Source organism: Bacillus paramycoides, assembly GCF_001884235.1.
Lineage (GTDB): Bacteria > Bacillota > Bacilli > Bacillales > Bacillaceae_G > Bacillus_A > Bacillus_A paramycoides.
This window is the reverse complement of the sequence record NZ_MAOI01000079.1, coordinates 288357-403699: the sequence shown is the minus strand read 5'-3', so window position 1 is coordinate 403699 and position 115343 is coordinate 288357. Positions and strand designations below refer to the sequence as shown.

General features: G+C 32.9%; 123 protein-coding genes, 5 pseudogenes, 2 riboswitches and 2 other annotated features (2 of these 132 cut by a window edge). Of the genes and pseudogenes, 25 read left to right on the top strand and 103 right to left on the bottom strand.

The genetic code is table 11. The features are described from left to right. The 13 genes from BAU28_RS18245 to BAU28_RS18185 form a co-directional block, all read right to left on the bottom strand. A protein-coding gene (locus tag BAU28_RS18245; protein WP_071719445.1) for a GNAT family N-acetyltransferase crosses the window boundary here: on the bottom strand, positions 1 to 268 show its 5' end (the start). Its footprint begins 326 nt before the window's first position; the window shows 268 of its 594 coding nt (coding positions 1-268); its start codon is at positions 266 to 268; the stop codon falls past the left edge of the window. 4 nt (positions 269 to 272) lie between these two features. Further along, a complete protein-coding gene (locus tag BAU28_RS18240; RefSeq protein WP_071719444.1) occupies positions 273 to 1298 on the bottom strand; it encodes a serine hydrolase domain-containing protein in 1026 nt (341 codons plus the stop codon). A 109-nt stretch (positions 1299 to 1407) separates the two neighbouring features. Further along, positions 1408 to 2646 (bottom strand): MFS transporter, encoded by a 1239-nt coding sequence (locus BAU28_RS18235; RefSeq protein WP_071719443.1) that lies wholly within the window; start codon positions 2644 to 2646, stop codon positions 1408 to 1410. Between the two features lie 65 nt (positions 2647 to 2711). Further along, positions 2712 to 2969 (bottom strand) — a binding site (T-box leader). Positions 2970 to 3024: 55 nt separating this feature from the next. Further along, the gene (locus tag BAU28_RS18230) at positions 3025 to 3846 is read right to left on the bottom strand and encodes an SDR family NAD(P)-dependent oxidoreductase (protein WP_071719442.1); all 822 of its coding nucleotides are present in this window, start codon (positions 3844 to 3846) and stop codon (positions 3025 to 3027) included. Between the two features lie 87 nt (positions 3847 to 3933). Further along, a complete protein-coding gene (locus BAU28_RS18225) occupies positions 3934 to 4611 on the bottom strand; it encodes an SGNH/GDSL hydrolase family protein (protein ID WP_071719441.1) in 678 nt (225 codons plus the stop codon). A 50-nt stretch (positions 4612 to 4661) separates the two neighbouring features. Beyond that, a complete protein-coding gene (locus tag BAU28_RS18220; protein WP_071719440.1) occupies positions 4662 to 5258 on the bottom strand; it encodes a TetR/AcrR family transcriptional regulator in 597 nt (198 codons plus the stop codon). 189 nt (positions 5259 to 5447) lie between these two features. Beyond that, positions 5448 to 7586 carry a penicillin-binding protein gene (locus tag BAU28_RS18215; protein ID WP_071719439.1) on the bottom strand — a complete coding sequence of 713 codons (2139 nt, stop codon included), beginning with the start codon at positions 7584 to 7586 and terminating at the stop codon, positions 5448 to 5450. A gap of 223 nt (positions 7587 to 7809) precedes the next feature. Further along, positions 7810 to 8409: an undecaprenyl-diphosphatase gene (locus tag BAU28_RS18210; RefSeq protein ID WP_071719438.1), complete on the bottom strand. Its 600-nt coding sequence runs from the start codon at positions 8407 to 8409 to the stop codon at positions 7810 to 7812. Between the two features lie 273 nt (positions 8410 to 8682). Beyond that, entirely contained in the window at positions 8683 to 9672 is a 990-nt protein-coding gene (locus tag BAU28_RS18205; RefSeq protein ID WP_048373738.1) for a zinc-binding dehydrogenase, read from the bottom strand. A gap of 148 nt (positions 9673 to 9820) precedes the next feature. Beyond that, a complete protein-coding gene (locus BAU28_RS18200; RefSeq protein WP_071719437.1) occupies positions 9821 to 11236 on the bottom strand; it encodes a HAMP domain-containing sensor histidine kinase in 1416 nt (471 codons plus the stop codon). Continuing rightward, on the bottom strand, positions 11233 to 11907 hold the full coding sequence (locus BAU28_RS18195) for a response regulator transcription factor (RefSeq protein WP_071719436.1): 675 nt from the start codon (positions 11905 to 11907) through the stop codon (positions 11233 to 11235). The genes BAU28_RS18200 and BAU28_RS18195 overlap by 4 nt, the downstream gene beginning before the upstream one ends. A 12-nt stretch (positions 11908 to 11919) precedes the next feature. After that, entirely contained in the window at positions 11920 to 12450 is a 531-nt protein-coding gene (locus tag BAU28_RS18190; RefSeq protein ID WP_071719435.1) for a hypothetical protein, read from the bottom strand. Positions 12451 to 12555: 105 nt separating this feature from the next. Then, a complete protein-coding gene (locus BAU28_RS18185; RefSeq protein WP_071719434.1) occupies positions 12556 to 13074 on the bottom strand; it encodes a GrpB family protein in 519 nt (172 codons plus the stop codon). A 126-nt stretch (positions 13075 to 13200) separates the two neighbouring features. On the opposite strand from BAU28_RS18185, the gene BAU28_RS18180 reads away from it, so the two are divergent. Beyond that, positions 13201 to 14082, top strand: coding sequence for a protein kinase family protein (locus tag BAU28_RS18180; RefSeq protein ID WP_071719433.1), 882 nt, complete (start codon positions 13201 to 13203; stop codon positions 14080 to 14082). A gap of 46 nt (positions 14083 to 14128) precedes the next feature. Further along, complete coding sequence (locus tag BAU28_RS18175) at positions 14129 to 15448, top strand: sensor histidine kinase (protein ID WP_071719432.1); 1320 nt, start codon at positions 14129 to 14131, stop codon at positions 15446 to 15448. A 100-nt stretch (positions 15449 to 15548) separates the two neighbouring features. On the opposite strand, the gene BAU28_RS18170 is transcribed toward BAU28_RS18175, so the two are convergent. The 4 genes from BAU28_RS18170 to BAU28_RS18155 form a co-directional block, all read right to left on the bottom strand. Then, complete coding sequence (locus BAU28_RS18170; protein WP_000007808.1) at positions 15549 to 15647, bottom strand: YjcZ family sporulation protein; 99 nt, start codon at positions 15645 to 15647, stop codon at positions 15549 to 15551. Between the two features lie 135 nt (positions 15648 to 15782). Then, positions 15783 to 16583: an energy-coupling factor transporter transmembrane component T family protein gene (locus tag BAU28_RS18165; protein WP_071719431.1), complete on the bottom strand. Its 801-nt coding sequence runs from the start codon at positions 16581 to 16583 to the stop codon at positions 15783 to 15785. After that, on the bottom strand, positions 16576 to 18276 hold the full coding sequence (locus BAU28_RS18160; protein WP_071719430.1) for an ABC transporter ATP-binding protein: 1701 nt from the start codon (positions 18274 to 18276) through the stop codon (positions 16576 to 16578). Before BAU28_RS18160 ends, BAU28_RS18165 begins: the two co-directional genes overlap by 8 nt. A gap of 10 nt (positions 18277 to 18286) precedes the next feature. Then, positions 18287 to 18835 (bottom strand): ECF-type riboflavin transporter substrate-binding protein, encoded by a 549-nt coding sequence (locus BAU28_RS18155; RefSeq protein WP_071719429.1) that lies wholly within the window; start codon positions 18833 to 18835, stop codon positions 18287 to 18289. Between the two features lie 140 nt (positions 18836 to 18975). Then, positions 18976 to 19092: riboswitch (SAM riboswitch) on the bottom strand. Between the two features lie 150 nt (positions 19093 to 19242). Here BAU28_RS18155 and BAU28_RS18150 point away from each other — a divergent pair. After that, the gene (locus BAU28_RS18150; protein WP_116500386.1) at positions 19243 to 19926 is read left to right on the top strand and encodes an aspartate/glutamate racemase family protein; all 684 of its coding nucleotides are present in this window, start codon (positions 19243 to 19245) and stop codon (positions 19924 to 19926) included. 191 nt (positions 19927 to 20117) lie between these two features. Here BAU28_RS18150 and BAU28_RS18145 read toward each other — a convergent pair whose 3' ends face one another. From BAU28_RS18145 to BAU28_RS18115, 7 genes are all read right to left on the bottom strand, one after another. Then, the gene (locus BAU28_RS18145) at positions 20118 to 21305 is read right to left on the bottom strand and encodes a macrolide family glycosyltransferase (RefSeq protein ID WP_071719427.1); all 1188 of its coding nucleotides are present in this window, start codon (positions 21303 to 21305) and stop codon (positions 20118 to 20120) included. A gap of 275 nt (positions 21306 to 21580) precedes the next feature. Next, entirely contained in the window at positions 21581 to 22102 is a 522-nt protein-coding gene (lepB, locus tag BAU28_RS18140) for a signal peptidase I (protein ID WP_071719426.1), read from the bottom strand. A gap of 76 nt (positions 22103 to 22178) precedes the next feature. Next, positions 22179 to 24305: a peptidoglycan D,D-transpeptidase FtsI family protein gene (locus tag BAU28_RS18135; protein WP_071719425.1), complete on the bottom strand. Its 2127-nt coding sequence runs from the start codon at positions 24303 to 24305 to the stop codon at positions 22179 to 22181. A 237-nt stretch (positions 24306 to 24542) separates the two neighbouring features. Further along, the gene (locus BAU28_RS18130; protein WP_071719424.1) at positions 24543 to 26330 is read right to left on the bottom strand and encodes a PAS domain-containing sensor histidine kinase; all 1788 of its coding nucleotides are present in this window, start codon (positions 26328 to 26330) and stop codon (positions 24543 to 24545) included. A gap of 321 nt (positions 26331 to 26651) precedes the next feature. Then, positions 26652 to 27503, bottom strand: a complete 852-nt coding sequence (locus tag BAU28_RS18125; RefSeq protein ID WP_071719423.1) for a Cof-type HAD-IIB family hydrolase — start codon at positions 27501 to 27503, stop codon at positions 26652 to 26654. A 186-nt stretch (positions 27504 to 27689) separates the two neighbouring features. Next, complete coding sequence (locus tag BAU28_RS18120; protein ID WP_071719422.1) at positions 27690 to 28268, bottom strand: cysteine dioxygenase family protein; 579 nt, start codon at positions 28266 to 28268, stop codon at positions 27690 to 27692. 112 nt (positions 28269 to 28380) lie between these two features. After that, positions 28381 to 29595: a cytochrome P450 gene (locus BAU28_RS18115; RefSeq protein ID WP_071719421.1), complete on the bottom strand. Its 1215-nt coding sequence runs from the start codon at positions 29593 to 29595 to the stop codon at positions 28381 to 28383. A 141-nt stretch (positions 29596 to 29736) separates the two neighbouring features. Here BAU28_RS18115 and BAU28_RS18110 point away from each other — a divergent pair, with 141 nt between their 5' ends. Continuing rightward, entirely contained in the window at positions 29737 to 30234 is a 498-nt protein-coding gene (locus tag BAU28_RS18110) for a PadR family transcriptional regulator (protein WP_048376605.1), read from the top strand. A 93-nt stretch (positions 30235 to 30327) separates the two neighbouring features. On the opposite strand, the gene BAU28_RS18105 is transcribed toward BAU28_RS18110, so the two are convergent. The 6 genes from BAU28_RS18105 to BAU28_RS18075 form a co-directional block, all read right to left on the bottom strand. Beyond that, positions 30328 to 30483 carry a DUF1540 domain-containing protein gene (locus BAU28_RS18105; RefSeq protein ID WP_002172190.1) on the bottom strand — a complete coding sequence of 52 codons (156 nt, stop codon included), beginning with the start codon at positions 30481 to 30483 and terminating at the stop codon, positions 30328 to 30330. Positions 30484 to 30556: 73 nt separating this feature from the next. Further along, positions 30557 to 31186, bottom strand: coding sequence for a Vat family streptogramin A O-acetyltransferase (locus BAU28_RS18100; protein ID WP_025149118.1), 630 nt, complete (start codon positions 31184 to 31186; stop codon positions 30557 to 30559). Then, positions 31176 to 32459: an MFS transporter gene (locus BAU28_RS18095; protein ID WP_071719420.1), complete on the bottom strand. Its 1284-nt coding sequence runs from the start codon at positions 32457 to 32459 to the stop codon at positions 31176 to 31178. Before BAU28_RS18095 ends, BAU28_RS18100 begins: the two co-directional genes overlap by 11 nt. Before the next feature lie 266 nt (positions 32460 to 32725). After that, complete coding sequence (locus tag BAU28_RS18085) at positions 32726 to 33961, bottom strand: cytochrome P450 family protein (protein ID WP_071719419.1); 1236 nt, start codon at positions 33959 to 33961, stop codon at positions 32726 to 32728. A gap of 160 nt (positions 33962 to 34121) precedes the next feature. Beyond that, positions 34122 to 34526, bottom strand: a complete 405-nt coding sequence (locus tag BAU28_RS18080) for a hypothetical protein (RefSeq protein WP_071719418.1) — start codon at positions 34524 to 34526, stop codon at positions 34122 to 34124. A gap of 147 nt (positions 34527 to 34673) precedes the next feature. After that, positions 34674 to 35678, bottom strand: a complete 1005-nt coding sequence (locus BAU28_RS18075) for a DUF1835 domain-containing protein (RefSeq protein ID WP_071719417.1) — start codon at positions 35676 to 35678, stop codon at positions 34674 to 34676. 216 nt (positions 35679 to 35894) lie between these two features. Between BAU28_RS18075 and BAU28_RS18070 the strand changes: the two genes are divergently transcribed. Beyond that, the gene (locus BAU28_RS18070; protein WP_071719416.1) at positions 35895 to 36101 is read left to right on the top strand and encodes a hypothetical protein; all 207 of its coding nucleotides are present in this window, start codon (positions 35895 to 35897) and stop codon (positions 36099 to 36101) included. A 536-nt stretch (positions 36102 to 36637) separates the two neighbouring features. On the opposite strand, the gene BAU28_RS18065 is transcribed toward BAU28_RS18070, so the two are convergent. Next, on the bottom strand, positions 36638 to 36826 hold the full coding sequence (locus tag BAU28_RS18065; RefSeq protein ID WP_071719415.1) for a hypothetical protein: 189 nt from the start codon (positions 36824 to 36826) through the stop codon (positions 36638 to 36640). Positions 36827 to 36936: 110 nt separating this feature from the next. On the opposite strand from BAU28_RS18065, the gene BAU28_RS30990 reads away from it, so the two are divergent. After that, a complete protein-coding gene (locus BAU28_RS30990; RefSeq protein ID WP_071719414.1) occupies positions 36937 to 37128 on the top strand; it encodes a hypothetical protein in 192 nt (63 codons plus the stop codon). A gap of 338 nt (positions 37129 to 37466) precedes the next feature. Here the strand turns inward: BAU28_RS30990 and BAU28_RS18055 are convergent, their stop codons facing one another. The 8 genes from BAU28_RS18055 to BAU28_RS18020 all read right to left on the bottom strand — a co-directional run bounded on the left by BAU28_RS18055 (position 37467) and on the right by BAU28_RS18020 (position 47629). Beyond that, the gene (locus BAU28_RS18055; protein ID WP_025149125.1) at positions 37467 to 37883 is read right to left on the bottom strand and encodes a DUF3995 domain-containing protein; all 417 of its coding nucleotides are present in this window, start codon (positions 37881 to 37883) and stop codon (positions 37467 to 37469) included. Positions 37884 to 38043: 160 nt separating this feature from the next. Next, positions 38044 to 38811 carry a DUF3959 family protein gene (locus tag BAU28_RS18050; protein WP_071719576.1) on the bottom strand — a complete coding sequence of 256 codons (768 nt, stop codon included), beginning with the start codon at positions 38809 to 38811 and terminating at the stop codon, positions 38044 to 38046. A gap of 225 nt (positions 38812 to 39036) precedes the next feature. After that, positions 39037 to 41424 (bottom strand): RNaseH domain-containing protein, encoded by a 2388-nt coding sequence (locus tag BAU28_RS18045; RefSeq protein WP_071719413.1) that lies wholly within the window; start codon positions 41422 to 41424, stop codon positions 39037 to 39039. A gap of 362 nt (positions 41425 to 41786) precedes the next feature. After that, positions 41787 to 42473, bottom strand: coding sequence for a thiaminase II (gene tenA, locus BAU28_RS18040; RefSeq protein ID WP_071719412.1), 687 nt, complete (start codon positions 42471 to 42473; stop codon positions 41787 to 41789). A 144-nt stretch (positions 42474 to 42617) separates the two neighbouring features. Next, a riboswitch (TPP riboswitch) is annotated at positions 42618 to 42723 on the bottom strand. A 95-nt stretch (positions 42724 to 42818) separates the two neighbouring features. After that, complete coding sequence (locus tag BAU28_RS18035; protein ID WP_071719575.1) at positions 42819 to 43733, bottom strand: D-alanine--D-alanine ligase; 915 nt, start codon at positions 43731 to 43733, stop codon at positions 42819 to 42821. A 4-nt stretch (positions 43734 to 43737) separates the two neighbouring features. Next, positions 43738 to 45186: a MocR-like pyridoxine biosynthesis transcription factor PdxR gene (pdxR, locus tag BAU28_RS18030; RefSeq protein ID WP_025149131.1), complete on the bottom strand. Its 1449-nt coding sequence runs from the start codon at positions 45184 to 45186 to the stop codon at positions 43738 to 43740. 89 nt (positions 45187 to 45275) lie between these two features. Continuing rightward, the gene (locus tag BAU28_RS18025) at positions 45276 to 46301 is read right to left on the bottom strand and encodes a homoserine dehydrogenase (RefSeq protein WP_071719411.1); all 1026 of its coding nucleotides are present in this window, start codon (positions 46299 to 46301) and stop codon (positions 45276 to 45278) included. An 86-nt stretch (positions 46302 to 46387) separates the two neighbouring features. Continuing rightward, the gene (locus BAU28_RS18020; protein ID WP_071719410.1) at positions 46388 to 47629 is read right to left on the bottom strand and encodes an esterase/lipase family protein; all 1242 of its coding nucleotides are present in this window, start codon (positions 47627 to 47629) and stop codon (positions 46388 to 46390) included. Positions 47630 to 47909: 280 nt separating this feature from the next. Between BAU28_RS18020 and BAU28_RS18015 the strand changes: the two genes are divergently transcribed. Next, on the top strand, positions 47910 to 48251 hold the full coding sequence (locus BAU28_RS18015) for a DUF3914 domain-containing protein (protein WP_071719409.1): 342 nt from the start codon (positions 47910 to 47912) through the stop codon (positions 48249 to 48251). Between the two features lie 76 nt (positions 48252 to 48327). On the opposite strand, the gene BAU28_RS18010 is transcribed toward BAU28_RS18015, so the two are convergent. From BAU28_RS18010 to abc-f, 5 genes are all read right to left on the bottom strand, one after another. Next, a complete protein-coding gene (locus BAU28_RS18010; protein ID WP_071719574.1) occupies positions 48328 to 48999 on the bottom strand; it encodes a lipoprotein BA_5634 family protein in 672 nt (223 codons plus the stop codon). 69 nt (positions 49000 to 49068) lie between these two features. Beyond that, a complete protein-coding gene (locus BAU28_RS18005) occupies positions 49069 to 51000 on the bottom strand; it encodes an ABC transporter permease (protein WP_071719408.1) in 1932 nt (643 codons plus the stop codon). Continuing rightward, positions 50975 to 51745, bottom strand: a complete 771-nt coding sequence (locus BAU28_RS18000) for an ABC transporter ATP-binding protein (protein ID WP_025148476.1) — start codon at positions 51743 to 51745, stop codon at positions 50975 to 50977. The genes BAU28_RS18005 and BAU28_RS18000 overlap by 26 nt, the downstream gene beginning before the upstream one ends. A 455-nt stretch (positions 51746 to 52200) precedes the next feature. Further along, positions 52201 to 52794: a GNAT family N-acetyltransferase gene (locus tag BAU28_RS17995; protein ID WP_071719407.1), complete on the bottom strand. Its 594-nt coding sequence runs from the start codon at positions 52792 to 52794 to the stop codon at positions 52201 to 52203. A gap of 73 nt (positions 52795 to 52867) precedes the next feature. Further along, positions 52868 to 54472 (bottom strand): ribosomal protection-like ABC-F family protein, encoded by a 1605-nt coding sequence (gene abc-f, locus BAU28_RS17990; protein WP_071719573.1) that lies wholly within the window; start codon positions 54470 to 54472, stop codon positions 52868 to 52870. Positions 54473 to 54987: 515 nt separating this feature from the next. Here abc-f and BAU28_RS17985 point away from each other — a divergent pair. Then, positions 54988 to 55977 carry an aldo/keto reductase family protein gene (locus BAU28_RS17985; RefSeq protein ID WP_071719406.1) on the top strand — a complete coding sequence of 330 codons (990 nt, stop codon included), beginning with the start codon at positions 54988 to 54990 and terminating at the stop codon, positions 55975 to 55977. A gap of 128 nt (positions 55978 to 56105) precedes the next feature. On the opposite strand, the gene BAU28_RS17980 is transcribed toward BAU28_RS17985, so the two are convergent. The 4 genes from BAU28_RS17980 to BAU28_RS17965 form a co-directional block, all read right to left on the bottom strand. Then, positions 56106 to 56987: a LysR substrate-binding domain-containing protein gene (locus BAU28_RS17980; RefSeq protein WP_071719405.1), complete on the bottom strand. Its 882-nt coding sequence runs from the start codon at positions 56985 to 56987 to the stop codon at positions 56106 to 56108. 202 nt (positions 56988 to 57189) lie between these two features. After that, entirely contained in the window at positions 57190 to 58173 is a 984-nt protein-coding gene (locus BAU28_RS17975) for a sensor histidine kinase (protein ID WP_071719404.1), read from the bottom strand. Further along, positions 58170 to 58877 carry a response regulator transcription factor gene (locus tag BAU28_RS17970; protein WP_071719403.1) on the bottom strand — a complete coding sequence of 236 codons (708 nt, stop codon included), beginning with the start codon at positions 58875 to 58877 and terminating at the stop codon, positions 58170 to 58172. The genes BAU28_RS17975 and BAU28_RS17970 overlap by 4 nt, the downstream gene beginning before the upstream one ends. Before the next feature lie 127 nt (positions 58878 to 59004). Next, complete coding sequence (locus BAU28_RS17965) at positions 59005 to 59919, bottom strand: acetamidase/formamidase family protein (RefSeq protein WP_071719402.1); 915 nt, start codon at positions 59917 to 59919, stop codon at positions 59005 to 59007. A gap of 159 nt (positions 59920 to 60078) precedes the next feature. Here BAU28_RS17965 and BAU28_RS17960 point away from each other — a divergent pair, with 159 nt between their 5' ends. Then, the gene (locus BAU28_RS17960) at positions 60079 to 60507 is read left to right on the top strand and encodes a cell wall hydrolase (RefSeq protein WP_002172215.1); all 429 of its coding nucleotides are present in this window, start codon (positions 60079 to 60081) and stop codon (positions 60505 to 60507) included. A 63-nt stretch (positions 60508 to 60570) separates the two neighbouring features. Here the strand turns inward: BAU28_RS17960 and lysS are convergent, their stop codons facing one another. Both lysS and BAU28_RS17950 read right to left on the bottom strand, forming a co-directional pair. Beyond that, positions 60571 to 62124: a lysine--tRNA ligase gene (gene lysS / locus BAU28_RS17955; protein WP_071719401.1), complete on the bottom strand. Its 1554-nt coding sequence runs from the start codon at positions 62122 to 62124 to the stop codon at positions 60571 to 60573. A gap of 83 nt (positions 62125 to 62207) precedes the next feature. Then, positions 62208 to 62464 (bottom strand) — a binding site (T-box leader). Positions 62465 to 62549: 85 nt separating this feature from the next. Further along, positions 62550 to 62714 (bottom strand): DUF2197 domain-containing protein, encoded by a 165-nt coding sequence (locus tag BAU28_RS17950; protein WP_071719400.1) that lies wholly within the window; start codon positions 62712 to 62714, stop codon positions 62550 to 62552. A 154-nt stretch (positions 62715 to 62868) separates the two neighbouring features. Here BAU28_RS17950 and BAU28_RS17945 point away from each other — a divergent pair, with 154 nt between their 5' ends. Next, complete coding sequence (locus BAU28_RS17945) at positions 62869 to 63771, top strand: SMP-30/gluconolactonase/LRE family protein (protein WP_071719399.1); 903 nt, start codon at positions 62869 to 62871, stop codon at positions 63769 to 63771. Beyond that, entirely contained in the window at positions 63768 to 64469 is a 702-nt protein-coding gene (locus BAU28_RS17940) for a class I SAM-dependent methyltransferase (protein ID WP_071719398.1), read from the top strand. Before BAU28_RS17945 ends, BAU28_RS17940 begins: the two co-directional genes overlap by 4 nt. 88 nt (positions 64470 to 64557) lie before the next feature. On the opposite strand, the gene BAU28_RS17935 is transcribed toward BAU28_RS17940, so the two are convergent. Continuing rightward, positions 64558 to 65538 (bottom strand): alpha/beta fold hydrolase, encoded by a 981-nt coding sequence (locus tag BAU28_RS17935; protein ID WP_071719397.1) that lies wholly within the window; start codon positions 65536 to 65538, stop codon positions 64558 to 64560. Positions 65539 to 65740: 202 nt separating this feature from the next. Between BAU28_RS17935 and mleBCA the strand changes: the two genes are divergently transcribed. After that, positions 65741 to 66583: a BCA family alpha/beta fold macrolide esterase gene (gene mleBCA / locus BAU28_RS17930; RefSeq protein ID WP_071719396.1), complete on the top strand. Its 843-nt coding sequence runs from the start codon at positions 65741 to 65743 to the stop codon at positions 66581 to 66583. Between the two features lie 122 nt (positions 66584 to 66705). Here the strand turns inward: mleBCA and BAU28_RS17925 are convergent, their stop codons facing one another. Together BAU28_RS17925 and BAU28_RS17920 are read right to left on the bottom strand one after the other, a co-directional pair. Next, on the bottom strand, positions 66706 to 67041 hold the full coding sequence (locus BAU28_RS17925; protein WP_071719395.1) for a hypothetical protein: 336 nt from the start codon (positions 67039 to 67041) through the stop codon (positions 66706 to 66708). 11 nt (positions 67042 to 67052) lie between these two features. Next, entirely contained in the window at positions 67053 to 68222 is a 1170-nt protein-coding gene (locus tag BAU28_RS17920; RefSeq protein WP_071719394.1) for a ParM/StbA family protein, read from the bottom strand. 209 nt (positions 68223 to 68431) lie between these two features. Between BAU28_RS17920 and BAU28_RS17915 the strand changes: the two genes are divergently transcribed. Then, positions 68432 to 68836, top strand: a complete 405-nt coding sequence (locus BAU28_RS17915; protein WP_071719393.1) for a hypothetical protein — start codon at positions 68432 to 68434, stop codon at positions 68834 to 68836. Positions 68837 to 68880: 44 nt separating this feature from the next. On the opposite strand, the gene BAU28_RS17910 is transcribed toward BAU28_RS17915, so the two are convergent. From BAU28_RS17910 to sleB, 6 genes and pseudogenes are all read right to left on the bottom strand, one after another. Next, entirely contained in the window at positions 68881 to 69417 is a 537-nt protein-coding gene (locus BAU28_RS17910; RefSeq protein WP_071719572.1) for a DUF1697 domain-containing protein, read from the bottom strand. Positions 69418 to 69575: 158 nt separating this feature from the next. After that, positions 69576 to 70033: pseudogene (locus BAU28_RS17905) on the bottom strand (GNAT family protein). Positions 70034 to 70045: 12 nt separating this feature from the next. Continuing rightward, on the bottom strand, positions 70046 to 70402 hold the full coding sequence (locus BAU28_RS17900) for a hypothetical protein (RefSeq protein WP_071719392.1): 357 nt from the start codon (positions 70400 to 70402) through the stop codon (positions 70046 to 70048). A 105-nt stretch (positions 70403 to 70507) separates the two neighbouring features. Then, entirely contained in the window at positions 70508 to 71104 is a 597-nt protein-coding gene (locus BAU28_RS17895) for a YhcN/YlaJ family sporulation lipoprotein (protein ID WP_025148496.1), read from the bottom strand. A 26-nt stretch (positions 71105 to 71130) separates the two neighbouring features. After that, on the bottom strand, positions 71131 to 72471 hold the full coding sequence (gene ypeB, locus BAU28_RS17890; RefSeq protein WP_048370895.1) for a germination protein YpeB: 1341 nt from the start codon (positions 72469 to 72471) through the stop codon (positions 71131 to 71133). Between the two features lie 15 nt (positions 72472 to 72486). Beyond that, entirely contained in the window at positions 72487 to 73248 is a 762-nt protein-coding gene (gene sleB / locus BAU28_RS17885) for a spore cortex-lytic enzyme (RefSeq protein ID WP_071719391.1), read from the bottom strand. A 144-nt stretch (positions 73249 to 73392) separates the two neighbouring features. Here sleB and BAU28_RS17880 point away from each other — a divergent pair, with 144 nt between their 5' ends. Then, positions 73393 to 73725: a DUF3889 domain-containing protein gene (locus BAU28_RS17880; RefSeq protein ID WP_071719390.1), complete on the top strand. Its 333-nt coding sequence runs from the start codon at positions 73393 to 73395 to the stop codon at positions 73723 to 73725. Positions 73726 to 73780: 55 nt separating this feature from the next. Here the strand turns inward: BAU28_RS17880 and BAU28_RS17875 are convergent. Both BAU28_RS17875 and BAU28_RS17870 read right to left on the bottom strand, forming a co-directional pair. Next, positions 73781 to 74416: pseudogene (locus BAU28_RS17875) on the bottom strand (Pr6Pr family membrane protein). 20 nt (positions 74417 to 74436) lie between these two features. Next, on the bottom strand, positions 74437 to 75354 hold the full coding sequence (locus BAU28_RS17870) for a serine hydrolase domain-containing protein (RefSeq protein WP_071719389.1): 918 nt from the start codon (positions 75352 to 75354) through the stop codon (positions 74437 to 74439). A gap of 126 nt (positions 75355 to 75480) precedes the next feature. Between BAU28_RS17870 and BAU28_RS17865 the strand changes: the two genes are divergently transcribed. Next, positions 75481 to 76155, top strand: a complete 675-nt coding sequence (locus BAU28_RS17865) for a hypothetical protein (protein ID WP_071719388.1) — start codon at positions 75481 to 75483, stop codon at positions 76153 to 76155. A 36-nt stretch (positions 76156 to 76191) separates the two neighbouring features. On the opposite strand, the gene kynA is transcribed toward BAU28_RS17865, so the two are convergent. Genes kynA through kynU form a run of 3 tightly spaced genes read right to left on the bottom strand, consistent with a single transcriptional unit; the run spans position 76192 to position 78981 of the window. Further along, entirely contained in the window at positions 76192 to 77031 is an 840-nt protein-coding gene (gene kynA, locus BAU28_RS17860; protein WP_071719387.1) for a tryptophan 2,3-dioxygenase, read from the bottom strand. A 31-nt stretch (positions 77032 to 77062) separates the two neighbouring features. Further along, positions 77063 to 77692: an arylformamidase gene (gene kynB, locus BAU28_RS17855; RefSeq protein WP_071719386.1), complete on the bottom strand. Its 630-nt coding sequence runs from the start codon at positions 77690 to 77692 to the stop codon at positions 77063 to 77065. 2 nt (positions 77693 to 77694) lie between these two features. Continuing rightward, complete coding sequence (kynU, locus tag BAU28_RS17850; protein ID WP_071719385.1) at positions 77695 to 78981, bottom strand: kynureninase; 1287 nt, start codon at positions 78979 to 78981, stop codon at positions 77695 to 77697. A 159-nt stretch (positions 78982 to 79140) separates the two neighbouring features. Between kynU and BAU28_RS17845 the strand changes: the two genes are divergently transcribed. Then, entirely contained in the window at positions 79141 to 79752 is a 612-nt protein-coding gene (locus BAU28_RS17845) for a TetR/AcrR family transcriptional regulator (protein WP_071719384.1), read from the top strand. Positions 79753 to 79787: 35 nt separating this feature from the next. Here the strand turns inward: BAU28_RS17845 and BAU28_RS17840 are convergent, their stop codons facing one another. The 7 genes and pseudogenes from BAU28_RS17840 to BAU28_RS17805 form a co-directional block, all read right to left on the bottom strand. After that, entirely contained in the window at positions 79788 to 80225 is a 438-nt protein-coding gene (locus tag BAU28_RS17840; RefSeq protein WP_071719383.1) for an NUDIX domain-containing protein, read from the bottom strand. Between the two features lie 88 nt (positions 80226 to 80313). Then, positions 80314 to 80553, bottom strand: a pseudogene (locus BAU28_RS17835) (DUF3953 domain-containing protein). A 21-nt stretch (positions 80554 to 80574) separates the two neighbouring features. Further along, positions 80575 to 80820, bottom strand: coding sequence for a DUF3977 family protein (locus BAU28_RS17830; protein ID WP_071719381.1), 246 nt, complete (start codon positions 80818 to 80820; stop codon positions 80575 to 80577). A 115-nt stretch (positions 80821 to 80935) separates the two neighbouring features. Beyond that, positions 80936 to 82786 carry a sigma-54-dependent Fis family transcriptional regulator gene (locus tag BAU28_RS17825; protein ID WP_071719380.1) on the bottom strand — a complete coding sequence of 617 codons (1851 nt, stop codon included), beginning with the start codon at positions 82784 to 82786 and terminating at the stop codon, positions 80936 to 80938. A 304-nt stretch (positions 82787 to 83090) separates the two neighbouring features. After that, positions 83091 to 83429 (bottom strand): NIPSNAP family protein, encoded by a 339-nt coding sequence (locus BAU28_RS17815; protein WP_071719378.1) that lies wholly within the window; start codon positions 83427 to 83429, stop codon positions 83091 to 83093. Then, positions 83399 to 83998 (bottom strand): GNAT family N-acetyltransferase, encoded by a 600-nt coding sequence (locus BAU28_RS17810; RefSeq protein ID WP_071719377.1) that lies wholly within the window; start codon positions 83996 to 83998, stop codon positions 83399 to 83401. The genes BAU28_RS17815 and BAU28_RS17810 overlap by 31 nt, the downstream gene beginning before the upstream one ends. 18 nt (positions 83999 to 84016) lie before the next feature. Next, a complete protein-coding gene (locus BAU28_RS17805; RefSeq protein ID WP_071719376.1) occupies positions 84017 to 84781 on the bottom strand; it encodes a DeoR/GlpR family DNA-binding transcription regulator in 765 nt (254 codons plus the stop codon). A gap of 251 nt (positions 84782 to 85032) precedes the next feature. On the opposite strand from BAU28_RS17805, the gene BAU28_RS17795 reads away from it, so the two are divergent. Further along, positions 85033 to 85530, top strand: a complete 498-nt coding sequence (locus tag BAU28_RS17795; RefSeq protein WP_071719375.1) for a hypothetical protein — start codon at positions 85033 to 85035, stop codon at positions 85528 to 85530. Between the two features lie 238 nt (positions 85531 to 85768). On the opposite strand, the pseudogene BAU28_RS17790 reads toward BAU28_RS17795, so the two are convergent. Further along, positions 85769 to 86417, bottom strand: a pseudogene (locus BAU28_RS17790) (DUF4085 family protein). A 221-nt stretch (positions 86418 to 86638) separates the two neighbouring features. Between BAU28_RS17790 and BAU28_RS17785 the strand changes: the two are divergent. Then, positions 86639 to 87232: a hypothetical protein gene (locus BAU28_RS17785; RefSeq protein WP_025148518.1), complete on the top strand. Its 594-nt coding sequence runs from the start codon at positions 86639 to 86641 to the stop codon at positions 87230 to 87232. Positions 87233 to 87403: 171 nt separating this feature from the next. On the opposite strand, the gene lpdA is transcribed toward BAU28_RS17785, so the two are convergent. The 5 genes from lpdA to BAU28_RS17760 all read right to left on the bottom strand — a co-directional run bounded on the left by lpdA (position 87404) and on the right by BAU28_RS17760 (position 92728). Then, complete coding sequence (gene lpdA, locus BAU28_RS17780; RefSeq protein ID WP_071719374.1) at positions 87404 to 88783, bottom strand: dihydrolipoyl dehydrogenase; 1380 nt, start codon at positions 88781 to 88783, stop codon at positions 87404 to 87406. 15 nt (positions 88784 to 88798) lie between these two features. Continuing rightward, positions 88799 to 90001, bottom strand: a complete 1203-nt coding sequence (locus BAU28_RS17775) for a dihydrolipoamide acetyltransferase family protein (protein ID WP_071719373.1) — start codon at positions 89999 to 90001, stop codon at positions 88799 to 88801. 27 nt (positions 90002 to 90028) lie between these two features. After that, a complete protein-coding gene (gene acoB / locus BAU28_RS17770) occupies positions 90029 to 91063 on the bottom strand; it encodes an acetoin:2,6-dichlorophenolindophenol oxidoreductase subunit beta (RefSeq protein WP_071719372.1) in 1035 nt (344 codons plus the stop codon). Positions 91064 to 91080: 17 nt separating this feature from the next. Next, entirely contained in the window at positions 91081 to 92079 is a 999-nt protein-coding gene (gene acoA, locus BAU28_RS17765; protein ID WP_071719371.1) for an acetoin:2,6-dichlorophenolindophenol oxidoreductase subunit alpha, read from the bottom strand. Positions 92080 to 92248: 169 nt separating this feature from the next. Next, positions 92249 to 92728: a DinB family protein gene (locus tag BAU28_RS17760; RefSeq protein ID WP_071719370.1), complete on the bottom strand. Its 480-nt coding sequence runs from the start codon at positions 92726 to 92728 to the stop codon at positions 92249 to 92251. Between the two features lie 260 nt (positions 92729 to 92988). Between BAU28_RS17760 and BAU28_RS17755 the strand changes: the two genes are divergently transcribed. Both BAU28_RS17755 and BAU28_RS17750 read left to right on the top strand, forming a co-directional pair. Beyond that, positions 92989 to 93834: an oxidoreductase gene (locus tag BAU28_RS17755; protein ID WP_208610972.1), complete on the top strand. Its 846-nt coding sequence runs from the start codon at positions 92989 to 92991 to the stop codon at positions 93832 to 93834. 39 nt (positions 93835 to 93873) lie between these two features. Next, positions 93874 to 94383, top strand: a complete 510-nt coding sequence (locus BAU28_RS17750) for a GrpB family protein (RefSeq protein ID WP_071719368.1) — start codon at positions 93874 to 93876, stop codon at positions 94381 to 94383. 104 nt (positions 94384 to 94487) lie between these two features. On the opposite strand, the gene BAU28_RS17745 is transcribed toward BAU28_RS17750, so the two are convergent. From BAU28_RS17745 to BAU28_RS30710, 6 genes and pseudogenes are all read right to left on the bottom strand, one after another. Continuing rightward, positions 94488 to 94868: a DUF4181 domain-containing protein gene (locus BAU28_RS17745; RefSeq protein WP_071719367.1), complete on the bottom strand. Its 381-nt coding sequence runs from the start codon at positions 94866 to 94868 to the stop codon at positions 94488 to 94490. 19 nt (positions 94869 to 94887) lie between these two features. Beyond that, positions 94888 to 95323, bottom strand: a pseudogene (locus BAU28_RS17740) (NUDIX domain-containing protein). 30 nt (positions 95324 to 95353) lie between these two features. Further along, the gene (locus BAU28_RS17735; RefSeq protein ID WP_071719366.1) at positions 95354 to 95719 is read right to left on the bottom strand and encodes a DUF4181 domain-containing protein; all 366 of its coding nucleotides are present in this window, start codon (positions 95717 to 95719) and stop codon (positions 95354 to 95356) included. Between the two features lie 23 nt (positions 95720 to 95742). Continuing rightward, complete coding sequence (locus tag BAU28_RS17730; RefSeq protein WP_083594788.1) at positions 95743 to 96573, bottom strand: PP2C family serine/threonine-protein phosphatase; 831 nt, start codon at positions 96571 to 96573, stop codon at positions 95743 to 95745. After that, on the bottom strand, positions 96524 to 97030 hold the full coding sequence (locus BAU28_RS17725; RefSeq protein ID WP_116500382.1) for an HIT family protein: 507 nt from the start codon (positions 97028 to 97030) through the stop codon (positions 96524 to 96526). Before BAU28_RS17725 ends, BAU28_RS17730 begins: the two co-directional genes overlap by 50 nt. Before the next feature lie 139 nt (positions 97031 to 97169). Further along, the gene (locus BAU28_RS30710) at positions 97170 to 97322 is read right to left on the bottom strand and encodes a glycine zipper domain-containing protein (RefSeq protein ID WP_474381436.1); all 153 of its coding nucleotides are present in this window, start codon (positions 97320 to 97322) and stop codon (positions 97170 to 97172) included. A 288-nt stretch (positions 97323 to 97610) separates the two neighbouring features. Here BAU28_RS30710 and BAU28_RS17715 point away from each other — a divergent pair, with 288 nt between their 5' ends. Then, a complete protein-coding gene (locus tag BAU28_RS17715; protein ID WP_071719362.1) occupies positions 97611 to 97847 on the top strand; it encodes a hypothetical protein in 237 nt (78 codons plus the stop codon). Between the two features lie 54 nt (positions 97848 to 97901). On the opposite strand, the gene BAU28_RS17710 is transcribed toward BAU28_RS17715, so the two are convergent. Further along, entirely contained in the window at positions 97902 to 98738 is an 837-nt protein-coding gene (locus BAU28_RS17710; RefSeq protein WP_071719571.1) for an ABC transporter permease, read from the bottom strand. Then, entirely contained in the window at positions 98731 to 99936 is a 1206-nt protein-coding gene (locus tag BAU28_RS17705) for a quaternary amine ABC transporter ATP-binding protein (protein WP_002172263.1), read from the bottom strand. Before BAU28_RS17705 ends, BAU28_RS17710 begins: the two co-directional genes overlap by 8 nt. A gap of 172 nt (positions 99937 to 100108) precedes the next feature. Between BAU28_RS17705 and BAU28_RS17700 the strand changes: the two genes are divergently transcribed. Continuing rightward, positions 100109 to 100966, top strand: a complete 858-nt coding sequence (locus tag BAU28_RS17700) for a glycine betaine ABC transporter substrate-binding protein (RefSeq protein WP_071719361.1) — start codon at positions 100109 to 100111, stop codon at positions 100964 to 100966. A 44-nt stretch (positions 100967 to 101010) separates the two neighbouring features. On the opposite strand, the gene clpP is transcribed toward BAU28_RS17700, so the two are convergent. Together clpP and BAU28_RS17690 are read right to left on the bottom strand one after the other, a co-directional pair. Further along, complete coding sequence (gene clpP, locus BAU28_RS17695; protein WP_071719360.1) at positions 101011 to 101592, bottom strand: ATP-dependent Clp endopeptidase proteolytic subunit ClpP; 582 nt, start codon at positions 101590 to 101592, stop codon at positions 101011 to 101013. Positions 101593 to 101612: 20 nt separating this feature from the next. Continuing rightward, complete coding sequence (locus BAU28_RS17690) at positions 101613 to 102299, bottom strand: RNA polymerase subunit sigma-70 (RefSeq protein WP_071719359.1); 687 nt, start codon at positions 102297 to 102299, stop codon at positions 101613 to 101615. Positions 102300 to 102442: 143 nt separating this feature from the next. Here BAU28_RS17690 and BAU28_RS17685 point away from each other — a divergent pair, with 143 nt between their 5' ends. From BAU28_RS17685 to BAU28_RS17675, 3 genes are all read left to right on the top strand, one after another. Continuing rightward, positions 102443 to 102763 carry a 2Fe-2S iron-sulfur cluster-binding protein gene (locus tag BAU28_RS17685; protein ID WP_002172267.1) on the top strand — a complete coding sequence of 107 codons (321 nt, stop codon included), beginning with the start codon at positions 102443 to 102445 and terminating at the stop codon, positions 102761 to 102763. 4 nt (positions 102764 to 102767) lie between these two features. Next, positions 102768 to 103430 carry a ribose 5-phosphate isomerase A gene (gene rpiA / locus BAU28_RS17680; protein WP_071719358.1) on the top strand — a complete coding sequence of 221 codons (663 nt, stop codon included), beginning with the start codon at positions 102768 to 102770 and terminating at the stop codon, positions 103428 to 103430. Positions 103431 to 103541: 111 nt separating this feature from the next. Continuing rightward, positions 103542 to 103976, top strand: coding sequence for a GNAT family N-acetyltransferase (locus BAU28_RS17675; protein WP_071719357.1), 435 nt, complete (start codon positions 103542 to 103544; stop codon positions 103974 to 103976). A gap of 85 nt (positions 103977 to 104061) precedes the next feature. On the opposite strand, the gene BAU28_RS17670 is transcribed toward BAU28_RS17675, so the two are convergent. The 16 genes from BAU28_RS17670 to BAU28_RS17595 all read right to left on the bottom strand — a co-directional run. Then, entirely contained in the window at positions 104062 to 105255 is a 1194-nt protein-coding gene (locus BAU28_RS17670) for a macrolide family glycosyltransferase (protein ID WP_071719356.1), read from the bottom strand. Positions 105256 to 105339: 84 nt separating this feature from the next. Next, a complete protein-coding gene (locus BAU28_RS17665; protein WP_116500380.1) occupies positions 105340 to 106017 on the bottom strand; it encodes a formylglycine-generating enzyme family protein in 678 nt (225 codons plus the stop codon). Between the two features lie 53 nt (positions 106018 to 106070). Beyond that, positions 106071 to 106583: a DNA topology modulation protein gene (locus BAU28_RS17660; RefSeq protein ID WP_048370960.1), complete on the bottom strand. Its 513-nt coding sequence runs from the start codon at positions 106581 to 106583 to the stop codon at positions 106071 to 106073. A 49-nt stretch (positions 106584 to 106632) separates the two neighbouring features. Continuing rightward, positions 106633 to 107562 (bottom strand): phosphotransferase enzyme family protein, encoded by a 930-nt coding sequence (locus BAU28_RS17655; RefSeq protein WP_071719355.1) that lies wholly within the window; start codon positions 107560 to 107562, stop codon positions 106633 to 106635. 25 nt (positions 107563 to 107587) lie between these two features. Continuing rightward, on the bottom strand, positions 107588 to 107974 hold the full coding sequence (locus BAU28_RS17650) for a ribosomal maturation YjgA family protein (RefSeq protein WP_071719354.1): 387 nt from the start codon (positions 107972 to 107974) through the stop codon (positions 107588 to 107590). Positions 107975 to 108066: 92 nt separating this feature from the next. Continuing rightward, on the bottom strand, positions 108067 to 108777 hold the full coding sequence (locus BAU28_RS17645; protein ID WP_071719353.1) for a class I SAM-dependent methyltransferase: 711 nt from the start codon (positions 108775 to 108777) through the stop codon (positions 108067 to 108069). Positions 108778 to 108803: 26 nt separating this feature from the next. Further along, on the bottom strand, positions 108804 to 109157 hold the full coding sequence (locus tag BAU28_RS17640; protein WP_048370968.1) for an MmcQ/YjbR family DNA-binding protein: 354 nt from the start codon (positions 109155 to 109157) through the stop codon (positions 108804 to 108806). A gap of 15 nt (positions 109158 to 109172) precedes the next feature. Then, entirely contained in the window at positions 109173 to 109577 is a 405-nt protein-coding gene (locus BAU28_RS17635) for a GNAT family N-acetyltransferase (RefSeq protein WP_071719352.1), read from the bottom strand. A 34-nt stretch (positions 109578 to 109611) separates the two neighbouring features. Next, the gene (locus BAU28_RS17630; RefSeq protein WP_071719351.1) at positions 109612 to 110028 is read right to left on the bottom strand and encodes a GNAT family N-acetyltransferase; all 417 of its coding nucleotides are present in this window, start codon (positions 110026 to 110028) and stop codon (positions 109612 to 109614) included. A 34-nt stretch (positions 110029 to 110062) separates the two neighbouring features. Continuing rightward, positions 110063 to 110434 (bottom strand): hypothetical protein, encoded by a 372-nt coding sequence (locus tag BAU28_RS17625; protein WP_071719350.1) that lies wholly within the window; start codon positions 110432 to 110434, stop codon positions 110063 to 110065. Between the two features lie 4 nt (positions 110435 to 110438). After that, a complete protein-coding gene (locus tag BAU28_RS17620; protein ID WP_071719349.1) occupies positions 110439 to 111206 on the bottom strand; it encodes a serine hydrolase in 768 nt (255 codons plus the stop codon). Positions 111207 to 111372: 166 nt separating this feature from the next. After that, the gene (locus BAU28_RS17615) at positions 111373 to 111885 is read right to left on the bottom strand and encodes a GNAT family N-acetyltransferase (protein ID WP_071719348.1); all 513 of its coding nucleotides are present in this window, start codon (positions 111883 to 111885) and stop codon (positions 111373 to 111375) included. A 72-nt stretch (positions 111886 to 111957) separates the two neighbouring features. Then, positions 111958 to 112965, bottom strand: a complete 1008-nt coding sequence (locus BAU28_RS17610; RefSeq protein ID WP_071719347.1) for an HAAS signaling domain-containing protein — start codon at positions 112963 to 112965, stop codon at positions 111958 to 111960. After that, positions 112952 to 113299, bottom strand: a complete 348-nt coding sequence (locus BAU28_RS17605) for a PadR family transcriptional regulator (RefSeq protein ID WP_071719346.1) — start codon at positions 113297 to 113299, stop codon at positions 112952 to 112954. Before BAU28_RS17605 ends, BAU28_RS17610 begins: the two co-directional genes overlap by 14 nt. Positions 113300 to 113448: 149 nt before the next feature. Then, positions 113449 to 113781: a DUF952 domain-containing protein gene (locus tag BAU28_RS17600; protein WP_071719569.1), complete on the bottom strand. Its 333-nt coding sequence runs from the start codon at positions 113779 to 113781 to the stop codon at positions 113449 to 113451. A 79-nt stretch (positions 113782 to 113860) separates the two neighbouring features. Further along, positions 113861 to 115343 carry the 3' portion of a HelD family protein gene (locus BAU28_RS17595; protein ID WP_071719345.1) on the bottom strand. 593 nt of this gene lie beyond the right edge of the window, so the window shows 1483 of its 2076 coding nt (coding positions 594-2076); its start codon lies off the right edge, out of view — the gene reads right to left on this strand; the stop codon is at positions 113861 to 113863.

The window sequence follows — 115343 nt, the reverse complement described above, 5'->3', positions numbered from 1 at the left end:
AATCGGGATGAACTGCAATATGCCAAATCATACCGCCAAGACCAGTTCCTCTTGAACAAACAGTACGTTCTTCTAATTCGTATTCAATATCTATCAAACCCACTATTTGATCTTCGTGTACAGCTACTAATTCAATAGCAGGATTTTCATATTTTTCTTTCTCTCTAAATACATTATCATAATATGCAGTATCTAAAAAAGATAACGCACGACAACGTACCCAGCCTATTTCATCGTCTTTTTTATATGCCCTAATCTTAATATCCATGTAATCAAAAAACTCCTTCTATTTCTGCCATTAATTTTTCAGGTCCTGCCCCTTTATTTGATGGAATAACTAATGTAATTCCTAAGTCTGGGTATACGGCCGAGCGAAAACTCACACCTGGATCATAACCCATTACATGATATTTAATAATGTTGTTTTGTTTTTTCTCAATCCATATTCCATAGCCGTAAGACTGACTATCGTTTACCAAAATGTGAGGAGTTAAAAGTAACTTCGTATATTCGCGGTTTAATATTTCATTGTTAAATAGAGCCTCCCAAAATTTCAACATGTCCGGTGCGGTAATGTAAGCCCCACCATCAGCACCGCCCTTTATAGGTATAGAGTATGTATTTGTTCTCCACTTTTCGTTATTTCCATCTTTTATATATCCAAGGGCTGTATGCGTTGGTAATTTATCTAAAGAAAAATAGCCGGAATCATTCATTCCAATTGGCATGAATATATTCTTTTTTATATATTCCGTAAATTCGAGTCCCGTCTGTTGTTCTATAATTAATCCAAGTATGATAAAACCGGCATTGTTGTAGTGAAACTTACTTCCTGGTGCAAATATCATAGTACTGTTTTGGAATAATGGTAAAAAGTCGCTTAAACCTTTTAAAAGATACATAGGCGTTTGTTTCCAAAGGTCCTCAAAGTTATCCATAATACTTTCATCAAAATAATCAGGAATACCAGAGCTATGTGTTAAAAGTTGATGTATTGTAATATCTTTATCGAAGTTTGGAAATTCAATATGTAAACAATCTTTTAATTTTGTATGAAAAGTAATTACACCTTTTTCAACAAGTTGACAGATGCCAATTGCAGTGAATAATTTACAACCTGAAGCAATGCCAAATCGTGTTTGTAGCGTATTATTTATTCGTTCACTTCGGTTAGAATATCCAAACGAGCTTTCGTAGATAATGTCATTTTCTCTTTTAATTAAGACTACTCCAGAAAACTCTAATTCTTGGTACAGTTCTTTTACAATTCTCTCAACCGCATCATTTGTATTGATCATAACAACCACCCTCATATGTCAATAATGTTCTTCCACCTAATTATTGTTCAATATATAAATGGAAGAACCCTCTAATTACGTACCACTAATTGTAAAAAGGTAGAAAAAATTATTTCGAATCTATTGATTCAGCTGAATATACCTTGGACCTTGAAGGTAATAAGGTAAACACACACAATATGATAGTAATAAGTAGCATTACCGATACTCCTACAATGACTACAAGTTGTATAGAAGTGGATTGAGTTGCAATACCGAACAGTATCGTAATAAAAATTGTTAAAACGGCAATAACGAGCCCATATATACTTCCGATCCGTCCCATCATATGAACAGGGATGTTATTTTGATAAAATGTATAAAATCCTGTATTTGCATATGCCATAGAGAAAGATAAAATAAAGAATCCGATAGCAGCTATTAAAAACTCATTTGAAAAAGCATAGACTAAATAACCGATTGCAATAAATAACGAACCCACTCCTATAAGAAATGAAGGTGCTAATTTTCCTGACAAAATTGTATTAGTTATTGCGCCTAAAATAAAGCCTGCCCCAGCAATACTAACTAGGAAACCATACTCACTATCTGTTAACAGTAAAACTTCTTTCGCAAACGATAGTTCAAGTGAATCCATAGCGGTAGCTAATACCATCATCCCCTGGAATAAGAAGTAAACACATACTATATACACAGATTTTTTACTAAAATTTAAAACTACGTTCCAATCTTTCTTTAATAAAATAAGAGACAATTTATCACGGGATGTATTAGGATCGTCTTTTTTATCAAGATTAGGTAAAAGTAATGTAATGAACCCCGATAACAGAAATGCTATAGCATTCATATATATTGCAAACTCTGGTGTGCCAGTTATTAATAATATCCCCGCCACTGCTGGACCAATTAGAAATGCACCAGATCCTATTAAACTACGTAATGAATTGAAACGCTGTCTTTGCTCTACTGGAATTAATTTCGTCATATACGTCATGGCAGTTGGTTCATAAATCGCACTGGCCATGCTTATAAAGAATACTAAGAGATAGACAATCCAAAGGGATGGAACCAAGGGTAAAATAGCGATAAATACTGCACGATATATATCGAGATAAACCATTAACTTCCGCTTATTTAAACGATCTATCATACTTCCTGACCAAGCGTTTGTAAATAAAGCGGCTAATGGTTTTATCACATATAAAGTAGCAACAGCTAAGGCTGAGCCTCCCATATTATAGACAAGTATATTCAGTGCTATTAAGTAAATCCATGCACCTAAATTCGCAATACCAACTCCAGACAGTAGTAATAAAGGGTATTTCCAATCTTTAAGCAATTTTTTCACTTTAGGTCCCCGCTTTCTAAATTGTTTTAAAACAATAAAAAAATCCCACCCCCAAGACTTAAAGTCTTAGGGACGAGATTTATCATCGCGGTGCCACCCTAGTTTATTAATATGTCGCCATATCAACCTTATCAGGTACTGCATTGTTTTCATGCTTATACCTTAGCTCTATAACGGGAGCTCCCGTCACACCACCCCCTCATAAAAGGTTCCGATGTGCTGCTCAGAGGCTTGGTTCAATAAAGAATTTTTACTCCTTTTCAGCTAAATGGAGCTCTCTGTGAAAAATTCATTTTATTTACTCTTCTCTTCACTGCATTTAATTTTTTCCATATTATCACAAGTTTATTTAACTGTAAATAAAAAATAATCAGATATTTAAAGTTGTGTCATTTTTGCTTTTCGTCCAATTCGGCATATGAAACGCATTAGTTTTTTATGAAAATAAGGAAATATAGTAAAAAATACGTCCATTGTTTTTTTTAATGGCATTGGACATATTACTAATTTATTTTTATGAATAGATTTCAGTGCAATTTCAGCAAACTTGTCAGCTGAAATTGGCTTATTTGTTTTTAGTTGTTTCATAATGTGATCCTTATTCATATTTATTGCAATTGATTTTTCAAAGATAGGTGTATCTACAAAAGTTGGACAAAGCACACTTACATTTACACCGTATTCTTCTGCCTCATAATGTAATGAAGTTGTTAACCCTACAATAGCATGCTTTGTTGTAGCGTAAGCAGCACAAAGTGGAGCTGGCCCTAGTCCTGTAGCAGATGCTGTATTAATGATATGTCCAAATCCTTGTGTTTTCATATGCTTATAAGCTGCTTGCGTACCATAAATTACTCCTAATAAATTTATTTCAATTATTCGTTTCCAATCATTTAATGACATATCTAGTACTTCTCCGTACATAGCAATTCCTGCGTTATTAAACATATAATCAATTCTTCCAAATTCATTATATATATTATTTATCAGTTTTTCGACAGATTCAACATTTGTAACATTTAAATTTTCAAACCTAGCATGCTGATTGTTATTTCTAATATAATTCACAACTTCTTGGCCAGCAGTTTCATTAATATCTGCAATAATTACAAATAGCCCCTTATTGGCTAATTGAATAGATAAAGATTTCCCAATTCCAGAAGCTCCGCCAGTGATAATCGCGACTCTTTGCTCATCCATATAAACATCTCCTGTTATCAATATATAAAGCATACGGACGAAAGTAAGAAATTGAACAATCGTTCTAATTAACGTATCACAATACACTTATTTCTTTATTAAATGAATTATTTTAGCATATTGATTAGCAACCAATGCGGCGCCTTTACTATTTAAATGCACTCCATCTAAAGTCAAATATAGATCTCTTTTTTGTGATACAAGATCTATTTTTTCTTGCTTTTTTAAGAATAAAGCTTCCCACATTATCTTTATGGGGTTAGTTGCTATATATTCAGGGGGATTATTATTTTCGAGTAATGATGCAAATTCTTTATATAAATCAAGGTACAATACATTTTCATATTGTTTCGATAGTGTAAATATAGTGTTTCCTAATACCCTTATTTGTTTATTCCATTCACTATTTATATTTTCTCCAACAATCGTAGGCGATACTGCAACGACTATGTTGGAGTGACTCATAATCTTCTCGAGCAATAGCTTATAGTGTTCTTGAAATTCCACTTCATTTGATGTTATTGGATTTGCTTTTACCTTTAATAGTTTTGTATAAATATCATTTACACCAATCCATAAGAAAGAAATATCAAAATGATTTTTGGGTATTTGGGAGCTTACTCGATTTGTTAAACTTATAACCGTTTCGCCTGGTTTACCAAGATTGTATAACGTATCATTCGGAAATTCTTCATTTAATATGTTATAAAATGAAATACCTGGCCTTCCTTCTGTTAAGCTATCTCCATATAATCCTATTTTCATTTCACAGAACTCCCCTTCCATAAATAAATGGAATAAAAGATGTAAGAGTGTTAAACAGGTTTGTTTGAAATAGAAAGCAAAAAAATTGTAATCGCTTCTTCAAATAAGAGCTCTAATTCTTCAGTTTCAATTGAATAGATAAACTGGCATAATCCACCTAGCCATGCTCCTAATAAAAGACTTGAGTTTTCAATATTGTTTATGAAGAATTCGCCACTTTTTATACCTTCATCTAAAATTTGTTGATATGCAGTTAAGGGGACAACAGCTAAACCATAAAGTTGCTGAACTGTAGAAGAGTTTGTGCTTGGATCCGAAGCAAGTTCTTGACCTGCTTTCAATAAAGGGGTTGTATAATTATATAGTACATAGTTAGCCATTCCATATAATTTTTCAGTAGCGTTCTTGTAATCTTTTTCTGCTGTTATCCACTTTTCGTGCCAGTTTCGCATACTGTTTTTAGCTAAATAAACAAATAAGTTTTCTTTATTTTTATAATGATAATATATATGCCCTTTGCTGTAGCCGGATGCTTTTGCGATGTCTTCAATCGAGGTCCTTGTATATCCTTTTAAAGAAAATAACTCTGTGGCTTTTTCAGCTATAATTTGTTTGGCTAATTCGCCATCATATCGTCTTTTAGTCACAGGTGGCTCCTTTCACCGTGTAATCCTTAAAATTGAACGACTGTTCTAATTTATATATATGAAAGGTTTTTTGTTTTAGCAACTGATAAATGTTTTATTTAATATTTTTTATAAAAAATACGGTGCGTGAAATTGCTTGTCACCTTATCAAAAATAGCCTATAGACAATAGGCTATTTCAAAATCCTTATTAATTTGTATTCGCTTCTGCTAATGGTTGTAACGGGGGCTCTAAATCTAGCTTTAAAGTAGCCCCTTCTTGTAAATCTTGTCCTTTTTCAATACTTTGACTCGTCACATAGCCCGTACCTGTCGTTTTTAAATCTAATTTAAATAATTTTGATAAATACATAACATCACGCATTGACCAACCTTTTAAGTTAGGTATTTTCACATTATTTCCTACTAGAAATATACGATCTCCTTCACTTATCACCTCATCAGCCTGTGGATATTGTTTTATTATCTGTCCTTCTCCTAATAATACTGGCTGAAGTTTCTCTTTTTCTGCAATATTTTTTACTTTATCCATCGATTGGTTCACATAATTTTGTGCTTTTATTTGAGATTGCTTCGTTGCATCTGCCATTTGTTTTTCTGTATATGGTTTCACCTTTAAATATTCTAAACTATTTTTCATAACTGGTTTAAAAATTTCAGCAAGAGGCTGAGCGCCGTACTCATCCCCCTTTAAATTCGGTTGCTTAATGGCTAAATATACGACTAATTGTGGATCATCAATCGGAGCCATTCCTAGAAATGAAAAAATGTAATTTTCCTTTCCTTCCATATATCGTCCATTTTCAGGATTTGGAATTTGTGCTGTTCCTGTTTTACCACCAATCGGATAACCATCAACTTTATACATCGTTCCCGTTCCTTTTGATGAAGTTATTACACGCTCCATTAAGTTCCTTACCTTATCTGCAGTTTCTTTTTTAATCGGATTCCCTATTTCTTTAGGTTGATTTTCCATAATAACTTGATTGTTTGTTGGATTTACAACTTTATCAACAATAAATGGCTTCATCATTTTCCCGTCATTCGCTATTGCTGTAGCAGCTTGTACTAATTGAATAGGAGTTACAGTTGAACCTTGACCGAAAGAAGTAGTAACTTGTTGAATCTGTGTGTTTAACAATAATGTATTTTTACTTTCTCCAGGTAGATCTATGCCTGTTTTTTGATTGAATCCAAATTTATTCATATACTTCTTAAAGTTGTTTGGCTTCAATAACTGATCTTCTAAAATAGAAAAGCCGACATTTGATGATCGTTCAAACCCTTCATCAAATGTAATAGAACCCCATCCATAACCACCATTATGGTCTTTAATTTCTGCTGAACCAACTGCGTATTTTCCTGATTGGAAATATTCTCTCCCGTTATATACACCTTCATTAATTGCTGCAGCTAATGTAAAAACTTTCATTGTAGACCCTGGCTCGTATGCGTTTGCAATTGGATCATTTAAAAAATATTCAATGTCTCCTTTGTTAGGATTATAACTAGGCTTACTAGACATGGCTAAAATCTTACCTGTTTTTGGATCCGCAATAATACCTACTAACATAGAAGGATCATAGTGTTGCTGTGCTTTATTCATCGCTTCTTCTAAAAAACTAGCAATTTGTTTATCTAATGTGAGATATACGTTATGCCCATTTTTAGCAGGTTCTATTTTTTCTATATCATTTGTAAGCGGAATTCCTTTTCGAGTGCCTACATATGAAATATTTCCATTTGTAGAGCGCAAATATTTATCTAAACTTTTTTCAAGACCAAATTTCCCTTCTGCATTGCCTTTATCATCTGGTCTTGCAAAACCTAGTATATAAGAAGCGAAATCTTCATTTGGATATACTCTGGCTTTTTCAGTTTTAAAAGATACACCTGGTATTTTTAAATCTTTAATTGTTTCCTTCACATTTCTAGATAAATTCCGACCAATTTTACCAATTTCAACTTGTGTACGTCCTTCATGGAAATTTTTCATGATTTCCTCTTTATCAACTTCAAGCGCATCTGCTAAACGTTGAGCAGTGTCTTCTTTATCTTTTAATTTATCTTTTCCCTTTAAATTTACAACGATGCGATATGTTGTTGAATCTTGAACTAATACTTTCCCATTTTGGTCATAAATTGTACCACGATTTGCTTCCAGAACTCCATTTTTGTTATGTTGTTCATTCGCAAGATCCTTTACATTAACATTATGCACGACTCCTATAGCTTGAATATAAAATATTCGTAAAAGCATAGTAAGAAACAAAACAATAAAAGCAATCATCATATATCGAGCGCCTTTATTCGTTTGAAGTTTATGCATACTTATCTCCTTTCCTTTACAATTTATTAATGCAAATATGCGCTTTTTTATTTTAGATACTATATTTTTCGAAGTTTTTTTAGTGAATTCCTCTAAAACGATAAGAAAACAATCTATGTTGCCAATTGTTTTTTATCGTTTTATGTTTTTACATATTAAATACGGTAAGTGAAATTTTAGAATATTAAAATAAAAAGAACCTACTTTTTGTAGGTTCTTAAGTTTACGATATGTGGTTATATTTCGCTAAAAAAGGAACTCGTTTTGCTACTAGTGCATACATTTTGAAAATAAAGTTTGCTAACGGTTCAAATATACGTGTACTTTGCATTACTAATCCGCTTGTAATAAATGTTAAGAACGCAGCACCAAGTATATCTAGAGGATAATGAACACCTACGTACATGCGTGATACACCGACTAATATTGCCCATATAAGCGCGATATATTTAAGTTTTTCTCCTCTAAGAATAAATGCGAAAGCAATCGAAAATACAAGTACGGAATGATCACTTACAAATGATGAATCTGCTGCATGCGGTACTAATTGATTTACATGATGTGTAATAAAAGGACGCGGATGATAATATACCACATGTATAAGAACATTTACTAATAATGCAATACTAACTGAAAGTGTCGTATATAACACTGTATATTGTTTTCTAATTGCATTCTCTTTCTTTCCATTATTGAACCATAGGATAAGCATAAATAAAATAGCTACATATGGAACACTATTTGTAATAGCGATCATTAGCGTATCTAATAGCTTGGATGATCCAGCAAAATTATTAATCCATTGGAATACTGTGTAATTCATATTACTCTCTCCTTATTCTTTCTCATTGTACTTTAAATAAAGATACAAGTGTTCTTGACTTACACAGTATACAACATTAATATGAAAATGGGCTTAAACTTTTCTCATCTAATTCTCATTTTGCTACTATTAATTTGACAATCGTGTAACTATTTACACGTGCTAAATATGTATAAAAATTATAAAACATTTAAAATAGTATGGTAAACACTCTATGTATGAATATAATACTTAACATGTTCATTTAAATATACTAGCTACGAAATCATATTTTCATTTCATACGAAGGGCTATATTACCGAATTGTTCTCCTTGCTGCATTCGATTTAAAGCTTGAATTGCTTCTTCTAATGGATATACTTTATCAATGATTGGTTTAATATTATGTTCCTCTATAAAATGAATCATCTCATTAAATTCCTCACTACTTCCCATTGATGTTCCCATAATATCGATTTGATTATAAAATAATGCTCGTAAAGGTAATTCAATTTTATCTCCTGAACTTGCACCAAAATTAACGATTCTTCCATTTGGTTTTAATATATCAAAATATTTTAAGAAAGTTGCTGGCCCTATACTATCTATAATTAAATCTACTTTTTCGCCATGTAAGCACTCTTCCCAATTACCAGAACTATTAAAAGAAAAGTCTGCTCCATATTTTTCTGCAGCCTTTCTTTTGCTCTCTATCCTTGAAGTAACACTCACCTTTGCTCCGATTGCTTTAGCAAATAACATAGCATAAGTAGCTACACCACCGCCAATTCCCGGAATTAGAACATGTTCTTCGGATTTCAATCTACCTTTTGTGAAAAGCGCTCTATATGCAGTTAATGCCGATAAAGATAACACACCCGATTCTTCCCACGAAAGATAGGATGGCTTTTTCACTACATTTTCAGCTGGCAGAATAACATATTCGGCAAACGTTCCATCTGCTGGTCCACCTAATACTTCAGGTAATTCTGGTATTTCATGAGTATTATTCCATCCAATACTAGGATTTATAATAACCTCTGTATGTAGTGTGATATTTGAAACACCTTCTCCTAATTCCGTAACAATACCTGCACCATCTGATCCTAAAATTAAAGGTGATTTCATTTCTCTTCTATTATTTATTATAAATAAATCACGATGATTTAAACCTGCTGCTTTTAATTTCACTTTAACTTCCCCAACATTAGGAGTTATCTCAGATGATAATTTATATTCTAAACCTTTTAATCCTTTTTTATGTTGATGTACAATAGCTTTCATTAATTATTCCCCCTTAATACTTTCAATGTACTAGAAATATCGAAATAAATAAAATAATTTGATTAGTAAGCATCAAAAAAGGAGGAAATACAAAATGTATTCCTCCTTTTAAAGAGTTTTTTCAAAAAGAATTTTCTACCTTTAACTATTAATGAGTAGCATAAGGAAATGTAATCGTAACAATTGTTCCTTCGTTTTCTTTACTCTCTAATTGAATAGCTCCGTTATATTTTTCTACAAGCCTTTTTGCTATAGATAGACCCAGACCATTTCCACCCTGTTTTCGACTTCTCGCTTTATCGACTCTATAAAAACGATTAAGAACAAATGGTAAATCCCCTTCAGGTATTCCCGCTCCATGATCTATTATGCGAATTTTAACTTTTCCCGATTGTATACTTGATTCAATGCAAATATACTTATTAACTTCTTTTGCATATTTCACTGCATTATCCATTACAATAATAATAACTTGCTCTAAGTAAGATGATGGCATTGAAATATATGCTTCATCTGCATCCAATTTCATATCAAATTGAAAGTCAGTTTGAAGTACTGCAAAGTTTTGTGTAACTTGTTTTAATACGCTATTAACATGGACTTGTTCGACTGCTATTGGATGCATCTGTTCTGATTCAGCTCTTGATAGCTCTAGCAATTCTGAAACTAATTTATTTAATCGATCTACTTCTTTTAGACTGGATTGAAGAGATTTATCCAATACTACTGGATCATTTTTCCCCCATCGATTCAGCATGGATAAGTGCCCTTGAATAATTGTTAATGGTGTTCGTAATTCATGCGATGCGTCTTCTACAAACTGTTTTTGCTGTGTAAAAGAAGTTTCTACCTCATCCATCATTTCATTAAAAAGAATCGATAATTTTGCGAGTTCATCATTATTTTCTCGTACTGGAACTCTTTCATTTAGTCCGTTTTTCTTAATGCGCTTCATCGTATCCGTTATGTTTTGGACACTTGATAAAAGCTTTTTCGTTATAAGTATCCCGCCTAAAAAACTAAGCACTAATCCACATATCCCGGCGATAACCATTACCACTAAAATTATTTTTAATAAATGATCAAATGTCTCTAAGTTTTTCGCAAGTTCAATAGTTCCTGTAAATTCTTTTGTTTGAATTGGTATTCGTTCAATTAAAATTCGATCTTCTATCTGTCTTTTTATAAATGATTCATCTTGTGAAACCATTTTTGGTTCTATCCACGCTTCATTAAAATCTCGCGAAACAGTAACAATGGATTTTCCATCATTTCCTATAATACGAATCATTTGATGTTTATCAATCATATTGTTAAGAAATTCTTTACTGTTTTCAAATGTTTTGCTCGAAAGTGTATCATTTTTATCTTGAAAATATGCTGCTATTTCTGTCACTTGTCTGTTTATTTGTTTCTGTTCATAATCTATAGTCCACTTATTAATTACAATGAATTGTAACGCGCTATACAAAATAAACAATATGAATACAAGTGTAGTGGACCAAAGTGTTAATTTCCACTTTATAGGTAAATTTCGAATTCGGTACATAATGTTTTTTATCATTTCATTATATATCCAGCACCGCGAACTGTTTGGATATATTCCTCCTTATCTACACTATGTAACTTATTCCGTAAATAACGAACATATACATCAACGATATTTGTCTCAACCATTGCATCATATCCCCATACTTGGTCAAGTAAAATATCACGGGTAAGAACTCGATTAATATTTTTCATAAACATAAGCAGTAGCTCGAATTCTTTATTTGTAAGTTCGATTTCTTCATTTCCTTTAGTTATAGTTCGAGATTCAATTTGAAGCTGTAAGTCTTTAAACGTAAGAGAAGATATGTGCTTATGCTCTATATTTTCTTCTCTTCTAAATATAACTCTCATACGTGCTAAAAGTTCTTCAATCGCAAACGGTTTTGGAAGATAATCATCAGCTCCACTATCTAACCCTGTCACACGGTCCATAATACTATCACGAGCAGTCAACATAATAATAGGTGTATTTTTAGTTGCTCTTAGTCGACGACATACTTCCAGTCCATTTAATCCTGGTAACATTAAATCAAGTAAAATGAGATCATAACTATTTTCCAGTGCTACTTCTAATCCCTTTCTTCCATCAAGTTGTATGTCTACTTTATATCCTTCGTACTTTAATTCTAATTCTAAAAACTCTGCTAAGCTTTCCTCATCTTCAATAATTAATATATGTTGCAACGATACTTCCTCCTATACGATTAAATGAATAAGTAATCCTATTCCGAAAATAACCGCAATGAATTGATGTACTTTTCGATACATCTTCAATTTTGTTTTCTGATTAGATTTCTGTAAAATAAATCCTGCAATCCCTAATGCTATTAAGGCTAAAAGAGAAAATATACCACTGTATATTAGTATAATATGACGACTTCCTTTTATTAAAAAGTAAATACCGTGAGTAGTCGCAACAGCTATTACAGCGTATCCAATTAATACGTGAAACTGTTTTATAAAAAGATATAGCTCTTTAATTATTTTAAATCCGTGCATATTTTTCTTCTTTAAAAATAACCATATTTGACGTAACAACCATAATGATGCAGCTAGAATTGCCCCATATTCACCGAAAGAACCTAATTTCTTATTTAACCCTTTTACATTTAATACATTCCCGTACAAAACATTAATAAATAGCAATGCTACACTGCAAATAATAATAGTAATACCTATTATTTTAACATATATATGAACATATTTATTTCTTAGTATCTTTTCCATTTTTTATCCCCTTACTTATAAAGGCTTTGTAACAAGCAGTGTATCAAATAAAAAAGAAAGGAACATGAGAGAAAGATTAAAATAAAATGAGAATTTCAAAACGACTTAAATTTTGTATCGATCCCTTTTAGCTAAAATTATTATTTTTTGAATAAACGGGGCTTTTTCATTTGTATAAGCAACTCGATCGAAAGGATATATAGTAGCAAGTCTTTCTTTTAAACCTCTATATTCTTTTCGTGCCCATTCATGCTTTATGAGAAAATCTCGAAATAAAAGGTTGTTCTTCCATTCTTCACTATTATAAATATAAACATGTAAATGGTGGGTACCAGCTCTCCATTTCCCTTTTCTAAAAAAACGCCAATTAGAGTTTTTTTTAGGAACATATTCATATCCAATTTCCGCAAGGCTTTCAGTCCAATTTTCAGTAATTTGTAAGTTTGTTACGCCAATCATCATATCAATAAGAGGTTTAGCTCCTAATCCTTCTACCGCTGTACTTCCTATATGTTCCATTGTTATCACTTCTTTATTTAATAAAGACGTAATTTTATTTTTTTCATTTAAAAACTCTTTATGCCAATGATGTTGGTACGGTTTAATTATGATTTTTCCATCCATTTTCTTTCCTCCTTATAACTGTACATCATTATATTTATAAAATTTCACGTTAATAACATAGGGATTTCACAAAATATGTCGAATACTGCAATATACAATTTAATTATATTTAATACGAGGTGAATAATGAAAGATATTCCAGTTGAAATTCAGTTAAATAATATAACATTCCAATTAAAAGAACATCATAATTTTGATTGGCTTATGAAATTAGGAATAGTATTTGTAGCTTTTGATCAACAAGATTCGGGTAATATTTGCTTTGGGGTTGAAAATAATGGTCAAAAGAAATTTATTAAATATGCAGGGGCACAAACAATAGCATATAAAGGGTCTACAGATGCAGCGATAATAAGATTAAAAAATTCAGTTATTCTTTACAATGAATTAAAGCACAATTCACTTATAAACTTAATTGAACACTTTCCAGTACAACATGGATATGTTTTAATTTTTGAGTGGTTTGATGGTGAATGTCTTCATCCGCACTGGAGTTTCCCACCCCCGGCGAAATATAAAGATTCTAACTCACCATTTTATAAATATAAGAAATTATCCGTTAAGGACCGACTTATTTCATTACATTCTATTTTTTCTTTTCATGCTTATGTAGAGCATAAAAACTATGTAGCTATTGATTTTTATGATGGTAGTATTTTGTATAACTTTAAAACAAATGAAACAAAAATTTGCGATATTGATTTATACAGCAAAAAACCTTACATAAATACAATGGGGCGATTATGGGGATCATCACGCTTTATGTCCCCTGAAGAATTTCAGCTTAACGCAATAATAGATGGAAAAACGAATGTATTTAATATGGGTGCAATGGCTTTCACGCTTTTAGGTGGCGGACAAGATCGTTCCTTTATAAAATGGGAAGCTAGTAAAGGTTTATTTGAGATAGCTTATCGTGCTGTAAATGAAAATCGAAGCGAACGCTATGCGTCAGTTGAAGAATTTTATAATGCATGGTTAGAAGTACATACTACTCAGAAGCTATAAAAAATTTATATATGTATTAGACATATGTAAAACTATTACTTTTATAATGTATAATACATATGGAATTGAAATTCAGGATAACGGGGCATGTATTATGAACTTTATTTACATAAATCAAAATGTTTTAAATAATCTTCTTTATATTTTAAGTAGTATATTTGTTTTTTATTTCGTTTATGATAGTGGGCTCTTTGGGAAAAAATACAAAAAACTACTTATTATTCTTTGTACGAGCATCCCACTTATTTTATGTATGCGATATCCTATCTATATGGATGAAAATTGCATTCACGATTTAAGACAAATACCCTTTTTAATAGGAACACTTTATGGTGGGTTTCCTGTCGGTATTATATTACTCATTATTTTATTAATAACACGTTTTCTGTTTTATGGTTTTAGTCTATTAACAATTATTGTTTATGGAACAATATTTATTATTACAGCATTCGCATCAGCTAAATTTAATACATACAATAGAAAAATTAAAGTAGCTTCGTCTATGTTTTTAACTTTTTTCCTTGCAATATTTACAACTGTTATTGTTTTAACTTTATCAGATTTTGAAGTTAATAATTTATATATTATTTATTTTATTCTATTACCAACTACATTAATGTTATTTGTTGTCTATTTTAATGAAGTTTTAAAAGATGCGGTAATCATGCGATCAAAGTTAATTAAAATTGAAAAAATGGAGATTGTCAGCCAACTCGCTGCTAGTATTTCACACGAAGTAAGGAATCCTTTGACTGTCGTAAAAGGATTTACTCAACTTTTAAAAACACCCAATTTAACCCCAGAGTCTAGGAATGAATATATTGAACATATACTTGAAGAGTTAAATCGAGCACAAATAATTATTGATGATTACTTAACTTTTGCTAAGCCAGCATCAGAGAAACTAGACCGTATCTCTGTGGAACACGAGTTACATCGAGTAATTAATATGATATTGCCTTTATGTAATATGAACACTATTAATATTACAAAAGAGTTCTCCGGGGGGACAATTATTGGTAATACACAGCACTTCCACCAATGTTTTTTAAACTTAATTAAAAACAGTATTGAAGCTATGCCGAGTGGCGGTGATCTAATTATTTCTGCAACTGCTAGTAATAATAAAGTCATAATAAGGATTCAAGATAGTGGAATTGGAATGTCGCAAGAGCAAATAAATCGATTTGGCGAACCATATTTTAGTACAAAAACGAAAGGTACTGGTTTAGGTACGATGGTTGCTGTTAAAATTATCGAAACAATGCAAGGTACTTTAAAAATCCGAAGTATTGTTAATAAAGGAACGGCTCTAACTATTACATTCCCAAAATATAGTGATGAGAGTATTCCATATAATAAATAAAAAAGGAGCCATTATGCTCCTTTTTTATTTCGATACAACAAGTATCTGCTATGTTTTTTTAAGTTTACATTTTGTGAAGACTAATTAGAAATTAGTACCCTTAGCTCCAACAGCTACATCCAACAATAATTAATAAAATAAATAACACAACTAATAAAGCGAAACCTCCACCAAAGCCACAAGAACCACCGAAGCTCATATTTTCTCCTCCTTTTGGTTTGAAAACTAATAGGTAGTTGATCATTTTTAACTGGTTCGTATTATACAGTATGTGTATATCCCATTTTTGAGCATGTCCTCATAAAATTAGTAAAAGCACTCTATTGAGAGTGCTTTAAAATGGGTACCAGAAGCTTTGGAATACATTTAGTTTTAAGTAAACTGCAATAATCAAAATAATAATACCAACAAAAAGTGTGATGTAATCCTCTTTTTGTGCGTCCTTTGCATAGTACCACGTACGTTTGTTTTTCTTTCCAAATCCTCTTAAATCCATTGCATTTGAAACTGTATCGATTCTTTCTAAAGAATGAATAATAAGTGGCCAAAAAATTAAAACACGGTTTTTCATACGAATCCACAAGCTCGCTTCTCCTTTTTCAAAAGGTACACCTCTTGCTTCCTGTGCATGTTTAATGATTACATATTCAGATTGAATGTTTGGTATGTAACGCAGTGCAATATTTATTGCATATGTAATTTTATAATGAATAGCAAATTTATTTAAGCTACTGACAAATTCACTTGGATGAGTTGTATAAATAAAAAGAAGTGTAAATGGTAATAACGTAAAATATTTTAATGAAAGTGTAGCGGCAAAAAATAATGTTTCGTATGTAATTGTTGCATAACCTATATTAAAAAAAGATGTGTATGTTCCTGTTAATTCTGATCCATGTGTTGGCGTAATAAAAAGAATCATAACAGAGTTTAATAAACTAAATGTAAATATAACGCTGAAAACAACTATAATTTTACGCAACTGAACTTTAGCAATTAAGAGGCCGACACATCCAATAAAAAATAAAATTAGTAATATACGAAAATCAAAAAATAAAAAAGTAAGAGTCATACAAAATATAAATAAAGATAACTTAATTGCACCATCCATACGATGAAAATACGTATTATGCATACTCCTCCCTCCTATTAACCTCTATATAAAGTTTCACAAACATTTCTGGAGATGAAATTCCGCTTAATTTAGCAAGCTTTATTAATGAAATCTCCCGTAAATTGGCTCTTTGTAACGTTTCTTGATCTCCTAATACAGCGGATACAGCATTGTCCGCAATGATTTTCCCTTTATGCAGAACTACCGCTCGATTTGCGTATTCTAAAGCAAGATTCATATCGTGTGTGATAAAAATAAAAGATATGCCTTTTTCAGCCAGTTTTCTTATAAACGACATAAACTGTTTGTAATGATAATAATCTTGTCCAGCTGTCGGCTCATCTAATATAATTAGTTTTGGGTTTGCTGAAAGTACAGAAGCAATAGTTAGTCTCTTTTTTTGCCCGTAGCTTAATGCCTGAATTGGCCAATTACGAAATGGGTATAATCCACAAATCTTCAAAACATCTTCCACTCTACTATTAATTTCTTCTTTAGAAACCTTTTTTAATTTTAATGTGAATGATACTTCTTCTAAAACAGTACTTTGTGTAATCATATGATTGGGGTTTTGCATAACATATGAAATAACTTCCCCACGTTTACGGATAGACCACGTGTTTATGTTTTCTTCAGCGAATGTAATTCTCCCATTTTTTGTTTTATTTATTCCTATTAGACTATGAGCTAATGTCGATTTACCTGCTCCGTTATGACCCAGTAACGCTACTATTTCACCTTCTCCTATTGAAAGGTTGATATCTTCTAATGCTGTATGTTTGTTATTATACGAAAATGATAAATTTTCAATTTGACATATTTCTCTATTTTTATGTGTGTTTTCAAATGATACTTGTTTCTGCATCCAATTCTTTATTACGCTATTAACTCTTTCATTACAAAGATTTTCAATTGGAAATAACATGTCATTATTATTACCAAAATTTAATTTCTTTAGAGCTTCTATATAAATAGGCTCTCTTAGCCCGATATTTGGTAATATATTAGACGCTAAAATTTTATCCGGTGAACCAATCGCAACAACTTCTCCTTCATCGATTAAAATAATTTTATCTAAATCAAGCTTTAAAATTTCTTCTATTCGATGTTCAATAATTACAATTGTTTTATTATATTTCTCATGTATATCTTTAATAAGTTTTATAGTATTCAAACTACTTACAGGATCTAAGTTAGCTAACGGTTCATCAAATAATAATATATCTGCATTTACCGTTAACAGCCCTGCAAGAGAAACTGACTGTTTTTGACCTCCTGACAATTCATGTGGACTTTGTGCATGAAAGTTCTGCATATTTACCTTTTTTAAAGAATCAGTCACAATTCTTTTCATTTCTTTTTGGTTTACACATTCATTTTCTAATAAAAATGCTACATCTTCTTCTACAGTAAGACCAATAAATTGCGAATCTTGATCTTGTAATATTGTTCCTACATGTTTACTCTGTTCAAAAATACTTCCTTCTCTCGGATCCTTTCCAGCTATTAAAATGTTACCAGTACTTATCCCTTCGTAAGAAAATGGGATTAGCCCATTTATACAATGAGCTAATGTTGACTTCCCTGAACCACTCCGTCCAGCTATTAGCACTTTTTCCCCAGGATATATTTGAAATGTAATATCTTTTAAAGTAGGCTGCGTGGCATGCCCATATTGAAAGGTAAATTGCTCAAAAGAAATAATTGGTTGCATGTATACATCCCTACTTTTCAATTTTTAAATGTGTATGTTTTTTATTCGCTTTAGCTAAGCCAATTGTGATTGGTAAGCCAAGAACTAAAAATACGATAACGTCTGCAATGGTTGCTCCTAGCACTTGTATAACGATTTTATCAAACGGTTCTCCCATCACAATAACATCGAATGCTCCTGCAAATATAATGGCAATTACAATTCCTACTAACCCCGCAATTGTAAAATAAGAAATATCACGGTTATTATACTTTCCATTTTTCACACTGAAACCAGCTCTTTTTTGTATGATCCCCATTGAAAATCCGATAATGCCTGAACTAATCACCCATCCCCACCAAATACCCCATCCAGCGATTGTATCTGTAACTGTATGACCGATGAGTCCTATTAATAGTCCTGCTACTGGGCCAAATAATGCGCCAAAAACTGTTAATATAGCTAATGCTGGTTTAATAAATGTATTGGGTGCGATAGTAAATCCCCAAAGTCCTAATACACCGTATAAAGCTGCTCCAATTCCGATTGCTACTACTAGTTTTGTCGTTAATTTGTTCATTACAATTCCCCTCTCGTATTATTTAGCTTTTAATACTCTATATTTGTTTTGAAAATGAATTATGCATCGACACTTCCTTTCTATACAACAAAAAATGACCCCTTAAATTAAGAGGTCATTTTCTTTCACGTACAAGAATCCTCTTATCTTTCAAAAGACATATAAATGTCCTCTGCGGAATTAGCACCTTCCTATGTAATTACATAGGGGTTGCTGAGGCTTCATAGGGCCGTTCCCTCTACCTCTCTGGATAAGTATGTATTTGTAATCTGTATTATGGCACTAACAACCAACAATTTCAATACTTTTCTTACTATTTTAACTTTTAAATAAATAGTTCGTTCAAATCATTGTATTCTTATAGGAATTATGGAATAATGAATTCAAAATTGTTACGGGAGGAATACATGATGAAAGTAATTGGCCTAATTGGCGGACTAAGTTGGGAATCAACATCGTTGTACTATAAACATATTAATACACTTACCCTCTCTAAATATGATCAAAATGCGAAGCTTGTTTTATATAGCATGGACTTTGGTGAAGTAACTACATTATTACAAAACCATCAATATGAGGAAGTGAAAAATGAATTAGTCACAGTAGCAAAAAAAGTAGAAAACTCTGGAGCTGAATGTTTACTAATATGTTCTAATACAGTACATCTATTTGCCGAAGAAGTAGAAAAGGCAATATCAATACCACTTCTTCATATTGGAGACGTAAGTGCTAAGAAAATGGTAGAACATAATATAAAGCGTATCGGACTTTTAGGAACGAAACAAACGATGGAACATGATTTCTATAAATCTCGATTAGCAAATTACAACATTGAGACAATTATCCCAAATGAAGAAGATAGAACCTTTATTCATCATGTCATATTAAGCGAATTAAGTAGAGGTATCATTTCACATGCATCAAAAGAAAAGCTATTACAAATCGCAAATACATTAATTAAAAACGGTGCTGAAGGAATACTGCTTGGCTGTACAGAAATTCCTTTGCTCATTTCTCAAAACGATCTATCTGTTCCTGTTTTTGACACTGCTTATTTACACGCGAATACTGCTGTACAATTTGCTGGATAACAATTTAAAAGCATAAAGGTGTGAGCCTCTATGCTTTTATCATCTCAAAACTATTTATCCTACTATTTGGGGGCCAGTAAGACTCCCGCATTAAAATTCGGCTGAAGCAAAGACGTTAGGTGGGAGTCGGGCTGCCCGTAAAAGCCCGATTTGTGAGGGCTGATAATCAGCGGGGATGCCCCCCCCACTGATTAAAGATTCACTTTATTTAGAAGTGAATCAATGACTGCAATCGCTTTTTTTGAGCCACCACAATCTAAAAAACTATCATTAAGTTTTCGAATACCATGTTTATACTTTTCATTTAAAAGAACTTCGGTTACCGCTTCTTTTAAAGACTCTACATTAACATTATCTTTTAATAATCTATACGCTGCTTCAAGCTCAGTTAGTCTTTGGGCTATCATGGGCTGGTCTTTATCATGCGGTATTATTACAAATGGAACATTATAATGAATTGCATCATGTACACTATTCATTCCCCCGTGTGTAATAAAAACATCTGCTTCATTTAACACTTCAGATTGAGGTACGTATGGAGCTATTATAAAATGGTCTGGTGCTTGTTTAATTTTTGAAATATCATTTCTATCACCTATTGCCATTACAACTACTCCTTCAAAATCTGAGAAAGCATCAATACAAGTATTAAAAAATGGTTCGATCCCTTCGAGGAGGGTCCCCATTGAAATATAAATAACCTTTTTATCTTTTAGCATTCCAAGTGGAAACTCCCCGTTTGTTTTCCGCTTTGGAAAACTCGGTCCAATAAAAATATTATTTTCTCCGAACGAATGACTATTAGGTTGAAAATAACGACTTGTATACACGATACATATTTCCCCTTTATTATTCATAAATTGAAGATTACTTTTTGGGGAAACTCCAAATTTATTCTCCATTTCATATAGTAACTTTTTAGCGAATTTATCAGGATGAAATGGGACTGTGGTATCTGGATGAAAAGGTAAGGTCTTTAAAAAATCTGTCGGAATTAAAAATATAGGAGAGGAAACTACTCCTGGAACTTGTAAATATTCCTTTACTAATTCTCCAGCGCCAAATATATCATAAAATACGAAGTCAAAATGTATACTTTTAGATAACTTTTTTGTAATTTCTAATATATATAAAGAAGTTTGAACATGAACATTAAAGAAAGCGTTTAATCCAGATGAAGTAACCGTATCGATAGCGATTTCTTTTAATAAATCTGGATGAGAATGCACAATAGCTCCCATTGATTCAAGCCTTTCCTTAAAATTTTCCGTAGTAATATAATGTACGCTATCGCCCCGTTCAGTAAAGGATTTTACTATACTTAAAGTAGGATTCACATGTCCCTCTGCCGGAAAATTGACCATTAAAATATTCAGCACTGATTTCTCACTCCTTATATTTCATTTTCATTTATTAAGAGTACAGTTATTTTTACAGGTAAACTCCCCCTAAAAGACCTAATATTCTTACCACCTTATATTGATAAATAATTGTCAGTCAAAAATATAAAAAAAGCATCTACATAAGTAGATGCCAAGCCGTGATAAGGAGTGTTCAGTGAGATAGGGTGCAAGCCTTTTGGCTTGTCCTATGCTATCAATATATGTAATTTTTTGCAAAAGGTGAATATTTAATAGCATTCTTTTTTACGAAATTATTTTATTCTTTTCATTTGATCAAACGGAAAATACACTATTTCTACTTTACCAATCACATTTGATTCATCAATAAAACCTAGTGTATTTCTACTATCTTTACTATGATTACGATTATCTCCTAATACAAAGAATTTATGCGCGGGAATTTTTATTTCTGAGAAGTTTGAAAAACGTTTTGATGTCTGTGATATATCTAACTGTATATATGACTCATTTTGCTTATTATTATTTATATAAACGACATCGTTTTTTAGCTTTACCTCATCTCCGGCTAATCCGATAATTCGTTTCACATAGTATGTTGGATCATCTTCCTTTTTAATTATCACCACATCTCCATGATGAAAGGAAAAACTAGCTTTATTAACTAGTATACGATCTTTTTCATTTAATGTTGGCTGCATCGAAATTCCTTCTACCATACAAAATAAAAAAGATTTATTTATTAAAATAACTGCTACAATAATTAAAATATAGCTACATATTTTTCCCCATCCTTTACAAACGAATCTATTCATAAATACCTCATTTCCAATCTAGTCCTATGTGAAACCGTCTCTAGTTCATATAAATGATAGAGACGGTTCATATTTTCTAATTTTCTTTTAAATCATCTACTTTTGCAGTTCCCTCACTTAATCGTTGGTTTTTCAAATCAAAATAGGCATCTAAAATATCTTTACCAATTGCAGAATTAATACCAGACTTATCATCTATAATCCATGGAACAACAACTGAAAACGCTACTTCTGGATTATCATATGGCGCATATCCTGCTAGTGTTAAGTTATAACATTTTATACGCTCACCTTTATCATTTCTACCAATGTCACTATCTCCTCCATATACTGTCTGTGCTGTCCCTGTTTTACCAGCTGGTTTATATGGGGCTTTTTGGAATTTACTTACCCCAGTACCATCCCCCTCTTGGAACACTCTTCTAAATCCCTCTTTTACTTGATTAATATACTCTTCTTTCATATCCACTTTATTTAAAACAATTGGTTCTTGTGAATGTACGACTTTACCAATTTCATCTTTCTGCACAGTTTGTTCTCTAATCTCTTGAACAATTTGTGGTTTCATACGATAGCCGCCATTTGCGATAGTCGAAATGTACTGGGCAAGTTGAAGCGGTGTATACGTATCATACTGACCAATGGAAAAGTCTAATAAGAAACCAGGCTGATTATCTTTTCGCCCTATTTGCCCAGCTGTTTCATTTGGTAAATCAATGCCCGTTGGAACACCTAAACCAAATTGTCTGAAATAATATCTCATTTTATCAAAGGATTCTTGTTTAATATCTAGTGAACTATTCCTTACATAATCTACACCTGCAATTTTTAATGCTGTATTAAACATATAAACATTAGAAGAAACTTGTAAAGCTCTTAGATCATCAATATTCCCGAAATCTTTCCAAGACTTTTTCTCCTTAGTTCCTTTAAACTTCATAGGTGCATCATAAAAGTAAGTACCTGGTGTTATAGCTTTCGTTTCAAAACCAGTTAATATTGTCGCACCTTTAACAGTTGATCCAAGCTCATATGAACTTGTCATCGTACCTAAAGCATAATCTTCTACTTCTATTTTGCCGTCTTTTTCTACTAACTTTTTCCCAGCCATCGATAATACTTGACCGTTTTTCGGATTCATCATAACAACGAAAGCACGGTCTAACATCGATTCTGAACCTTTATAGGCCTTTAATATTTTTTCTATGCTCTCTTCTACTTTTTTCTGTAATTCCATATCTATTGTTAAAGTTAAATTCTTGCCGCTTTTCCCTTCGGAAACTGTTTCTGTTCTAATTGTGTTACCTTGTTTATCTGCGATACTTCTTACTTCTGTTTTCGTACCATGAAGTACATCTTCATATTGTTGTTCGATGTAACTTTTTCCAACTCGGTCATTTCGGCTATAGTCACGTACTAAATAATAATCTAATCGTTCACGTGGTAATCCTTCATCAGCATTTGAAACATTTCCAAGTACTGAACGGAATAACCCATCATTAACATAAAATCGCTCCCAATCAACTGATGCATCTACACCAGGAAGATTTGCAAGATTTTCACTTATTACAGTGTACTCCTTTTCACTAACATCTTTTTTTATAATTTGAGGTGCCATTTGAAATCCTGAAGTCATTTTACTTTTAATAGCTAACACTTCTAAATCTTTAGCTGTTAATTCTTGAAGGTTTTTATCTGTAACGCGATTTCTCTTTAACTCTTCTATTTTTTTATCTAGTTCTTTTCCGGTACTATCTTTTTTTCTAAACTTATCTATTTCTTTTTTAGATACTAAGTTTTCAGCAAGCTTTGGATTTAATTGCATCCAAAAATCTTTCTTATCTGTCTCAGTTAACTTATCTATATCTTCTTGTGGCATTTCAATTATTTCTGCAAGTTGTCTTGCAGTTTTTAACATATCTTCTGATTTTACACCTTTTAACTTTGTGTATGTAATCGTACGTAAAGACCTATTATCAACAACGGGTTTACCTTCACGATCATAAATTTTGCCGCGTGGCACTGTAAGACTAACGGTTGCATTTTCTCTCTTTTGTACTTCATTTTTATATGTTTCTCCTTCGAAAATTTGCACTTTACCTAGCTGAATTATAATAGCAGAAAACAATAAAAACACACAAAAGAATAAAATGTTTAATCGTATTGGAAGTACCCTACTGCTTTTCTGTTTTTTCTTTTTCACCTTGTCATAATCCTCCTCCTTACATTACTTCTAACAATAAAGTAAGTTCCCATCATTGTAAGTAATGTTGAAATTCTAAACATTACATTGTATAAATACTAATATAATGATTAATACTTAATAGAAATTTAAGTAATGGTAAAGAAAAGGTAAAGTTTACTAAAATAAAATTTAAAAATACGCCAAAACAAAGGACTTAGTTTTCACTAAGCCCTTTGTTTTGGCGTATTTAATTATTTACGAGTTAAATATAGAGCGTACTATTACGGATTTATTTTCACTCTTTGATATGTACAGTTCACTTTGCGTTTTTGGTAAGTAAATTGTTACAGTAGTTCCGACACCAACATCACTCATAATACTAATAGCCCCTTGGTGACTTTCGATAATTTTGTAACTTAACATCAATCCAATTCCAGTACCTTTTTCTTTCGTACTATAAAATGGTTCACCCAATCTCTTAATTCTTTCCTCTGGTATTCCTATTCCTTCGTCGACTATATCTATAATGACTCCGTCTTCATTCATTTCTTTCATATGAATTGAAATTTTCCCGCCATCTGGCATTGCCTCGATTGAATTTTGCAAAATATTAATAAATACTTGTTTCAATTGATTTTCAGAGCATTCAATAATTATTTCACTTGAATCTGCAATTAATTCAACTTGAATATTTATCATAATCGCTTTTGTGTTAATCAATGACACGACATTTTCAAATATTTTATAAATATTTTTCTTTTCAGTAGGAATTTCATCTGTTTTAGCAATCGACAAAAACTCCTGAAGTATCGCTTCAATTCTCTCAATTTCAGAAAGCATAAGATCAAAATATTTTTCTTGATCCTCTTTGTTAATTTGGAATAGTTGTATAAATCCTTTTATTACAGTTAAAGGGTTCCTCACTTCATGAGCAACACCAGCTGCTAATTGTCCAATTGCTGCAAGTGTATCTGATTTATTTAGTAATTCTTCTGTCTTTTTTCGCTCTGTAATATCGCGTATAATAACCATAATTTTGTCATGTAGCAATGGTAAACATCTAGCTTCAAAAAAATCTATACTTCCTTTAAGTGCTAGTGGATATTCAACAATTACAGTGGATTCTTTTTCTTTTACTTGACGAATTGCTTCTCGAAATTGCTGTGCTACTGGAGATGGTAACACCTCGTAAAACTTTTTTCCCATAAAGGTTTCTGCAGGTACGTAAAATTTTGTAGGTGATCCAGCTTTATAATCTATAATTGTTCCATCAGCTTCTGTTAAAAAACATAGATCTGGTAAAGCTTTAAAAATAAGTTCCAATTCAGAGGTTTGTTGTTTTAGTTGTTCTTCTATTGCTTTTAAATGTGTAATATCTACCCCAACAGCCCAGTAACTAAATCCTATTACAGGAAACTGGTCTGAAATATTGGACCACATTATCGTTTTGACTTCACCATTTTTACATGTTAAATGCATTTCCCAATCTCTAAAATTTTTCCCACAAGTTAAGAATTTTTTTTGTATTTGGTGACGGTAATTATCGTCAGGATATAATAATTGAAGTGCGTTTGGGTTCCCGATAATCTCTTCGGCTGTATAACCTGTTACAATTTCACATTCCCGATTCCATAAAACGAAATCGCCGTTGTTATCTAGTGCATCAACCATAACAGGCATGTTTTGTAAAATCATATATAATTCCTCTTCCTTTCGAAAGAGTAAATTATTATTTTTACTTTGAATAGCATTTGTAGCTCCATCTATAATAAGATTCGAAAGCATTTCAAAGTATTTTTGACAATTGAAAATTTCGCTTTTTTTAGACCAAACTACAAAAGAACCTAAATGTTGATTGTATAAGAAAATGGGGATTACAACCTTTGGAAGATTACTATTTTTCACTTCATTCATTCCGAATGAAAAAATACATTCTTTCTCAGCATCAAGAAGTTGATGTGATATGTTAGTTAATTTATAAAATTGTTCTGCCATGGTTTCTATTGTACTCACATCAATAAGTTCCATCAGCCGAGCATTCATTCTTTTTTCACCTCTATGTGTAAATTTAATACCCGTTTAAAATTCATACTTCTCCATTATACGGATAATGTTCGTACAGGTATATAGTGATAGCATAATTATTCAAATTAATTTTATTTTTCAATAAAAAAACAGAAAATATGTAGTGATTTTGAATGAATAGTTCACAGAATATTCATAAATGTTATGAATAATATAAACATTTATTCCAATATATTCTATATAATAAAGTGTAATAAGGCTTCTATGAGACTCATAGAATACCTTACCCCTAATAAAAAGTAAAAAAGAATCCTTTTTGGATTCTTTTTTACTTTCTTGTTACATTACATATTTATATAAAGCATGTGCAACACCATGTTCTTCATTTGATAATGTTTCGAAATGACAAATTTCCTTTATTTCATCAACTGCATTTCCCATCGCAATTGATATATTTGCTTTTTCCATCATTGAAACATCGTTTAGTCCATCACCTATCGCTACAGTATTTTCAAATGGAATATTGAGATGTTCTGCTAAAGTATATAAGCCTTTACCTTTTTGTGCATTATAATGGTTAATCTCTAAATTATGCCAATATGAAGATGTGATTGCTAATTCTTTATTATGTTTAAATTTTTCTTTTAGCTGTTTTAACTTTTGTATGTCATAAGAAAATGGTAAAAGTTTATGCACATATAGATCACTTTCTACAATTTCCTTACAACTTTCAACATTATGAAATGCAGTATGCTCAATATATAAAGCGGCAATCGTTTCTAGCTCTTGTAAATCAACATCTAAATTTGATTTCTTCACATTCTCAATTTCATTAAGAACACTTTCAGTTCCGTAATGAGGTACATATACTCCTTTATCAGTATAGAGCTGATAATATATGCCACTTTCTTCAAGGTATTCAACAATTTCAAGGGCCTGGATATTTTGTATTGGATATCTTTTCATCATTTTCTTATCTTTATAAATAAGTGCACCATTTTCCGCAATAATTGGACACTCTAAATTAACTTCTAACAATAATCGTTCAATATCAACGATTGAACGCCCTGTACAAATTGCCACGACATGTCCTGCTTCCTGACATTTTCGAATTGCTTCTGCATTTTCTTTGCTAATCATTTTATTACCGGAAAGAAGGGTCCCATCTAAGTCAATTGCAATTAATTTCATTATTTCTTCACCACTTTCTATAAATACACGAGATCTATTTAACGAAAAAAGGTATCGTTTTCATATTGAACTCGTTAAGTACTTCTTATTTATAATTTATGAAAAGCGTTTCAGGTCAAGAGATATTAATAAATAAAATTAAAAATGCAAAGCTTTTCTATTTTAAAGAAAGCTTTGCATTTTTAACTATGAATTATAAGTAATATATTTCGTCTCGCACATGTACACATTTTTTTCTTTGGTTGGGATAAATACTTTAAACTTTTCTAACTGCTTTCCGTAAATATGGATCGTAACAACTCTTTCGTTTTCTTCTATTTCAAGAATATGACAATCAGCAGGTGGAATCACTTTATCTGTTTCTCCTTCTCCTAAATAAATATTACCTGTATGTGTTAAATGAAATAGAGAACTTCCAAGTTGCTTAGTTTGTAAAAAGTTTCGAACCATTATTCTTCCTGAAAAAACCCCTTCTACTCCCCAAGTGCCATCATGATCATGTAAAGGCGTAGCTTGCCCATCTTTCCATACAAGAGCTAATACTTCAAAACGTTTTAATGGATCTTCATATAGTAAGTGACGTGCATATTGAGTTGCATCCGTTTTTTGTTTTTCTAGCGGAAGCCATGTTTTCTTTTCTAAAAGTTTTTCAAGTAATTTTTCAATTTTACTTACTATTTGTTCCTCATGTAACCTACTATCCATAAGATCAGTTACACCATTTATAAACTTTTGAAACGTCTTACTTCCATTACACGTTAACATGAGTATCTCTCCTCTCTTTTCTTCCATACACTTCCATCTTACGAAAGGATTAAAATACCTACAATTGAGAAACAAAAAACAAGATGCAAATGTATGCACCTTGTCGAACATTTTATTTAGTTTTTAAACGAATAGGTAAATACTTTAATGTTTGCTCATTTTCGAGTATACATTCTTCTAAACAGAAAGATGGAGATAACTCTATTTTTTCGAAAGTATTTATAAAAGTATTTAATGCAATCTCAGCTTCTAAACGTGCAAGCGGTGCACCTAAGCAAAAATGAGCCCCTTTTCCAAAAGTTAAATGCTTTTCATTTCCTACTCGATGTAAATTAAAAGTAGAAGCTTGTGGGAACTTCTGTTCATCTAAATTTGCTGCACTGACCCATGCAACAATCATCTGGTCTTTTTTCATTAAAGGTCCAAAGATATTCGTATCTTCAGTTATACGACGAGCTAATGTAACAGGAAAGCGATATCGTAATACTTCCTCTATCGCTTTTGAAATCAAATTCGGTTTTTCTCGTAATTCTTTATATGTTCCAGGCGCATCCACTAAAAAACAATAAAAGCTATTAATAATTAAATTAGTAGTCGTTTCATTACCGGCAGCTAATAGTCCTAATGAAAAAGTGACGATTTCTTCATCTGTTAATCTTTCACCTTCATATTCAGCTCGTATTAAATCTGAAATGATATCATCGGTTAAATGATATCTTTTTTCTTGAACAATCGGTAGAAGATACGTTTTAAATTCATTTAAAGCGATTCCCTTTTTCGTATCCAAATCATTAAATTTCCCTTTACTATATGGCATGAACAAAATATCAGACCATCCCTTAATTTGTTTACGATCAGTTGTGGGTACCCCTAATAAATCGGATATAACAGTTACAGGTAAAGCTGCCGCGAAATGTTCAACAATATCAACCTCATTATATTCTCCTATATGTTGTACAAGTTCATTCGCAATAGCTTGTACTCGTGGTTTCCACTGTTCTAAACTTCTTGGAGTAAATGCTTTAGAGACGATTGAACGTACATTACGGTGTTCTGGGGGATCAACAGAGTTTATATTTATCCTAGTTTCTAAAGGTGGAATTGAAAATTGTCTGCGCTCTCTTTTACTCGAGAACAATCGATAATCTGATAGAACACGATTAACATTCTCATATGAAAAAACATTCCATACATTTTGCTCTGCATCATAATATACTGGGTGATTATCTCTCATATATTGATACCACTCATACGGATTCCATAACTCTTCTTTTGTTTTCAGCTTTGAAATTTCATGAACTAAAATAACATTTTCAGGTGAATCCATAGTTCTTTCCTCCCTTTTCTTTTACAATAAAAGTGATAGGTCGGCAGTTCAAAGGTGTATAATCTAACATATGTTATTTTAACATATACAAAGCTGAAATTTTCAAATAGGAACTTGAGAAATATTATGAGGGGGATTTTTATGTATGTTGATATTTTACTACTGGCAGAATTAACGACTGGACCAAAACATGGATATGAAATAAAGAAAAATATCCAAAATCGTTTAGGTGAGAATTTTGAATTAAACCATAACATGCTTTATCCTGCTCTTCGGCGCTTTGAAGATATGGGTGCCATAACGAAAGAAATTCATGAGCAAGTTAGAAAACCAAATCGAAATATTTATGAAATAACAGAAACAGGTGAAGAGATATTTTATGAAATGCTAAGAGATTTCCCTGAAAAAATTGCGGTAAACAATGCTGAATTTCTTGTTCGTATCGCCTTATTCGAAAAGCTTGATTACGAGGCAAGAAAAGAAATTTTAACTATGCGCCATGATGTTCTTCATAAGCAGCTTATATCTATCCAATCACTCGATGGTGTTGCCCCTTTTATTACAGAAGTTGTTGAATTTAGTAGATCGCGTATTGAACATGAACTAAATTGGATACTATCTCTCATGAAAAAAATATAAATATTTATAAAAATATGAATGAAAATGAGATTTATTATCAATAATATAATTAATAAAAGGGCAACCGTGATTTGGTTACCCTTATAAAAAAACTTACACTTCTGGACTAAAAGTTTTGCAATCTGTTTCTTCAGTTGTAGATGCTTGTTGCCCTTTATGACTTACTACATAAATTGCGTCTGCACTACATTTATTACCGTTAGCCCAAAATTTACAGTTGTTTACTTCACATAAAACGTCTTGTGCCATAGTATCACACCTCCTTGTTCTTTTATCATTAACAAGATTCGGAGGTATGATACTTTTTGTCATGCATTTTTTATTACCTTTTTAACTTTCTTAATGATCCTATATCCCCTCGTACAATAGCATCGATATTTTCGGTTATGTTCTCAATATCAAAATGCCACCATTGAATTTGCAATAGTTCTTCTATTATTGCATTTGAAAACCTCTCTTTTATTTTATTTGCAGGGTTTCCACCAACAATTGTATATGGTGCGACGTCTTTAGTCACAACAGATTTAGCTGCAATTATTGCACCATCTCCAATTTTTATTCCAGGCATAATAGTTGTATCCATACCAATCCAAACGTCATTTCCTATAACTGTATCTCCTTTATACGGTAAATCAGACAAATCAGGCGTGAATTTCTCCCAGCCATTCCCAAAGATATTAAAAGGATACGCCGAAAATCCATCCATTCGATGATTCGCTCCGTTCATAATAAAGGTAACTCCAGATGCAATACAACAAAACTTTCCAATAACGAGACGATCTCCGATAAATTCATAATGATATAATACTCGATTTTCTAATGTTTCCCCATGCTTCGCATCAAAATAAGAATAGTCACCAACAAGTATATTAGATTTCGTTATTGTATTTTTTATAAAATGAACGTTTTGATTTCCTTCAATTGGGTATTTAACATTTGGATTAGGATTCATGTTGCACAGCACTTCCTTTACCATTCATTTCACTTTCTACTTCTATTACTGGCTTTAAATTGTATATAGGTAAAATAAACAATAATCCAATAACAAATAATAGAGCCGTCCCCTCATACATCGTACTTAGTGAAAACAGCTCCTTTAGTGAACCAGCAATACTCATCGTTACTACCATTGAACCTGTGAATAGTGGACTTAAAATACCATTTACCCGTCCAATAAAATCCGTATCGCTATTTTGAATAATGAGAGTATTAATCCCTATTTGAATGCACGGCAAAGCTAATCCGCTAAAAAGTTGTGCAGTAAGTGTAACCCATAAATTTGTGGAATAGCCTATAATACCAATCCCAATTGCCTGGCCAAGCATACCTACAATTAACATCTTTTGCGGGGCAACGTTTTTCGCGAATACCATCGCCAAAGCTCCACCAACAATCATCCCCACACCATTTACTGTTAATAACCATTGTAAACTTTCTTTTGATAATCCTAGTTGTTCCGTCACAATAAATATTCCAAGCGGTTGAATAAGGCCTATACCAAGTCCAGCTGCCATAAAACATAAACCGAGCAAAGTTAATGCTTTTTTCTTTTTTACATATTTAATACCATCCACCATTTCTTGTAACAGACTGATTTCTGTCTTCCCTTCTTCATTTTCAAGATCTTCCGGAAGAAATAATAGTACAATTGCTGCAAGTAAAAATGCGATACCAGTTGTTATTATTGAAATGTAGATTCCAAAACCGTGAAAGATAAATGTTCCAAGAATCGGCCCTAATACCATAAATATTGCAAATATTGTTTGATATATTGACATCGCTAACTGAATTTGTTCTGTCGATAAATGCTGTTTAAACAATTTCATTCCAGATGGTTGGGAAAACTGTGAAAGGATTGCCGAAATGAGCGTAACAAAAAACACTATTTTCCACGTACCAAACATAAGAGTAATTAATACTGCGAATACTGATAAAGAACTTAAAGTTTCACACCATATCATTGTCCTTTTCGGCTTCCATCTATCTGCAAAAGTTCCACCTATAAAGGAGAAGATAAAAATTGGAGCAAACTCAGCAACTGAAATCATGGAAATAGCGAAAGCATCACCTTTCGTCATTTCCATAACATACAATAATACCGCAAAGTTCCGAACCCATATTCCAATTTGTAAAAATAATGCTGAAGCAAGAATACCTTGAACAAATCGATTTTTTAATACTTCTGATACCCCATGATTTTGTTTCGTTTCTACAGTCGTCGACATAAAAAAGCCTCCTATTTCGCATACTGAACAGGAGGCAGCACAAATCAGATAAAAAGACTATATATTCGCAGTGCGAAATTCATCCCTTTTCTATAAATGTACATACTAATCCTATTCAGAAGAATATTTCGTTTTTAACGAAGATCTCTTACAAATAGAATTAGTTGATCATTGGGATGTCTTCACCCTTCCGTTTCGAATTTAAATAACACATACATACTCTATGTAAATCATATGTGATGTATGCATGTCTCAATATAACTATTCTAAAAAGATAATGGTAATTCCTCTAATGAACGCATTAAATAATTACCTTGCCATTTAATTTCTTCACGATTACCACTTATTTGTAGTCCAGGCATACGTTTTAGCAAAGTAGAAATAGCAATCTTTGCTTCTAACCTAGCAAGTGGCGCTCCTAAACAGAAATGGCTACCATGACCAAATGCAATGTGACGGTTATTCTCCCGTGTAATATCGAATACTTCTGGGTTTTCAAATACTGTTTCATCACGGTTTGCTGAAGCTAATGCAATAATAACCATGTCTCCTTTTTGGATTGTTTGGTCGTGAATTTTAAACGGCTCAGCCGCCCATCTTGCAGTTGTAATTTCAACTGGTGAGTAGTATCGTAATCCTTCCTCTATAGCTGAATCAATTAGTTTTGGATTTTCTTTTAATAACTGTAACTGATCCGGATTTTCTAGAAGTGCTAATACCGTATTTGTAATTAAATTCACTGTCGTCTCGTGTCCAGCTACGATAAGTAACATAATCATTGAATATAGCTCCGGAGCACTAAGTTTATGTCCATCGCTTTCCGCAAGTATTAAAGCACTGACCAAATCTTCTTGAGGATCTTGTCGTTTTACATCAACTAAATATTGAAGATATGTAATAAATTCAGATAGTTGCTTTTCAGTATCTTTTATTTCTTCAGGTGTTACTGGGGAGGCAATGACAGCATGCGACCAAATTCTAAACTTTGCTCGATCCTCTTTTGGAATACCGAGCATTTCACTTATTACATTGATCGGTAATGGAAACGCATAATCATCTACAAGATTTAATGTACCTTTTTGCTGGACGTCGTTTATTAAATCATCCGCGATTTCCTGAATTCTTCCTTCTAATTGCGTAATCATCTTCGGGGTAAAAGCTTTTTGTACTAGAGATCGTAAACGATTATGGTTAGGGGGATCTGAATTTAACATATGTGTTGTTAAATGATCACTATTATCAAGAGAAAGATACATTTTCATTCTATTTTGAGAAAATACATTAGCTGGATCTTTTTTCAAGCGATTATCTTTTAAAAGTGGCAGAGCATCTTCATATCTAGTAATGAGCCATTCTTTACCAATCTCGACTTTATTAACAAATAAAATAGGTTGCACTTTTCGCGATTCTTTATAAATTTCGTATGCATCTTCTTTAAACTGAGCAGAAGCCAAATTAATGCCATCCTCTATTTTTCGGCCAACCTTGTTTTTCATGGACATTACATTCCCTCACTTTCAATTGTTTTTAAAAATCAACCCAACATTTGAATTATACTTCAGAAAAAACTAGAAAATTGTAAATTTTTAACCAAAATCTTACTTTGTATATTGAAAAATAAAAAAGTGAGAGAGTAAAATCATTCTACCCTCTCACTTCCTTCTATGCGAAGCACATAAAATTACTAATTTGTTGATATCGATAACTTACTTTACGGCGACGACCAGCTTGCCAAGTGTATCCTGATACTCCGCTTCTTCTTACTTCTGTCGGAAAGAACCATAAGTCTCTTCCGAATGGACCAGGACGATGCAAACGTAAATATCCCCATCTTCCTAGGCAGTTACACATCAATGATTTCATATTTCCTGCTTGCGCAGGAGCAGAGAATGTGGAAGGTAACGACGGAGCTTGTGACGGAGGTGGTGATGTTGGAGCATCTTCCGCATCATCTGGTCTATAATCTTCATGTTCAACATCTCTAACTTCATTTGTAGATTCATATCCATAGTTTTGTGGATTATAATACATCGCTTGATCATATGAGTAGTTTTGTTGGTTATACATAATAAAAAATCACCTTCTTTTCACTTATTACCTTTAACATTAATATGTGATATGGCATCTATAGGAAGCTTATATATAGCCCAAATTCAACTCAAAAAAGCTCGTATTTTGAAAAATACGAGCTTTTCATAAAGCGACATGTATTTATTATTTTCTCAACTTCACACTATAAAAACGCATTTCTTTTAGTGAACCTTCAAATTCAAATAATCCTTGTTTAATTAATTCTTTTAAGCGATACTCTAAAAACGTATCCCCAACTAATTGTTCCACAAGGCCAAGCGCTTCGCCAATCACTCTCGGAGCTTTAAGGAACCCTTTGTCAGCACCCACTCTTTTCGCACAATCAATAATGAATTGATCAAAATGGTCTTCTTGTACAGAATGCACTTCATTATCGGTCCAAACCCTTAAAAACTCTGTACGATTCGATAAATGATTCCATTCATTCTCAAGACCTATTCTGTTCTCTGTAGTTAAATAAGGTAATTCTACAAAGCTTTTTTGGAAAGTAGCTAAACTTTCAGGCGATAATTCTCCCGTTCCACGTATATCATACTCTTGGATGAATATGTTTTTGTTCGCTTCAGATGTATTTATAACACGAATATTTTTCTTATCCTTTAATTGAGCAATTACAAAACAAAGGCCCACATGCTCATGGGCATTATTTGCCTTCCAAATTGTAATAGGCGTTTCATTAGGTATAGATTGTAGTTCTTCTAAAGTTTCCATAAATCTTGGTAAATATTCTTCTTCAAAATAACTATCATAATCAGTTAAGTTGTTTAATAGCCATTGTTGCCTTGCTAGTTGCCCTTTATTCTTATGTAACATATGTATCGGTCCAATTGAAAAGAATTCAGAGAATGCAACAACACTCTCTTCATGTAGTTCTTCTTGATCTAACATATATTTTAAGCACCCAGCTGTTGAATCATCAAAAGCGATATGTACGTGTGTGCTTTCTTTTACATTCCTTTTATAAGATTTATTTCTTGTTAGTTGCTTAGGAATATCCATCAAGTGTTTAATTGTATCTTCACTATAGTTTTCTTCTAATAGATCTAACTGTATAAGAATACTTTGAAGTAATTGTTTTGCTTCATCCTCATACATTTCATCAACAACATGTTTAATTTTATCTATCATGTAAATCCCTCAATTCATTACTAAAATAACGTAGATTATAGTGTATCATTTTAGTGTAGATGTTTTAAAGTTTTTTATAGATTATATCTATTTTAAAATTCATATTAGTACAGTGATATATTAACGGTAATTTTTATTTATTTTTAAAACGCTTTGTAAATCTTTTTATTTAAATGTATAATTATATAGAAAATAAAAATTATAGGAGCAAAATCTATGGAGAAAGTACTTATTAATTACAAACAATATTTAAAAAATTGGAGATATCTATTTATTTTTATATTTCCGGTAATCGGTTTACTATACACTTTCGATGTCATCTTTGAGCTACTGTTTCACCAAGAATTCTACTTGTCTAACCTAATATCTGCCATAATATTATTTTTAATATTTATTAATGTTAAAGATAAGTTGAAGATCTAAGATTAAAGAAATCTTTCGGATTTCTCTTTTACTTAACCTTGCTATGATTCAAATGCAATACTGTTTCTAGTTAGATCTTTATTATTGATTCATACTTTACGTAGAAGAATTCGTAGTGATTTTTCTTAAATACACATGAGTACATGTCGGTTTTATTGTAAGTGGTATTTTGCTACTCCTCTTATTATTCTAATGAAGCTACACTTTTTACAAACAAAAAAGAGCATCCTTGCAATTGGATGCCCTCATGTGATTAGAGGTTTTCTCTGAGTATTGAATAGAACACGAAGAACTTGTCCTATATTGTACCTTGTTAAAATGTGCATAAAAAAAGCACCCTCGCCTAGGTGCCAAAGAGATAGATACACATCGAGGTAACTAACACGCTAGAAAAGTTTTTTCTGTATCAACGTACTCTTGCTATTCTACATAATCACAAAACTTCTTTTCATATATTTAAAGTACAATTTCTATATCATAAACAAAAAACACCTTAATGGATGTTTTTTATTTTGCTCTCCTTAAACTTCCATAAATTAAGCTGGCACGCCAATTATTTCTACTACAGAAGAAATATTAGTAGGGTTAATCATTACATTTTCAATACAAACTAATATATTTTCTAGTAACCCATTCTCTGTAGTAATAAGTTCTTCAAAATGATCTAAAGTCATCGAGAATTTGTGCTCACTTCCACCATTCATACAGACTTTTACATACTTCACATTTTGCTAGCAGCTCTTTTTATTGCTCTTTATCATTTCATTGAGATTAAATGACTAGAACAAGCCTACCTTGTCATATGTATTAAAAAAAGATAAGGGACGTGACAACATTGGACAACAAAAACAACCAATTTATTTTTCATACTATACAAGGTTCGGCAATTAAAAAATTTGTAATTATCGACTTAATTACTGGTACAGGAATTTATTGGACTGTAAATTTTATATCTTCAAGTGCAATACTTGCAATTATTAGTTGTATTTTGGGAACCAAAAAAATAAAAGAAATGCAACAATCTTAGAACTCCTAACTAAAATCTATCCCAACAAAAAATGTGCACGTTTCTACTTGCAACCTTATTTTAGTTTTTAAATTGGTGTCTTATTCTAGAAATAATATCTTTTGAAGATCAATGTTTGCACTCATATAAAGTTCAACTAATCGGGCTTTTAAGGGCAGCTAATCTCCCTCCTAACTTCTTTGCTTTACAATCGAATTTTGAGGTGGGAGTCTTACTGCCCGTTAATGCGGGATAAAATAGGTGGTTTCTGATTACACAGAAACCACCTATTTCAACATTTGTTATATCAAGTTCTTTACATTACTAAAATGTATTAACTAATACGAATTTATATATTTTCACTGGATAATTGCTAATAAAAATGTGAGAGATAAGAAGGCACAAAGAGGAATATATAAAAGAGTGTCCATTTTAGCAAAAGGAGTATCCTTTTTGCGTTTGAATATTCCAAAATAGTTAAACTCACCTACTACTCTAATGAAAAAAACAATCATACAAACCCATGTGCCAATTTGAATAATAACGTTTGGAACCGCAAAACTAATAACCTTCGCTTGTAGTAATAAAATTATTGCTGCTACACTTAATAGTAGCGCAATTAATAATGTCATTGCTGTACCGGGCGTAAACGTTTTTTCTCCAAATTCAGTTGGAATGACGCTATTTGTTCCCCACTTTCCTCCGAAAGCCCAGTATACATGTAAAAAGCTCACTAAGAATAATATACATACAGAAATAATTGTAAAAATAAGCATTTTGGCACCTCCATTATTTTGTTCAAGTCTCACTTTTTAAAGTATGCTACAAATTTCTTTAGAAATCTATTTTCCATTCAAAGTATTAAAGAACTATATATAAAACCCCTTAATAATCTATCAATTCTACGATAAATCATTAAGGGGTTTACTAATTTTACTATGCATTATACCTATTTCTTCGACGTTCCATCCTTGTTTGTCCTTGTATAGCTTCTACTTTATGTTGCTGTTCTTGCTCTATCATTTGATATGTTTCAACTGGTTTATCATAATTACGCTCATAAATAGTTTCTGGCGTTTTTCGTTTTGGAGACTTTCCGCCAAACTTAAATAATTTAACCTTAAACTTTGGTAATCTAGGAATACGAATTTTAAATGTTGGCTTGTTGCGTTTCTTTTTTTGTTTAAATATATTTGTATTTTCTACGTTATTATCTTTTTCTTTACGGTGCAATAGCATCGCAAGTAATCCACCAAATATAAGTCCTCCCATTAGCAACAGAAGATATGAATAATGTGTTGTCATTAAACTTGTAATACGCTCAAGAATTGCTAATGACTTTATTTCTTTTATATCCCATAACAATGCAGACCATAGTGAGAGTAAGCCTACTGTAAGCCCGTATGTTCGAAAACGGAATATACATGGAATTAAAGCGATACATGCAGCGATTTTCGCGTTCGCTATTAACGAACTCATTGTAACATATTGATTCCAAATGACTAACAATAATGTAATAAATGAAGCGTATGCTATCCAGCTACATATTCGTGAGTACATCTTTTTTGCGTAATAACTACCAAAACTAGTGAAAAATAATAACCCTCCAATAAATAAAGATTGCTCTAGAGGGATTTGCTTCATAATGCCTGCAACTGGAAAGAGGCTGCTCAGTACCATTAATAGTACATCTAATTTTTTCACCATTCCCCATTCCTTTCAAATTCTTTTTCAGTTTTGTGAAGTGAATTTCATATTTTAAGGCAACTCTTCGTGATACAATAGTGGTATTTCTAAAAAACATCTTAATCCCGTATGTGAATAAAGTAAATATGAAAAAGAAAATATACATGACAAATCATATCTATATTTACATTAAAAAATGACAAATCCTGCTCATTATAACTAGCAGGATTTGTTTACTGATATTTAAATTAATAACAACGAATCTTTCTTTTCTAAGATCGTTATATCCACATCTAATTCATCATTAAATTCTTTAAATTCTCTTGCATCTATATCCGTAATATAATTTTTAATTAATTTAGCCATTTGCATCGAATATGTCTTGTGTATATTTCTTTCCGTGAGCGAGCTTGTTTTACAACACATGTAATGTATCAATTTGGCGATGTCGTCCCTCTCTTCGGGTTTTGCACCTAACGGGATAATTTCAAGTATGTACTGCTGTACAATCTCATCACACTCTAACACGTATGCATTAGTGCTATAATACATTCCTTTTTGATCTGCAAATAAGCCACTCTCATCTATAACGTAATTATGTTCTCTAGTAATATAACTCGGTACATCAAAAGTTGTATTAATTCTTACTACTTTTAAATTTGAATATTCTTTTGAATTCGAGATTATATCGGGTAAAACATCTATATCAATGGTTTCATTTTGCAACTCTTTTATCCAATATTTTCTCATATTTGCATCTACAATAAAATAAACATCTTCATTTCGCTTTTGCGCATCTTGTAATATTTCAACTAACGTTTCGGACACGAATTGTTTAAAACGAACTCCCATATCATTTCTTTTAGATGGCTGGGGTACAACCGCATTATAATTATCTATATTTAATAATGTATGATTAATCGTGTTCCACTCTGCTTGTCCGTATAATTTATATGAAATTTCTGTCCCATTTATTTTTGAAAAAATAGGTAAGGAATCGAATTTATATATTTTCTCAATTGATAAATTTACATAAGTACCTGGTAATTCCATCTTATTCCAACTATGCTTTAAGAAACCCTTTTGCTCTAACAAACTAAAAACTGCGGTTATTATTTCTCCTTTAGACACACTTTGTCCGATAAATAAATTAATAAATGTTGAAATACGTTTCGTTCGAGCGAATCCTTCACGAATAATTTGCTTCGGATCAATTTTCTCACGCCCGTCATAGTTTTTTATTGCAATTAATGCTAACGTCGTTTCATTTCGCTCTCCTGCTGTAGCGTGCACAGCTTTCACGACATCGTCAACAAGATTTGTTTTATATTTATGGCAATATTGCATGCGATATGGATTTTGTAACACTTTCTCAATATTACATCTCACTATCTTCAACAAAACTGGAGCATCTGCATTTAATAAATAAGTGGAATCATCATTCTGAGCCAGAACTACTTTACTTTCTAATAACGCTTGTTCTATCTCTATTAATATATCGTTCGACCATACTTCTAACGTAATTGTTTTTAATCCCTTTGGCGCAAATAAAGGTAATTGTTCATTTTCAGTATTAGTTAATATCTTTTCACATTCTGGAAGCAATGTGAAATATGGAAAACTTCGCTGGAATTCATTAAAAAGTTCCTCTTTATCTCTTACTCTTATACCAAATTTTATCTTTGTTCCTTGAACTTTATATATTTTTTCATTATATGGCAGTAGCACTCTTACATTCGTTCCCGCAATATACTCTTTCGGATATTGAAGAATATGATCTAACACTACTTCTCCTCCTATCTTAAAATCATCTTTTAAATTTCTATAAAGTTTAATCCACTTTATTCCTTTTTTCGCTTGTTGCACTTTTAACTTTACAAATCGCTGCCTTTTATTTTCCGATGCAAATTCAGGAGTTGAAACTAGTATTAATCCGCGTTTCCGACTCAAAAGTATAGACATATCTTTATGATTATATTGTTGATAAAATCGCCTAATCCCTATGGATACTTTCAAAAGTGGAATATTCTCGCCTCCACGAGTTATATATTCAAACCGATACACATAAGCGAAATAATCTTGTGTTTCTTCATCTATAATTGGCTCTGACATCGCTTCACAAATATTTTTTGATCGAAGTGGTGAAAAATATATTTCTTCTTCATTCTTATTATTCATACGTACAGGCTGTTCGCAAAAAACATGTGTAATTAATGCTGGAACCCATTTAGAATATGTTTCTTTATCATGTAATACTGGTAAATTACATATTAAATCATAATGCCATTCTAAACCTGGTGGATCTGTTAATTTATTCGGTTTCCAATCATGAATAACCGCATACCAACTTTGTAAAATATAGTCTAACTGTTCTTGTCTCATTGGTTCTTTTGAAACAATCCAAGGCGTATCTTCCTTTAATATATATGGATTATGCTGAATGAATAATATGTCAGAGAACATATCATACAATCTTTCATTTAAAAGTTTTAATTTGCTCGTTAATAAAAATGTTCTATAATGTATATCTACAATATCAAGCCATTCAATTGGAAAATATATATATGCTACTTTTTCATTAAAGAGGGGTTCTACTATATCATTAAATGTTAATAATTGTATTTTTTTCATACTATGAATACTTCCTCTCTTTATTAATTATCTTGATTATGAATAAAACTAAAAAAGCTTGCTAATTTTTATAAAGCCCAATCTTATTAATTTAAAACCAGGTACTTCAGAAGAAACATTTTAATCGCATTATACGAATATAACATTACATAAACCAACCTCATGAAAGATTCCAATACTTTCTTATATTTCACGTATTACTTTTACCAAATAAATCCCTCCTTACATCGCCTAGTATAATCAAAACGATTATATGATAAATCGTTATATTATGTATATATAATTTACAAAATGTTTACAGAAACTAAATATATTAAAAGGTATCGCCTCTTTATAAAGCGATACCTTCACTATACTCTTTTTTAAAAAACACCTTTGACTTCTTTATTCACCGGCCATTTTTCTAATGTATATGCCATTTCCCAAAAGGAATATTCATATTGACTACTAATAATAAAGTGTTGTCTCATACGATTACGGTCTGCCTCTGTTACTTTTTCAGCGATAGTATCTAATCGTGTGATTTGCTCTTCTACTAAGGTACGGAACCAATCCGATCCATATGCAGAAATCCATTCTTGATAGATTGGTTCTTCTGGCTGACTTCCTTTTAAACGTTCACCAATTTCATAATATAGCCAATAGCAAGGTAGTATAGCTGCAATAATATCTCCTAAATGCCCCTCATAAGCAGCACGATACATATGGGATGTATACGCATATGCAGTTGGTGCTGGAACAAAATTGTCTTTTTCTTCTTTCGTAATTCCTAATTTCTTAGCAAAGTTCTTATGTAATGATAACTCAGCTTCATATGTATTTTGTGCATGATGCGCCATACGAGCCGTCGTTTCTAATTCAAGGGCCTTTGCAGCACCTAATGTTTGCACTCTAGCAAAATGACTTAAATAATATGAATCTTGGAGCACATAATAACGGAAACTAGCTAAATCTAGTGTTCCTTCTCCGAGTTTTTTCACAAACGGATGATTGAAACTCGATTCCCAAATAGAATTTACTTCATTACGTAATGACTGTGAAAAAGACACTTAAATCCCTCCAATAAATAAAAGTCTACTTTTGAAACTATATAATAAGTACTTCTCCTGGTTTCTAGTGTTGTAAAATAAAAAAACTTTCTTTACAAGCGTAAAGAAAGTGAAATAGACATCAAAAACGTATTCGTTAATCATTATCCGTCTTCTCCACTTCCCTACGCTAGCATTAACCAGATCAGGTACTAAGAGTCTCAAAAACACTTTTGATCTCAGCCTATTATAGGCACCCCTAGTGGATAAATATATAGTTTTCGTATTCATCATAGCATACTTCTTGAAACTGTCAAACTTATTAGATTGTTCTATTAAAATAATAAACCAATCATTTTTTAAAAATTAAAATCCTTCGTTTTTCCTTACTTGTAAAGACGTTTCAACAATCATATCTAATAGCTTACTATAGCTAATTCCCGCTGCTTCTGCGCTTTTTGGCAACAAGCTTGATTTTGTCATTCCAGGTAACGTATTAACTTCCATTACATATGGAATTCCATCTTTTACAATCATATCAACTCTAGCGTAAACACTACATTTTAATGCTCTATAACAAGCAATTGACGCTTTATTTACAAGATCTTTAATTTCAGCTGGAAGTTCTATAACTTCTTCAATTGTACTAGCATCATCATATTTTGCATTGTAGTCAAAAAACTCAGCTGCATGTCGAATTGAAATGATAGGTAACTGTTTTCCATCAAAAATGGAACACGTAATCTCGTCACCTTTTATATACTTCTCAATTACTACTTCAGAATCCCATTCGAATACAGTTTCCAGCATAGAAATTAATTCATTTTTATTATAGACGATTTTTACTCCAACACTCGATCCGCCAGTGTTTGGTTTTACCACTAATGGAAAGCCTAACTTATCTAACTCTTCAAGCTTTAGATCCTCCATTTTTGTAAGTTCAATCCAATCTGGTGTTTCTACTCCTTCATAACGCAAAATCTTTTTCGAAATATTTTTGTCCATACATATACCGCTAGATAACATATTACTCCCGCTATAAGGGATACCTAAACTCTCAAGCGTACCTTGAATTGTCCCATCTTCTCCGTATTTTCCGTGTAATGCTAGCAATGCAAAATCAATGTCTTTCGCTTTTTCAATTAAATCAATTTTTTCATTTAACGTAATTGGAACTATTTCATACTTACTCTTATCTAAATGTGCAATCATTTCATTCCCAGTCATAATTGATACTTGTTTTTCAGAGGATACTCCTCCCATAATAACGCCAATTCTCATCTTCTCAACTCCAAATTTCATTTTTTAATGTATCACCAATTATTTGAATCCCGCTAACAATTTCCTTTTCTTTCAAACGTGAAAAGCCTAATCGGAAAGTGTTCGCTCCTCCTCCATCAGAGTAAAAAACATCTCCAGGAGAAAACGTAACTCCTTTCTCATAACATTTTTGTAAAAGTGTGCGGGCATGAATTTTTTCTTCCAATTCTATAAATAAATGAAGTCCACCATCTCCAGTCATTCTTTTAAACGGAATGTACTGATTACACGCCCCAACAGCTAACTCATATTTTTTCTTATAAACAGATCTTGCCTTTTTTAAATATTTTTCAAAATATCCTTCATGTAAATATTGAAACAGAACAGCTTGATCTAACGTTGATGTGTGAATGGTCCTTGCTCTTTTTACACTTTCTAAATAATGAATCAGTTCTTTGTCTGCAATGATCCAACCGACACGTAAACCAGGGAAAAGTACCTTTGAAAAGCTACTAATATAAATCACATTATTACCAGCCCCAGCAAAAGTTAATAATGGCGCTAAATGTGAACCTGAATAACGTAATTCTTCATTAAATCCGTCCTCTATAATTGGAATCTTATATTTTGAAAATAATCTCATCAATTCCGTTCTTTTCTCCGAACTCGTAACAATACCGGTTGGATTATGATAAGAAGGAATTAAATACGCGAAATCAAAATCTTTTTCACGCAAACTTTTTTCTAATTGATTCGTATCAATACCATCATCTCTCATATCCATCCCATGAACTTCAAGTCCATGTAAGCGAAAAAGCTTCAGTGCAGCATGGTGAGTTGGATTCTCACAAATAACACGCCCTGATTTCTTCGATAAAGAAGATAATACAATATCTAACCCTTCTGTAAATCCGTTTGTAATTAAAATATCTTTGTTCGAAATGTCTACACCTTTCATTTCCATGTAATGAAGTAGATAATTCATTAACGGTCGATAACCTTTTGCATATCCGTAGTTTAATACGATATTCCCTTCAATGGACATACGAGTAAGAAAAGCTCTTTTGAAATTTTCAACATCAAATAGCTTTTCGTCCGGGGCTATACTATTAAAAACAATCATTCCTTTTTCCCAGCGAACACCATGTTTCATTAAATCTAATTCATCCGCTAATGCGGTAACTGTATTGAGTTTATTTTTCCAATCTATTTCAACAGACGAAGTGTTACTTATATCCACCTTCGCAACAAAATTTCCTTTTCCTTTAACTGCATAAATTAGTCCTTCTTGTTCTAAATCCGCATAAGCAGCGAGTACTGTATTTCTGCTCACAGATAATAATTCACTCAGTTCTCGGGTTGATGGAATTTTCTGGTTCCCTAACAAATGCCCTTTCATAATCATCTTTTTCAAATAATCCTTCAATTGAATATAAACGGGACGATCTTTTACAACTTTAAAATCCTTAAACAATTCCTAACCCCCTGCAATTATTTTTGCATATTTATTTCATTCTCAAAAGGTCCACTACATATGTATTTTTTATTAATAGCGGTACGGTCTTACAAATCTTTACGATATAAGTTAATTACATCTTTTAAAGCAGCCGCTGCTGCTCCGCGTGGATTAGAAGCTCCACCAATTGTAGTGACTTGTCCCATTGTATCTGTAAAGAACGTAATTCCTTTTTCGGTACCATTTATATTTGCTAACGGGTGCTCTTTCTCTATATCACATGGTTGTACCTTTAAGTTTATCTTTCCATCATCATCTTTATATGCTGATGCAATTAATTTAATAGATTTATTTTGTTCCTTCACATTTTGAATTTGTTCTTTTTTAATGTCTTCTATTCCCTCGATATGTATGTCTTTAAGTGAATACTCTGTTCCCATTAAACTATTCGTCAAAAGTAATAATTTACATGCGCTATCCATCCCGCTAATATCTAATAATGGGTTAGTCTCCGCAATTCCTTTATTTTGTGCTTCATGCAACGCTTCTTCAAACGTTTTATCTTCTTCATACATTTTTGTAAGAATATAATTTGTTGTCCCGTTCAATATTCCTTCTATCTTTTCAATATGGCAACCTGCTAAACTTAGTTGTCCAATGTCTAATGTAGGTAACGCAGCCGCAGTTGCACCGCTATACCGAATACGTGAGCCTGAAATACGTGCTTCCTCATTCAGTTCACTCCAAGCTGTAACAAGTGCGCCTTTTGAAATAGCTACTACATCCATTTGATTTTCAATAGCTTGTTCCATGTACTGTTTCCCTGGATTTCCATTTTTAAGATTTGTAGCAGTTGATTCAACTAATACAGTACCATTTATATTAATAGTTCCACGATTCTCTGGATAATGTTCTATATATTTTTCAATTGCAGCAGTACCACCACCATATAACAATAAATCATTAATAGACAAACCTTCCTCATTATGTATTGCAATATTTCTTCCTATCACTCCACTAACAACTAAATCAATTCCATATGTTTCATTTATATATAAATGTTTTTCGTTTAATAATTTTATAAACTCTCTTCCTACTGTCCCATACCCTGATAATACAACTTGAATTTTCATAATATCCCCCCATGTTTTCTACCAAATCCCTCTTTCAATATAATATAAAGCGCCCTCGAATTCCATCGAGAGCGCTTTATTATTATCTATTTCGGTAACCGTGATAATTTTTCTGCAATTGTTTTATAAAACTCTTGAATATTAGAAAAACCTAATGTGTCTGAAACGCTTAATCCTACCATATCGAGATGGTCCCAATTCACTTTCGTTTCGATATGATTCCATTTTCCAATCTGTAAAGACTCATTATCATTTACAGCAATATTAGACGAAGGCGCAATCATAGAATTTGTATTTACTACACCATCATTTTGCCACCAAGACGTATCAATTAATGGTCGGTTTTCTTCATACCTTGTATAGGAGCCTAAGAAAAATGCATTTCCCATTAATACTTTATTCATCGTAATATGGGGTAGATGCAAACCTGTTAAAGGCGTTGCTTGCGAAGCATGCCCACTATACGATAAGTAATACACATCTGATTGTGTTTTTACCCAATTGTTCAATTCATTTGCTCCATCAGTACTTAAATCCCATTGACTTATATCTTTTGTATTTTTCCAAATTGAACTATTTAGAATACGATCAGTATATTGCAAAAAGGGCTCTCCGGCACTCTTCTTAATACCCCATTGATCCAATTTAAAATCATATAATGATAGATTATTATTCCCTCCCATACTCGCAGCCGCAATAAGTAATTCTTTAACAAACGGCAACAGACGACTTCCATCCGCAAGTGTTGTACCATTATGAGGAGTTGCTAATGTTGTAACGCTATGAACATATGATTTTCCACCTTCAAATAAAGGTGAGATATTCGTATTCGGATGATTTTTCACATAATTCTTTTCTTCAAAACTTCCTTCTTTTAACAACTGAACTAAAGTTCTCGTTGTTTGTCCACCCATGCTATGTCCAATTAGGTGAACTTTATTTGATTCACTCCAATTCGGTGCAAACCCGCTATAAGTTCGGCCAAAACGATTATGTCCATGTTTTTCTGAATGTGCTGTCCCATAATCTACTGTTCCCCCCTTAATTTGCGCATATAATTCACACGCTCGGTCCCAGTTACTAGAAACAGGTCCCACAGCAGCTGTATGTACTGTATAACCATTTCGTTTTAAATCTTCCTGAATATCATTAGAACCACCCCAATATTTTACCCCTAGCATTTCCTCTCTACCCCATCCCGCGAATCCATTTACTAAAACGATAGGATAATTATTTTGTGGCCTCTCTTCAGCGTAAGTTGTTTTCGCTGTGAATGAACAAACAGCCACTAATGCGAAAAAACATATTTTAAAGAATAACTTCCCCATACTTTCTCCCCCTAATAAAACGTTTACATTTTAATATGAAAACAATCCACACAATTAGTTATTAACTTATACATAATGTAAAATATTTTATATACATTGTATATGTAGAAAACATACACAAATGTTGATAAATATTATTTCAAGTATGCATTAACTTTTTACAATACAACTTGTAAATCTAATTATTTGAATTTATAATTAAATATAGTTTCCTCATGTTAAACAAATCTATAAATTATAAGAAAGCTATCTTCATTACATAAAAAGGAGGAAAAGCAATATGCAAATAGGATTAAATATAAATACATTATCTCAATCTACTAAAATTACTCCTTCTAGTCTTGAGCATAATAATCTCTCTTCTACTAAAATTGAAGAAAAAAAATCAAATGATCCAATCAAATTTGATATTCGTTCATCTGAAAAAGAAATGAAACAACCGGAGCATAAATTTAACGAATTAGATTTATGGAAGATGTTGAAAGATAAAGGTGTTCCTTTATGGATCATACTTGAAATGCTACAAAAATCCCGTAAAGAAAAAGAAGCTCAAAATAATTCGGTTCAAAATTCGAATGTGATTGAAGAAACGAGTGAGACTCGATTAAATGAAGTAATGTAATCTATGTTATCTGAATGGTCTATAAACTAAAAAGAGTTCAAGGTTGATAAAGTTTCTATCAACCTCGAACTCTTTTTTAAGATTTTTCTCCAATCGTTACAAACTGAACTGATACTTTTCCATCAAAATCTTTAATTTGCTTTCTTACTTTTACATATTCATTTATCAATGTATTATCTGTCGACATTTTAGGTTTTTCATCACCTAAAGATTTGTTTAGATGGAGAAGTTGCAAATTCGTTTCATTTGCTTTTATTTCTTTATATACACTACTTTTCGCTACAATCACATACCATTGAAACCCATAATTACGAGTGTTACCAATCCAAGCATTACTATCGTATATAACAGGAATCTCTCTTCCTTCTAATTCAATACTTTTCATAGTACCTTCGTCTTCATGTGTAAATAATAGTGATCCATCTTTCGGGATATTCGGTAACTTATCTATAGGTATAGAATCGGATATTTTATCCCGTTTACGAAAAATCTTAGCTTTAATCATCGCTTGTGCTGTAGATTCATTTAAAATTAGTACCTTTCCTTTTCCAAATGTACCTGTTTTCACTGAAAAAATTTCATTTTCTTTCGTGTTTGCCTTATAACGATTAATAATTGGTGAAATATTATTTTCATCTCCAATGATTAGTACACCGTTAGCTGGAAATGAGGCGTTATTTTTAGAACATGCACTTAAGCTTATTAAAATTATTATAGTTAACATGAAAATAGATAGTGTTCTTTTCATCACGATTCCTTTCATAATTCAATTCATTTTTAGAACATGCTTTTTCGTAATCTTTATAGTCGGTATACTCTATTGCTCCATAGTCTTATAAAGCTTTTGGAGGTAACGCCAACGGGTTATAAAGAAATATAAAACTTGTATACATATAAATGAAATTAAAATAACGATAGAGCTATTTAAAATAGAAAAATCGACTAATTGTTGTAATGCCGTATAAGCAACTACAGTATGAATCACCGCAACGACAATCGGTAAGAAGAACATTAATAATAACTGTCTCGTTACAACTTTTTTTAATTCTCGTTTACTTAATCCCATTTTCGAAATCATTTTATATTGCTGTTGATCGCGGTCCAAATCAGTATATAATCGGAAATAGATAAAACTAGCGGCGAATGTGAAGAAGACGATGCCGACTAAAATACTTGCCATAAGTAATAATCCATTCGTTTGCTTCGCACCTAGCAACTCTAATGTTAAAGCCCGAAATTCAAAATGTACTTCTCTATTATCTTTATCGAATATACTATTTAATTGATTTGAAATCTCCTTCGTTTTCATCCAATCATCTACAACAAATCCGTAAGTACGATATTGAATATCTTTATTATCCGGGTCACTAGTAAGAGGAATTCCATCATACACATGATCTTGAACAGCAATAAAAATACTACTAGAATCATGTGGTAAAACTAAATTTTCTACAGCTTTTTTCACTTGAAATATCTTTGTCCAATCTCCTTGAATGACTTCAATATTCTTTTTATAGTCACCATTTTTAAATTCTTGTTTTTGTGATACGACTCCAGGGATTAATAAAATTTCATCTTCTTTTTCAATCGTTTCTTGTTGATACCCGAGTGCTCTCGCTAGTTCGTTATATTCACTTAACTTCATTACATTTACGTTACTTTCTGTATATTTATTTGAAGATGAAGCCATTCGATACGGAATATTAGCATCAGCAAGATGTTTTTTTATAATAGAAAGATGTTTATCCGCTATTTTATCTTTTTCAGGACCTGTATACAGAAATGTATACGGATTGGTCATCCTTACCAAATCTTTATTTCCAAGAGCAGATGTTGTACCAATTGCTGTAAATGCAACTGCTGAAATAACAGATACTATAAAAAACATGGTTGCATTATCTTTCATACGGTAAATCAATTCTGAAAATGTTAATATATTTGTTCTCTTTAAAAAGAAAGATTCACTCCTTTTCGCAAGATATAATATATAAACGCTACACTGTGTATATAAAAAGTACGTTCCTATAATTACAAGGAGTACACCAATTCCAAGCATAATAAAACTGTGACTTGAGATAAAACGAAATACTGAAATATATCCACACCCTATACTAACTAAAGATAGTAGCGATAATAAAATTGAAGATTTCGGTTCAGGCTTCGGTTTTTCTTCTGCTTGAATGAGTTCCGCAAGTTCTGTTACTTTTATCATTTTAAAAGTAACTAGCGAAACAATTAAAAATAAAACAAAAAACGTGATGACAGTTAATAGTACCGCTTGTATCGGCATATAGAAAGGTAAGCCATTATTAATCATTAATACACTTGCACTTATCAATAAAACTAATTTAGAAAATATGAGACCAATTATAATTCCGAAACAAATTGATCCAAATCCAATTAACATATTTTCAATCAATAATAATTTCTTAAGCTGTCTCATTGACATACCTTGCATCATTAAAATGCCAAATTCTTTCTTACGTGTTTTTAAAAATGAACTAACTGAATATAGAATAAAGAAAAATGAAAATACAAATATCAAACCTTGTGAAATTCTAAATCCCAAAGTACCGAATGCACTTATTGTTTCACTTGTCGATTTTAACTCACCTTGTAAATCTGGATGAAATAATAAAAGGGCGTACGTAAAGAAAATCATAATAGAAAATGCACTACTTAAAAAATGAGCAGCATATGTACGCTTATTACGAAAAATATTATTAAATGCGAACTGACGAAAAGTCATGCCTTTTCCCTCCTAACAAAGAAAGGACATCCATAATCTTTTGATAAAAAGTTTGCCTACTTTCACCACAATAAATTTCGTTATATAGTTGACCATCTTTAATAAATATAACTCTGCTGCAAAAACTCGCTGCATACGGATCATGTGTAACTAACATCATCGTTGCCTTTTCTTCCTTATTAAGAGTATCTAGCATCTCCATTACATCATTTGAAGATTTAGAATCCAAATTCCCTGTTGGCTCATCTGCAAGTAATAATTGCGGCTTATGAACGATAGCGCGAGCGATTGCTGTTCTTTGAGCTTGTCCCCCTGATATTTCAAAAGTTCTTTTACTCAATATATCTGTAATATTTAATTTCTCTGCAATTTCTTCCACTCGTTTGTTCATTTCTTGTAAAGAAACACCATCTAATGTCATCGGCAATACGATATTTTCCTTTACTGTAAGTGTGCTAAGTAGATTAAATGATTGAAAAACAAATCCCAACTGTTTCCTACGGAATAAAGCTAAATTGTCTGATGTCAACTGGAAAGGATTTGTACCATTTATTAATATTTCTCCCGATGTTGGAGAATCGATAGTAGATACCATATTTAATAACGTTGTTTTCCCACTTCCTGATGGCCCCATAATCCCTACAAATTCACCTTCTTGAATTGATAAATCGATATCTACCAATGCTTTAAAAGGTATTTTCCCTTTATATACTTTACTAATACTTTTTGCATGTAAAATTTCCATTTATATTCTCCCTTCATTTGCACTACTCACTATAAAGTGTAAATGAATTGTCTTATAGCTCATATTGATTCATCTTTCATTTATCTTACACGCTTGTAAGATTTCTAAAAAAACTGATAATAAACCTATTTTCAAACTATAACCGATGTATATCTATCTTATAATATTTGCATGGCAGCATGAAATACAGTGCTACTTATTTCTGGTCTCTGGGACACCTTGTAAACCTGAAGTGGGATTAAGAGATGTTTATCATCATTAATAACTGCTGTATTCCTTGTATTCTTTATTAGCAACATGCAAGATATTATAAAGAATAACTATACAACTTCAAAACGATGAATAACAACTTATAATTCGCAAGTAAAACCAAAAAAGTAAATAGTACGTAAAAAAGCTCAGAGTGTTAAGCTCTAAGCTTTTTTGGTAATGATTTCATTCCATTATAGCTCCTTTTAAAGAGCACTATTTTTTATCCACTCTGATTTACTCAATATATAATGATTATATAGTTGGTTTTCTATCGTCTGTTGATTCAGATAATTAAATCCACACTTTTCAATAACTTTATTTGATGGTACGTTGTTGATTAAAGCAACTGCGTTAAGGACATCTACATTTGTATTTTCAAACAAATAGTCAATCAATCCCTTAGTCGCTTTAGTAGCGTACCCATTATTTTGATACTCGCTTGAAATGGCGTACATAATTTCTCTATTCGGTGAAGGGAGTTCTTCTTTCATGCCTGTACAGCACCATCCAATAAACTTATGAGTATCCTTAATAAATACTCCTAGTTTTAAAAAGTGTCCATCTATACTCGAATGATTTTTAGCTGCCATTAGAAATGCTTTATTAGAAGGTATTTCATAATTTGTAACCCAATCAACCCTTTGTTCTTTCTTTGATTTCCAGTCTGGCAAAAACTTTTCTATTTCCGGTTGATTCGATATTTTATAAATACTCTCCGCATCTTCAATGGAAAATTCTTGTAAGTAAATATCGCCACAATCTAGTCTAAATAACTTAGTCGAATTTTCTTCTCCCATGTTAATCCCCTTTAATAAAATTTGTTATTCAGTAATTATAGATACCTCCTAGCTAGAGGTACCCATAATCACATTAAAGTGCCTTTATCTGCTTCGTAAGTTCTTTAAATCGTTCGTCAAGTTCTTTATATCCTTTGTCGTTAGAAGTTAAAAAGCTTAATTTACCTAATACTTCTTGTCTCTCTGTTTCTAACGTTAAACGTAGCTCTTCAATATCATCTCTTGTTTTAGTAGGTTCTTCTAGCTGCTTTTGTATCGTATTGTTTGAAAACACGAGTTTCGTGTTAGTTGTTTTCTCCAGAAAATATCGATCGTGAGAAACGATAACTAGTGTTCCATTATACTCAGCCAATGTATTTTCAAGCTGTTCCCTTGAAGGTAAGTCTAGATGATTTGTCGGTTCATCTAAAATATAAGCCATTAGCTTACATTTTACTCGCTCACCCATACTCATATGCTGAATAGGCTCTTTCCATTGAGAAGCTTGGAACCCTAAATGTTTCATTAAATTTTGGACTTTCCCTCTTTCTTCAAAAGTCTCTCTATAAAATAAATCTTCAGGCGTTCGGTCAAGAGGTAAATCAAATACTTCTTGTGTTAAATAACCGATGTTTGCTGATGGTGAAATCCATATTTCTCCTTGAACAGTTTCCGTTCCCATAATCATCTTCAGTAATGTTGTTTTCCCGCTGCCGTTTGGTCCAATAATCGCAACCTTCTCACCGTGCTGGATTGTAAAATTAACGTTTTCAAATAATGTTTGTCTATTAAATTTTTTCCGCAATTGTTTCACTTCTAAGAAGCGTTTTCCTACTTTTTTATTCGCTTGAATAGAGAACTCAACTGAATACTCTTCTTTAACACGTTCTATTTTCGTTTTCTCAAGCTCTTTTTCGAGACGTTTTCGTTTTGACTTAACTTGTGCATCCATTCGCTTCGCTTTCACACGATAAAATTCTTTAACTCCTTCTTGTTTTGTAGACTGTGCATGTGCCTTTTGTGACCATGAACTTAATTCTTTTATATGAGTTTCTACTTGTTCTATCTTTTTTTGTTGTTTTTCATATTCACGCTGCTGCGTCATTCGTTTTTGCTCACGCGCTTTCATATAACTCGTATAATTACCGCTATGTTCAATTAATTTCTTATCCTCAATTGACCATATTTTTGTTGCGACAACATCTAAAAAATATCGATCATGTGATACTACAATAATTGTACCTTTCATATTTTTTATTTGTTTAATGAGAAATTCCGTACTCATCTCATCTAAATGATTTGTCGGTTCGTCTAATATTAAGACATTAGGATTTTCGGCAAAACCTTTTGCTAGTCGAACTTTCAGTTTTTCACCACCACTTAACGTAATAAAATCGTTCGTTGGAACGCCCCATTTTGCAAGAAGTTCTGCTTCTTTTGCAATTACATCATTACTAATAAAAGATTCTTTTTCTTGTTCAACATATGCTGTTGTCATATTCATTTGCTGCCATTCAACAGTGCCTTTTGATGGCTCAATCTTCCCATTTATTAATTGAAGTAAAGTTGATTTACCAGCACCATTTTTACCAATTAATCCGATAACTTCCCCTTGTTTTACTGTAACATTCATTTTTTCTAATAAAGTATTTTCCATTATTTCAACATAAACATCATTTAATTTTAATAATTCTTTCATATTACCGATCCCTTTCATTAAGGGAGAACAAAAAAATCCTCCCAAATTAATTTGGCAGGATTAGTCGTTACATTATTTATACCCAAATAAGCTATTACGCGTAATAAATAGCAATACCGTTGTATGGAAATTGGGCAGACTAATCCTATTTTTTATAAATTGAAATTTATTGAATTTCAACATTTAAAAATAAGATTAGTTAATCATCGTCCATCCATCATTCCTTTCCGTCTTTAGTAACCATATTGTACCATAATAGTACTGTATGAGTAAATGCAATTATATGTGCTGTTATAAAGGTCCCTTTTTTTAGGTCTATTTATCATTTCTACACTTCATATCGATTAAGCACAAACAACATTTGTTGTAATACTGGCTTTATATTTCCCTACCAGTAAACTTCTAAGCACTCCCTCTTATATAATTTTTATATAAATTTATCATTAATCATATATTATACATATTAAATTTCAGTTCTTATAATAAAGATATCATTTTTAAGGGGGGATTCTACAATGGAATTTAGTAAACTAGGATACAGTGGATTAACTGTAAGCAAGATTGCATATGGGAATTGGATAAACCATGGTGGAAAAGTAGATGAGGATACTGCAAATGATTGTGTGAAAACCGCACTAGATGTCGGTATTACAACGTTCGATACTGCTGATGTTTATTCGGACACTATAGCTGAGGAAGTCCTTGGCCGATCTTTGCAAGGTATACGCCGAGAAAGTATAGAACTATGTACAAAAGTGTGCCATCCGACTGGGGCTGGAAAAAATGATAGAGGCTTATCACGAAAGCATATTTTAGAAAATTGTAATGCATCTTTACGTCGATTACAAACAGACTACATCGATGTCTATTATGCACATAGATTTGATACAACAACTCCTCTTGAAGAAACGATGTTAGCTTTCTCAGATCTTGTAAGACAAGGAAAAGTTCTTTATATTGGTGTAAGTGAATGGACATCAGAACAAATCACCCGCGGTTCAGCACTTGCACGAGAATTGAAAATTCCACTCATTGCTAGTCAACCTCAATACTCGATATTGTGGCGAGTTATCGAAACTGATGTGATACCAACATGTCAACTTGAGGGACTTGGTCAAGTTGTATGGTCTCCCCTCGCACAAGGGATTCTCACTGGAAAATATCAACCTGGTAAACCAATCCCCACTCAATCACGTGCTAATTCAGATGCTGGTAAACCATTTTTCCACAAACTCGTGCAACGTTGGATGAGTGATAATGTACTCACTGCTATCCAGAAACTCAATCCCATCGCGCAAGAAAATAATCTTACCCTACCTCAACTCGCAGTTGCATGGGTACTACAAAATCCAGCTGTTTCCTCCGCGATTATCGGCGCTTCAAATCCGGAGCAAATAAGAGAAAATGTAGTAGCTGCTGGTGTTAAATTGCAACCTGAAATTATGGATCAAATTGATAGTGTACTAAAAGGTTTCATTGAGTACGATCCAAGCAAAACAGGCTGAAACATCAGTAATATACTTAATGAAAAGCATAAAAATAACTTTGTCGTCCTAATTTAATATAAAAGTTTCCCTTTCAAAATTCCCACTGCCCATCCCATCAAGATGGGCTTTTTCTCTTTAAATTCAAATTATGAAGTCGTATAAACCTCTCTAACAACTGTTAAGAAGTGCTCTAACACTACAGACTTTTCATCTTGTCTCCATCCAACATATAAATTTATTTTCGGTGTGTTTTCTTGAATTTCTTTATACATGACTCCCGATTTTTTATAACTTTCCACCGATGATGGAACGACAGAAATCCCTATTCCTGCAGCAACTAAATTCACAATCGTTTGCATTTGAATCGCTTCTTGAACAATATTTAAACTTACTCCATGTTCCCAAAAGTAACTAATAATTAAATCATAAAAGTTTGTACCAAAATGACGGGGAAATAAAATAAATGGTTCATCAACTAATGATTTGATTGAAATATTAGGTAACGAAACCAAAGGGTGATCTTGATGCAAAACCAATTTTAAACATTCCTCAGAACAAACTTCGGAAGCTAATATTTCATTGTTCTGCTTGGAACGAATAAATCCAATATGAATTTGTTTTTCATAGAGTGCTTTTATTTGCTGGTCTGTTGTCATCTCGCGTAATATGAGCTGTATTTTAGGAAAACGTTCTCGAAATTTTTTTAATATATTTATAACAGTTTCTGTAGAATCGACAAAACCAATTATTAAATGTCCTATCTTCCCTTCATCCGCAAGCTGTGTTTCTTTAATGATTCTATCTACTTGAAGCAACGTTTGCCGTGCACCTTCTAAAAATATTTTCCCCGCGCTGGTAAGTTCAACCATTCTTTTTGTTCGATGAAAAAGTTGAACCCCTAATTCTTCTTCTAATTTACGAATTTCTTGACTTAAAGGTGGTTGAGTCATCCTAAGCCGCTCTGCTGCACGACTAAAGTTTAATTCTTCTACCAGCGTTATGAAATATCTCATTTTCCGAATATCCATTTCAATACACCTCTTTCATTAACTAGTAAAAAAGGATTCTCTTTTAATACTAAAAAGCATTAATGTATCTAGTATTTCTTTTATTTTTAACAAGATCGTTTTGCTTCACTTATGTAAATAATCTTTCATTCCGGAATTTTATCAACGGTATAAAACAAGGCTAAAAAACTTATCTCAAAAGTTCTTTAGCCTGAATCACTTTTTACACATTACAAAATTTAATTCGTACAACAGTACCTTTACCAACTTTTGAATGTATCTCTACACTATGTCCTAATTGTTTTGTAATTTCATATACAAGATATAGTCCCATTCCAGTTGATTCTTTAAAATCTCTACCGTTTTCTCCTGTAAAGAAAGGTTTAAATACTCTTGGCAAGTCTTGCTTTGGTATCCCTACGCCACTATCGATAATTTCAAGTACAACTGTATTACCTTCCTTACATGCTTTTACTTTAATCTTTTCTCTACTACCTGATGAATATTTAATCGAATTCGATATAATTTGTCCAATTAAAAATTGTAACCATTTCGCATCACTTTCTACAATAATACCTTTATCAATTTCAAGCTCTGGATATACAAAATTCCGGATAAAGAAGCGTTTATGTTCATGTACAGAATCATTCACTATTTTATGTAATTGTACTCTTTCAACATAAAAATCTTGTGTAAATGCTTCTAAACGTGCGACATACAGAGCCATCTCTAACCCCTTTTTCAATCTATCTGTTTCCTCATTTATACTTTCAAAACGCGAATCCACTTCATCCTGTGTAATTAATTCTATTACAGATAAAGGTGTTTTCATTTGATGAATCCACTGATTCATAAAGGTTAAATGATCATTATTTTTTCTCTCTTGTAATTGCAGCTGATTTTGATAATGGCGATATTGCACCTCAAGCAGATCTTGGAGAGCAGTAGATAAAACTGCAAAATCAGATTTTTGAACAGATTCATCCAAAGATTGCATCGGATTTGCTAACCGTTCATAAAAAGATCGATGTGTAAAATAACGAAATAATATATAACTTACCATAAAAAAAGCACCTAAGAACATTGCATATAATGCCGTTGTAATATGATTATGCCCATCAAACCAATATACAAGGAATATGGCTAGGAGTTGGAAAACAGTAAAACATATAAGTGGTATATGATCACGTATAAATAGCCTTATCATTTTTCCATACCATTTCCCCAAGTAATATGCAGTCTATATCCAACACTACGAATCGTTTCAATTGCTCCTTCAATATGTAACGTTTTTAACTTTTTACGTACACGTGTTGTATTTACACTTAATGTATTATCATCAACATAGGATTCACTATCCCATAATTTATTAAGTAACACTTCTCTACTCACAACGCGCGGATAATTTTTCATTAACATTTCTAATAAAATGGCTTCGTTTCTCGTTATATCAATCTCTTGGTTTCTAAGTTTTAATACAAGTCTTTCGGGATATAAACAAAGACCTTGTTGCTCAACCATGCGTTCTTCTAATTTGGGTGCATAATCTCCATAAGCACGTCTTAAATGACTGCGAATTTTCGCCATTACAACTTCATAATGGAAAGGCTTTGGAATAAAATCATCGCCACCATTTTCTAACGCCATAACTTGATCCATCGTACCTTCACGGGCCGAGATAAATAAAATCGGACATGTAGAAACCGCACGAATTTGACGACACCAATAGTATCCATCAAAACTTGGTAAATTAATATCTAATAAAACTAACTCTGGTTGTTCTTCTAAAAATATGTCTAACACATTTTGAAAATCCGATACAATAATTCCTTGGTAACCGTATTTCGCAACATAAGTTGATAATAGCTCCGCAATTTTCATATCATCTTCTACAATCATAATTTTAACCATTTTTTAACTCCTTTTCGATCCACAATCTCATATACAATTATACAAAATAAATACTATCTCTTTTCATTAAACCCGTAAATTATAAAAAGGATGCTTTTATACCAAAGTATCCTTTTTATATTTTTTCTTATTTAATATGAAATTCAATCAAAGTAAATCCCAGTTTCTCCACATAATCCATCCCTAGTTCCATCCGCGCCGTTTTCAGCGGATCCACAACTTGGCAAACTTTTAAATTACCTGCTGCTGATAATAAAAGAGTTGCATCAGCTTTAGGCATTTCTAATTCTTCATGTAAAAATGTTACCATATTATGTACGGCGCGACTAGCTGCATCATCTAACAATTTCTCTGAAGCAATCGTCATTATTTTTTCTTTTTGGATAGCCATTGGTAGTGGCCATTTCTTTCCTTTTATAGTTTGAACTGTTACAGTTACCTCTCCAGCAACTTCCACCCCACTAACACCAATTTCACCATCACCCATTGCAGCGTGTAAATCACCTAATGCTAAAAGAGCACCTGGAACATTTACAGGTAATAATAATGTTGTTCCTTCTTTTATCTCTTTACAATCCATATTCCCGCCGTGATCATGTGGAGTGCCACATGAAATACTCTCTTCTTTCGGTGCAGTACCAATTACACCAATCATTGGATTAATTGGAATTTGTAGTTCATTTGAAAATACAACATGTTCATTATGTATTGGGACAATTTTCACTGTATTTTCATTTAGCTCATCACCCATTACACCAAGGTTCACACCTGTAGTTAAAACACCCTGCTCTGCAATTCTAATCTTTTCAATCGTTACGACTAATATATCACCAGGTTCTGCGTCTTTAATATATACAGGTCCAGTCGCTGGATTAATTCGATTCCAATCTAGTTCTTGAAACACAACATCTTCAGAATCAATTTGATTTTCAAAGCAGTCGTACGTTTCAAATATAATCCTGCTCCCAGGTTCTACTTCCATACATGGCTCATTATGTGAAGACATTGCGTAAATGATATGGTCTTTATGAATACGATGCATAGTACCTCTCCTTTTTCATTTTTATCTTCTATATAATAATTAGCTTTTAACCGTATAAGCTCCTTTTTAAAATTAGTAGTAATTTTAAAGAAAAAAGCACTTAGCTCATTTTGAAACATACACTCTTTACTATAACAGGTAAAGAAAGGTGGTATCACTATGCCCCTTATTCCATACAACGAAAGTGACGTTGAATTACTTGCACGTTTAATACGTGCTGAAGCTGAAGGCGAAGGTCGACAAGGAGAACAACTTGTTGGATGTGTTGTAGTAAACCGTGTATTTTGTGATTGCTTAGATTTTAAACAGATCCGTACAGTACGCGATGCTGTGTATCAAAGCCCTGGCGGATTTGAAGCGGTTCAATACGGATACTTTTATCAACGTGCTCGTGACTCAGAAAAAGAAATCGCAAGACGAGTTTTACAAGGTGAATGGCGCTGGCCAGCAAGATGGGCTCTTTGGTATTTTCGTCCAGTCGGAGCTTGCCCGCCCGAGTGGTATAACCAGCCGTTTGCTGGGCAATTTAAAAGCCATTGTTTTTATGAACCGAATGGGGATGAATGTCCAAAAATGTATTCAAGGTAGAGATATATTTAGCAACGCAAGTACTTATTTTTATAAGTACTTGCGTTGTTTTTGTATCTGACTCTAGAAATCTAATAATGAGACAAATTTTTCAACTCCGACAACATGTATAAGTAGTGGTATACGCGGGCCACTTGATTGATTCATAATGAGCCTATATATAATAATAAACAATTGTTTTTGATTTTCTTTCATTATTTTTTTATTTTCATGATGACAAATTGGATACAATTGTTCCATTAGGTTAGAATGATCGTTATTAGAACGAAGTACTTCACAAACTTCTACTACCCATTTTTTCTGCCTATCTTCTAATGTATTATAAAACTCTGTATTTTTCTCTTGATTTACCGTAATCAATTTTTCAGATTGAAAGTTTCTTATCCAATACTCTGCACGATTACATATCGCAATCATTTCAGGTAATGCATAACTCCTATCTATCTTTTCTAATATACCTTGTAAAATAGTTGAATCAAAATTTAATAACGGTAAAGTTCCTGCTACTTGATTAAACTTTGGATATTCTTTAAATCGACTATCTACTCTAGAAAGTTTAATTGCATCAAATAAATCTTCATTTTTGAGCGTTTTATTTTCATAACTGTCCTTCAATCGTTCATACTCTGTATAATTTCGAATCACATCTTCATCCAGTCCGATATGAAAAGCTGCGCCTGGCTTATATTTTGCAAACATAAAAAGAATCACTTCTGGTAAATACACTTTTAATAAGTCGTTAGGTGTAATACTATTCCCTGAAGAACTGGACATTTTTTCATGATTACCTTTAATTCCAATGAAATCATAAGCAACGTAATGAGGAGCCTCACGATTGAATACTTTCCTTGCAATTTCTTTAGATACATTATAACTACCCGTTTCCGATGAATGGTCTCTTCCACCCGGTTCGAAAATAACATCCTCTATCATCCATCTCATTGGCCAATCGATTTTCCAATTCAGTTTCATTTTATTTGTATTTAATACTGATAATTCATTTTGATTTCCACATTCACATTTATACCTAACTGTTTTTAATACTTCATCAAAATGTATAATAGTTGTTGCATCTTTCCCGCATCTCTCGCAATATAACGTAACTGGATAAAAGTTTTCTCTATCTTCCTCGCGGTGTACGCCTGTTTTAAAATCCATTAAAATATCATATATTTCTTTTCTTTTATACAGAGACTCTAATATGTTTCCGTTATACCTTCCCCTTCTATACTCAGCGTGTTGATAAATGAATTCCACTTCAATCCCAAATGCTTGGAGCGATTTCTCAAATTCTTTTTCAAAATGCTCTGCATATGAGTTATGACCCCCATACGGATCTGGAATATCACAGTATGGCAAACCAATATACCTTGCAAAAGATGGATCAATATTTTTTGGGACTTTTCTGAACCTGTCGTAATCATCCCATGAAAATATAAAACGAGTCTTTTTCCCTAAATCTTGAAGCGCCCTAACAACGAAATAAGTCGTTACTATTTCACGAAAGTTCCCAATATGAACCGAACCAGATGGACTAATTCCAGATGCACAAACAAAAGTTTCTTTGTTTGGATGTTTTCTAATTAATTCATGTGCTACTTCATACGCCCAGTGCATATGTTACTCACCTCAATTGTATTTTTGTTTTCACATTTTCATTTTTATGCAATAAAAAAACTCCCACCCCCAAGATTATTTATCTTGAGGACGAGAGTTATTAGCTTCGCGATACCACCTCAGTTTGTTAATACGTCACCATATTAACCTCTTCAGGTACGGCAAAATATGCTTATACCCTATCTCTATAACGGGAGAACCCGTCGCACCATCCCTAAATAAATTAGTTCCTTGCGCAGCTCCAAGTCTTTTTTCATTAAGATGTTTACCGCTCCTTCTCAGCTACCGAAGCTCTCTGTATGTATTCTTTCTTAACTACTCTTCTCTTCAACGCCAATTTATATATAAGTTTTTTTCATATGATAATTTATAACATATGTTTTGTCAAATTTTTCTGAACAAAAATTGATAACACATATTTTCCCTTATCTAAAAAAATGTTTTATTGCGTCTAATTGAATTTTGTGGCTACACTCATCACAACAATATGCCCCTTTCGGTTTCTCTTTAAATCGCTTATACTTTTCACTTCCTTCATATACTCGAAATACATTTTTACAAGAAAAACAACAGATCTCATAAAACATCATATGTCTATTTCTCCCCACAGTTATATGCTATTTTCAAGTTACTTGAGAAGGTCTTCTTTTTTCATAGTACATCTTTATTCCAATCTAACAAAAGGTTTACCTCCATTTTTATCGAACTTTATATGTATCTTTTAATAAATCGAGGTGAAACATAGTGTACAGAAGTATTGAATTGGTCGTAGATGCTAATGCTTGTTTAGGTGAAGGGCCTTGCTGGAATGAGAAGAAACAAATATTATATTGGGTTGATATTATCGAGAAGAAGTTATACCTTTATAATCCTGCTAATAATACGAACAGAATGATAACCCTCGACCAGCAAATTGGTTGTGTTGTTCCATATTTAGATAATGTAGTACTTTTAGCTATGGAAAGAGGCTTTTATTCTCTTAATCTAAATACAGAAAAGCTTACACATATTTATGACCCCGAACCAAATTTATTAAAAAATCGTTTTAATGACGGGAAATGCGACCCAGCTGGTCGTTTTTGGGCAGGTACTACTGACTTATATGGTATAAGTGGGGCCGGTTCCTTGTATTGTTTGAATAATAATTACAGCGTAGAGAAAAAAGTTTCGCATGTAAATACTTCAAACGGACTAGCATGGTCCCCTGACTATACATACCTTTATTTTATTGATACACCTACTAAAAAAGTAGTTCGTTATCATTATGACATACACACTGGTGTAATTAGCAATCCAACAGATGTTATCACCTTCCCTGAAAATGACGGTCTACCCGATGGTATGACAATTGATGAAGAAGGTTGTTTATGGATTGCGCATTGGGGAGGTTCGAAAATTACTAGATGGAATCCCTTGACTGGAGAACAAATATTAAGCATTCCGATCCCTGCGTTATATGTAACATCTTGTACATTTGGAGGATCTAATTTAACCGATTTATATATCACAACAGCCAGAACAAGAATGACGGATGAGGAATTAAAACAGTACCCACATGCTGGTGGTATATTTCGAATTCAAACGAACGTTAAAGGTTGTCCAACATATTCATTTCGCTGTGAAAACATTGGAGCTGAAACACTATGACCAGAATCGATTACATAAGACAAGAAGAGAAAAAATATCATGATTTATGCTATGAACAATACAAATTATTCGAAGCAGGATCATGGCTTTATAAACCTGTTAAAACAGTTATGGACTTGATGGGTTATTTTGAAGGACAGAACCCCCTGCAAGTACTTGACCTTGGCTCTGGTGTTGGTAGAAACAGTATTCCGATTGCACAAAAAATCATGAATGCTGGCGGTACAGTTACTTGTGTTGATCTACTCGATTCGGCTTTAACGAAGTTACAAGTTTATAGTAAAGAATATGGTGTATTTGAAGTAATAAAAGCGGAGCAATCAGCAATCGAAAATTACTATATTCCTCCTAATAGTTATGACTACATCGTTGCAGTATCAAGTTTAGAGCATGTCAAATCTGAAGAAGATTTTAAAAAAGTACTTCATGCTATAAAAAACGGAACAAAGAGTGGCGGTATTATTTGTTTAATTGTCAACTCTAACATTCGGGAAGTAGACTTAGAAACAGGAGAAGAACTAGATGCGTTAATTGAAATTAACCTAACGACTGAAGAAATGTTGCATGTACTAAAAAAGATATATAGAGATTGGGAAGAAATAAAGGTTGAAATAAAAACCTTAGCATATAATATAGTTCGTAATGAAGAGCACATTCAACTTAAAACAAATGCGATTACTTTTGTCGTCCGTAAATGATATATATAAAAGAACTAATAATGATAAATAATCATTACTAGTTCTTTTGTATTTGTCTCACTAACTCCATATTTATTGAACTAAGCTACTAATTATCTCTGTTTTGTTCTATTATATTTATCAGTGATAATACCTCAAAAAACAAGTCTGGTTGATCTAACATAATTCTATGCCCAGCATTAGGTATTAAAAATAATTGTTTATACGGAGCTTTTATTTTTGGAAAGTATTCTTGAGCAATAACATATGGTGCTTGCCAGTCATCTTCACCTAAAATATAATAGATTGGCACTTCATAGTCTGTTAATTCAGTCATTAAATTAAAGTCTTGTAAATATTCAAGAATTTTTCTATTCACTTTTAGAATTTTAGAAAGTGCCAAAAGATCTGATAACTTAAAGATAGGACTTTTAAATGCAGTTATAAATACAGGGAAATCACTTTTACCTGCTAATCCGTATTCCCCTTGAAGTTTTCGTATTTTCATACATTTCTTTAAAAACTCATTATCAAATGTTATCTTTTCACCCGGATAATCTCCAATAACTTCAAGTTTTTTTAAAGACTTTTTATCATTCGCCTTTTTAATTAATCCTTTCATTTTCTTATAGGCAACACGCTCATTTTCAAGCATTGAAATAACTGGTGCAACATTAATAAAATAAGTAATTTCTTCAGGATACTGTTTTACAAACACACTTCCTAATACAGTACCCCATGACCGTCCCAGTAAAACTATCTTTTCTTTATTATATTTCCTCTTTAAGTATTGAATAATTTCATATAAATCCTTTACCATGGAATCGATTGCAGGATATTTATCACGATTTTTTATAAAGGTCTTTCCCGCGCCACGTTGATCCCAATGTACAATTGTAAAGATCTCTTCTAATCTATCTTGAAAAGCATGTGCAAAAAGAGATTCAACGCTGCCAGGTCCACCATGTAAATATAATAAAACTGGGTTATCATACTTTTTACCTGAATGAAATAAATATTGATTAGCATCGTTAATAGGTACATACTCTTCCCCTATATTAATTTCAAATTGTAGCGGATGAAACAACATTTATTTATCAATACTTTTTATTTGGAATGACAATAAGTATATATTTAGGGGCTGTTTATGTAATTTTGCACAAAAATTTTTATCTTTTAGATAAGAGAATCTTCTTCTAATATAAACAGCACCCATGCAACCTTATGTTTAATATACACACAGAGTTATTCTTTATATGTTAATTACCTTTAAATGAAATGGAGAGAAAACTATGAGCGAGAATTTTTTTGAAATAAATGGTATTGATATATGTACAGAAAGCTTTGGTAACCCTAATGACCCAGCAATTTTATTAATTATGGGGGCTACATGCTCAATGGTTTATTGGGATGAAGAATTTTGTGAACGGTTGGCTAGTACAGGAAGATTTGTCATTCGTTATGATAACCGTGATGTTGGGCGCTCTGTAACATATGAGCCTGGGACTTCCAATTACACTGTAGCAGACATGGCTGAAGATGCCATTGGGGTACTCGATGCGTATCATATTGACAAGGCACACCTTTTGGGCATGTCATTAGGAGGTATGATTGCTCAAATCGCTGTAGTAAAACATCCTGACAGAATTTTAACATTAACCCTATTAGCGACGAGTGTTATTGGATCTGATAATAACACTCGCGATTTACCTCCAATGGACGAAAGAATTTTAACACATCATGCTAATAGCGTAAATATAGACTGGACAAATCAAAATGATGTCGCAGAATACTTAGTTTCAGGCTCTCGTCTACTCTGCGGATCAAAACGTCTATTTGATAAACAAAGGGTTTATAAACAAGTAAAACAAGAAATAGAGCGAGCTAATAATTTATTAAGTATGTTTAATCATGCTCTTCTTAAAGGTGATGATTCGTATGAAGGTGTACTTCAATTGATACAAGTACCTACATTAGTAATTCACGGTACAGACGATACCGTACTACCATTTGAACATGGTCTCGCACTTATTAATGAAATTCCGAATTCAAAACTATTAACCCTTGAAGGTGCAGGACATGAGATTCATTCTGATGACTGGGATGAAATTATTAAAGCACATTCAAAACTATAGAATAAAAACACCTATTAAAAGTGACGCAAATTACATTGCGTCACTTTTTTATGCAATAAAAACAAAAACCCATCACTGCATCCGTATGTATAGTGACGGGCTCTACCTATGATTTTCTATGTTTAAAAGAATGGGCAATCTAATTGATCAACAGATTCCCACGATTTTTTTTTTATACTTTCAGTAGATTTATTGTTATCAACTGGTATATTTTTAAAAGGATTCACTTCAACTTTTAATAGCGGCGAAGGATCAGCATACAAAGAAAAAACATAGCTGTTAGTCAAAGTTTTTGACACATCAATATCTCCTACCTGCTTAAATAATTGCTGGGCTGCAAAGAAAAAGAAATTAGTTGGATTAGATTGTTTATTCAGCCAAGCAATCATTTCGGGTGATACCGATCTGTTAATATTAAGTTTTACTCGATCACCACGCTTATATCGCCTAGATCGCATACTGCCACCAACTAACTTATCGTTAAGTTTGTAAATCCTAATTCTTTTTGCTTATGCTCTCTATACTTTGGCGAGCATGTATATACTAATAAACCACGTGCATTTGTAAATAATGGGTTATCTACAAAGATTACATTTTTTAAACGCCCTTTTTGTTTTAATATAAGTTTTAAACTATTTTTAATTATGACAGCACCCCCACCATAAATAAATACATATGGATCGTCTTTCATATCATCGATTTTGTTTATAATATCTGTTGCGACACGTGCTGCTAAACCTAATAGTGCTGGTTGCGATTCTTCCACTAATAAAGCATTTCTTGGATGCTTTTCATTTAAATAAATTTGATTAAATTCTGTAATACTATCAATCGTTTTCGTAGGATACTTTCTATTCCATCTCGTAATAATTTGCAGTAAAGTTTCTTTCACACCGTATGATAATCCCTTACTTAATTGCGGTCTAAAGTTTACACCTAACGAAACAACCTCTTCTGTCGTCCCCGCGCCAATATCAAATGATAATAATGTTTTATCTACAAAATCAATTTCAGACACTTTATTTTGTTCACATTCGATTTTATGTTTCACTACATTTCCTTCTTCATCGTATACAATGCCCCACGTTCCAGACGCGCCTTCAGGTAGGCACTTACAAAATTCGATAGCAACATTAATAGTAACTTCGCGCCCATTTGGATAATGGAAAATGACTTTGTGATTACCCATATAACGTTTCGCATTTTCAGCAGCAATTTCTTGTGTAATTAGTTGCATAGGAAGAGCAACAGATAAATCATAACGAATATTAATATGACTTGAAGTTGGACTTTGACGCATAGCGCTTATAGCTAAACCCGAAAGGATTGTAATAACCATTAATTCATCAGTCGATTTATTTGATTTTTTCTCCACTTCAGTACCTTTTAAGTGATCTTCAATCACTTTTTCTCCAACGATGTACCGTACGTTATTTAGCATTAGCGATGGAGAACTAATGGTCACATCAATATGATTCTCTAATTCGGTTAATGAAACATCTTCCTCATCCAACAATCCTGTAGGCTCACCTATATATAAAGAATAAATACTCGGAATAAAAATAGGGTCCTGCCCTTTCACCATTAACTTCAAACCGTTATTTCCTGCATCTGCACCAGCTTTCAAAAGAATAGACATAACTACCCCCTAATTTAATCTGACATCCCTTCCAAATATATGCGAGCCTATTCTTTTACATTCAAATGTAATGTAATTTTTTATTTATCATAAAAACAAAATATTATATGCTTATATATCTTATGTAAAAAGTGTTTGACATGAAAGTTTCCCAATTTTATACTATAGTTGTAAAGAGTTTTTTACAATCGTGGAGGTGCAATCATTTATTGAATACTAAAAAAACTATTTTTATAATCATTGTTTTAGCGTTAATTGCAATACTTGTACATGGCACATACAAATACATAACTGAAGGTTCAATTTTAGGCGGGACGATTTTCGCTGCTTCTTTAATACTTAGTAATTTAATTAATCATATTACATGGGGAGATCCAAACGGAGTATCAGAAGAAAGTCAAGATGAGATGGGCCAACAAATTACATATAAAAGCTTTAAAATCGCGTATTTTGTGCTTGTAGTTGTAATGTTCCTTATATTACTCTTCTCGGAAGGGTTTTCTATGGGTTCCAATTTAGATGGAGTTAAAAACCTTCCTCTTTTTATCGCACTTTGCTCTTCATTCTTTATTTATCCTATCGTTGAACTCATTATCGCAAAACAATATAAATAAAAAGATGAGGTTTTCTAAATAAAGAAAACCTCATCTTTTTATATTTACATCTCCTCAGCAATTGCTTTTAACTTATTCACAGTACGCCAGTTCCTTACTGTAGCTGGCGTATGTAATCTTTGAAATTGATTCATTAATTTAGAATTCCGTATGCTTTTCTTAAATAATAAATACACCACTCTTCCTTCGATTTGGAATTCTTCTATTTCACTTTTATACATAAGTAACTGCTTACTATCTTCTTCAGAAAGTGGATTAGCTAAAAAGGCCACATGTACACTTTCACCTTCTAACAGTGAATTGGTCTCGTAAGGACACTTTTTAATAATATTAATTAATTCATCATTTGTTCTTAACATGACTGGAACATCGAAATCAAAAACATTCTTCATTTCACTTTCAATTCGTTCGTTTACAAAACTTATATCTTCCACTGATTCAAACACTACATTCCCACTTTGAATATATGTTTTCACTTGTTTTAACCCTATTGATTCAAACATTTTTTTCAAATCTGCCATTTTAATTACTTTATGTCCACCTACATTAATTCCCCGTAGTAGTGCAATATAAATTGTCATATGATTACCCCTCACGTATTTAAGTGCATAACAATCGATTTGTTTTGCACCTTCATATTTCTCGGCTACTAGCTTTAATTCTTCTAACATATCATGCATGGACAATATCTCAAACAAAAAAGCTTACTGCATGATTTTTCAAGAGTAAGCTTTTTAAATTATTTGGTTATCGGTAAATGTAATATTAATTGTTGTCCAATCGGTCCCATTCTTCTATACCCTTTATCTTGAAACCCAACTGTTTCATATAACTTTTGCGCTGGAATATTTTTTTCATTTACAGCAAGTATAACTTCATTTTTAATTGGATAATAATATTTTACAAAGTCTTGTAATAAAGCCAATGATTTTATAACATCCTTTTATTTGTTTATTGTGATTAACGGAAAAAGAAGTTAAAAGTATGGAATCATTATTATCTGTGAACTCCTGTACTATACCACCTGTTTGTAATACGAATACACCGACAGGTACTCCGTTATAGTCTAAAATAACAACTACATTTTTAGTACGATCATTTTTTTGCTTTCTCCAGTAATTCTCCTGGATTCGATGTGAATTGAACTTGTTCACTTGGTAAAGTAAATGCTTGTATGTTCATGCTTAACTCTCCCATTCCTTCAAGTTATTAACTTAATCCTTGCTGTGTTTTGGAATGAACCTTTCCATCCAAAAATGTAATCTCAACAAATGATTTTGGATCGCTACCTTTCCAAGCAAAAATTTGTTTAATTTGTGTAGAATCTTCTTCCCCTTCTTCTATGAGTAACTCCCCTTCAAAACCGATTAAATCTTTCACTTCTAAATAAGTCATTCCTTCATTAATATTTGAAAAATGATTTATATTAATGGGCTCTTTCTTTATATTTTCCGTTATAGTAGAAGAAGTAGCAGTTTTCTTCTTCACTTCTTTCTTCTGTTCACACGCTGTCATACTAAAACCTATGCATAAACTACAAAATATGAGTGTGCTTTTTTTCATCATAACGGTTGTCCCTCCTCTCATTATTAAACCATATTTTCCCTAGAAAATAAACTGAATATTTAATTTTATAAAGAAAATCCCGTACAGTTTAGTACGGGATTTTCACTATTTTTTCAAATGATTATTTGATTGATCTTCTTGTTCTTTTTTTAGTTCTTGTTCTTCATTTTTTGGTAATTGTTTATCGTTATCTTTAATCGGATTCGTTTCTCTATTTTCAATTAGATCGTTTGGAACTTGTGGCATTACTCGGCCAACAATTGCTGCTAATTCATCAAGTATACCTTGACCAGTTTTACCTTTTTTAATTTGCTTACCTATTTGTTTTAATCGTTCATACGTATCAACATCTGCTACAACAACGGCATTAGCACCATTTGGGTCATTCTTCAAACTTTCTGCAACAGAATACTTAATTGACTCAACACGAGTTCGATCAAGTTTCGCCTTCACATCAATACCTACAACTGCATACTTACCAACTACTACCGCTGTCGCATCGTTTACACCAGGTATACTTGCAGCTAATGATGCTAAATGATCAGCTGCTTTTTCATTCGGCTTATTTGATTTGTTTGTATAATTAACATTTTTCATCGAGACATTTTTTTGTTCTGGCTTTTCATTAGGGTTATCTTTTTTTCCAATGCTACAGCCAGTAATAACGAAGCAAAGCATTAACATATATATAAGGATTTTCATTATTTTCACCACTTTATCATAAATGTTTAATCATAAATTTTTTCAACTGCTTGCATCTTCTTCACTTTTTCTTCTGCACCGCTATTTGCGTTAATAAAAATTTGGTACGTATCTTTCCCTAAAGTACCAACAAACTCATAGCAAAGTACTTCATTATGCAAGTCATTTACTACTAAAGCTTTTCGCTCTTCCATTACTTTTACATCTGGATTAATTTTCTTCCTTGCCTCAGCAGCAGTTAGCTTCGCACTTGGTATTGTTCGTTTTTGATGTGATGCTAAATATTCCTTCGCTGAAAACCCAACAATCGATCCATCATCTAAAGCAATTTTCATTTGAATTGCTTCTGGATACATACGCACTCCGTTTTCATTTACAACGTACGTAAACACACCAATATTATCATATTGAGAACTATCAAATAGCTCCATATTTGTAAATTTGTGATCCTTTAAAAATGTTAACCCTTTACTTCCAGCATCATTTAAACTAATTTTTTGTTCTTTAATTTCTCGGTTATTCATTACCCAAATTGGATATCCACCTTTCTCGGTAATATCCATATAAAACTCATTATTTGTCGCTGGGTCTTGAATCTTTACACTATAAAATGATTCTTTTGCACCTTTTCCGCTTTTCTCAACTTCTACTTTTTCATTACCTTTTAAATTTAAAAATGATCTAGCAATTTTTTCAGCTTCTTCTTTCGAAATTGCTTTCCCTTCTGCTTCAAATCCGCCCTTTTTCTTCTTTTGTGCACTTGTAAAAGTCGGTCCGAAATTAGTAGACGAATATGATGTTACATTCTTTTCTACGGTATTTAATCCATCGATAATTGTGTTATCTGCTGGATCTCGATTTGACGCAAGAGCCATTTCTACATCCATCCAGCGCAGATTGTTTTTCAAAACAAGATGTTGCACTTTTCTTAGTTCATCTTGTATATTGCCTGCATTTGAATATAAGGTTTGCAATGTTTTATACTCTTGATCATTTAACGGTTCTTTTTCTAAATCACGAATCGCTGCACGATAGCTGAAATCACCGATATTCGCTAAAAATTCTTCCGTTTTATTAAATGGCATTAATGTTAATGGTAGTTGCCCTACATCAGAACGAGCTTCAGAAGTTAAGCGCCATACATCTGCTAAAGCTGGTGATAAAGATGAACGTGAATTCATCGCAAGTGTTGTCCCAATTTTATCGTGTAATAAGTCAACCTCATACGCTAAATCATGAAACGCACGCTGATAACTGTTTTCAGCTCTAATTAATACTGCATTTTTCTCTTGATGCTCTTTATAGCCCCAATATCCCGTTCCAACTACCCCTACTGTTAACAATACAATAATAATACCTCGTAACATGTTTCCACCTCCGCTCTATTTACAGAAAATATGTTTACCGATTTTTTTAATTTGTGGGCGAGACCAAATCCATTTACTTGTCGCAGTATCTGGGTTGAAATAATATAATGCATTTCCTGTAGGATCCCAGCCATTGATCGCATCTAGTACAGCTTTTTTCGCTGTTTCATTTGGTGTTAAATATATTTGTCCATCTGCTACTGCTGTAAAGGCTCTCGGTTCAAAGATTACTCCTGAAACAGTATTTGGGAATGATGCACTTGTGACGCGGTTTAAAATAACCGCAGCTACTGCTACTTGTCCTAAATACGGCTCTCCACGTGATTCTCCGTATACAGCGTTTGCCATTAGCTGTATATCATTTTGAGAATAACCGTTTGGAACATTTGTCCCTGTACTTTTTGGTGGCTTATTTTCTTGTGTACCTCCACCGCTATTCCCTTTATTAGCAGTCGATTTTTCATACTTCGTTGCCTTTACAAGCATTTGCTTCGTTTTAGCACCCGCTAAACCATCAACTGGCAACCCGAATTTTTCTTGAAAATTCCGAAGTGCCCAATATGTACCCCATCCGAAAACACCATCTACTTTCCCTGTATAAAATCCGTTATATTTCAAACGAGATTGCAATTCAATGACATCTTCTCCAGATGCTCCCCTTTGAATCACTTGATTAGAAAAGGCTTCTACATTTTTCATTTGTATACTACTTACCATTACAGATAGCCCGATAAAGACGAGTAAAATCGCTATCTTAAAAACAGTTTTTTGACGCATGTATTTCCCTCCTTAATTACGGAAATGATTTCATGGTTATGTTTTGTAAAACACTCGCTTTTATGTAAAGAAGACAAAAAAAGCCAAACTTATATGCTTAAAGAAATATGTAAACAATATACAAAAAGAATAAAGGAGATTATTATGAAGCAATTCATTACACGTACAGCATTTATAATTTTTTTAATCACAACTTGTGCAAATATATATACTGGTCCATCTATTGTTCACGCACAACCACCATATGCAAAATGGGGTAAACTGGCCGTTGAAAAAACGAAAGAACAATATCCAAAAGCAGAGATTATTGATTACTTTCATATAGGTAGAAAACCAAAAACTGTACAAATAACAGTGGAAAAGTTTAAATTGTGGCTACGTGAGGATGGAAAAGAATATGGTGTTTTTGTTGATGTAGAGTTTGATACGAAAACAGAGAAGTTTCTAAAGATGTCCTTTCATAAAACAAGTAGGTAAAACAAAGAAACCTCTATCTTTAATACAGACAGAGGTTTCTTTATATACAAAATCTTTAATAAGGAGGATTGTTTTTTATCTTCAACGACCGATTTCCTAACATTTTTACCAACCCACATATAGCCCCAATGACAACAGCTATTCCGATACTATATAAAAGCACTCTACCATAGCCACCTATTCTCGGATCTAAAAACGGATATGGGTACCAATTCACGAATGGACCACGTATTAAGCTATATACAACATATAAAAGCGGGAAAACAAGCCAACTCGCAGCCTGTTTCCATGTAATAGTCTTCGTAGGTGGATTGATAACCCAATCTAATATCATTGCAATCGGCATGATGTAATGAAGCACGGTATTTACTCACGGTATCGGTGTTTGAAGTGACTCTTCTAATCCTCTTAATAACAGAAAATAAATGAGTCCTGTTGTTAGTATGTATACTGTTGCCGCACCGCGAAGAACTCCAAACTGCTCCGAACGTCCGAATGTGACTGTTCCAAAACTGCTTAAAAGTAGAATTATCGCCACTAAAATATTACTTTCAATTGTGAAGAAACTAAAAAAGTTAACTGGATTGAACGGTTTCACTTGTGCCCTTGTAACAAATTGAGTAATAAGTGCACTACACGCTAGAAGACTTAAAAACAGCCTATAAATCGCTATCGTTTTCGCACTTTTCATAACGCATATCCCTCCTCTTCTTATTTATGATTGGAATTCTCTTTTATATGCTCAATAAATAACTTTAATGGTACGAGTCCACGTTTGGGCATGTGACTACTAATAACAGCTACGAGCTCTAACTGCGGAATGATAATAATGTATTGCCCTCCGTACCCCATAGCAAAATATATACAATACGGTATGTGAAATCTTTCGTTATTTAATACCCACCAGTGATATCCATATGCTCCGACGTGTTCATACGTTTCAAATAGTGCCTCCCTTGAATCTTCTAACCATTTCGATGATACAATTTCATTCCCCTGCCAATATCCATTCTGCAAACATAATTTTCCGACCTTTAATAAATCTATAGATTTCATTTTCATGCCGAATCCGCCGACATATACACCTTGCGGGTCTTGTTGCCACTCGTATTCCTTAATGTCTAGCGGCCCAAATAAATATTTTTTGGCAAACTGCTCTGTCGACATACCAGTTTCTTCTTGGATAATATAACTAAGTAAATGTGAAGAACCTGAATTATAATTCATTTTTGTACCCATTTCTTCAATGAGCGGCTTTTCTATAATGAATTGTATCCAGTCTTCTGAATCCACAAAGTCATTTGGAAAAACGACCCCATTCCCAAACTCTTTCCACTCTTCTCCCGTTGTCATCGTTAATAAATGATAAAGCGTTAATTCTCTCTTTTCCTCTGGCACATTTGGAATCCATGTTGTAATTGGTGTATGTATATCGTTTATTAACCCTTTATCAATTGCGATACCAATTAATATAGATACGATGCTTTTTGTAATTGAATTAATTTTATATAAGTCATGTGCACAGTCTATCGTTTTATAGTATTCAGTCGTTAATTCCCCCTTTTGATAAACAAGGAATGTATTAACTTTTTTCTTTTTAAATTTATTTTCTAGTTGTTCGAAATTCAAAGAATCTTCCTCCATCTTAATGATCATTTGATTATTTAGTATTTGTTGTTTATACAATTTTATATTTCTTTCTCTATTAAAACACATGCTTTTATTGTATGTTTAAATTTAGAAAGGAGATTTTATATGATGACAAATAAATTAAACCAAATCATCAGAAAATATAGTTATCCTAGTATAAATGGCGTGTATTTACGCCCTGGCCTCTATTCAAACAATGACACAAATCCAAACATTTTTCTTGTCGGATATAATCCAGCTACTCCAATTCATATAGACGATTTGAAGCAAAGTGCATATCAAAACTTAATTTTATCCCATAAAAACTTTATTTCTTATTATGAAGCACTGCGAGTAAAGAAAGGTAAAAGAAAACAATCTCCAACTCGGAAAAGAATTAATGATTTGGTTACAAAAGTTTTTACAGAAACAAATGAAGTAATATTCGAAACTAATATTTTCTCTTATCCAACATCAAAAGAAAAAGAATTGCGAGCATTACCTAAAGATGTCATAGAAGAAGTGAAACAACCATTTATTGAGATGTTACATACAATACAACCCTCTATAATCGTAGTACACGGAAAAAGAGCATTTATAAACCTAATTTCAATATTACAAAACTTAAATTTCCTCTCAAATGATTTCATTTTTCAGAAGCAACATACATTTGAATTCTTATATCCTAATTCAAATAAAACTTGTACAATCATTCCTTACCGCCATTTAAGCCGAATTGAAAACCAGTCTTATCAACAATTTCAAAAATGTCTAATACACGAAATTAACTCTAAAAAATAAAACCTGACAGCTTTAGTAGCTATCAGGTTTTATTTTTTATAACTTAGTTCGAACGCTCCAAAGCTCTGGGAAGAAACGTTGATCAAGCACTCGCTTTAAATAAGATACGCCAGAAGATCCACCTGTTCCCATTTTATGACCGATAATGCGTTCTACCGTTTTCATATGACGGAAGCGCCATTGTTGTAGCCAATCTTCAATGTCAATTAATTTCTCTGCAAGTTGATATAAATCCCAATATTTCTTAACGTCCGCATATACTTCTATCCAAGCCGCTTCTACAGTTGCATCTTCTTCGTAAGGCTGTGTAATATCACGATTTAACACATCTTTATGAATTGGGAAACCTTCTTTAACAAGCACTTGTATCGCAACGTCATACAAACTTGGCGCATGAAGCGCTTTATGAAGACGAGCATGTAATTCTGGATCTTTTTCATAAATTTTTAACGCATGTGGTGTTTTATAGCCAAGTGCATACTCAATCATTCGATATTGATACGATTGAAAACCTGAAGCCTGACCAAGTGAATCGCGAAACTCAATATATTCTGATGGCGTTAATGTCGCAAGAATATCCCAAGATTGAATAATTTGTGACTGAATTTTTGATACACGTGCTAACATTTTAAATGCTGGTGCCAATTTATCATTTTTAATAGATTCAATTGCTGCGTTCAATTCGTGTAAAATAAGCTTCATCCAAAGTTCACTCGCTTGGTGAATGACGATAAATAACATTTCATCATGATGATCGGACAATCTCTTTTGAGAAGATAGTAAACTATCTAATTGTAAATACTCTCCATACGTCATATTTTCCTTAAAGTCCGTGTGAATCCCTTTTTCCATAATTACTTTTTCGTTTTCTTTCATATTAGTCAAACGCCCCTTTTAACATTTCTATTTATATTGGTCTAATAACAGCGCGAACTGGACTTCCATCTGCATCTGTTAATGCAAGTGGTAATGCAATAAGTTCGTAATCGCCATCTACTACGTCATCTAGTACGACATTTTCTAAAATATGAATTCCGTGTTTAAATAATTGATGATGCGCTGCTAGTTCTTTATCATCTAAAGGATCAACAGAAGGCACATCTACCCCAATTAAACGAATACCTTTACTTGAAAGAAAAGGGGCAATATCGGCACGTAAATACGGGATTTCTTCTGGAAACTCTTGCGCTTTACCGTGTGAGGATGTACGTAATAATAATCGTTCTACACCTTCTAAATTAATAGTTTCTAATTCCTTTTTACCGATACTCTCCAACCCTGAAACATCGATAATTCGTACTGCACCTACATATACGTCTATATCTAGATCTAACACCTTCTTACCATCATTATCGAAATGAAAAGGTGCATCAATATGAGTACCAGTATGAATACTCATCGTTAACTTTCCGACATTGACTGAACCACTGTCTTTTTTTGACCATGAAACTTCATACGAGAACGGTGTATCCCCTGGCCACGTTGCGATATCATTATTTAGTGGTTGCGAAATATCAATCCACTGCGATGTTTTCATGCTTATGCCACAACCTCTCGCTTATTTTCAAACTTTTTATATTCTTCTTCTTTCATAATTTTCTTTAAAATTTGTACAGAGTTCCATACTTCCTCATACGTATTGTATAAAGCAACCGGTGCAAGTCTAACTCCATTCGGCGCTCTAAAGTCAGGAATCACTCCATTTGCTTTTAACGCTTTACATATACGTGCCGCCTCAGCATGTTCTAAATAAATATGACCGCCTCGTTTTTCATCCTCTAGCGGATTTCCAATTGTAAATCCAAAATCTTTTAATTCATATTTAATTAAATTAAGCATGTATCTCGTAATATGTAATGATTTTTCACGTAACCTTTCAATGCCAGCTTCTTTAAAAATTTCAAGTGAACCGATTAACGGCGCCGTACTTAATACGTGAGGTGTCCCTATTTGATAAGCTCCAGCATGGTCTGCCGCAGTTAATGAATGTTCCATATCAAACTGCTTATCTTTTCTAGAACTAAACCAACCAGATAATCCTGGCAGTCTATTAAAATGTTTTTTATTCACATATAATCCTGCAACTCCACCAGGCCCTGCATTTAAATATTTATAATTACACCATACAGCGAAATCAACATCCCACTCTTTAAAATGATGCGGAATGGAGCCGATTGAATGACATAAGTCAAAACCGATATGAATACCACGTTTATGTGCTTCTGTTGTTAATCGCTTCATATCAAGAATTTGTCCGCTTCTATATAGTACAGAAGGCAATAAAATTAAAGCGATATCATCAGTCATTGCATGAATAATATCTTCTTCTAAAAGTGTTCTACCATCTCTACTTTTCACTTGAACTAGATGCTCATCTGGATCTAATCCTTTTAAACGAATTTGACTTTGAAGCGCGTATATATCTGACGGGAACGTTAATTCATCCGCAAGAATTTTTGTACGAATCCCTTTCGGTTCATAGAAGGTTGCGATTACTTGATGAATATTCGTCGTCGTGGAACCGGTTACAATTGTCTCTTCTGGTAAAGATCCAATAAGAGGTGCAGTCAATTCCCCTAGCTTTTCTGATAAGAAAAACCAAGGATGTTCTCCTTCAGTCCATCCATCAATTCCATACTCTTTCCATGAATCTAGCAAAGTAAGTAGCGATTTCTCTGCCCTTTTTGAAAGTAAACCTAATGAGTTCCCATCTAAATATATTGTTCCTTCTTTTTTATAAAATTCAGTGTGAAAATCTTTCAGTTCATCATGTTTATCACATTCAAGCGCATACTCATAAGTTGGTTGAAATGGTTCTTTATACATGGTGTCACCTTCTTTTAATTTTCTTTTTATTCTAACTAATTGAAATATATCATTTAAGTTGATATAACGTCAATGATATTATGTCAGTTGACTTTATATACAAACTTCTTTTACAATACAATTATATTTTCAGATATTTCAGTATAAAGAGGTGATTCTTTGAAAAACTCTGCTCTTTCAACAAGAAAGCACCGCTCCTTAGAAACCAAAAAGAAACTATTACATTCCGGTTACACTATCTTTATAAATAACGGATTTCAGAAAACGACAATCACGCAAATTATTAAACATGCAGAAACTGGTTACGGAACTGCATATGTATACTTTAAAAACAAAGATGATCTCCTTATCATTTTGATGGAAGATGTTATGAATCGCTTTTATGATATTGCTGAACGTTCGTTCACACCTAACACAAAGTCCGAAGCTCAACAAATGATACAAAATCAAGTGCGTGCCTTTTTGCAGTTGGCGGAAGAAGAACGGGCTATTTTGCAAGTTGTGGAAGAAGCAATAGGGTTATCAAAAGAGATACGTCAAAAATGGGATGAGATTCGCGAACGCTTTATAAAAAGTATTACCCAGGATATTACTTACTCTCAAGAAAATAAATTGGCACACCCTGAATTAAATAAAGAGATTGTAGCACACGCTTGGTTTGCGATGAATGAAATGTTTCTTTGGGCAATTGTGCAAAATGATAAAAAACTAGATTTAGAAGAAGTTGTACATACGTTGACAATGATGTATACGACAGGGCTATATAAATAGCACACCCCTTATTAATAAGGGGTGCTATTTTACATCTATAAAAATATTTTATCGGGATACGATAATGCTAATGGTGGCTTTTCAGATAAGGGGAAATATTGTAGTTTTAAGGTTTCTCCATCTATCGCTTTCAACTCTCCCCCGACAACTTCACACTCAAATACAATAACAATATATTCTACTTGATCTCCATTCGAATATGTATGACGGAATTCTTTCCCTCCAAATACCCCTTTTTCCTTTTTCACTTTTACTTTCAATCCTGTTTCTTCCCACACTTCTCTAACAACCGCTTCTTCTGGTGTTTCTCCTGGTTCGATTGCCCCTGCTGGCAAACTCCAGTATTCTCCTCCAGCATATTGAAATAAGATTTCTCCCTGCTCGTTTTTAATAACAGCAGCTATACTCGGCATAAAAATTAGTTCAGATCCTAATTTTTCGCGAAGTCTTTTATAATATAATGACATCGGCATTTGATTTTCTCTCCTTTGATAAATACTGAAATTTTTAATGAGAAACCTTCAAAAAAATAAACCAATACTCAATATGTTAAGTAATGGTTTATTTAAAATATTTTATGAACGATATAATGATACAAAATAGAGATGTAAGTAAAAGCAAAAGCCCCATATTCTTATTCTCTTTTTCATCCTTCTTAACGTTTTGTATCCCCATACTAGCAAACATAAAACCTAATAGTAATTGTAAAATGAGCATACTTTACTTCGAATCATCATTCCAACTATAAATGGAATAGCCCAATACAATAATTGCGAGTATGAAGGTGATAATTCTAATCATAAGAACACACCCTGTTTTATTCTATTGTTTTAACCTACTCACAATTCCAACAATAAACTTATACTCATCTCTACTTTTTCTTACTTTCTTAAACCCTCCTTTCGTATCAAAAATAAAACACGTTTTTCGAAACCAAACTCGTACATATAAAGACTCAAAGTAAATGGGTTTTACAATTCCTCGTTCCTCAAATTCAGTCCCATCCTTATTCTCCGTTTCCGTCCGAACGAACCATCTATTTCCGATCCCAACTTCAATATACTTCACTTACTAACCTCCTTTAGGGAATCTTTTTTCTAACTATTCTATTATTTCCCTGGTAAGCGCACATTCCGACAGAAATTGAGCACATAAAGAAAAAGTAGATTACAAAAATCTACTTTTATAGCCTAAATTTTTGCATTCGCTTATAAAACGTACTCCGAGGCACATCTAATAACTTTGCAGCTAAAGATACATTCCCATTCGTCTTTTGTAATGCTTCAATCATGCTATCGCGCTGTATTTTTTCACGAAAATTCAGCGTATGTTCCTCTTTATTTTCAGTTTGCAACTCAAGTTGTTTTTGCTTTCCCATCATCGTTTGTAATAAAAATGATATTTGTTTTTCGCATATTTCCCGTCCTTGCGACAAAATGTAAATACGTTCTAGTATATTTAATAATTCTCTTATATTTCCTGACCATTTATGTTGTGAAAATTGCTTGCAAATGCTAGTAGGGAATTGAATATTCCATTGCTTTCGCTCGCAAAAATCTTGTATAAAATATGGGATGTCTTCCTTTCTTTCTGATAATGATGGAACGTATATCGGATAAACGTGTAAACGATAATATAAATCTTGACGGAATTTCCCTTCCTCTACTAATCGTAATAAATCTTTATGCGTCGCTGTAATAACACGAATATTTACCGGGATTTCTTTTGAACTTCCAATTGGTGTCACTTTCCGTTCTTGTAAAACACGTAATAGTGCCACTTGCATTTCTGGTGGAACTTCTCCAATTTCATCTAAAAAGATTGTTCCTCCGTCCGCTTGTTCAAACTTTCCTTTATAACCTTGACGCCGTGCCCCTGTAAACGCTCCTTCAGCATAGCCGAACAGTTCACTTTCCATTAATTCTTTCGGCAATGAACCACAATTAACCGCTATAAATGGGCTATCTTTTCTTGAGCTATTTTCATGAATAGCTCTAGCAACATATTCTTTTCCTACACCTGTTTCACCACATACGTATACACTAGCATCAGTCGGTGAAACAAGCTGGATTTCTTTTAACGTGTTATTAAAAGAAGAGCTCGTCCCAATGACACCCGAAAAATGTACTTTTCCATTTATTCGTAAAGAACCATATATGTTTGAACGTCTATTTTCCTCTAAATAAATACATTTCCCTATCATTCTATCCTTACTATATACAGGTACTTCTAATTTTGACGTCAGTCCATTCTGCAATAAGTCCACTAGTCTCATTCGCGACCAATTCGGAACTTGCTCACGTACCCGCTTACTTGCAGAAACAACAACATCACGATGATTACAAATAACAACTTTTTCATCACTATCAATTACATCTAGAAAACGGTGAATTAAATGTAGTTCATTTTGATGAACACGAATGCTACATTCCCGTTCAATCGCATGTGCAATTGAAGTTACCATGCCAAGCATATACGGATGTGAAAACTCAATGGGACACGAAAAATCAAGAACGCCAATTAATTTCCCATCATCATTATGAATTGGAGCAGCTGCACAACTCCAGCTATGAGAGGCGACAGAATAATGTTCTGTACCACTTATCATAATTGCCTCTTCAATTTCTAACGCTGTACCAATCGCATTTGTCCCAACAGCGGCTTCCGTCCATTTCACACCTTCAATGAAATTAATGTGTTTCGCTCGTTTTAGCGTTTGTTTATTTCCACTTAATGATAGAGCATATCCATCAGGATCGATTAATAATGCCATCATTTGCAATTCATCAATTGTTTTCTTCATATTTTGTAAATGAGGTAATGCTATATCGAGAAAAATTTCACTCTTTTGCTTTTGATCTTGAAAAACATTAGAAGTCAAAATGTTCTGACCTTTATTCATATGAGGATTAACATTTGCTTGTTTGCAGCGATGCCATGATTCTGAAATTCTTTTATTTATCCGGTCTGAATCGAGTACACCTTCATCCACAAACTTTTGCCATGTATGTAAGTAATACGGTGAAGCTAACATTGTATCATCTCCCCTTTAATTATTTGGAGATTTAAAAACATACTTTTATTATAAAACCGGTTAAAAGCGTTTACAATACAATTAGAAAGACGACACAAATATGTTAATAATTTGAATATCTTAATAAATTTCTTTATATTTTTTAATAAAGCCATATTTTGTAAGATTGATCCGAATAAAATACAAAACCACTTTATCGGATTATAATTAAAAAAGAATATCACCACGGCGATTAGAAATAAAATAGTAGATGCTAAACTAACATTTAATTTTGTTTTAATTTCTACTAAACTTCACCTAGTTATCACTTTACAGTATATAGTAACTCCTCATTTTTCATCTCCAATATATACTCTTGTAAAACATACTCTCTCCCACCATATTTTTCATACCAATCATGTATTCTTTTCACGTGAATCTCATCACTTCTAATTTTCGTCTCAATTTCTTCATAATCTTCATAACTATCATATTCCCATATTGCAAATACTTCAGTCGTACCATCATTATTATCTTTCATCCAGCGTCCTATTAAACGAGAACCGTACTGTAATTGATTAGGTAAATTTGTTTCACTGAAGTGATTATTAAATATTTCAACGAATTCATTTTTCACTTTATAGTATTTCCTTCTGTAAAACATACTTCTTCACCTCTTTTATGAAAAATATTATTCCCCCTACCCATTACAACCGTATTGTAATACTTACCATCCGACAGCCTTTTATCATTTTTCAGGACGCCTTCTACTTCAAAACCTAATTTTTTATAAAGCTGAATGGCTTTGTCATTTGTTTCTAACACTTGTAACGCTATCTTTTTCACTTCATTTGTATCAGCCCAATTAATAGATTTTTGTAAAAGGTTCTTACCAATTCCATATCCACAATACTCTTTTAAAATACAAACGCCAAACTCTACTTTATGAGACAATCTCTTTAAATCAGACCCTTCACATCTTGAAAATCCAACGATATGGTTATGAACTTCCGCAACTAAAAAGAGATTTTTCATTTTTTCACTATCCGTTTTTATTATTTGCTGGAATCCTATCGTATCTATATATCCTTCACCTTGTTCTCTATCCATATTTTCAGTTTCTCCATCGATTTGTACCCTTAGTTTCGATAACTGATCTGCATCTGTCTCAGCTGCGGAACGAATTGTATAAACTAATCCATTTATATGAAACTCTTGCTCTTTTATAATCATTACAAACTCCTTTCAAATTTAGCACATTGGCGCTATTACAATTTGTTTACCTTGTTTCTCAAATTCCTGAATGGTTTCTTTACTAGCCTCTTCGTCTGTTATAATAAGGTCAATTTCTTTTAGTGACTCTCCTTTTATAAAGCAATCTATTCCAAGTTTATTATGGGGTGCTAAACAAATATTTCTTCTAGCAATTTCACTTACCCTTTTATTAAAATAAGCAACTTCAGGTGTTGCAGTACTTATACCACTTATTGAAATGCCTCCACCTGTAGAAAAGTTAACATCAATAGAAAAACTTCCAATTGACTCAGAGGCAAGTGTATCAGTAATATTTCCTGAATTTTTCACCTTACCACCAATTAAATAAGTATCAATGTTCTTACATTCCCGCAATTTACTAGCTACCTCTATAGAATTTGTTATAACTGTAAATGATGTTTCGGGTAAAAACTTTAACATAGCACAATGAACTGAAGCCCCACCAATAAAAACTGACTCTGCTTCTTGTATATAGGAAGCAGCAACTTTAGCAATTGCTTTCTCGTATATTGAACTATCACTATAACGTGTAGATGGTTCAGCAGCTAAATTTCTCACTCGCGCAAGTTCAACCGCACCCCCGTGTGTTCTTTTTAATAAACCATCTTTCTCCATTATTGACAGATCTCTTCTTATAGAATCGATAGACATATCGAACCTTTCCGCAAGATCCTTTGCGATTACTCTTCCATCTTTCTTAAGCAGTTCTAAAATGTTCTCTCGACGTTCTTCAGTAAACATGTTCTCACCACCGTTATTGAAGATTCAGAAATTTAAACTTCATGTTAATTATATGCACGTTTCTTCCGTTTTACAATATTTTCAATTCTTATTTTCCCAGCTTTATGCGAGTTTTTTCTCTCTTTCTATTTCATTAATTTTAACACCAAATAAATGCATATTTGCATATTCCACAAAAAGACTTACATTTATTTTCCTATTGATGTAAAATTATTCCTACGTTTTACTTTTTAATACAGAAAGGAATTACTATGAAATCTTTAATTAAAGTAACTTGTACAGCATTATTATTTACAGGGATAATGGCAGGATGTAATGGAAGTGCTACACCAAAACAAGAAAAGAGCGCTCTCGAAAAGAATGCAATGCACTATGGGGAAATAGTTAAAAACGGATACTATAGAGCAACAGTTGAAAATGCAAAATTCGAAAAAATAGACAAAGAGTGGCGCCTTTCAACTCGTGTTATGATTAATAATGTTCGAGCCGACGGAAAAACTATTGATCTTTCAGAAATAAAATATTTCATAAAAGATGAAAAAACTGGTCAAAAATATGAAGGTGAAGTTCATCCAGTAGATGATGAGAAATATAAAAATGTTCCACTCGAGTTCTCTTTAACTACTGACATTATATTTAATATGAAAACTTCACCAAAAGATTTAAATAATATGTATTTGTACATAGATAGTAAAGTTGCTCCATTAACAAATACATATTGGAAGCTTGATAATTTAGTAGCTAAATAAAAAGACCAGTCTAAAATGACTGGTCTTTTTATACTCATCCTCCTGATTTTTACCAGTAGCAACTTTCTTGCTATTCACAAATAGCGGGAGATTTTCACCACATAATTTAACTCCCAAGTTCAAATCTTACTGATTCTTAGTTTACTGAATCTGGAGAAATCACTTGCAATTTCCCAAACAAAGTCAAACCGATCTAGCGATACGGAGAGTAGTTTCCTCGAGATTTATTTTTTGAAAGCTAGTTCTTTTCAATCACTACATCTTCTGCACAAATCAATACTTCTACAAATGGACAATCAAATAACACACTTAATTCAAATCCGCCTTCAGTAAGGTCTATTTCATGACAAAGCCACCAAGCACCATCAAAATTTTCCGGTATTGAATTTTTTGTCACCCCTATAAAAGTTACTCGAAGTTTATCAAAATCGCTAAAAGTGCCACTACAATCTAGGGTTATACTTAACGTATCTTTTGAACTTCTCTCTAGTGATTTGACTACACTATCATGTAGTGAAAATCCATGTAACTGAACGACATTTTGCGGCAGCTTTTCCTTAATAGAATTAAAATATTTTATATAGGACTGGTCTAAATCAACCATTCTTTTTTCATAATCCTTTGTCCATTCAATCATAAGCTTCTTCAATTTTTCAGATGGATATTCTGAATTAATTGTGTTGTCATGAATATATGGGTGTAGTGACTTAGGTAGGAACTTTAATAAATCTTCTTTCCTCTACATCTTCTTTCAAACTTTGCTTATAATCCATCCCCACCTTTTCGCTCTCTCGCAAAATCTCTTCCCATTCGTCAAATGTTTCTGAGAAAGTTAAAAATCCAGATACTTGCATTTCTTTAAACCAATCTTTTGTGAAATATTTCAATAACATCTCTCCTAAAATATATTTATATCCAGAAAAGTTAATTTATCTATTTATTATATCATTCTAATAACTGTTTTTTCTAAAAAGAAAATGTAAAACTGTTAATATTCTGTTTATTATTTCTAAAACTTCAGAATATTTACAAAACTATAAAACTAGAATACATTTTACTTGTACAAGATTTACCTGTACAAAAATCTAAACAAAAAAGGGATGGTTATATGTTGAAGAAATTAGTAGCAGGGACGTTAGTAGCGGGTTTTGCATTAACTGGAGGATTAGGAGTAGTAAGTGCTGCAGAAAAAGATAATACAATTAAATCATTTGATTATTTAAAAGTTGATGAAAAGAATGTTAATTCATTTGCAAAATTAAGTGATCAATCAAAAAAAGACATCCAAATTACTATGGTACTACCTAAGCAAAATGAAAATGGAGATTGGTTAGCTTATGGCTTTACTAGCAGAGAAACTTTGGATGCTTTTATTGAAAAGGATAAAAAGGCACTTAAAAATCAAATTAATCCTTTAGGCAGTGGTGCTGGTAGTACTGATTTTTATGAACATAAAGATAAAGGTGGACAATATATTTATTGGAGCAGCGGCTTTAAAAACTTACCTTCTAGCTGGAACGACAGAATTTCTTCTGTAAGTACAGCATCACCTTCGGCAAGTTATTCAACGACGCTTTGGGAACATACTTCAACGCAAGGATATGGAAAAGGTGTATTCTTTAGACACTCTGATTGGTATGGTAAAACTGCTAATTTAGCTGCAGATTGGAACGATATTACTTCAGCGATTGAAATCAAATAGTAACAGGGCATTTCAATTAAATAAGTGAAGAAGTTTCAAAATCACTATTCTCTCATCGATTTAGAAAACATGAGAGAATAGTGATTTTCCTAGTATATTTTTATACATATTTCTACTTAAATATTATTGTTTACTAAAAAGACCAGTCATTTTAGACTGGTCTTTCTACCTTCAAGCATGTACAGCATGTCCAACTGCCTGCAATAACACTTCATGAATTGCTTCAGATAAAGTTGGATGCGCTGCGATATAATCTCTCATTATATCAGCGGTAACTTCCGTATGAATCATTACTGTGCCTTGCCCAATGAGTTCTGTTGCACGAGGACCGATAATAGAAATCCCTACAATTTCTTGATATTTAGGTTCCACAATGACTTTTACTTTACCCATTTGTTTTCCTATAATAAGAGCTTTTCCGTTCGATGTAAATGGGAATTCTCCGATGAGAATATCACCATATTGATCCCTCGCTCCTTTTTCAGTTAAACCGACACTTGCGATTTCTGGAGCTGTATATATACAACGCGGTACTGCACGATAATTTACTTTTACCTCTTCTCCACTCGCATGTAATGCTGCTGTCGTTCCTTCATGAAAGGCGACGTGAGCAAGTTGAATCCCACCAATAACATCACCCGTTGCGTAAATATGTGATACGTTCGTTTGCATATGCTCATTCACAGTAATCCCTTTATTTGAAAATTGAACTCCCGCTTTTTCTAATCCTAAATCTTGTACACGAGGTTTTCTACCAACAGAAACGAGAACAAATTCTGGAGTTACTTCGTGAATACTTCCTTCGTATTCAAACGAAGCCTGTTTCTTATAATTATTTAATCCTTTTAAAGCTGCACCTGTGAAAATTTCCACACCATCATTTTCTAGTTTTCCTCTTAAAATATTTGCGATATCTTCATCTTCACCAGGTAGTAATTGCGGTGCCATTTCAACAATCGATACTTTCGTCCCAAGCCTACTATAAATACTTGCAAACTCGCAACCTATTACACCACCACCAACGATTAATAATGAATCCGGTATGTTTTCAAGGGACATTGCATGACTACTATTTAATATCCACTTTCCATCGAATGGAGCAAATAGAAGCTCAGTTGGTTCTGATCCCGATGCGATAATGAATTGCTCACCATCGACTACTTCTTCCTTATTACCTTGTATAACTTGTAAACGATGATTCGTTACAAATTTTGCTTTTCCCTTTATAACTTTAATTTTATTTTTCTTCATTAAATATTGTATACCTTGGACGAGCTGCGTTACGATTTGTGATTTTCTCATCTGTATTTGTTTCCAATCAATTGATACATTCTGCTTATCTACTAATACTCCAAAACGATTCGCATGATTAACAATATCGTATACTTCAGCACTTTCTAACAATGATTTTGTAGGCATACACCCGACATTTAAACACGTTCCGCCAAGGTCAGCTTCATCAATAAGAACGACTTCTTTACCATTTTGAGCAGCGGTTATCGCCGCTACATAGCCAGCTGGCCCGCCTCCAATTACAACTAATTTACTCATTCTCTCACCTTCTCTTTATAAAAGAATTGTTACGGGTTCTTCTAAATATTGTTTAATTGTGCGTAAAAATGCAGCTGCTGGTGCACCATCTAATACACGATGATCGAATGTTAAACTTAATGGTAATATGCTTCCTTTTTGCAATTCTTCCCCTTTATATACTGGAACATGTTCAATTGCACCTACACCTAAAATACCAGTCTCAGGTGTATTTAATACTGGTGTGAAATACTCAATTCCAAAACTTCCTAAATTACTAATTGTAAATGTCGTTCCTTGCATTTCATCACAACTTAAACTACCTTCTCTTGCCTTTTGCGCAGCTTTCTTAATTTCTTTTGATAACTCTACTAAAGATAAATTATTTGCAAAGCGAATAGCTGGAACGACTAATCCGTTTTCTAACGCGACTGCCATTCCTAAATGAACATGCTCAAATTGATGAATTGTATCATTTATATAGGCACTATTCATTTCTTTATGCTCCTGAAGTGCTATTACAACCGCACGAGAAACAAAATCTGTAATTGTTAATTTATTGCCGTATCGTTTTTGCACAATTTCAGCCATATTTTTATGTAAAGCTACTAAATCCGTAACATCCACTTTCATCGTTAACGTTAATTGCGCGCTATTTTGTAAGCTTGTGTGCATACGATTTGCGATCGCTTTACGCATACCAGCCACAGGAATTACTTTACTCTGTTCTTGTTCAAGTACTTCTGGAATTGTTACTCTTTCTTCAAGTGCTTTTAATACATCTGCCTTTGTAATTCTTCCGCCAGGACCTGTACCAATTAATACTTTGATATCAATATTCTCAGACTTTGCAATGTTCTTCGCTACTGGAGATATTTTTATTCTTTGTTTATTCGTACCTGCTTTTGCATATAGTTCTGGATGTTGTCCATTTTGTAGCACTTCACTCGCTGTCAGTAGTTCTTCAGCCTGTGTGTTTTCATGTACCGCTACTTTTTCGTTCGGTTTACCGATATAGCAAATAACAGTACCAGGCGGAACTCCCTCATCTTCGCTTACAGCTATATCCAGTACAGTACCATCAGCTGGTGCTTCTATTTCTGTTTCAATTTTTTCTGAATTAATGCTAGCGATTAATTCACCCTTCGCTACATTATCACCCGCTTTAATATTCCAACTCGTAATAATACCTTCTTTCATCGCCATACCTAACTTCGGCATTACAACTTCTACAGCCATTTTTCTCTCTCCCTTCTCAGCGTTTCATCACACGTTTAATAACGAACGGTCTCCAATCATTTCCGATACAGTTTCAATTACTTTCTCCGGCGTTGGTAAATATAACTTTTCAAGTGGTGGTGAGAATGGGACTGGTGTATGTGGTGCTGTTATTCGTTTAATAGGTGCATCTAATAAATCGAACCCTTTATCCGCCACAATTGCAGCAATATCTGTTGCGATGCTACATCTTGGATTTGCTTCATCAATAACGATTAGACGGTTTGTTTTTTCAACAGATGCTAAAATTGTATCTTCATCGAGCGGTGATAAAGAGCGTGGATCAATGACTTCTACTTCAAGTCCCTTTTTCGTTAATTGTTCAGCAGCAGCGAGCGCAGTATGAACTTGCTTACCGATTGCAACTATCGTTACATCAGACCCTTCTCGTTTTATATCTGCTTTTCCTAATGGAATTGTGTAATATCCTTCAGGAACCTCGCCTTTCATATTGTAAAGAGTTTTATCTTCAAAGAAGATTACTGGGTCATCATCTTCAATTGCCGCTAATAATAAACCTTTTGCATCATACGGAGTGGATGGAACGACAACTTTAATACCTGGAATACTTGTAAATAAAGCATATAAACTTTGAGAATGCTGTGCAGCTGCGCTAAATCCAGCACCGTGCATCGTACGAATTGTAACTGGTACTTTCGCTTTCCCGCCAAACATGTAACGGAATTTTGCACCTTGGTTTAACACTTGATCAAGACAACTACCGATAAAATCATTAAACATTAATTCTGCAATTGGACGTAATCCAGTTGCTGCAGCTGCCATGGCTGCTCCCATATAACCAGCTTCAGAAATAGGCGTGTCTAATATACGATTTCTCCCAAACTCTTGAACAAGGCCTTTCGTTACCCCTAGAACCCCGCCCCACGCTTCATCATCTTGCAAATGATCAACTTGTGCACCACCCGCAACATCTTCACCTATTAAAATTACATTTTCATCACGACGCATTGATATTTTCATCGCCTCATTAATTGCAGTTGACATACTTACCATTCTAGTCATTATTGTTCCCCCTCCTCTTATTTGTAAGAAACGTATACATCTTTTAATAATTCTTCATCCTCTGGATAAGGACTATTTTCACTAAATTCAATTGATCTTTGCACTGCCTCATCTACAGCTTTCTCCATATCAACAAGTTCAGATTCAGTTAATAAACCTTCATGAATTAAATGCTTACGGAAATTCACAATCGCATCTTTTTCATTTAAATGTTCTTCTTTTTCCTCCGTAGTTTTATACGTTTGTGCTTCCCCTTCAAAATGACCGTAGTTACGATATGTCATACATTCAATTATTGTTGGACCTTCACCATTTCTTGCACGTTTCACTGCTTCTTCAGCAGCTTTATATACAGCTAGAAGATCTTTTCCATCCACTTGAACGCCTGGAATGTTATAAGCTTTCGCACGATCAGCAATTGAATCACAACTTGAAGCATATTCAAATGTAGTTGCTTCACCATAACCGTTATTTTCTGCGATAAAAATAACTGGCAACTTCCAAATCGCCGCTAAGTTAACCCCTTCATGAAATGTCCCTTCATTATTTGCTCCGTCACCAAAGAAGCAAACACTCACATCTTTTGTTCCTTTATATTTAGCTGTTAATGCCGAACCGCAAGCAAGTGGAAAACCACCGCCAACAATTCCATTCGCACCAAGCATTCCTTTATCTAAATCGGCAATATGCATTGACCCGCCTTTTCCTTTACATAATCCAGTCGCTTTTCCAAACAGTTCAGCCATCATTCCATTTAAATCACAACCTTTTGCGATACAATGACCGTGTCCTCTATGTGTACTTGTAATACTGTCGCTATCTGTTAAGTGGGCACATACACCAACTGCTACTGCTTCTTCTCCAGCGTATAAATGAACGAAACCTGGTAGAACGCCTTGCGCGAACAATTCATGCACTTTATCTTCAAACTTACGAATCTCTAACATTTTTTCATACATCCAGTGAGCCTGTTCTTTCGTAATTTCATTCCCTTTACTTTCAGTTGTTTTTAACATGTCCAGCCCTCCTATTTTCTTGTTCGTCTTTTATATTGCAAGTACCGTGCCACATTCTAATCCTTGATTTAATAGGCTTTCTCTTTCCTTTAAAAATAAAAAAGTGGACAAAATGAGACAGCTGTCTCGTTTTGTCCACTTTTGTTCACTCTGTTAGAGAATCCTTACCTTATTCACTATCAAAACTCTTCTGTAATTTCCGAATGTAAATAATTTGACCTATATGATAAGCATTATGAGTAGTTACATTACTTATCACTTCCCACCACTTCGCACATACAGGAAATCCAATTACATCACTTTCAACCTTGTCTTCATTTATGAGATTTTGCCATTGTAACAATTTCTCTAGTAGTTTTTCTCTTAACTCTTCAAATGTTTGATTATCTGAAAGCATAAAACTTTTGTTATTATCACCGATAGCGGGCACGGCATTAACATTTGATTCTTTATACCTTGTTTGCCACGTCGAGTTCCAATACAATAAATGTTGTACAATTTCAGCTATACTATTACTCTCTTCATTCGGCTTCCAGAAAGCTTCTCTCTCAGATAAATCTTTTACTGCATCTGAAAATGGAATATACCAACTCGGATCATTCGCATTTGCTAATAACTGATCTGCTAATATATCTTTCACATGGACCATTTTTCTTCCCCCGTTTCATTAATTTATATAATGCTTACTTCTCTATATACGCTGAGTCCACAAAATTCCCTTTTTAGAACCATTTCCATACATATGCAAATAAAGAATCTGAAAACACTTAATCCGTATATAGCCCCATAGAATATAGGAGTACCACAAATTTCTATCATAACGAATATATGTATAGAAACTATATGTAAGAGTAATAGATTTTCTCCTTATTACTCGTTATGATAAAAGAAAAAGAAAGCGAGCGGACAATGAATAAAAAAATTGCGGTTATTACAGGAGCATCAAGTGGATTCGGACTATTAACGACGCTTGAACTAGCGAAAAAAGATTATTTTGTTATCGCTACTATGCGAAACCTTGATAAACAAATAAACTTAATAACTCAAGCTACTGCACTTAACTTACAACATAATATAAAAGTACAACAATTAGATGTAATAGACCAAAATTCCATACATAGCTTCCAATTATTTTTAGAAGAGATAAACAGAGTAAACATACTCATCAATAATGCAGGCTACGCAAATGGTGGCTTTGTAGAAGAAATTCCAATAGAAGAATACCGTAAACAATTTGAAACGAACCTTTTCGGAGCTATATCAATCACGCAACTCGTCTTACCCTATATGCGTAAACAAAAAAGCGGAAAAATCATTAACGTAAGCAGCATTAGCGGACAAGTCGGTTTCCCTGGTCTGTCCCCTTATGTTTCTTCAAAATATGCATTAGAAGGCTGGAGTGAATCCCTTCGCTTAGAAGTAAAACCTTTCGGGATAGATGTCGCATTAATTGAACCTGGTTCTTATAACACAAACATATGGGAAGTTGGTAAACAACTAGCTGAAAACCAATCTGATACTATCTCTCCATACAAAGAATATATGGATAAAATACAAAAACATATTAATAGTGGTAGCGATACATTTGGTAATCCGATAGATGTTGCCAATAAAATCGTTGAAATTGCTGAAACAAAGCGTACTAATTTACGATATCCGATTGGAAAAGGGGTAAAATTTATGATTTTTGCGAAGAAGATTCTTCCTTGGAGATTGTGGGAATTTCTTGTTTTGAGAAGTTTTAAGAAGATGTAAATTTCTTTAAATAGTATTTACGAAGGAGGCGTTAATCAAATGCTAGGTTTACCTCTTGGTAAAGTTTTTTTAGTTCCTTGGACCGGAGAATGGGAATTTGAATTTTTAAAAGAGAAGCAATTAATCGAGGAACAAATTGGCGAATACATAATGGTAATACACCATATCGGAAGTACATCCATTCCACATTTAAGCGCAAAGCCTATTATTGATATTGCAATCGAATTAAATGACTTTGCAAATGGTATAGAATGTATTGAAAAGCTAGAACAATTAAATTATAAATATAGAAAAGATGTATTACCCGAAAGGTATTATTTCAATAAAGGTGAACCAAGAACTCATCAAATTCATATGTATGAACAACGGAATCCATATTTAATAGAACAATTAAGTTTTAGAGATTATTTAAAAGATAATAAAACTGCTCGCATGCAGTATGAACAGTTAAAGATTCAACTTTCACAAGCCAACCCTAATGATAAACACAAGTATGCAGAGGATAAAACAAGTTTCGTTAAATCCATATTAGCCAAAATAAATGATTAAATTAAGAAGGCCGAATTTCATATGCATAATAAGAAACCATTTAGCGGTAAATGGTTTCTTATTAAGAAGTTTTCATATTATTTGTAACATCAATAATTATTTTATTATGCAGCAGGTGGAACAAAATAAAATAGTATCGAAATCATAAATATATACGCAACCAATCCCATTATCGAAAGAAGGTATCCTTTCGATTCTCTATCATACTTCCATTCCATCCACGCTCTTAAGATCCATGTTATCCCTAAATAAATGAAAATGGCATAAGCCATTTTAGAGTTTTCAAATTTAAACATATAATAACAACTAGCTATTATATAAATAATAATTAGTCCTATTTCTAATTTTATATGTAAACTATTCACATGTTTATACCCAAAAAGCCTCCTCTTCTTCATATTCAACTTTTTTCTTAAAAACTGTTCTAAAAAGTAACCACCTATACAAACTCCAATAATAATAATCAAAATAGTAGAGGTTCCCATTGTTATCCCTCCCATTACTTTAATTGTTTTTAGAAATAAAGTGGACTACATTACGGTTATCCTCTTCTAAATAACCTACGCTTCCTTCAGGATATGTGGGCTTCTCCTTTAATTCCTCTATACTTTTCCATATTAAAAAATATCCTCATGTTCTTTATGCCTTCATTTGTAACTACCTCTTGAGCAGTTCCCCAATGTATCAATGTACAATGATGACCTTTTTCGTTGTTCCACTCAAAAATGTGTTCATTTACAATTGCTAACTCTTGAACATCAACTTTCAAATCGTATTCTTCTATTAACTCTCGAATTATTGCTTCTTTTGACGTTTCACCAAATTCAATAGAGCCACCTGGAAAACGATAAAATGATTCGTTCTCATCACATTGTACTAGTACTTTTGAATGTTCTTCGTTTACAATCATTACTTCTGCCCGTAAACGTGGTCTAATCATTTTCTCACCCTTTATCTGTATGACCATTCATCACCAATACGTATTATAGAATACATTCAAAATAATACCTGTAATTATTAATAACGGAACAACTCCAAACGAAATAATATATTCTTTTGTTTGCCTATCATATTTCCACTGCATATACCCTTGAAAAATGTACAACGTCATAAAAAAGAAAATTGGTATATAAGTCATGTATATTGGATTCAAATTTGAAACTATCATCATAAGTACTACATAAGAAATAATGATAATCCAGTGCCCCCATTTATGTGATTGACTGACATATTTACTATTCCATCCTGTTTGTCTCGGTATATTTAACTTCTTTCTCACGATTTTTTCTAAAAAAATTAAAATTATAATCCATAACAATAAGACAATCAGTTTCAAAAGAAACAGAAAGGCCTCCTCCTTTACCTTTTCTCCGGCTGATCACTCGGATACGTAGCATTCCTTTTATTTTCAACATCCCAACTAATAATTGTCGCACTATCTCGCCCCAATTGATGATGCACGTGTTCTAAAACATTGTGAACATTTTCTTTAAGCTCTATATTATTTTCATTCATATCGTTATACAGATTTAAAGGTGTTTCATAACGACGTTCCCCACATTCTAATACCCCATCTGTGACCATTACAATTCGATTCTTTCCAGCACGTAATTCACGAATTCCTGATGAATAGCAAGGTACAGGTAATTCAAAAGTATTTACATTACCAATCCATTCATAAAAATGACGTTGATTTAATGTGTATTGCCCTAATTTATGTAATTCATCATGAAATACATAAACTAGACAATCTCCAATAGATAGCCACCAAATATAATTTTCTTTTCTAACACAGAGTAAACAAGCCGTTTCACCTTTAACTCTTTCGCACTTTTCTTTAAATGAGGAGGATTGAAAAATTGTAAGTATATGATTTGCAACTGATTGAAATACTGTTTCAATTGGTTTATTCATAATTTTTTTTATATTTCCATATTCTTTTTCGATTGTATTTACTACTAAATCAACACTTTCTGCGCTATTATGTCCGTCTAAAATAGCGGTGAATTCCCAATCATCATTTGACCAAACTAATGCACCGTCTTCATTCTTTTTCGCTCCGGCACTTATATTACCACCATATTTACCGAGTACGATATTACCATATTGCTTAACTGAAGCTTCTCCTAAATACATTTCTCTACTTCCAACCCATGAATATTGTGTTTTGTTTGTTGTATGCATACTCATTTACCATATACTTTCGTATTCTTTCACATAGTTTTTGTATTTGCTCCGTGTCTCCATACGGAGCACCGGTCCATTTCGCTATTTCAGTTGGTGACCAAAACTCTTTTGGTGTATTCGGGTAACGCGGAATAATGTGCATATGCATATGAGGTACACCATTGCCTGAAACGAATGTGTAAATATGTTCTGCACCTTCACACTCTTTCAGCGCTTTACTTACTCTACTTGTTATCAGTCCGAACGCTTTCGCTTCTTCATCAGTTAGCTCAGCAAGGCCAGGTACATGCCTCTTTATATCTATCATTACATAACCAAGATATGTTTCTTCATCATCCCAATGGACATGTCCAACGTATACAAGATCATCTTCATAAATTGCCCCGCCTGAAACTGCTATGTTTCCTTTATGTTTTTGACAAATGAAGCAGTTTTCATCTGCTTGATTATTTATTGACATACCCATCCCTCTTTCCTTAAATTTACATTATATAATATCATAAAAAGAAGATTTATAGTTTGATTTTTCAGCAAAATATTCCGAAAAATAAGATTGTTTGTCCTTTTTATATCTTAATAATCTATATTAAAAGGACAATCTATTTCTGATTTCTATATAAAACTATCCCTATTCCAACTGCAATCCCTATTGCAATTCCTACTACTAGATTGTCTGCAAATAAACCGGGAGCCAATCCAATAAAGATACCTATACCGATTCCTGTTGCCATTGCCTCATTACTTTTTTTTATTACCAGCCAATAAAAATCCCCCTTTGTTCATGGCTATCAATAATATTAATGAATACCATAGAGGCTAAATTAACAACATTTCCACTCATACAAAACTTTGTTATAGCTAAACTCGCTAATACATCCAAATAATTACAATAATACAAACTAATTGCAGTTATAACACTACTTATCCATAGTCTTTACAATATCCTCTTCTAATGAAATTTTTTTATAAGTCACCATTAAATATGTATAGGCATTTACTATAAGAAAGATCTGTAATTCATTTAAGGAGGAACAATTCATATGCATCCTCATTGGAATCCAAATTTAAATCAGCAATATGTGTATCCCCCACACACTGCGAGGAATACACTTCATCATGATTCTCAATACCTGATGCAACGCATTGCAAGCCTTGAGAGCCAATTAGCAAAATTAATCTCTTTAATCGAAGAAAATAATCATTTAATTAAATCAATGGAACAACAGCAAAACCAAGTTTGTGCACCAGCTGGAGGTTCAGTTATCGTTCGGATGTAATCTTTCCGAACATAATTAAAAACACACTTTGAAGTATAAAGTGTGTTTTCTTTTTTATTTTCTTTTTTGATGAAACCCTTGTGTAATTCGGTCTAATACAATAGCAATTACTACAATAGCTAGTCCAGCTTCAAATCCCATTCCGATATTTACTTGTGTAACGGAGCGGTAAACATCGACTCCAAGTCCTGGTGCCCCTACAAGTGAAGCCGTTACAACCATTGATAACGAAAGCATAATACTTTGGTTCACTCCTGCCATTATCGTACCCGTTGCGAGTGGTAATTGTACTTTAAATAATTTTTGTGATGCGGTAGAGCCAAATGCATTTGCTGCTTCAATTAAATCTTCTGGAACTTGTCTAATTCCTAAGTCTGTAAATCTGATTGTCGGTGGCATTGCGAAAATAACGGAAGCAATAATACCTGGCACAACGCCTACTCCAAAAAATGTTATTGCGGGAATGAGATATACGAATGCCGGCATTGTTTGCATAAAATCTAATGTCGGTTTTAAAAATTTTGAAAAACGTTCATTTTGTGATGCTAAAATACCAATTGGAATGCCGACTATAATGGAAATAATAACTGAAGTGAGTACGAGCGCTAAAGTTTGCATCGTTTGTCCCCAATAATTAATGTTTAAAATGAACAGTAAACCGATAATAGTAAAAATGACTAAAGATACTTTTTTCGTTGTGTACCAAATGAGGAAACATACGATAATAATCATCAATATGGCTGGTATTATTGTTAAAAAATTAGTGAGTAAATCAACGAATCCACCGATAATATAGGAGAACCCTCGGAATAACCCTTCAAAGTGATCATATAAACTCGCAACAAATGTATCAACCCATTCGCCTAACGGAATACGCGGAATTTTATTCATCATCCTTCACCTCTTCCTCAATATTACCTGCAAGAGCTTGAATGACACTTTCACGTTTAATAATTCCTCTTAACCTTTTCTTTTCATCAATTACTGGTAATGGAAATTTCATCTCCGCCATTTTTGCATACGTTTCTTCAAGTAAAGTATCTAAATAAACGTGCGGAATATCATTAAGTAATAAATCAGCAATTGGCCACTGTTTTTGCACAGCTTTACTAGCATCATCCGCTGTTAAAATACCTAAAAACTCATACTTTTTGTTCACAACATATACAGTAGAAACACCCGCATTTCTCATAATTTGTAGAGCTACACGAGGCCCACGGTCGATTAATAACGTTTCTGGTCTTTTTAAAATAGATTCTGCCGTAATGACTTTTCCTAAATTAACATCTGCGACAAATCTCTCTACAAATTCATTTGCAGGGCTCATCATTATTTCTTCTGGTGTTCCAATTTGAACTACTTCTCCATCTTTCATTAATGCAATTCGATCACCAATTCGAAGGGCTTCATCTAAGTCATGCGTAATAAAAATGATTGTTTTCTCCATTTTATCTTGCAACTCTAACAATTCATCTTGCATTTCTTTTCGAATAAGCGGATCTAACGCACTAAACGACTCGTCCATTAATAAAACATCCGGATCATTCGTTAACGCCCTTGCAATTCCAACACGTTGCTGCATACCACCACTAAGTTGACTAGGATAATTATCTTTATGATGTTCAAGTCCTACTAACTTCAACGATTCTAACGCTTTATTTTCTCGTTCTTCTACTGGAACTCCTTGTATTTCTAAACCATACGCAACGTTTTGTATAACTGTACGATGCGGAAATAAAGCGAACTTTTGAAATACCATGCTCATCTTCGTTCTTCTCACTCTTCGCAATTCTTCTTTTCCCATCGTTGCAATGTCTTCACCATCTATGTATATATGACCTGCTGTGGGTTTGATTAATTGATTTAGCATTCGAACTAACGTTGATTTTCCGCTACCGGATAATCCCATTATGACAAATATTTCTCCCGTATACACATCGAATGTTGCCTTTTTCACACCAACATTCATTCCCGTTTCTTTTAATATTTCAGATTTACTCTTTCCTTCCTTTAATAAAGCAACCGCTCTTTGAGGATTTTTCCCGAAAACTTTTGTTACGTTCTCGACACGTACTTTCGTATTTTTCATACAGCTACTCCTTTCCTACCCATCTATTCACATAGTGTTGCGATTTTACAAATAAATATTACATAAAAATGACATTCATAAGTTTCCTTTAAAATTCTCGTTTCCGTTCATAATAAGAGTGTTCACTTATAGATTTATTTATATGAGTTAAGGTTTCATAGGAGGTTTTTTAATGCGAAAAAAAATATGGATATTAAGTCTTTTATTATTTATTAGTATGATTTTCACTTCTTGTAATGCAACAAATGCAAATTCGAAAGGAAAAATTAAACTTGGTGTAACAAGTTGGAAAGAAAATATTGCAACCGCAAATATGTGGAAAGTTTTATTAGAAGAAAAAGGTTATAAAGTAGAGCTTATGTATTTAGAAAAAGCTGCGATTTGGACTGGAGTCGCTCGCGGTGATGTTGATGCTAATTTAGAAGTATGGCTTCCTGTTACGGATAAACCATTAAACAATCGTTATAAAAATGACATTGTCTTAAAAACAAAATGGTATGAAGGTACTGGACTTGGTCTAGTTGTTCCTTCTTATGTGAAAAACGTTAACAGTATTGAAGATTTAAATGCTCATAAAGACGAGTTAGAAAATAAAATTGTCGGGATTGAACCTGGCAGTAGTCTTATGAATTTAACGAATAAAGCAATGAAGGAATATGATATAAAACTAAAACTTGTCCAATCTTCAGAAGCTGCGATGATGAGCGAACTAAAAAAGGCATATACGAAAAAGAAACCAATCGCTGTTACGCTTTGGAATCCACATTGGGGTTTTTCAGAATTTGACTTGAAATATTTAAAAGACCCTAAGAAAGTATATGGTGAAAAAGATGACATTTATTACTCAGTTCGTAAAGGTTTCGAAAAAGATCATCCTGATATTGTGAAATACTTTGATAAATGGAAAATGAACGATGAGCAGCTTGGTACATTAATGGTCATGTTAAATAAAACGAAAGACCCAGAAGAAGCTGCACGAAAATGGATTAAAAAGAATCAAACATTAGTTGATGGATGGATAAAAGATTAAAAAGCAGGCTAGAGAATAAATTATAATCTCTAGCCTGCTTTATTTTATTTTTTCGTAACGACATCATCTAAAATCCCGTATTCCTTCGCTTCTTCTGCAGTCATAAAATAATCTCTTTCTGTATCATGTGCTACTCTTTCAATTGGTTGCCCTGTTTTTTCTGCAATCATTTTATTAATATCACGCTTTAACTTTAATATTCTTTTTGCTGTAATTTCAATTTCCGTCGCTTGCCCTTTCGCACCACCGAGCGGTTGATGAATCATGATTTCACTATTAGGTAACGCAAAGCGTTTTCCTTTTGCACCTGATAATAATAATAGTGCACCAAATGATGCCGCTAAGCCCATACAAAGCGTTTGCACATCTGGTTTAATAAGATTCATCGTATCTAATATTGCAAATCCCGCTGTCGTTGAACCACCTGGACTATTGATATACAGGAATATATCCTTTTCTGCATCTTCCGCTTCTAAAAATAATAATTGAGCTACGACACTACTCGCTACTTGATCGTTAATTTCTGATCCGATAATAATAATTCGGTCTTTTAATAACCTTGAATATATATCATAGGAGCGTTCTCCTAATTTCGTTTGTTCTACAACATATGGAATTGCATTCATTATAAATCCCTCCATCTATTTTATGCCGCACTAAGCATACAACTGTAAGAAGAACGTTTTTTCATACTGAATAATAACACCGGTTGTATTGATGGTAACTTAGTGAAATCTATTGTTGGGAGAAGCTTCGTTAACAATTCCGGCCTTTCCTCACGAATAGACGTTACTACAACTTCAATATCTTCTGTGAATTCGACTATCTCAATCCCTTCTTCACTTACAGTTTTCAGCCTATTTCTACTCCTAAATAATGATGCTTTAACCGCACCTTCTGATACAGAGCATATTTTTGCAATATCCGCGATACTATACTGAAAAACATCCTTTAATAATAAAATTACGGATTGTTGCACATTTAGCGAAAATAGTACTTTTCCTACCATCTCATGCAAATCTGCAATCTTTTCATGTGGTTCTTCAAATGTAATTTGCTCTTCCATTTTCTCTTGAACTGACTTTACTTTTACTTGGTCTAGCCACCGGTTTCTAGCTATTTTATATAGAAGCGTCATACAAATATCTTTATCACTATACTTTTGAAGAACTTTACATACTGCTTCTTGGGCGAGATCCTCTCCATCCCATTTGTTTTTCGTTAAAAACGTACAGTACCTTTTTAACTCTCCATATTGCTCAATTAAAAAATTTATATTTGAATGATTCATATCGATATGATTCTTTAAGAATTGCGTTACTTTTGTGCACAAAATAACCACTCCTTTTCAGCGCTTACTTAATAAACGATTGAACAAATAAAAAAGTTACGGGGCTTATAATAAATTTTATGTTTATGTTCATGAATACGGGTCATAAATATGTTATATAGAATTTTACATGAGGAGGAATCCATTTGCCAAAATTAACAGTTGAAGGTACCGGAACTTTTGATATTAAGGAAGGAACGAAATTAGTATTAGCACTTGAAGATAACGGTGTGCATATTCTACATCGTTGCGGTGGCAAAGCAAGATGTACAACTTGTCGAGTTGAAGTCATTGCAGGTGATTTTTGTGATCCCACAAATGATGAAAAACAAGCGATTACGGAAAAAGGGATTGAAGATCATTTAAGATTATCGTGCCAAATGCGTGTACACAAAGATATTACTGTCCGCCCTATCCTTACAGTTGAAAATTCTGGCTTAGATGCTGGACCACGTCCGGCGGAGTAAAGCGATGAATTTAAAACAGCTCGCCGGTGAATATGCTGCGGATTTTGTACAAGACAATATGAAAGTTGGACTCGGCACAGGCTCCACCGTATATTGGACAATACAAAAATTAGGGAAACGTGTGCAAGAAGGTTTATCCATTCAAGCAGTACCAACATCAAAAGAAACTGAAGCATTAGCTAAACAACTGTCAATTCCATTAATTTCCTTAAATGAAATTGATATACTCAATCTCACCATAGATGGTGCAGACGAAATTGATTCGAATTTGCAGTTAATAAAAGGTGGTGGTGGTGCATTACTTCGCGAAAAAATTGTCGCTGCCTCCTCTGAAAAACTTATTATTATTGCAGATGAATCCAAACTCGTTTCACATTTAGGTGCCTTTCCACTTCCTATTGAAATAGTCTCCTTCTCTTGGAAACAAACTGAAAAGAAAGTTCAGTCTTTAGGATGCGAAACGCGTTTACGTATGAAAAATGACGAACCATTTATAACCGATAACGGTAATTTCATTATTGATTGTATTTTTCCAAATAAAATATTGAATCCAAATGACATGCATAAAGAGCTAAAAATGATTACTGGTGTAGTTGAAAGTGGATTATTTATAAATATGACGAGCACAGCAATAATCGGAACCAAGAACGGTATAAAAGAATATTAACTATTTTAAAGACTGACTTTTGAAAGTCAGTTTTTCTTTTTCCTTTTATAACGCTACTGTATGATATACTATGAAAACACATACATATCATTCTAGAAAGGGCTGAACAAATTGGAATCAAAACTCATAACAGAATTTATAGATTTAGAAACTGCCTTTCACATTCGTAAAGAAGTATTTGTAAAAGAACAAGGTGTTCCTCTTGAAGACGAGTTCGATACATTCGATAGAATTGGCGAAGAATGCAAACATATTTTAGTTTATTATAATGAGCTTCCTGTAGGTACTGGTCGTATACGATTTGTTGACGGGATAGGCAAACTAGAAAGAATTTGTATTTTAAAAGACTATCGCAAATACGGATTAGGTAAAGTAATTATTCAATCATTAGAAGAGATTGCTCGTAACAAAGAAGCAAACAAAGTTAAATTGCATGGTCAAACACATGCCGAAGGATTTTATAAAAAATTAGGCTATCAAACCTCATCTGACGTATTTATGGAAGATGGAATTCCGCACATTCTTATGACGAAAGAATTGGCGTAATAAAAAGGGTATTATATGAATCTGCATTATGGATTCATATAATACCCTTTCATAGACACTGTTCTCATGTACAGTTTTACATTTACTACCGACCTATAAATGTAAAAATCTCATCAACAGCTTGCTTATGCCCACCTGACTTTCGGAAAGACTCCTTCATATTCAAAGAAGCTTCTTTAAATGACGGATTATTTAATACTAGCTCAACACTTTCACGTAGTTGATCCTCAGTTAATTCTTTCATATGTAACTGAACTCCTGCACCGATACTCTCCACTTGCTTTGCGATTACTGGTTGATCTGCGCTTTGCGGAATTACAACGAGTGGAACACCGTTAGAGAGTCCTTCATGCGTACTGTTCATCCCGCCGTGTGTAATAAATAATTTCGAATATGTAAGAAGTTCAGTTTGTGGTACATAATTTTTCACAATGAAGTTTTCAGGAATATCACCTAAATCACTTATTTTTGTTTTGCTGCCAATAGACATAACAATCGTATGGTCACTATTCTCGAATGCCTTAATACAAAGTTTATAAAAATCAATCGCTTCATTAAAAACAGTGCCTAGTGAAATATAAATCGGATTTTTCTCTTTAATTAAAGTATAATTGAAGCCCTCTTTTGTGATTGGTGTAGAGATAGATGGTCCTACAAATTTGAAATTTTCGTCAAATGCATCCCCAAAAGGTTGAAATTCCCTTGTTGTATAAACAATGGTAAGTGGTGCGGGATTACAGAAAACTTCATAAGATGATTGGATTTCAACACCATATTTTTCTTTAATTCCTGTTTTTAAGCTTTGAAAATCATTATTAATTCTATCATTAATTTCCACAGGGATATTTTTCGAAAGATGGTCTAACATTCTTTCAAATGATGTTTCATCCTGCGCAAAAGATGTACACGAATTTATTGCTGGAAGCTTAAGAATTTGAGCAATTAAACGGCCACAACCAAACATGGAATCATGAATAATATAATCAAAATGTTCCCCTTCAATTTGTTCTAGAACTCCAGGTATTACAAGATCTGCTGTATGTAAAAGGCCGTTTATTCTTTCATGTATATAATTTCGTCCACCGGAAAGAAAAGCTTGTAAAAATTTTTCATCATCAATCGTTCGTACCGTAGCACCTGTCTTCTCAATACGCTCTCTGAAAGCTTCTATTGAAAAATAAACTACTTCTTCTCCTCGTGCAATTAGTTCTTCTACAACTTGAATCGTTGGGTTAATATGTCCTTCTGATCCAACATTAATGAATAATACACGTGCCAATATAAACACTCCTTAAGTTAAATGATTTCTAAGTTGTCATTAGGAGTACGGGTACTTTCCCTGCTCCTATCTCTTATTCTCCTTCTAAATGGACCTAGCAAGCCTAAACCCAAGATCATCTATTTGAAATGTAGGATGACTACGCCTACGACAAGTAGCACCGCAGCCTCTAGCCTCTTCAGCCCAGCTACCGCCCCGGAAAATTCGATACGATCCATATACCTTTTCATCATACAAATCATAACACCATTCCCAAACGTTCCCTAACATATCATATAATCCCCATGTATTCGGTTCTTTTGTACCGACCTCATGAATTTGTCCCTCTGAGTTTTCATTATACCAAGCAATCTCTTTAAGTTCTCCATATATGTATCCAGTAGTTCCTGCTTTACATGCATATTGCCACTCTGCTTCAGAAGGTAATCGGTAACCGTTTGAATCTAAATTACAACGAACCGTTTGACCGTTATCACTAATAGAATAATACTCTTTTAATCCCGCTTTTTTTGAAAGTAAATTACAAAACAGAATCGCATCATTCCATGAAATATTTACAACTGGTTTATTATTTCCTTTGAATACATTTGGTGTATTATTCATAACGGCATCATATAATCCCATCGTTACAGCATACTTTGCAAGAAGAAACGGCTTAATTTGAACTTTCCATTCTTTTTTTATTCGATCATCTCTTAATATTACCTCTCCTACTGGAATTTTTACCATATAAGAATCAATCGAGCGAATGATTTCATTCAATGTTATCCCTCCATTTTATAATGGAACAAAATTAATTATTTTAGTGCATAAATTTATAGTTGCCGCACTTCCTTTAAAAATCGCTGAACTTCATTTGGAGATTTTAAAATAATAACTTCTTTATCCTGACTTAATTGATTTAGACTTTTTAAAATTGCAGGTCTTTTCATCTTAGGATATTCCCATATCCATTTAAAAAATTGCAAGTCAAACCTTTCTTCACATCCTGCGCCCATATCTGGTCTAGTTTTATTCCGATATTGTACAATTCTTTTAAAAGCACGATAAACACATATCGTTCTATGAATATCAAGAAAGATGATTGTATCAGCTGCGTTAATTCTTATGTCCATTGTCCCGCCATAATTCCCATCAATTATCCACTTTTCTTCTTTAATCAAGTCATTTTGAACGGTTCTTTGTTCGTCTCTCGGAACACCTACCCAATTCGGCTTCCAAAATAACGCATCCAGATGATGTACGTTTATGTTTAATTTATTTCCTAACTGTTTTGCTAATGTGGATTTTCCTGAACCACCAGAACCAATCAATATTATTTTTTTCATAAATGGCTCCTTTTTCATATCGTACTTATCAATAAATTTTCTACTTTATTTATATAAGTACGATACTTGCTATAACTTCTTCAATTTCTTCTTTATTCGCAAAAATCCATAAGAACATCTCTTCATTCAACTTTAGTAAATCAACTGACTGGACAAAATAAGTAATAAAGATAATTTGAATAGAAAGCATGACGTACCAAATAGTCTGTACTTCCTCTCTTGTTAATGCATTTTGCTTATTATATCCTTCAAAAATAGTTCTAACGATTTGTAACCAGTTCCTTCTTAATGTTTCATCCATATATAGCTCACTTAATACACTGGTAAAACAATAACTTAGATCAAACAATCTTACATTTTCTTCCAAAAGTTCAAAATCGATAAATCCTTGAAATTCATTGTCTTGAAAGATAACATTTGATAAGTGCATATCGCGATGAATGATTTGTTTCGGTAATAATTGAACTTTTTCTTTGAATTTTTTATGTAAGTTATTCATTTGTTGAATTACATCACGCTGAACCTGCTCATTCTTTTCTAAAATCGGCATAGCCCACTCGTATAACACTTTATACAAATCCCTTTTTATTAACTCACTTACATTCCCTACTGAATTAAGAGCCTGATGTAGATTGGCCAATTCCTCTCCAATTGTGCTTCCTAGCTCTTTCAGCTTTTCTGTATCTTTTATTTCTAGCACACTTCCGGCAACATATTCATACAAACAATAATACTTCTCTTTATAAAATACGTACCTTTCATCATTTTTCGTTTTCACTAATTTTTGTACTCTAATTCCTTTTTCATCAAGCTGTTCTAATACGTTTAGTTCAACTAGAAGCTGCTTTATCGATCCCTTCTCCTTTAAAATATACGCTTTATTATTACACGTAACCTTTGTGACTTTGGATTGAATTACAGTAGCCGTAACATGTTCATCATGAAACCAAAACTTTGCAATTTCCAGTGCATGCTCCATATACACATCCCCTTTTTAAAATCTCTTATTTCTCGCGTAACATAAACTCACAAAGCATTCCTACCCCAATACCAATTGTATAAGCCACTAAGTCACTCCACAAAAATCCGTAACCTAATACGAGTCCACCTAATGTCGTTGCCCGAATGCTATCAATCCATTCTGCATGGTACAATTGGCTAATTTCAATCCCGTAGCAAAATATCAAACTAATAATAGCTAATATCTTCGTTTCTATTTTAGGAAATAAAAAGCCAAATCCCGTAAAAATCATTAATGCCCATAACGCATCACCTAAATAAGCATTTAATATATCCGGTAAAGCATATGCAAATTTTCTTGAACTAAGGCCTAAAACAATTACGATTATAATAAAGATAGCGTATAGTATTCTGTTTCGTTTATTAATCATTATAAATTCTCCTAGTTTATACTTTCCTTTATTAATCTTAAACTAAAAACAGCTTGTAAAATATAACAATTTTACAAGCTATTTAAACGGTTTCACTTTGTATTCTTCGCTTTTATAATAAGGAAATGCGGGTTAGCGTTTAAATAATGATATGACTTCTTATCTACTTCTTTCATCTTTCCAATCGGTTTCGGCTCGACTACCTCTTCTAATACAAAATTATTCGTTGTTTCATTTATAATATTTTGAAGTGATCTTCTAAAGAAACTCACTTCAATTGTAATATTTGGTTTACGCCAAGTATCTACTAGTAACTGCGTTTTAAAATAATCTTCACACGGAAACTTTGTAAAATCCATAAACGGATGATGAACTGAATACACAAATAAACCACCTGGTTTAAGAACGCGATGAAACTCTTGAAATACATCACTCCAATTTTGCAAGTAATGAAGAGTAAGCGAACTTACGATGATATCAAAAGTATCATCTTCAAATGGTAATGTTTCTTCAAGATCATGACAAAGAAACGTTGCGTTTTCACCTACACATTCCCTTGCTGTTTTCACCATTTCTGGACTTACATCAATAGCCGTAACTTCTGCACCTCGGTTTACGAATTGAGAAGAATACCAACCAGCTGCGCAACCAGCATCTAAAACCTTCATCCCTTGCATTTGCTTCGGGATGATTTCCATCATTGCTGGTCTCTCATAATAACTGTTATATGGATTTACCGTATCAAGATTTTCTTTATACGTGCTAGCCAATTTATTATAAGTATCCTTTGTGGAATCTATCATTAATTTCTCCTCCTAATACTTATTAATTAATCCAATAACTCTTGCTGTTTTTTCTTTGAAAATGATTGCAGTACTAAATCATAAGACCAATCTATCATCTTATTAATTTGTTCTTGTTCTACATCCTTATGTATGTACACTGTATTCCAATGTTTTTTATTCATATGATAACCCGGAATTATTGTATCTGGATAATCTTCTCTTATTCTTAATGCGAGTTCCGGATCACATTTTAATGTGATTGCAGCTTTTTCACCCTCTTCATGGTTCACTATCGCAAATATTTTATTATTGAGCCTCATACAAGTTGCATTCCAACCATCTGGAGAATCTTCTGTCGCTTTTCTTTTCGATAAACAATATGCTCTTGTTGCATTCATAAAAATTGACACCTCTTATTCTTTTACTATTTGATTACGATGCATCACAATTTGCTTCGTCGCTTGAAATTGCTGTTCACCATAAAACTTTATTAGTTTCTCTCCGCAAAATAGACTAACAATATCAATATGAGATATTTCTCGAAGTAACGTAGTAAGCATCTTCTCTCCAATGCCTTTATTTCTTACACTTTCATATACGACAACATCTTCTATGTACGCTCGAAAAACACCATCAGAAACAACTCTAGCAAATCCAATTAATTCATTTTCTTCCCATACTCCAATTGCTATACTATTCTTTAACATTTTTTCAATATCGACTTCTTTTCTTTCTGGCCACCAACCTACAGAATCGTAAAGATTTTTTATTTGTTCTGCACAGATAGGGTGTTCGTGTTGAAATTTATATGTGTACATTTCCTATCCCCCTAGTAAACATAATATAATTATATTAAAGTCTTTTTTCTAAAAAATGTTGACTATATCCTTTAGGATGATCTTCAACGACCCCAAACTCTCGATAACCATGCTTTTTATAAAAATCTGGTGCTTGGAAACTAAATGAGTCTAGTAATATTAACCTACACCCTTTTTCCTTCGCAATTTCTTCGATTTTATGTAGCAATTGACTTCCATACCCATCATGACGAACTGATTCATCAACCCATAAAAAATCTACATGTAGATGATAAAAATACATCGTTCCTGTTACCCCGCCAAAGATTTTCCCTTCCTCATCTTTCACAACGAGGCTTACTTGTTCCATCGGCTGTTTTACTTCATCTGTTAAAATAGACATGTTATATTGAATTAATTTATTTTTAATGTATTCTCCTTCAGTGCGTGAACCGTTCTCTATACGTTTCATATATATTTCTTCCTTTCACCTTAGTAAGCTACATTTAATTTTTATTTCTTCTCTTTAAAATACTAATGAATACAAATCCACCATATGTAACAAAGCATGAAAAACCAATTATTCCTGGTACAGAGACATAGCCCGTTCTTATATAACTTATAACTGCAAAACTAACGATTGATAATAAAATAGATGGCCAAAATATAAGAGCTGTTTTTCTTCGTCTCTGTTTCGATGTATTTTCTTTCTCTACAGAAACACGTGTGCCAAAAAGCAATACAATACAAATTAGAATCGCTGCAAAGTAAATTGTATCTAATGATAAATTGTGATCGTATAGTGCGATTCCAACTTCAAGAGCAATAATTGTTAAAATTAAAATAATAATCGTTGAAGTTTTTAAGTTTCTTTTCAATCATTCACCCCCGCGATACTTTTTTATATTCTTTGTACAAGCACTTCAAAGCTTCTGTAATTGTTTCATCTACCATTTTATTATTAAATCGATCAGGTAAATCTTTGCCTCCAATTACATAAAGAAATGGAACTTCATTAAACATTCCCATTATACCAATATTTATTGTAGCTGTGGTCAATCCACCTGTCATATGAGCTAAATGATAATACGGTATACCTTCATAATCACCTTGTTGTCTTACCATTCCATTAATAATAGGTTCCCATAATTCTGGTTCTGATTTATAACTTTGAAAAATATGTACTAAAAGTGAATATACTTGATTTAACTCTCCAACATTTTGTTCATCTCTATGGTTTTCCTGTATATGAATCTTTGTAAAGTACGTTGAAACATATTCTCTGACAGTATCCCATCCTCCGCAGTGCATAACAATTGACTGAGCAATATAGCTATCATGGCATGCTATCATCACTTCAACCGCTTTTCTAAGTGTTAATGTATTTCTTCCTTGTAAGTGAGGATATAACTGCGCACTATCCTCATTTGGATTAAACTTAATATGATGAAGTATAGCATTCCAACTAATTTGTTTATCCTTTACCATCTTTGCTACTGCAAATCCAATTGCCACTTTTGCTGCTGATGCTAATGGAACATAAAGTTCACTATTATAGGAAGCAACTATGTTTTCATACTTTGTAGAGTAAACAACTAATCCAATTTGATCTGATTGTATTTCTTTAATTTTTTCAATGACAGTCTGCATATTCATTCCTCTTTTTATATCGTTTTATCATCTTTTCAAAATTCGATATAGAATATAAAAATCCTTTTTTGTTAAATGCTATTCATGCATTCAATAAGAAAAGGTAGCATGAAATTTTTTCATACTACCTTTTAAAAATATTTATTACGACGCATAACGAATACATCTATTCTTCGATAGGTTTTACAGGGCCATTAAGCCCCAATTGATAAAAAGCTAAATCTAACCATCTATTAAACTTATAACCAGCTTTGCTTATTGTCCCCGAATAAACAAAGCCGAAGTTTTTATGCATAGCAATGCTTTTTTCATTTTCTGCATCAATCCCAGCAATTAAAGTCATGTATTCTCTTTCTTTTGCAATTGCGATCAATGCTTTCATTAAAGAAGTTCCAATTCCATTTTTTCTATATTCTTTATTAACATACACAGAATGTTCAATTGAATATTTATAGGCAGGCCATGCTCTAAATGGGCCGAATGTCGCAAATCCTACTACTTTATTATCTAGTTCGTATACTAAAATTGGATACCCGTCAGCCTGTTTTTGTTCATACCAATCTATTCTATTTTCAAGGGTTACAGGTTTATATGCATATACAGCTGTTGTATTAAGTATCGCATCATTATAAATATTTAAAATAAATGTTAAATCTTTTTTCGTTGCTACCCTTATCATTGTTTTCTTCCTTTCAAAGTAATTTTTCTCTTTAACTTTCTAAAATGAGCGTTTTTGATTAAAATTTTAGATTTATTTATCTGAACGAACTCTAGCTTTTCGAAAACCATCAATAATATTTAGTACCGCGGATAATATGAAAATAATTACCCCTCCAACAATTAACCGCGTTTTAAATTCCTCTGGAGAAATAGTAAACACATTTGCTACATACGTAATAAACCCTTCGTTAAATAAATGCGGATTTACTACAATTACAATGAATACTATTGTTCCAGTTATTTGAAGAATTGCATTCCCAATTGCCAATCTTTTCGTCCATTGTCCCTGCACTAACTTATAAAGAGATATACCTATTTCAAAAGCAATCATAATTACAACGATTGGCCAATACTGAAGTAAAACATCTTGATTAAACGTTGGCGCGACGAACTTCAATCCATTTGCCGTGCCATGATATACGCCAACGAGATGATTCGCATAAAAATAAAATGTTGCCCATATTGCCGTCCACATTAAGCCTCCAAATACTTCGAACTTAGAAATCTTCTTTTTCTTCGGGATATACGGAGTACTTTTCAAATCATCCGGAGTCCATTTTTTAAAACGTGTTGTTAATGGCTGTGGGTCTTTTACATTATCAGTTCTCTCTAAAATAAAAAACACAAGTGTCAACCAGAAAAATACATGGAGTCCTACTTCGATTATTTCCCCTATGCCTTTCCCCATCAATTTTAAAATAACATATAATACCGCCTGATCACCACTATAGCCTATAATATTTTCTGCAACCATTGAAATAAGTGCAATCACAGCTGCAATCGGTATAATCATTTTTAATAACATCATATACACATCAAAATAGCGCGGTCCAATTAAATGCATTGGTCTATCCAAGTACCCATTAGCCAATGCAACTGGACTCCCTAATTTTTCAAGAACTCTCTTTACATCGTCTTCTTTATAATCATCGGGTAACATATCCTCGATTGTCGAACGTAACTCAAGTACAATATCATCACGGTTTTTCTCAGGTATTCTCTTCGCAACTTCCTGAATGTAAACCTCAATTAAATTCATTCTCGTCCTCCTCCTTTAATAAGTTATAAAGTTCTTTTGAATCTTTTATCCATTCTTTTTTCAATTGCAAAAAAATCTCTAATCCATATTCACTTAAAACATAATACTTACGAGGTCTACTCTCCGTTTTATCCCAACTACTCGTCACTAGTTCCTGCTTTTCTAATCGGCGAAGTAGTGGATATAAAGTACTTTGATCAATTGTGATCCCTGATTGCTCCAATAATTGGACAAGTGAATATCCATACTGCGGTGTTCTTAATTGGCTTAAAACAGCTAATGTCAATGTCCCTCTTCTTAACTCAGTAATTAACGAATTTAATAAAGTATCCATTCACCCACCTCATTTTTATTACTATATGTCATACAGTATATGTTTTATACTATGTATCGTACAGTATCTGTGTGACAAAAAACGGATAATAAAAAGCACAAACTATATGATTTGTGCTTTTCTAGCAAACTTAAATACCAATAATACTTTCAACTATGTACCTCGGGTAATATAAATTCTCCTTTTTCTTTAAGGAATGGGACAACATCTACAATCGACTCAACATTGATTACTCCATATACATGCGGATATTCTTGACCGTTAGAAGCAAGTTCATATTTTATTTCTGCTTTTACTAGGGATGGATCAATTGTAAGGAATAAAACATCTTCTTCGTGATTGAAATGTTTTTGGGCAACTTTTAAAGCTTGCCCCAAAAATGAACAATGAATAAATCCCTCTTCTTTAAGTGAGGCTTCATTAATTTCTCCAATTGTTTTTGCGGCTTCCAAATTTCTTTTTGTTATTACTTTTGTAATCATACCCATTTTCTCCCCCATATCTTTATATAGAAAAACAAGAGGTTTTTCTGTTCATTACTAGAAAAACCTCTTGAATTTTTTATTTTAATCCCTTTATTAAAGGCGATGCTTCCCCACTATGGAAAATCCATAAATCATGAAGTGATCTCGTACATCCGACATATAGTAACTTCGCATCATGTTTTGTATTTTTATAATGTTCTTCATCCACATCGATTATCAGTACAGCGTCAAATTCTAAACCTTTCGCTAAATAGACAGGTACCACTGAAATGCCACCTTCATATTTACTTTGATCCGCTTCGATCACGTTCACTTTTAGTCCTGCATTTGTTAATTTCTCATACATATCACGGCATTCATCGTCTGTTCTTCCTATTACCGCAATTGTTTTCACATCTTCATTTTGTAGATGTTTTAACGTCTTCACAATTTCAGTGAATTGATCTTCTGCATGGATCACTTTCACATCTTCACCGCTACGGAAAACTGGTGTTGCGAGTCCTACTGGTATTTCCGCATTTTTAATTATTTCATTTGCAAATTCAATAATTTCTTTTGTAGAACGATAACTTCTCGTCAGTTCATAATAACCAGTTTCTTGGAATACTTCCTTAAAGGCATTCCAGTCTTCAATTCCTTGATAATCATAAATCGCTTGAGATAAATCACCTAATATGGTGAAAGAATTACCTAGTGTAATTTCTTTTAATACATAAACTTGGAATGGTGAAAAATCTTGCGCTTCATCAATAACGACGTGATGAAACTTCTGTCCGATTTCAATACCCGTTATACGATGATGTATATAAATTAAAGCTGGTAAATCTTCTATATATACTTCTTTTTTACGGCAATTCTTTTCTGTTTCTTGAACAAGTTCTTCAGGTAATACTTCGAGTATTTCTTTACTCTTCATCATCGAACTATATAGTGACAGCGGGCTCATTTTCGGCCAAAAATTCATATATGTGTTCAATCTCTTTGTCGCTTCTTTTTTTAGTAACTTTTTCTCGTTTGTTTCTCCAAACTTTTTAAGTTCAATTTCAATCCAGCGCTTCATTCGGCCGACTAAACGTTCTCTTCTTTTCTTTAATGGATAATGTTTATATTCAACTTGCATCCATTTTTTAACGTCTTCCACTGGAATAACTGCTTTATCCCATGCTTCAAAATCTTTTGTCGGCATTAAATCTTTTTCAAATTGAGCCATTCTTTCTTCAATAAACGACTTGAATTCCAGCGTACCCTTTAATTTACCAAGCATAACCTTGTTTTCATCACGATTAATCGAAAATGCTTCTTTCAATTTTTCTTCTGTCTGCTTCAGTTTCACCGAATCATCTAACGTACGTAATGCCCAATCCGGAAACGTTGTTTGACTAATATTACCTACCCCTAGTTCAGGAAGTACACTCGAAATATAGTCTAAAAACAAACTGTTTGGAGCGAATACAATCATTCTCTCCGCTTCTAGTTGTTCACGATATTCATAAATTAAAAAAGCAAGGCGATGTAAAGCGATTGTTGTTTTTCCGCTCCCTGCAACCCCTTGAATTAAT

Excerpts from the sequence above, each read along its gene's own strand:
- BAU28_RS18080 (WP_071719418.1), bottom strand. The coding sequence starts at position 34,526 with ATGTATAACCAACAAAACTACTCATATGATCAAGCGATGTATTATAAT.
- kynA (WP_071719387.1), bottom strand. The coding sequence starts at position 77,031 with ATGAAAGAAAACGAAAAAGTAATTATGGAAAAAGGGATTCACACGGAC.
- BAU28_RS17760 (WP_071719370.1), bottom strand. The coding sequence starts at position 92,728 with ATGGTCCATGTGAAAGATATATTAGCAGATCAGTTATTAGCAAATGCG.
- BAU28_RS18110 (WP_048376605.1), top strand. The coding sequence starts at position 29,737 with ATGTATGTTGATATTTTACTACTGGCAGAATTAACGACTGGACCAAAA.
- BAU28_RS18015 (WP_071719409.1), top strand. The coding sequence starts at position 47,910 with ATGCAAATAGGATTAAATATAAATACATTATCTCAATCTACTAAAATT.
- BAU28_RS17895 (WP_025148496.1), bottom strand. The coding sequence starts at position 71,104 with ATGAAAATCCTTATATATATGTTAATGCTTTGCTTCGTTATTACTGGC.
- mleBCA (WP_071719396.1), top strand. The coding sequence starts at position 65,741 with ATGAGCGAGAATTTTTTTGAAATAAATGGTATTGATATATGTACAGAA.
- BAU28_RS18205 (WP_048373738.1), bottom strand. The coding sequence starts at position 9,672 with ATGAAAGCTATTGTACATCAACATAAAAAAGGATTAAAAGGTTTAGAA.
- BAU28_RS17630 (WP_071719351.1), bottom strand. The coding sequence starts at position 110,028 with ATGAAACGTATAGAGAACGGTTCACGCACTGAAGGAGAATACATTAAA.
- lpdA (WP_071719374.1), bottom strand. The coding sequence starts at position 88,783 with ATGAGTAAATTAGTTGTAATTGGAGGCGGGCCAGCTGGCTATGTAGCG.
- BAU28_RS17750 (WP_071719368.1), top strand. The coding sequence starts at position 93,874 with ATGCTAGGTTTACCTCTTGGTAAAGTTTTTTTAGTTCCTTGGACCGGA.
- BAU28_RS18105 (WP_002172190.1), bottom strand. The coding sequence starts at position 30,483 with ATGGCACAAGACGTTTTATGTGAAGTAAACAACTGTAAATTTTGGGCT.
- BAU28_RS18010 (WP_071719574.1), bottom strand. The coding sequence starts at position 48,999 with ATGAAAAGAACACTATCTATTTTCATGTTAACTATAATAATTTTAATA.
- acoB (WP_071719372.1), bottom strand. The coding sequence starts at position 91,063 with ATGACTAGAATGGTAAGTATGTCAACTGCAATTAATGAGGCGATGAAA.
- BAU28_RS18170 (WP_000007808.1), bottom strand. The coding sequence starts at position 15,647 with ATGAGCTTCGGTGGTTCTTGTGGCTTTGGTGGAGGTTTCGCTTTATTA.
- kynB (WP_071719386.1), bottom strand. The coding sequence starts at position 77,692 with ATGAAAACATCGCAGTGGATTGATATTTCGCAACCACTAAATAATGAT.
- BAU28_RS17635 (WP_071719352.1), bottom strand. The coding sequence starts at position 109,577 with ATGTACACATATAAATTTCAACACGAACACCCTATCTGTGCAGAACAA.
- BAU28_RS17755 (WP_208610972.1), top strand. The coding sequence starts at position 92,989 with ATGAATAAAAAAATTGCGGTTATTACAGGAGCATCAAGTGGATTCGGA.
- BAU28_RS17980 (WP_071719405.1), bottom strand. The coding sequence starts at position 56,987 with ATGGATATTCGGAAAATGAGATATTTCATAACGCTGGTAGAAGAATTA.
- BAU28_RS17700 (WP_071719361.1), top strand. The coding sequence starts at position 100,109 with ATGCGAAAAAAAATATGGATATTAAGTCTTTTATTATTTATTAGTATG.
- BAU28_RS17645 (WP_071719353.1), bottom strand. The coding sequence starts at position 108,777 with ATGATAGATTCCACAAAGGATACTTATAATAAATTGGCTAGCACGTAT.
- BAU28_RS17615 (WP_071719348.1), bottom strand. The coding sequence starts at position 111,885 with ATGATAAGGGTAGCAACGAAAAAAGATTTAACATTTATTTTAAATATT.
- BAU28_RS18160 (WP_071719430.1), bottom strand. The coding sequence starts at position 18,276 with ATGCAACCAATTATTTCTTTTGAGCAATTTACCTTTCAATATGGGCAT.
- BAU28_RS17910 (WP_071719572.1), bottom strand. The coding sequence starts at position 69,417 with ATGACAATTTATATTGCACTACTACGGGGAATTAATGTAGGTGGACAT.
- BAU28_RS18020 (WP_071719410.1), bottom strand. The coding sequence starts at position 47,629 with ATGGGGAAGTTATTCTTTAAAATATGTTTTTTCGCATTAGTGGCTGTT.
- lepB (WP_071719426.1), bottom strand. The coding sequence starts at position 22,102 with ATGAATAGATTCGTTTGTAAAGGATGGGGAAAAATATGTAGCTATATT.
- BAU28_RS18000 (WP_025148476.1), bottom strand. The coding sequence starts at position 51,745 with ATGGAAATTTTACATGCAAAAAGTATTAGTAAAGTATATAAAGGGAAA.
- BAU28_RS17725 (WP_116500382.1), bottom strand. The coding sequence starts at position 97,030 with ATGTCAATAAATAATCAAGCAGATGAAAACTGCTTCATTTGTCAAAAA.
- BAU28_RS18175 (WP_071719432.1), top strand. The coding sequence starts at position 14,129 with ATGTATAATACATATGGAATTGAAATTCAGGATAACGGGGCATGTATT.
- BAU28_RS18240 (WP_071719444.1), bottom strand. The coding sequence starts at position 1,298 with ATGATCAATACAAATGATGCGGTTGAGAGAATTGTAAAAGAACTGTAC.
- BAU28_RS18045 (WP_071719413.1), bottom strand. The coding sequence starts at position 41,424 with ATGAAAAAAATACAATTATTAACATTTAATGATATAGTAGAACCCCTC.
- BAU28_RS17815 (WP_071719378.1), bottom strand. The coding sequence starts at position 83,429 with ATGTTTTACAGAAGGAAATACTATAAAGTGAAAAATGAATTCGTTGAA.
- BAU28_RS18150 (WP_116500386.1), top strand. The coding sequence starts at position 19,243 with ATGATGAAAGTAATTGGCCTAATTGGCGGACTAAGTTGGGAATCAACA.
- BAU28_RS17880 (WP_071719390.1), top strand. The coding sequence starts at position 73,393 with ATGAAGCAATTCATTACACGTACAGCATTTATAATTTTTTTAATCACA.
- BAU28_RS18155 (WP_071719429.1), bottom strand. The coding sequence starts at position 18,835 with ATGAACAAATTAACGACAAAACTAGTAGTAGCAATCGGAATTGGAGCA.
- BAU28_RS17900 (WP_071719392.1), bottom strand. The coding sequence starts at position 70,402 with ATGATGAAAAAAAGCACACTCATATTTTGTAGTTTATGCATAGGTTTT.
- BAU28_RS17650 (WP_071719354.1), bottom strand. The coding sequence starts at position 107,974 with ATGATTAATAAACGAAACAGAATACTATACGCTATCTTTATTATAATC.
- BAU28_RS17605 (WP_071719346.1), bottom strand. The coding sequence starts at position 113,299 with ATGGATACTTTATTAAATTCGTTAATTACTGAGTTAAGAAGAGGGACA.
- BAU28_RS17795 (WP_071719375.1), top strand. The coding sequence starts at position 85,033 with ATGAAATCTTTAATTAAAGTAACTTGTACAGCATTATTATTTACAGGG.
- BAU28_RS17825 (WP_071719380.1), bottom strand. The coding sequence starts at position 82,786 with ATGTTAGCTTCACCGTATTACTTACATACATGGCAAAAGTTTGTGGAT.
- BAU28_RS18230 (WP_071719442.1), bottom strand. The coding sequence starts at position 3,846 with ATGGATGAGCAAAGAGTCGCGATTATCACTGGCGGAGCTTCTGGAATT.
- BAU28_RS18215 (WP_071719439.1), bottom strand. The coding sequence starts at position 7,586 with ATGCATAAACTTCAAACGAATAAAGGCGCTCGATATATGATGATTGCT.
- BAU28_RS18100 (WP_025149118.1), bottom strand. The coding sequence starts at position 31,186 with ATGAATCCTAATCCAAATGTTAAATACCCAATTGAAGGAAATCAAAAC.
- BAU28_RS17840 (WP_071719383.1), bottom strand. The coding sequence starts at position 80,225 with ATGCCGATGTCATTATATTATAAAAGACTTCGCGAAAAATTAGGATCT.
- BAU28_RS18225 (WP_071719441.1), bottom strand. The coding sequence starts at position 4,611 with ATGAAAATAGGATTATATGGAGATAGCTTAACAGAAGGAAGGCCAGGT.
- BAU28_RS17970 (WP_071719403.1), bottom strand. The coding sequence starts at position 58,877 with ATGGTTAAAATTATGATTGTAGAAGATGATATGAAAATTGCGGAGCTA.
- BAU28_RS17775 (WP_071719373.1), bottom strand. The coding sequence starts at position 90,001 with ATGGCTGTAGAAGTTGTAATGCCGAAGTTAGGTATGGCGATGAAAGAA.
- BAU28_RS18190 (WP_071719435.1), bottom strand. The coding sequence starts at position 12,450 with ATGGAAAAGATACTAAGAAATAAATATGTTCATATATATGTTAAAATA.
- BAU28_RS17985 (WP_071719406.1), top strand. The coding sequence starts at position 54,988 with ATGGAATTTAGTAAACTAGGATACAGTGGATTAACTGTAAGCAAGATT.
- BAU28_RS17965 (WP_071719402.1), bottom strand. The coding sequence starts at position 59,919 with ATGCATCGTATTCATAAAGACCATATCATTTACGCAATGTCTTCACAT.
- BAU28_RS18075 (WP_071719417.1), bottom strand. The coding sequence starts at position 35,678 with ATGATAGATAAAATTAAACATGTTGTTGATGAAATGTATGAGGATGAA.
- BAU28_RS18085 (WP_071719419.1), bottom strand. The coding sequence starts at position 33,961 with ATGTCCATGAAAAACAAGGTTGGCCGAAAAATAGAGGATGGCATTAAT.
- BAU28_RS18055 (WP_025149125.1), bottom strand. The coding sequence starts at position 37,883 with ATGCTTATTTTTACAATTATTTCTGTATGTATATTATTCTTAGTGAGC.
- BAU28_RS17600 (WP_071719569.1), bottom strand. The coding sequence starts at position 113,781 with ATGATTACAAAAGTAATAACAAAAAGAAATTTGGAAGCCGCAAAAACA.
- BAU28_RS17745 (WP_071719367.1), bottom strand. The coding sequence starts at position 94,868 with ATGGGAACCTCTACTATTTTGATTATTATTATTGGAGTTTGTATAGGT.
- BAU28_RS17705 (WP_002172263.1), bottom strand. The coding sequence starts at position 99,936 with ATGAAAAATACGAAAGTACGTGTCGAGAACGTAACAAAAGTTTTCGGG.
- abc-f (WP_071719573.1), bottom strand. The coding sequence starts at position 54,472 with ATGAAAGAATTATTAAAATTAAATGATGTTTATGTTGAAATAATGGAA.
- BAU28_RS17640 (WP_048370968.1), bottom strand. The coding sequence starts at position 109,157 with ATGAATGCAACAAGAGCATATTGTTTATCGAAAAGAAAAGCGACAGAA.
- BAU28_RS17660 (WP_048370960.1), bottom strand. The coding sequence starts at position 106,583 with ATGAAAAAAATAATATTGATTGGTTCTGGTGGTTCAGGAAAATCCACA.
- acoA (WP_071719371.1), bottom strand. The coding sequence starts at position 92,079 with ATGTTAAAAACAACTGAAAGTAAAGGGAATGAAATTACGAAAGAACAG.
- kynU (WP_071719385.1), bottom strand. The coding sequence starts at position 78,981 with ATGTATAAAGAACCATTTCAACCAACTTATGAGTATGCGCTTGAATGT.
- BAU28_RS18070 (WP_071719416.1), top strand. The coding sequence starts at position 35,895 with ATGGAGAAAGTACTTATTAATTACAAACAATATTTAAAAAATTGGAGA.
- BAU28_RS17715 (WP_071719362.1), top strand. The coding sequence starts at position 97,611 with ATGCATCCTCATTGGAATCCAAATTTAAATCAGCAATATGTGTATCCC.
- BAU28_RS17920 (WP_071719394.1), bottom strand. The coding sequence starts at position 68,222 with ATGTCTATTCTTTTGAAAGCTGGTGCAGATGCAGGAAATAACGGTTTG.
- ypeB (WP_048370895.1), bottom strand. The coding sequence starts at position 72,471 with ATGTTACGAGGTATTATTATTGTATTGTTAACAGTAGGGGTAGTTGGA.
- BAU28_RS17995 (WP_071719407.1), bottom strand. The coding sequence starts at position 52,794 with ATGGGAGAAGAAAATTCGACTAAGTTATTTAGACTAGATTGTGGCGAT.
- BAU28_RS18005 (WP_071719408.1), bottom strand. The coding sequence starts at position 51,000 with ATGACTTTTCGTCAGTTCGCATTTAATAATATTTTTCGTAATAAGCGT.
- BAU28_RS17960 (WP_002172215.1), top strand. The coding sequence starts at position 60,079 with ATGCCCCTTATTCCATACAACGAAAGTGACGTTGAATTACTTGCACGT.
- BAU28_RS18095 (WP_071719420.1), bottom strand. The coding sequence starts at position 32,459 with ATGTCGACGACTGTAGAAACGAAACAAAATCATGGGGTATCAGAAGTA.
- sleB (WP_071719391.1), bottom strand. The coding sequence starts at position 73,248 with ATGCGTCAAAAAACTGTTTTTAAGATAGCGATTTTACTCGTCTTTATC.
- BAU28_RS17810 (WP_071719377.1), bottom strand. The coding sequence starts at position 83,998 with ATGATTATAAAAGAGCAAGAGTTTCATATAAATGGATTAGTTTATACA.
- BAU28_RS18035 (WP_071719575.1), bottom strand. The coding sequence starts at position 43,733 with ATGAGAATTGGCGTTATTATGGGAGGAGTATCCTCTGAAAAACAAGTA.
- BAU28_RS17935 (WP_071719397.1), bottom strand. The coding sequence starts at position 65,538 with ATGTTGTTTCATCCGCTACAATTTGAAATTAATATAGGGGAAGAGTAT.
- BAU28_RS18165 (WP_071719431.1), bottom strand. The coding sequence starts at position 16,583 with ATGCATAATACGTATTTTCATCGTATGGATGGTGCAATTAAGTTATCT.
- BAU28_RS17730 (WP_083594788.1), bottom strand. The coding sequence starts at position 96,573 with ATGAGTATGCATACAACAAACAAAACACAATATTCATGGGTTGGAAGT.
- BAU28_RS18185 (WP_071719434.1), bottom strand. The coding sequence starts at position 13,074 with ATGGATGGAAAAATCATAATTAAACCGTACCAACATCATTGGCATAAA.
- BAU28_RS17950 (WP_071719400.1), bottom strand. The coding sequence starts at position 62,714 with ATGATGTTTTATGAGATCTGTTGTTTTTCTTGTAAAAATGTATTTCGA.
- BAU28_RS18125 (WP_071719423.1), bottom strand. The coding sequence starts at position 27,503 with ATGAAATTAATTGCAATTGACTTAGATGGGACCCTTCTTTCCGGTAAT.
- BAU28_RS17655 (WP_071719355.1), bottom strand. The coding sequence starts at position 107,562 with ATGGAGCATGCACTGGAAATTGCAAAGTTTTGGTTTCATGATGAACAT.
- BAU28_RS17925 (WP_071719395.1), bottom strand. The coding sequence starts at position 67,041 with ATGCGATCTAGGCGATATAAGCGTGGTGATCGAGTAAAACTTAATATT.
- BAU28_RS18120 (WP_071719422.1), bottom strand. The coding sequence starts at position 28,268 with ATGTTAACGTGTAATGGAAGTAAGACGTTTCAAAAGTTTATAAATGGT.
- BAU28_RS18180 (WP_071719433.1), top strand. The coding sequence starts at position 13,201 with ATGAAAGATATTCCAGTTGAAATTCAGTTAAATAATATAACATTCCAA.
- BAU28_RS18025 (WP_071719411.1), bottom strand. The coding sequence starts at position 46,301 with ATGAAAATTCAAGTTGTATTATCAGGGTATGGGACAGTAGGAAGAGAG.
- BAU28_RS17785 (WP_025148518.1), top strand. The coding sequence starts at position 86,639 with ATGTTGAAGAAATTAGTAGCAGGGACGTTAGTAGCGGGTTTTGCATTA.
- lysS (WP_071719401.1), bottom strand. The coding sequence starts at position 62,124 with ATGCACTGGGCGTATGAAGTAGCACATGAATTAATTAGAAAACATCCA.
- BAU28_RS18115 (WP_071719421.1), bottom strand. The coding sequence starts at position 29,595 with ATGGATTCACCTGAAAATGTTATTTTAGTTCATGAAATTTCAAAGCTG.
- BAU28_RS18210 (WP_071719438.1), bottom strand. The coding sequence starts at position 8,409 with ATGAATTACACAGTATTCCAATGGATTAATAATTTTGCTGGATCATCC.
- BAU28_RS18200 (WP_071719437.1), bottom strand. The coding sequence starts at position 11,236 with ATGATAAAAAACATTATGTACCGAATTCGAAATTTACCTATAAAGTGG.
- clpP (WP_071719360.1), bottom strand. The coding sequence starts at position 101,592 with ATGAATGCAATTCCATATGTTGTAGAACAAACGAAATTAGGAGAACGC.
- BAU28_RS18130 (WP_071719424.1), bottom strand. The coding sequence starts at position 26,330 with ATGAATGCTCGGCTGATGGAACTTATTGATGTGAGTACAATAGAAACC.
- BAU28_RS17710 (WP_071719571.1), bottom strand. The coding sequence starts at position 98,738 with ATGAATAAAATTCCGCGTATTCCGTTAGGCGAATGGGTTGATACATTT.
- BAU28_RS17620 (WP_071719349.1), bottom strand. The coding sequence starts at position 111,206 with ATGCAGACTGTCATTGAAAAAATTAAAGAAATACAATCAGATCAAATT.
- BAU28_RS17865 (WP_071719388.1), top strand. The coding sequence starts at position 75,481 with ATGATGACAAATAAATTAAACCAAATCATCAGAAAATATAGTTATCCT.
- BAU28_RS17940 (WP_071719398.1), top strand. The coding sequence starts at position 63,768 with ATGACCAGAATCGATTACATAAGACAAGAAGAGAAAAAATATCATGAT.
- BAU28_RS17805 (WP_071719376.1), bottom strand. The coding sequence starts at position 84,781 with ATGTTTACTGAAGAACGTCGAGAGAACATTTTAGAACTGCTTAAGAAA.
- rpiA (WP_071719358.1), top strand. The coding sequence starts at position 102,768 with ATGAATTTAAAACAGCTCGCCGGTGAATATGCTGCGGATTTTGTACAA.
- BAU28_RS17610 (WP_071719347.1), bottom strand. The coding sequence starts at position 112,965 with ATGAATTTAATTGAGGTTTACATTCAGGAAGTTGCGAAGAGAATACCT.
- BAU28_RS17975 (WP_071719404.1), bottom strand. The coding sequence starts at position 58,173 with ATGATAAGGCTATTTATACGTGATCATATACCACTTATATGTTTTACT.